This is a genomic window from Thermobifida halotolerans, from assembly GCF_003574835.2.
In the GTDB taxonomy this organism is placed as follows: domain Bacteria; phylum Actinomycetota; class Actinomycetes; order Streptosporangiales; family Streptosporangiaceae; genus Thermobifida; species Thermobifida halotolerans.
Map to the genome: position 1 here is coordinate 4,993,615 of NZ_CP063196.1, position 115,343 is coordinate 5,108,957.

Below are 115,343 nucleotides of genomic sequence, written 5' to 3' on the forward strand. Positions count from 1 at the left end.
CGGTGTCGGCCTGGGGGAAGTCGACGCCGAGCACCGCGCCGTCCGCGGCCGCCACGTCGCTGCGGTAGACCAGCGCGGCGTCCACCTCGCCCAGTCGCACCCTGGTCAGCGCGGCCTTGACGTCCTCCTCCCAGGTCACCGGCTCGACCGCGACTCCGGCGGCGTCCAGCGCGGTGCGCGCGGCGGCCCCGCAGGGCACCTGTTCGGCGCACAGCGCCACGGCGACGTCGTCGTCGGCGAGGTCGCTGAGGGAGTCGATCCCGGCGGGGTTGTCCGGCGGAACCGCGATCCGCAGCGTGTTGCGCGCGAACACCACCGGGCCGCCGACCACGCCGACCTCGTCCGCCACCCGGTCCATGGTGGCGGTGTCGGCGGAGGCGAACACGTCGGCGGGCGCGCCCTGGACGAGCTGTTCGGCCAGGGCCGAGCTGCCCGCGAAGACGAACTCCACGGCGACGCCGGGACGCTCGGCCTCGAACACCGCTGCCAGCTCCTGGAAGGTCTCGGTGAGCGAGGCCGCGGCGAACACGGTGAGGGTGCGGTCGGCGCCCTCGGCGGAGCCGTCCCCGACGGGCGCGCACGCGCAGACCGCGAGCGCGGCGCACAGCGGCGCGGCGATTCGGAAGTCCCTCACGGAAGGGACCCTACCGCCCGCACGGTCCGGTGATCCTGGGACCACGGGGCCGCACCGTGGCGGGAACCCGCTCCCGCCACGGCCGCCGGTGCCCGGTAGTGCTGCCACCACCCTGATCCGGAGTGTTGTCGCCAATGCGCCGGACCAGGGTCCCGCCTAGCGTGGGAGATGACCAACCGGACCGGAGAGCGGGGCGGACAGATGGCGAGTGGCGGACTCGGGGTGTGGCGGGAGCGCCTGGTCGCGGTGCTGCACCTGTTCACCTCCCTCGTGCTGTCCCTGCTCTACCTGATCCCCGCGACACTGCTGTTCCTGATGGTCGGCTCCCTGTCGGCGACCGTGGCCGAGATCCTGCTCGGCATGGTGTCCCCCGACTGGGAACTGCCCGTACTGGCCTTCCTGACGGCGTGGGCGCTGCCCGTCTCCACCCTGCTGGCCCGGTTCTGCACGCGCGTCCAGCGCAGGCGCATGAGCGACCTGTTCGGGATCGTGGAGACCACGGTGCCGGAGAGCAGCGAGGACCATCCGGCCGTGCGCGTCCTGCGTTTCCTCCTCGGCCGCGACGCCTGGACGGCGGTGCTCTACAGCACCGCCGCCGGACTCGTCGGCCTGATGTCGGGCGGACTCGCGGTGCTGCTGGTCGCCTACGGGGTCGGCGGCACGTTCGGAGGCATGCTGGCCCTCGCCCTCGTGACCCTGGGAGGCGTGCCCGCCGAGCAGGACAGCCTGATCACGGTCGTCATGTACACCCTGGCGGGGCCACTGCTGGCGGTGAGCGGGCTGTGGGTCGCCCCGTGGCTGGTCCGTGTCGACGCCGACATCATGCAGCGCATGCTGTTCGACTCCCCGCAGGTACGGGTCCGCCGCAGGCTGCTCGAACTGCACGACACCCGCTCCCGCATGGTGGACGCGGCCGAGGCCGAACGCCGCCGGATCGAACGCGACCTGCACGACGGCGCCCAGCAGCGCCTGCTGGCCCTCACCATGACCCTGACGCGGGCGCGCGCCAAGTTCGAACGCGACCCCGAGCAGGCCCGCGCGCTGCTGGAGGAGGCGCAGAGCGAGTCCCGTGCGGTCATGGCCGACCTGCGCGAGGTGGCCCGCGGCCTGCACCCCAGGGTGCTCACCGACCACGGACTCGACGCCGCGCTCCCGGTCGCCGCCGGCCGCTGCCCGGTGCCGGTACGGGTCGAGGTCGACCTGGCCGACCGTCCGTCGCCGCGCGCCGAAGGCGTCGCCTACTACGTGGCCTGCGAGGCGCTCACCAACATCGCCAAGCACGCCGGGGCCACCACCGTCACCGTCCGGGTCGAACGCGTGCCGCAGCGCCGCGGCGACCTGCTCCGCATCACCGTCGCCGACGACGGCCGGGGCGGCGCGAACCCCGACAAGGGCACCGGGCTGTACGGACTGTGGGACCGGGTGCACGCGGTCGACGGTGAACTCTCCGTGCACAGTCCACCCGGTGGGGGGACCACCCTCACCGCCAACATTCCCTGGAAGGCGTAACCGTGCGCGTGATCATCGCTGAGGACTCGGTACTGCTGCGCGGCGGCATGGTCCGACTGCTGGAGGACGCCGGAATCGAGATCGTCACCCAGGTCGGCGACGCCGACGCGCTGCTCGCCGCGGTGGACGAGCACGACGACGTGGACCTGTGCCTGGTGGACATCCGCATGCCGCCCACCTATTCGGAGGAGGGGATGCACGCGGCGATCCGCATCCGCCAGGAGCACCCCGGTGTCGCGGTCCTGCTGCTGTCGCAGCACGTGGTCGGCACCTACGCGGCCCAACTCCTGGGCGGCGGCGCGGACAAGGTCGGCTACCTGCTCAAGGACCGGGTCGCCGACATCGACGAGTTCCTGGCGACCCTGCGCCGGATCGCAGACGGGGGAACCGCCATCGACCCCGAGGTGGTATCTCAGTTGCTCAGCCGAAACACCGACAACGTGCTGGACCGCCTGAGCCCCCGCGAGACCGAGGTGCTCGCGGCGATGGCCGAAGGGCTCAACAACGCGGGTATCGCGGCACGGCTGTTCATCACCGAACGCGCGGTGGAAAAGCACATCCGGTCCATCTTCACCAAGCTCGACCTGCTTCCCGACACCCACGACCACCGTCGGGTGCTCGCCGTCCTCCAGTACCTGCGCGCCAGTTCGGCACGGTCGTGACCATCCCGCACACGAAGGAGAAGGAGGAGGGCGCCGCCATGACATTCACCGCCCGGGGGCTCTACGCATCGTCGAGCAAGGTGCCGCGGAAACGGCAGTGGCGCCACGGCTGGCTGCTCATCGGCGCGATCGTCGGTCTGGTCGCGCTCGCCCTGGGCGTGCTGAGTGTCCTCAACAACGTCTTCACCACGACCGCGACCGAGTCGCAGGAGTTCCCCGCACCGGTCAGGGTGGAGATCGACAACCGTACCGCCGGAAACGTCACCGTCATCGCCGGGGAGGGCGACAGCGTCACCGTGGCGAGCCGGACGTACTCCTCGCTGACCGCCGACATCAGCGACAGCGCGGAGACCAGGGGCGACGGGCTGCGGGTCGAGGCCGACTGCACGGGAATCCTCTCCTTCGGCCACTGCGCCGTCGACTACCTGGTCACCGTCCCGGTGGCCACCGAGGTCTCGGTGGCCACCGAGACCGGGAACGTCGAGGTCACCGGCATCACCGCCGACGTGGACGTGGACACCGGCACCGGGAACATCCGGATGGCGGACGTCACCGGAAGGGTCACCCTGGAAACCGACATCGGTGACATCACCGCCGAGGGCTCGGGCCCCGCGGTGACGGCGACCACCGACACGGGCGGGATCAACCTGGAGTTCTTCGAGGCCGCCGAGGTCGAAGCGACGACCTCCACCGGCGACATCCTCATCGGCGGAGGGTTCGAGGCCGCCACGGCCCTCAGCAGCACCGGTTCGGTGTACGTCGACACCGACACCGAGTTCCGCAGCCTGACGGCCATGACCGACATCGGAAACGTCGAACTCCGGGTCCCCGACTCGGTCTACCGGGTGGTCGGCGGGACCCACATCGGCACGGAGACCGTCGAGGTGGACCGGTCGCCTGACGCCGACTCCGTCATCGAGGCCAGGAGCGACACCGGGTCGATCACCATCAGCCCCAACTGACACCGCCAGCCCCAACCGACACCGAGGTCCTCCCGCCTCCCGTCCACGGCCGACAGGAGGCGGGAGGACTTGCCAACCGCGAACACTGTCATGTCGGACAGATCCGGAAGCGGCGCATCGGCGACGAAATGGTTAGAGTGCGTAGCAGCCGAAACGGAAGAGGGCCGATGGAAGCCAATTCGTTCGCCCAGGTATGGCAGGACGTCTTCTCCGTGCAGCCCGACCCTCCGCAGTGGATCGTCATCGCCACCGGGGTGGTCGCGCTGCTCGTGGTGGCGACGGGGGGACGACCGTGGCGGGTGGCCCGCAACGTCGTGACCATCGCCCACGAGGGCGGCCACGCGGTCGTGGCACTGTTCAGCGGACGCCAACTGACCGGCATCCGACTGCACTCCGACACCTCCGGAGTCACCGTCTCACGCGGACGCCCCGACGGTATCGGCATGATCATGACCATCCTGGCGGGCTACACCGCCCCCTCCGTGGTCGGGCTGGTCGGGATCGTGCTGCTCACCGCGGGACGGATCACGGGCCTGCTGTGGATGAGCATCCTGCTGTTGGCGGCGATGCTGCTGCTCATCCGCAACGTCTACGGCGTGGTGTCGGTGGTGGGCACCGGGGCCGTGGTCTTCCTGGTGTCCTGGTTCACCCCCGACGAGGTGCAGAGCTTCTTCGCCTACCTGTTCACCTGGTTCATGCTGTTCGCGAGTGTGCGCCCGGTGTTCGAACTGCAGTCCCAGCGCCGCCGCCAGCCCTCCTCGCGCTCCGACGCCGACCAGTTGGACCGGTTGACGGGCGTGCCCGGCACCGTCTGGGTGCTGTTCTTCGGCCTGTTCAACATCGCGGTCGTGGCGCTGGGGGTCTGGCTGCTGATGTTCCGCTGACCGGGCGGCGCCGCCGGCCCGGCAGCGACGGCCGGTCCTCGGCCGCGCCGCCCGGTCACTCCGGGCAGGCCGCCAGCGCCTCCTCGACCGTCGGGTGGACGGGAACGCGCGTGTCGATCGCGGTGACCCGCAGGATTCGCGAGACCCGCTCGGACGGGGCCGCGATGAGCAGCACACAGCCGTGCTCCCCGGCGTTCCGGTAGCTCTGGACCAGCACGCGCAGACCGCTGGAGTCGATGAAGGCGAGCCCGGCGCAGTCCAACACGATGCGGTTGCCGGGGTGCTTCTCCATGGCGTTGGCGATCGCGTCGCGGAAGTCGTTCTCGGTGGCGATGTCGACCTCTCCGTCGAGCACGAGGACGGCGTCGTCGTCATGCTCGTGGACGGTGATCTGCAACGCGGACATGCTGGCTCCGGAAAGATACGCCGATGCGGTGACCCGGCCGGGGACTGTCGTGAAGTGGACCTTCCACCGGCCGGAATGCTGGGACGAAGCACGGAGGGACCTGCTGGCAGGCATGCGGACGGGCCGGGAGGTCTGTCTCATTCGTGTGCCACTCCTCGTTTCGACGATACGGGGTCGCCGAACGTCTACGAGTCTTTCGCGGACCGTGGTGATCAGTCGTCTGGGGCGGGGTCGCTCCCGGCGCGGTGGTGGACTCTCGAAGTGGTCCTACGCGGCACTACTGCGCCTGATCGTTGCTCTCTCGAACGTCAGCGGGGACGTCCGTCCCGGACGATACCACACGGTCGTCGGCGAATTCGGGCTTTTCTCGTCAGTACTACTCACACCGTCGCGGTTCGACCACAGTATGACAACGTCCAGGAGGAGGGCGACGGTTTCTCCCGTTGCAGTACCCAGGTGCCGGCGGCGAGGGTGAGCGGCACCGCCACGGTGAGCGCCAACGCCGGGATGGCGATCCCCGAGTCGTTGAACGCGAACCCCGCCAGGCCGGTCACCAGCGAACCGGTGAGCCCGGCGCGCAGGGTCGGCGCGTACTCGTAGACCCGCTGGAGTACCCCCATCCGCCAGTTGGTCGGGTCGTTCAGGACAACGAACAGGAACAGCAGCGCCCCCGCCGCCAGCAGCGTCAACTGCCAGTTGCCCAGGGAGCCGAGCATCGCGTCGAGTTTGCGGGAGACCACCGGCCAGGCCGTGCCGTCCAGAACCTGCCCGGCGAACAGCCCGAAATGGCTGCGCTCGTTGGGCGGGCGCAGGTAGTCCAGGAACGACAGGGCGGCGATGGTCGTCACCGCGGTACCGCTGATCAACGTCAACCGCAGCAGGGTCACTCTCAGTCCGGCGATCATCAGCACGGTCACCGCCAGGCCCGGGACCAGCGCCAACACCCCGCCGAAGTCGGTGCCCAGGTCCGGCCAGCCGATCGCGAACAGCGTCGCCGCGCCGAGGACCAGGGTCGACGTCACCGCCCAGCCGCGGCGGCCGCGCGCCAGAAACAGATGGGCGACGCCCGCCGCGGTCATCAGCATCCCCGTGGCGAAGGTGGCGAAGGCGATGTTGCCCAGCCCGTAGAACCGACCCGCCACGATCGGGGTGTAGCCGGTCGGCGAGTTCATCTGCAGGTCCGACCCGGTGCACAGGTCGACGAACAGCACCAGCGTGGTGATGGCCGCCACGATCGTGGTGGGCATCAGGATGTCGCGCCGCCACGGTCCGGCCAGCGCGACCGCCACGACCGCCGCGTCTGCCAGCAGCACACCGCCCAACAGCGCCGCCTGGGGGAATCCGGTCGACCACCACGGAACCAGGTTGACCAGGTAACTGGAGACCGGGAAGGCCGCCCCGGCGAGGGCCACCACCCGGGTCACCGACAGCACCAGGTGCCGTTTGGCCAGGTCCCGGTCGCCGTAGCGTTTGAGGGCGTAGGCGGCGCAGACGTAGATGAGCAACTGGGTCGCCACCAGGCCGCTGAAGAAGCCGGGCACCAGCGCCTCCACCACCTCGGCGGCGGTGGTGAACTGCACCAGGTGGCCGACGGCGTCGGTCAGCCCGGCGGGCCGGGGCGCCTCCCGCCAGGCCCGGCCCACCGTCCCCGACTCGGGCGGCGTTCCCGCCGCGTGCAGCAGGGTGGTGGTGATGTCGGTCAACGCCACCAGTCCGGCGCGTCGGGTGGATTCGGAGACCAGGTACCCCCCGTCGAAGTCCTCCCCGCCCGGACCGGGGCCGCGCAGCAGCGCGGCGTTCAGACCGGAGGCCCCGGCCTCCACGGAGACCCCCGCGACCAGCAGCGTCGATTTCGGAGGCAGGGTGGCGCGTACCGTCGCCAGGTCCTCGTCGATCGCGGCCAGCCGTTCCCGCCGCTCCCGCAGCTCGCTGTACTCGGTGGGGTCGGGCTCGGGCTCGTCCTCCTCCTCCACCAGGCCGTCCAGGGCGTCGGCGGAGTCCGCGTCCGCCGCGGTGTCCCCGTTCTCGGCCAGCTCCTTCTCGACGGCGGCCGACAGCGGGGGATCCAGGTACAGGTCGGCGAGGTCCTTCAGATCGACCACGCCGAGGGTGACGCCGTCCCAGGAGTCGCGGTCCAACCCGGCGGGCCCGCCCAGGTAGCGGTCGACCCGGCCGTCGCTGCCCGCGGCGGCCAGCGCGGCGCCCGGACCGACCGCCAGCGTGGTGCCGCCGTGTGCGCGGACCGTGTCACCGAGCAGACCCACCCGCGCGCCGAACCGGGATTCGGCGTTGTAGGAGACGTGTTCGGAGTAGTCCGGAACGACCGCGCCGTCTCCGTCGATCTCGGGCAGGCGCGGCAGTTCGCAGATGGAGTAGGTCTGGCGTTCGCTCGCGGCACGCTGGCCCGCCGAAACGGTCAGCCATCCGTCGACCGGGCAGGTGCGCGAGGTGACGGTGCGGATCGACAGGTTGCCGATGGCGCTGCGGCGCGCCAGGCTCCACAGGTTCGGTGTGGTCTCGGGGCTGATCTCGTGCCACCGCAGGCCCGGCACCCCGACCAGGACCACCGGTCCCCGCTCCGGTCCGGCGGCGGGAGCGGAGGCCGTTCCCGTGGGCGGCGGCGCGGCCGAGACGAGTACGACCAGTGTGGCCAGCGTGGTCAGCCCATGAGCGAGCCACCTGCCTACAGCCACACCGAGTCCTCCTCACACGATCGGGCCGTGGGACAACCCTAAGTCACGGTGCCGCCGCGGGACCGGGAACGCCACCCGGACAGGGGTCAGTTTCCGGGGCGGCCTCCGGGCTCCGCGTGTCCGCCGCGGCGCTCGCCCGGACGGGCGGCCGAACCCACTTTGCTGAGCAGCGACAGGATGGTGGTCCCGGCGGCCAGGTTGATCAGCGAGGTCGCGATCGCGGCGGCCGGTGGGCCGCCCTGGGTGAACGGGGTGACCGTGGCGACCACCACGGTCAGGCCGACGATCCAGCAGAAGAAGTGCAGCGGCCGGGGCGTGTTCGGCAGCAGGAGTTGCAGCAGTCCGGTGGCGGCCAGTGCGCCGAGCGCGGCCAGCGCCGCGTAGGCGGCCATCCCCGCGCCCCCGAAGCGCCAGGACTCCCCGGGGGCCAGCAGCGACGCGCCGAGAACTCCCTTGGCGAGCAGCGTCCCCGCCAGGATGACGAGTGCCGCCACCACGGCCGTGGCCAGCCCACCGGCCCACAGCCGTACCGTGTTGACGCGTCGCGCGCCCCCGACGCCGAGTCCATATTCGGTCATGCCGTTACCCCCCGATACGGCACCTATATGGTCGTTTGGGCATCTACCCCCTGTATGCAAGTGGTAACCTCACGGCAAGTCCGCTGGAAGCGGCGCCGTGATCCCGTCCACCCGGTGCGCGACCGACCGTCGACCGGATCGCCTCCTCCGGTCGCTCGGCACCACCAGCGGGGTGCCGGTCTCGGGGTCGGGGATGACCCGGCAGGGCAGACCGAAGACCTCCCGCACCAGTTCGGCGGTGACGATCTCGTGCGGGTCGCCCTGGGCGACCACCGCGCCGTCCTTCATCGCGATCAGGTGGGTGGCGTACCGGCAGGCGTGGTTCAGGTCGTGCAGCACCGCCACCAGCGTGTAGCCGCGCTCGTGGTGCAGGTCGGCGCACAGGTCGAGCATGTCCATCTGGTGCGCGATGTCCAGGAACGTGGTGGGCTCGTCCAGCAGCAGCAGCGGAGTCTGCTGCGCCAGCACCATCGCCAGCCACACGCGCTGCCGCTGCCCCCCGGAGAGCTCGTCCACCAGGCGGTCGGCCAGGTCGTCGACCCTGGTGGCCGCCATCGCCTCGGCGACGATCCGCTCGTCGGCGCGCGACCACTGCTTCAGGAACCGCTGGTGCGGGTAGCGCCCCCGCGCCACCAGGTCGGCCACCGTGATGCCGTCCGGGGCGACGGACGTCTGCGGCAGCAGACCGAGCCGCCGCGCCACCTCCCTGGACGGGTAGGAGCTGATCAGCCTGCCGTCCAGGTGCACCGCCCCCGACACCGGCCGGATCATCCGCGACAGCGCGCGCAGCAGTGTGGACTTGCCGCAGGCGTTGGGGCCGACGATGACGGTGAAGGAGCGGTCCGGAATGGCGACTCCCAGGTTCCGGGAGACGACACGCCGGTCGTAGGCCAGCGTCAGATCGTCCCCCCTCAGCCGGGGGGATCGGGGCTGGGACATGTTCTCACCTCGTTTGTCAGGCACGGCCACCCCGCCACTCCGAGTACAGCAGCCAGACCAGATAGGTTCCGCCGACGACCGTGGTGACCACGCCCACCGGAAGCTGCACGGGCGCCAGCAGCCGCAACGCCACCAGGTCCGAGCAGAGCAGTAGCGCCGCCCCCATGAGTGCCGAGGCGACCAGCGTCGTGCCGTCGGCGCGGGTCAGCCGCCGGGCCAGTTGCGGGGCGGCCAGGGCGACGAACGCGATCGGTCCGGACACCGCGATCGCGATCCCGGTCAGCGCGCTCGCCGCCACCAGCGCCGACGACTGGGTGCGCTGGGTGGGCACGCCCAGCGCCCGCGCGATGTCGTCGCCCATCTCCATGAGTCGCAGCCGCGCGCCGAGCCGCAGGAGGAACGGGACCAGCACGGCGGAGCCGACGCCGACCGCGGCGACGTGCGACCACTCCCGCGAGTTGAGCGTGCCGACCATCCACACCTGGGCGGTGAGCGCGTCGGTGAGTTCGGCGCGGGTGATGAGGTAGTGCGTCACCGAACTCAGCATCGCGCTGACCCCGATGCCGACCAGGACGAGCCGGTAGCCCTGCACGCCCCGCCGGACGGCCAGCAGGTAGACGAGCACGGCCGTGCCGACCCCGCCGAGCATCGCCCCCAGCGCGGTGGGCAGCATGCCGCCGCCCAGCACCAGGATGGTCAGCACCGCCCCGGTGGACGCCCCCGCGGTGAACCCGATGATGTCGGGGCTGCCCAGCGGGTTGCGGGACAGGCTCTGAAACACCGCGCCCGCCATACCCAGCGCCGCACCCACCAGGGTCGCCGTCAGCGCCCGGGGCAGCCGGACCTCCCGCACGAAGAACACGTCGAGCCGCTCCCCGCGGCCGCTCAACGCGGCCACCACGTCGGGCAGCGCGATCGGGTAGTCGCCGACCATGAGGGAGACCGCCAGCACCGCGGCCACCAGGGCCGCCAACGCCAGGCAGACGGCCAGCACGCGCGGGCGCAGCCGGAGCGCCACCGAGCCCAGGCGGACGGAACGGAGGGGAGTCGCGGTCACGGTTGGGCCATCCTCGTGCGACGGACCAGGGCGATGAAGACCGGTGCGCCGACCAGCGCGGTGATGATGCCGACCTCCAGTTCACCGTTGGGCAGCACCACCCGGCCCAGCGTGTCCGAGCCCACCAGCAGGACCGCGGCCAGCACCGCGGAGTAGGGCAGCAGCCAGCGCTGGTCGGGGCCGGTGAGCAGGCGGGCCGCGTGGGGGACGGCCAGGCCGACGAAGGCGATCGGGCCGGCCGCTGCGGTGGCCGCCCCGCACAGCAGGACGATCGCGGCCGCGGTCAGCAGTCGGATACGGCCGATGCGCGCGCCCAGCGCGGCGGCGAGGTCCTCACCCAGCGCGATCGTGTTCAGCGACCGGCCCAGCAGCAGCGCGAGCAGCGAGCCGCCCACCAGGAACGGCGTGACCTCGGTCAGGACCGCCAGGTCGCGACCGGCCAGGGAGCCCACCTGCCAGAACCGGATCTGTTCGAAGACGAAGTCGTGGAACAGGACGATGCCGTTGGTCAGGCCGAGCAGCACCGCGCTGACGGCGGTCCCGGCGAGGGCGAGGCGCACCGGGGTCGCGCCGGTGCGGCCCCGGGTGCCCAGGAAGTAGACGAGGGCGGCGGTGAGGGCGGCCCCGACGAAGGAGAACCAGACGTAGGCGTCGACGCCGGTCAGCCCGAACAGGAAGATGGCCGCCACCACGGCGGTGGTGGCCCCCATGTTGACGCCGAGCAGTCCGGGGTCGGCGAGCGGGTTGCGCACCAGCGCCTGCATCAGCGCACCGGCCAGGCCGAGCGCCGCGCCGACCGCGATCCCGAGCAGGGTGCGGGGGGCGCGCAGCCCCAGGATGACGTTGTGGTCGTAGGAGCCGTCGAAGTGCCACAGCGCGTCCCACACCACGCCGGGCGGGATGGGTTTGGCGCCCACCGCCATGCTGAGCAGCGCGGCCAGCGCCAGGACACCCAGGGCCAGCAGCAGGCCGCCGGCGCGCAGGGCGTGGGTCGCGGCCCGCGCGGAGGTGCGCCGGGTGAGGGCGGCCCGCGCGGCGGCGGCGTCGTCGAGGTCGGTGCGGTCGGCATCGACCGTGGTCAGCCGTTCCAGGGTCACCGGACGCCGCCCCGGGAAAGGGCGTACTGCAACCGCTCGGGCACCGTAGTCCTCCGTGGACACACCGTCAGAACTTAGACAAGGCTAACCTATGGTGTGATCTCCTCCGAAGGGAAGGAGGGCGGACGAACACCCTGTGCCGTCGAGGAACCGGATCAGCGGTAGTCCGGCGGAGGCGGCGGATACGCCCCCCGGCCGTCCTCGTAGCCGGGGCCGCGCCCCGGATCACGGTCGCCGTCCGTGCCGTGGCCGGAGGAAGCGTCGCCGTAACCCGGGTAGTGGCTGGCTCCGCCGCCGGGAGCGCCGCCCGTGCGGTACCCGGAGGGCGGGGCGGGGCGGTAACCGCCGCCGTGGTCGGGGCCCGGGGCGGTCCCGTAGCCGGGAGCCGCACCGGTGTCGTGGTCCGGGACCGGACCACCGGGGCGGTGACCGAGGAGGTCGCCGGTGTCGTACCCCGGTCCCGGAGCGGTGCGGTAACCGCCACCGTGGTCGGTTCGGTAGCCGGGGGTGCCGCCGGTGCCGTAGGCGGAGGGCGGAGCGCTGTCGTAGGCGGAGGTGGGGGCGGTGTTGTGGTCGGTTCGGTAGCCGGGGGTGCCGCCGGTGTCGTACCCCGGTCCCGGAGCGGTGCGGTAACCGCCACCGTGGTCGGTTCGGTAGCCGGGGGTGCCGCCGGTGTCGTAGGCGGAGGGCGGGACGCTGTCGTAGGCGGAGGTGGGGGCGGCGTCGAAGCTGGAGGTGGGGGCGGTGCCGTGGTCGGGGGCCGGAGCGGAGCCGTAGGGGGGAGCCGGGATGCTCTCGAAACTGGCCGTGGCGCCGATGCCGTGGTCGGGGGCCGGAGCGGCGGTGTAGTCGTCGTCGCCGTAACCGCGGCCGGGGCCGCGGTCGTGTTCGGGACCGTCGCCGTAGTCGAGGGCGTCGTCGTACCCGGGACCGTCCGCGTACCCGGGACCGTCGTCGTACTCCGGATCGTCGTCGTACTCGGGGACCTCCTCCGGAGGAGGAGTCGGTCGGCCGGACGCGCGCCGATGACCGTCCTCCGCGGTCTTGGCAGCGAAGTAGGTCCACCACGCACCCGCGCACACCAGCACGCTGACCCCGGTCAACGTCCACGTCACGGTCGAGCCGCCGGACATGACGTTGATCAGGAGCGAGCCCAGGGTGAGCGCGGTGGCGAGCACCGGCAGCGCCAGGCGCAGCAGCGGTCCGAGGGAACGTTTGGCGTCGCCGGAGCGCCTGCGCCGCGACGAGGGCCGTGCGGGTCGCGAAGACCGCGAAGAGGATCGACGTTTCATGGTGATTCGCACTTTAGGGGATCGGGGGGAGCGCCGGGGAGGGGAAGTCCGAAGCCGGGGGCGGCGACGGATGGGGTTGTCCGGGGAGGTTGTCCGGGGTGGGCCGACGCCGGGGCCGGGCCCCGGCGTCGGCCCACCCCCTCCAGCGGCGCTCCTCGGCGATGTCCCGTCTTCCTTCCGGGGCCGAGGTCACCTCTCCCCCCTCTCGACGACGCGCGGTGGAACGAACGCGCGCACCGGAGGCACCGCACCGGTGAAGCGCTCGACCTCCACCGACGCCAACTGGCCGGTGCAGCCCTGACTCAACCGCGACGTCCCCACGTCGGCGGTCACCGCGTTCGGGTTGCCGTGCGCGCACGTCACCTCCGAGGAGGACGGATCGAACCAGGCCCCCGTGGACAACTGCACCACTCCCGGCCGCACCCCGTCGTCCAGCACCGCGCCCGCCAGGCAGGAACCCCGGTCGTTGAACAGCCGCACCACGTCGCCGCCGGCGATGCCGCGCGCGGCGGCGTCCACCGGGTGCAGCCGCACCGGAGCACGGTCGGCCACCTTGCCCGCGCGGCTGTGCGCGCCCATGTCCTGCTGGCTGTGCAGCCGCTCGCTCGGCTGGTTGGCCACCAGCGTCAGCGGCCACCGCCGCGCCGCCGATCCCGGCCGTTCCGGCGTGCCCAGCCACACCGGATGCCCGGGACAGTCGGAATAGCCGAACCCCGCGACCGTCTCTGAGTACAGTTCGATCCGTCCGCTCGGTGTGCCCAGCGGATGCGCCTCGGGATCGGCGCGAAACTCGCCGAACAGCGCGGTGTCCGCCACCCGGTGCGGAACGTCCACCCCGCCGTCGGCCCAGAACGCGGCGAAGTCCGGCAACCCGGCGTCGGCCCGCCCCTGGCGGTCCCGCCACTCCTCGTACAGGTGCCGCAGCCACTCCCCGGCGGTGCGCCCCCCGGTGAACTCCTCGGCCGCGCCCAGCCGTTCCGCCAGACCGGTGAAGATGTCGTACTCGTCGCGTGCCGCGCCGTGCGGCGGCACCGCCCGCCGCATCACCCGCAGCCGCAGATCCCCCCGGCTGGCCGCGATGTCGTCTCGCTCCAGCGTGGTCGTCACCGGAAGCACCACGTCGGCGTGCCGGGCCGTGGCCGTCCAGTGTGTCTCGTTGACCACCACCGTGTCCGGCCGCGCGAACGCCCGCCGCAGCCGTGCCAGGTCCTGGTGGTGGTGGAAGGGGTTGCCGCCCGCCCAGTACACCAGGCGGACGTCCGGATAGCGCAGCCGCCTGCCGTCGAAGTCGAACGGTTCCCCCGGGCACAGCAGCATGTCCGCCACCCGCGCCACCGGGATCAGCGAGTCCACCGGGTTGCGGCCCTGCGGCAGCCGGGGCAGCGCGATCGGGGTGGACCCGCCGCCGTAGTTGCCCATCGATCCGTAACCGGTGGCGAACCCGCCGCCGGGCAGGCCGATCTGCCCCAGGCACGCGGCCAGTGCGACCCCCGCCCACAGCGGCTGCTCCCCGTACCGGGCGCGCTGCACCGACCAGCCCACGTTGACCAGGGTCCGTCCGCGCGCCATCCGCCGCGCCAGGTCCCGTAGTTCACCGGCGGCCACCCCGCTGATCTCCGCCGCCCACTCGGGGCTCCTGGGCACGCCGCCGGACCCGCCCAGCACGTAGTCGCGCAGCCGCGGCCAGCCGACGGTGCAGCGCTCCAGGAACGCGGTGTCGGCCAGGTCCTCCACGACCAGCACGTGGATCAGGGCCAGCAGGATCGCCGCGTCCGTCCCCGGCGCCGCCGACACCCACCGGGCGCCGAGTTCGGCGGCGGTGTCGTCACGCAGCGGACTGACCGACACGAACTCCACACCCCGGCGCGCCGCCTCCCGCATGCCGGGCTCGGCGGTGTGCGCGGCCCGGCCGCCCGAGGACACCCAGGTGTTGGAGGTCCGCAGCCCGCCGAAGCTCACCAGCAGGTCGGTGTGCTCGGCGATCGCCTCCCACGTGGGCGGGCGGTGCAGCAGGTCGTGGGTTCCGGCCGCGCCCACCACGTGCGGCAGCAGCACCTCCACGGCCGCGTGGCTGTAGGTGTTCACCGACCGGGTGTAGCCGCCGACCGTGTTGAGGAAGCGGTGCAGTTGACTCTGCGCGTGGTGGAACCGCCCCGCGCTGGCCCAGCCGTAGGAGCCGCCGAAGACCGCCGCGTTGCCGTGCTCGCGCCGCACCCGGTCCACCTCCCCGGCCACCAGGTCCAGTGCGGTGTCCCAGTCCACCGCCACGTACTCGTCGTCGGCGCCGCCCCGCCGCGGGTCGGGGCCGGGGCCGCGCTCCAGCCAGCGCCTGCGCACGGCGGGACGGTCCACCCGGGTGGCGTGGTGCTGCGCGTCCGGCACGTTGCCGATCACCGGGGAGGGCGCGGGATCGTCCGGGTCGGGACGCACCCCCACCACCCGGCCGTCGCGCACCAGCACGTCGAAGGCGCCCCAGTGCGCACTCGTCGGATACGCCGCCACCGGTCCCGTGTCGCCCGCCATCGCCTCCACGCCCTCCGCGTCGACTGCTTCCGCGCCAGCTTAGAGGCACCGCGACCACGCCCCGGAAACCGGGTTTTGCCAGGATGGGGGGCGGTAACACCGTCGATCTTCGGTCAGGAGTCAGGCATGAATGCGGTCGCGTCGCGCTCGCGGCGGTCGGTGCTGGCGGTCCCGGCGTCCAACCCACGGTTCATCGAGAAGGCCCGCGGCCTCGACACGGACGCGTTCTTCCTCGATCTGGAGGACGCGGTCGCCCCGCTGGAGAAGGAGGCGGCCCGACAGACGGTGGTGGCCGCGCTCAACGAGGGCGGCTGGGACGGCAGGGTCCGCACGGTCCGCGTCAACGACGCCACCACCGCGTGGGCCTACCGCGACGTCATCACGGTTGTGGAGGGTGCCGGGGCCAACCTGGACTGCCTGGTGCTGCCCAAGGTCAGCGACCCCTCGCACGTGCTCTGGCTGGACACCCTGCTCACCCAGATCGAACGCTCGGTCGGTCTGGAGGTGGGGCGGATCGGTATCGAGGCGCAGATCGAGGACGCCCGCGGCCTCACCCGCGTCAACGAGATCGCCGCCGCCTCACCCCGCGTGGAGACCCTGGTCTACGGCCCCGCCGACTTCATGGCCAGCATCAACATGAAGACGCTGGTGGTGGGTGAGCAGCCGCCCGGCTACGACCCCGGGGACGCCTACCACTACGTCCTGATGCGCATCCTCATGGCCGCGCGCGCCCACGACCTGCAGGCCATCGACGGCCCCTACCTGAAGATCCGCGACGTCGAGGCGTTCACCCGCTCGGCCCGGCGCACCGCCGCCCTCGGCTTCGACGGCAAGTGGGTGCTGCACCCCGCCCAGGTCGCCGCCGCCAACGAGGTCTACGCCCCCACGCAGGAGGACTACGACCACGCCGAACTGGTCCTGGACGCCTACGAGTACGCGACCACGGTGCGGCGCAGGGGCGCGGTGATGCTCGGCGACGAGATGCTCGACGAGGCGTCCCGCAAGATGGCGCTGGTCGTCGCGGCCAAGGGGCGCGCGGCCGGGATGAAGCGCACCAGGGAGTTCGTGCCCGAGCAGGAGTGAACCCCCCGCCCGGGGCACGGGCCCGCCCGGTCAGCGCACCGGGCAGGGTGGACGCATGCCGTCGACGAGCAGCGTCAGCCCCATTCCCACCAGCCACACGTCCTTGGCCAGGCCGGTGCCCTGCGGGCTGGGACGGATGCCGTCCTCCATGCGGGTGCCCGGCTCGGTGAAGTAGTGGCCCACCAGCGCACCGCCGAAGCCGGTCAGGGCCGCGCCCACCAGGGCGCTGGGAACGAACGGCAGCAGCAGGGCCGCGCCCAGCGCGATCTCGCTGTTGCTCAGCATGCGGGAGAACCGCTCGGGAGGCGTGTCCTTCAGGGTGGGAAACACCCGGGAGGCCGCGTTGTGCAGGTAGGCGGCGGTGTCGGGGTCGGCGCCGCGCTTGCCGAGACCGGAGTTGAGGATGTACGCGCCAGCGGTCAGCCGTATCGGCAGGTGGGCGATGCGGAAAGCCATGATGCTCCTTCGGAACCGCACGGACTGGAAACGGCTCCCCACTACCCGTTTCACCGTCGACACACCCCTTTCGGCGGAGCACTCCTTCACAACGCCCGACCGATGCCGGGAGGTTGAGGGGCGTCCAGGAGCCCTGACTCGGGGGAGAACGCCAGCGGCCCGGGGGAGGGGCATGGAGCCTCGGCCTTTTCCGGGTGGCCTGGAAAGCCTCCTCGGGGTGAGGGTGTCAGGGGCTCTTCTGCTCGTGGCAGCTTCCCGGAACCGGTTCTCACGGTGCTCCACGTGTCCTCTTACCGGTCACTAACCCCGATGGGCGACGATGGAGGCCATGAGCCCTGCCCGCACCGTGCTGATCGCCGACGACGACCGCGCCATCCGCGAGTCCCTGGAACGGGCGCTGCAACTGGAGGGGTACCGGACCCGCACCGCCGCCGACGGGGTCCAGGCGCTCGCCGCCGTGCACGCCGACCCGGTCGACCTGCTGATCCTCGACGTGATGATGCCGGGTGTCGACGGGCTCGGCGTGTGCCGGGTGCTGCGCGCCGAAGGCGACCGCACCCCGATCCTGATGCTCACCGCACGGGTGGAGACCCCCGACCGGGTCGCCGGGCTGGACGCCGGAGCCGACGACTACCTGCCCAAACCGTTCGACCTGGACGAACTGCTGGCCCGGATGCGGGCGCTGCTGCGGCGGGCCGCACCGACCAGCGGGGAGGGCGCCGCCGAACCGCTCATCCAGGTCGGTGACCTGCGCATCGATCCGGGGGCGCGGCGCGTCTGGCGGGCCGGACGCGAGGTGGAGCTGTCCAAGACCGAGTTCGACCTGCTGGAACTGCTGGCCCGCAACGCGGGGATCGTGCTGGACCACTCCACCATCTACGACCGCATCTGGGGCTACGACTTCGGCCCGGAGTCCAAGAACCTGGCCGTCTACATCAGCTACCTGCGGCGCAAGCTCGAACCCGAGGGCACCACCCCGCTGATCCAGACGGTCCGCGGCGTCGGTTACACCCTCAGACCGAGATGAGCACCGCCACCGTCCCGGAGGAGAGGGTCGGCGGCCGACCGCGCGGGCTCGGCGCGGCCAGCCTCGGCACCCGCTTCGCGGTCACGTTCGCCCTGGTCGCCGCCCTGGTCATCGTGCTGGTGGGATCGCTCGCCTACAGTGCCGCCGCCACCCTGATCCGCGACAGCGCCCGGGAGGAGTTCGACACCACCGTCTCAAGCGTCGCGCAGACGCTGCGCGGCTCCGCCAACAGCGGAAACAGCTTCAACGAGTTCACCCTGGTGCACTCCGAGACCTTCTCGTTCCAGTTGATCAACGGCGAGGGCGAGATCATGGTCCCGCTGGGCGGCGGCCGGTCCTCTGACGTGCTCACGGTCACCGAGGCGGACCGCGCCGTCGCCGGGCACTACGCCGGAGGGCTGGTGCACCTCCGGGAGGACGAGGGGCCCACCGGTGAGCCGCTGCGGGTGGCCACGGTCTCCTTCGGGCAGGGTCTCGGCGCGGTGCAGATCGTGCAGCGCCTCGCACCCACCGAACAGATGCTGGACACGCTGGCCGCCCAGTTGGTCGTGGTCGGTGTGGTGGCGCTGGTGGGCGCCGGGGTGGCGGGATGGCTGGTGGCGCGCCGCGTCACCGGCCGTCTGGTGCGGCTCACCGAGGCCGCCGAGTACGTCACCTCCACGGGCCGCCTCGACCGGGCCGTCTCCGACGGCGGCAACGGCGGCCGGGACGAGGTGGAGCGGCTCGGTGTCGCGTTCAACGAGATGCTGGGGCGGCTCGCCGCGGCGAAGGAGGAGCAGCGGCGGCTGGTGCAGAACGCCTCCCACGAGTTGCGCACCCCGCTGACCAGTCTGCGCACCAACGTCAGTGTCATGAGGCGGTTCGACCGGCTCTCGCCCGAGGCGCAGCGGCGGCTCGTCGACGACCTGCAGGGAGAGACCCGGGAGCTCACCGACCTGGTCGACGAGCTGGTCAGCCTGGCCACGGAGACCTACCAGGACGAACCGGTGCAGGAGGTGGTGCTGCGCGAGGTCGCCGAGCGGGTCGCGGCGCGCGGCCGCCGCCGCAGCGGCCGCGAGGTCGTCGTGGACGCCGACGACAGCGCGGTCATGGGACGGCCGGGGGCGTTGGAGCGCGCCCTGTCCAACCCGGTGGAGAACGCCGCGAAGTTCGACCCGGAGGGCAGCGCGCCCATCGAGATCCGCATCCGCGACGGTGTGGTGGAGATCCGCGACCGGGGCCCGGGCATCGAGGAGTCCGAGCTCGCGCACATCTTCGAGCGCTTCTACCGCGCCCCGTCAGCCCGCGGCCTGCCCGGATCGGGACTGGGCCTGTCGATGGTCCACGACATCGCGGCGGCCCACGGCGGCACGGTCTTCGCCCGCAACCGCGAGGGCGGCGGACTGGTGATCGGGCTGCGCCTGCCCGTCCTGCGGTGACAGACCACCGGTGACCCCGACAGCGGAGGCCCGGAACCGCGGGGCGTCAGGACCGCCGGTCCATCTGCTCCTCCAGTTCGTCCACGCCGATCAGGTCGCGGCGGATACGGCCGGTCCGGTAGGCGACCCGGCCCGCGATGTGCGAGGCGATCGGGACGGTGAGGATCTGGAACACCAGCACCAGCGCCAGCACCCCGATCCGGGGATCGGGAAACAGCCGCAGCCCGATCCCCACCAGGATCAGCACCAACCCCATGATCTGCGGCTTGGCGGCGGTGTGCATCCGCGACAGCAGATCGGGGAAACGCACCAGGCCCACCCCCGCCGCGAACGACAGCAGCGCCCCCAGCAGCAGCAGGACCACCGCGGTCCAGTCCAGCAGTTGTGCCGCCGTCACGACGCGGCCTCCCTCTCCTCCTCGGCCTCCCGGTGCCGCCGGGCCACGAACCGGGAGACGCTGACCGACCCGACAAAACCCAGCAGCGACAGCACCAGCAGCAGCGGCAGCACCGTGGGATCGCGGTGGAACGCCGCGAACGCCCCGATGCCCGCGATCGCCGAGGCCAGCAGCACGTCCACCGACAGCGCCCGGTCCAGGATGGTCGGCCCCAGCACCAGCCGGACCATGCTCAGCAGCGAGGCCGCCCCCAGCAGCACCCCGATCACGATCCACAGGTAGGTCACGAGAGGCCCCCCTCCGCCATCCGCTCGATCTCGCTTCGGGTGCCGAACGCCCGCACCACCCGCTCCTCCAGGGCCAGCACGTTGCGCCGCGCCTCCTCGGTGTCCTCGGCGTCCGCGCCCAGCATGTGCACGAACAGGGTGAAGGTGCCGGAACGGACCTCCACGATCACGCTGCCGGGGATCACCGAGACGCACACGGCGGTGAGCGTGAACAGCAGGTCCGAGCGGGTGCGCAGCGGAACCGCGATGACGGAGCTGCGCGGCGGCCGACCGAACGCGAGGGTCTGCGCGACCACCCGGGCGGTGGCCAGCACCAGGTCCACCGCGAAGCGCCCGAGGAACACCGCGAACGCCGCCGGGCGCAGCCGCGCCCCCCAGGCCACCGGCGGCAGCGGGAACACCAGCATGGTCACCAGGCCGACCAGCAGGCCGCCCGCGACCGTGTTCGGCGACAGGTCGCCGAACAGCAGCACCCACACGGCGGTCAGCAGGGCCAGCATGGGCAGGTTGACCACGCGCCGCCCGATCCGGAGGTTCCACGGCGGGCGGTCGGGGACGACAGGCGGTGAGGTCACCGGACACCTCCCGACAAGACGGCTTCGACATAGGGGGCGCGGGCCAGCAGTTCGGCCGCGGCGTCCGCGCTGTAGCCGACGAACGGCCCCGCGAACACCGTGAACGCCAACCCCAGTGCCACCAGCGCCACCGTGGCGGCCAGCATCAGCGGGGGGAACACGGCGGAGGTCACCACCGCCCTGCCGCCGATCCCGGTGGGCGCGCGGCCCACGGCCATCGGCGCGGCCTCCGGGACGGACGACTCGTCCTCGGAACTCTCCAGCAGGGTGCCCAGAGCCACCGGGCGGCCCTCCTCGGGAGCGCGCCAGAACGCGTAGTTCCACAGCCGCACCATCGAGAACAGCGTCAGCAGACTCGTCACCACCGACCCGGCCACCAGCAGGTACGCCAGCGGCGTGCCGTCCTGCACGCCCGCCTGGATCAGGCCGAGCTTGCCGAGGAACCCCGACAGCGGCGGAATGCCCGCCAGGTTCATCGCCGGGACGAAGAACAGCACGCCCAGTACCGGCGACAGCTTCGCCAACCCGCTCAGGTCGTGCAGGGACGTGCTGCCGCTGCGGCGCTCCACCAGCCCGGCCACCAGAAACAGGGTGGTCTGCACGGTGATGTGGTGGGCCACGTAGAACACCGCGCCCGCCATGCCGTGCACGCTGCCCAACCCGATGCCGAACACCATGTAGCCGATATGGCTGACCAGGGTGAACGACAGCATGCGCTTGATGTCGTTCTGCGACATCGCGCCGAGGACGCCGATCACCATGGTGGCCAGCGCGCCCCACAGCAGCAGGACCTCCACCGCGTCGTTGCCGGGGAACAGCAGGGTCTGCGTGCGGATCATCGCGTACACGCCGACCTTGGTCAGCAGGCCCGCGAAGACGGCGGTGACCGGCGCGGGCGCCGTCGGATAGGAGTCGGGCAGCCACGCCGACAGCGGGAACACCGCGGCCTTGATCGCGAACGCCATCAGCAGCATCACCTGGAGGACCAGTTGCAGTTGCACCGGCAGTTCCGCCAGGCGCTCGGCCAGGTGCGCCATGTTCACGGTCCCGGTGGCCGCGTAGATCAGGCCGACGGCGACCAGGAAGACCACCGACGACAGCAGCGACACCACCACGTAGGTGGAGCCAGCGCGGATGCGCGCGAGCGTGCCGCCCTGGGTCATCAGCACGTAGCTGGAGGTCAGCAGGATCTCGAAGCCCACGTACAGGTTGAACAGGTCACCGGTGAGGAAGGCGTTGGACACGCCCGCCACCAGGATGAGGAACGTGGGGTAGAAGATCGCCAGCGGCGTGGCCTCCTCCTGGTCGGCCGTTCCCTGGCCGATCGAGTACACCAGCACGCCCAGCGTGATCGCCGAGGACACCGTCACCATCAGCGCGGAGAGCCGGTCGGCGACCAGGGTGATACCGATCGGGAACTCCCAGCCGCCCACCTGCACGACCTGCGGCCCGTGGGCGGCCACCCCGAACAGCAGCGCGACGCCCGTCGCCAGCACCAGCGCCAGCGCCACGACGCTGATCCACTGGGTGAGCAACTGGGAGCGGACCCCGATCGCGAACTTCAGGCCCGCCGCGAACAGCGGAACGACCACCGGCAGCGGCACCAGGTAGGGAAGAAGAGCCGTCATCTAGTCCACCCCCTGCATGTCGCTGTCCTCGGCCCGGGCCAGGCGTTCCCGTTCGGCGCGGATACCGGCGCGCAACTGCCGTCTCTGCGCACGGATGCGCTGCCGCAGCTCCCGCCGCAACCGGCGTTCGTTCTCCCGGTCGCAGCGCAGGTGCTCGGCGAGCTCGTGCCGCGCCTGGCGCATCCGCCGGCGCGCCTCCTCGACGGTGGCGTGCACGTCCGCGGCCTGGGTGTCGAGCAGCCGCACGCGGGCCTCGTCGTCGGCTCCCTCAAGACGCTCCTCCAGGTCCCGGCGGGCCTGGGCGATCTGTTCGCGGATCGCGGCGCGCTCGGCCTCCTCCCGTTCGTCCTGCGCGTCGATCTGGGCCTCCAGCGCCGAGCGCTGCGCCCGGACCGCCCTGCGCAGCGCCCGCTTCTGCGCGCGGATGTGCTGGCGCATCCTGCGCCGCTCCCCGCCGGTGGCGATACGCCGGTCCTCGGCGTCGTCCTGGACCTCGTCGTGGCCCTGCAACTGCCAACTGCGGTAGGCCATGGCCAGCAGGAACGCGGTCACGCCCAGGGTGATGACGATCGCGGTGAGGATCATCGCCTGCGGCAGCGGGTCGGACATCTCCCCGGCCGGGGTGAGGCCGAGCAGCGGAGGGCCGCCCGCGGCGCCGCCGGTGGACAGGATCATCAGGTTGACCCCGTTGCCGAGCAGGACCACTCCCAGCAGGATGCGGGTGAGGCTGCGCTCCAGCAGCAGCGTCACCCCGGCGGCCACCAGAACTCCGACCACGGCGATCAGCAGGATCGTGGGGGTGTCGTTCACGCGGCCACCTCCTCGCTCTCGTGTTCGGGTGTCCGTCCCGTCCGGCTCGCCTTCTCGGCCTGCTCGTCGATTCCCGCGCCGAGGCTGTACAGGATGTCCTGGATGAGACCGACCACCAGCAGGTAGACGCCGAAGTCGAAGGCCAGCCCCGAGGTGAGGTGCACCGGTTCCAGGAGCGGCAGGTGCAGGTCGAAGGCGCCCCCGGCGAGGATCTCGGTGCCGAGGACCGCCCCGGCCAGGGCCGTTCCGGTGGTGATCGCCAACCCCAGGCCGATCAGCAGACCCGGGGGGAGCCGCAGCGCCAGGTACAGTTCGTGGCGGCCTCCGGCGAGGTAGCGCACCATCAGGCCGAGCCCCGCCACGATGCCGCCCGCGAATCCGCCGCCGACCGCGCTGTGGCCGGTGACCAGCAGGTAGACCGAGAGCACGATGGTCACGGGGAACAGCAGTCGGGCCACCACCTCGAAGATGACCGACCGGCGCTCCCGGGCCAGCGCCAGTACCCCGGGAAGCCACAGCGGCTTGTCCGCGGTGCGCACGGTGAGCACGTCGCCCGCGTACCGCAGGGGGATCGGACGCCACTCGCTCGTGGGCGGCGCCGGGAGCACGGGCAGCCGCGCCGCGATCCGTCCGGTCTCCACGCGGGTACGGACCCGCCGGGCGCGCCTGCGCACGAACAGCAGACTCGCCACGCCCGCGGCGACCGAGGCCAGCACCGAGATCTCGCCCATGGTGTCCCAGGCGCGCACGTCCACCAGCAGCACGCTGACGATGTTGTGGCCGCCCGCCTCCTCCGCCGCGGCGGGGAGGTGGCCGGAGACCGACTCGGCCCGCCGCCCCGCCAGCGCGAAGTAGGCCATGGCGGCCACGAGCGTCCCGGTGGCCGCGCCGATGCCCAGGTTCAGCAGGCGGCGGCTGCGCAGCACCGGGGTGGAGAAGCGCGGCGGCAGGCGGCGCAGCACCAGCACGAACACCACCAGGCTGACGGTCTCGACGAGGAACTGGGTGAGCGCGAGGTCGGGGGCGCCGTGCAGCGCGAACAGGGTCGCGGTGCCGTAGCCGGTCATCCCCACCAGCACCACCGCGAACAGGCGGCCCCGCACCATCAGCGTCCACAGCGCCGCGAGCACCACGATGGCGGCCGGAATCAGTTGGGCGGGGGTGTCCAGCCAGCGCACGGGGGGCGCCTCCAGGGTCCACAGCCGGCCCCACACGATCGGGACCGCGCTGACCACGAGCAGCGACACGAGGATCGTGCCGAGGTAGAGCGGCAGCGAACCGCGCTGGGTGGCGCCGGTGACCTGGGTCGCGAAGCTGGAGAGGTGGTACACGATCCGCCGGTAGACCCTGCCGGAGTCGGGCAGCGCGAACCGGGCGCCCGCCCACGCCACGGGCGCCCGCCAGCGGAACAGCGCCAGACCGCCCACCACGCACAGCGCCGACAGCAGCAGCGGCGGGGAGAAGCCGTGCCACAGCGCCAGGTGGGCGGGATCGTGCCCGGCGTTGTCGCCGACCGTGTCGGCGTAGGCGGCCAGCACCGGGTCCGCGAGCGCGGCGGCGAGGCCACCCGCCAGGCCGAGCGCCGCCAGGGCCGCGGCGGGGGCGACGAACAGCGGTCCGGGGGCGTGCAGCGGCGTGGGCGGCACGTTCGGCTTGTCGAGGAACGCGCCCCACAGGAACCGCAGGCTGTAGCCGACGGTGAAGGCCGATCCGACCACCAGGCCCGCCAGGGCGAGAGCCGGAGCGGGACCGTCGGCGTGCTCGAAGGCGCCGAAGACGGCCTCCTTGGCCGCGAACCCGGCTGTCGGCGGCAGCCCCGCCATGGAGGCCAGCGCCACCACCGAGGTCCAGAACACCGTCGGCGTCCGCGTCCGCAACCCGGACAGTTCCCGCAGGTCGCGGGTTCCGGTGCTGTGGTCGATGATCCCGACCACGAGGAACAGCGGAGCCTTGAACAGCGCGTGCGCGCACAGCATGGCCAGCCCGGCCAGCGCCGCGTCGCGGGTGCCCGCGCCGAAGACGGCGGTGAGGAAGCCCAGTTGGCTCACTGTTCCGTAGGCCAGCAGCAGTTTCAGGTCGTGCTGGCGCAGCGCCTTCCAGCCCGCGGCGACCATCGTCACCGTGCCGAGGACGAGCGCCGTGTACCGCCACACCGCCACGTCCCCGAACGCCGGGGTGAGCCGCGCCACCAGGTAGACCCCGGCCTTGACCATGGCGGCGGCGTGCAGGTACGCGCTCACCGGCGTGGGCGCCTGCATGGCCGCGGGCAGCCACAGGCTGAACGGCAGGACCGCGGACTTCGACAGCGCGCCCACCAGGACCAGCACGAGCGCGACCGGGACCGGCGTGCCGCTCGGCGGGTCCGCGAGCAGTTCGGAGATCAGGTAGGTGCCCGCGGTCTCGCCCAGCATGACCAGGCCGACCAGCATCGCGAGGCCGCCCAGCGTGGTCACGTTGATCGCCATCGCCGCGGCGCGCCGACTGTCCCGCCGCTCGGTGTGGTGGCCGATCAGGAGGTAGGACAGGACCGTGGTCAGTTCCCAGTACAGGTAGAGCTGGATCAGGTCGTCGGCCAGCACCAGACCGACCATCGCGCCCGCGAAACCGGTGAGCACCCCCGCGAAGCGCCCCAGGCCGGGCTCGTCGTTGTCGAAGTACCGGGAGCAGTAGACGAGGACCAGCGCGCCGATCCCGGCCGCGAGCAACGTCATGACCAGGCCCAGGGCGTCCATCCGGAACGCCAGCGTCAACTCGAACTCGGGCGCCCAGGGGATGTGGACCCGCACGGACTCGCCCCCGACCACTCCCGGAGCCCGGACCAGTGCCCACACGGCGGTGGCGGCGGGAACCAGCGCGAGTGCCGGGAAGGCGTTACGCCCCCACCACCGGACCAGGACCGGGGCCAGCACCGCGGCGGCGAAGTGTGCGACCAGCAGCCATACCAATATGCGCCCCCTCACAACGATCGGTTTGCCGCTGCTTTTTAGGTGTTTTACCTATTTAGTAGCTAGGCTATCCACAAGCACGGAGTGGCTGTCGAGTGAGGTAGTCAGAGGTGGAGCGCAGCGACGCCGAGTTCGCGGAGTTCTCACACGCGTGGGGGGAGCTGGTGCGGGCGGTCGCCCGTGCCAGGGGGCGCGCTCAGGCCACCACGGAACCCGGTCTCACCCTCGCCCAGGCCCTGCTGCTGGAGACCGCTGTCGGCGTCGGCCATCCCACGGTCGGTGAGATCGCCCACGCGGCCGGAATCTCCTCCCCGTCGGCCACCCGCATGCTCCAGCAGTTGGAGCGCAAGGGCATGGTGCGGCGCCGCCGCTCCGAGGAGGACGAGCGCGCCACCGTCGTCACCGTCACCGAGGAGGGCATGCGCGCGCTCGACGCGCACCAGGCCCGTGTCCGCGCCCGGCTGCACGACCTCTTCCAGGAGGTGGAGCCGCGGCTGCGCCCCGTGCTCATCGAACTCCTCCACACCATGCGGGATCTCACCGGTCGGCTGTGACCCGCTCGCTTTCCGTGGTTTCCGCAGGTCGTTCCTGCTATTTCCGGGAAGTTCCCGAGTTGAGGTGTCGCACGGGTCGCCCAAACCAGTACTCTCCACCTTGATCCCCCTTACCGGGTCTGTTCGGTTTCGCCCGACACGGGGAGTGATCACCGGGGTCGCCGCGCACCGACAGCCGCGACCATCGGCATGTCCCACCGCGAGCGTCGTTCGCCGTGCACCGAGTACAGGCAAGGGGCTGGTATATGACGGGGGCCATCATCGCGGCCGCCATCGGGGCGGTCGCCTTCGCGGCCGGCGCGGCGCTGCAGGAACGGGCCATTCTGGTGGCCGCTCCGGCGGTGGGGGGCGGCCAGCTCCGGCTGCTGCTCCGCCTGGCGCGCAACCCCGTGTGGCTGGCGGGGAGCGCACTCAGCGGCGTCGGCCTCATCGCCCACGCCTGGGCCCTGAGCCAGGCGCCGCTGACGGTGGTCCAGCCCATCGGCATCAGCGGCCTGCTCTGCGCCGTGGTGGCCTCGGCCGTGCTGCACCGGCGCCGCCCCACCGGAACGCAGGTCACCGGTTGCCTCGCGGTGACCCTCGGCCTCGTCGTCCTGGTGATGGTGCTGTCGAAGCATCCCGAGCCGCCCGCCGAACCGCCTGCGCACACCACTCTGGTGCTTCCGGCGGCCACGGGGACCGTCATGCTCCTCGGGCTCGCCGTGGCCCGCTTCGCCTCCGGCGCGCTGCGCTCCTGGGCGCTCGCGCTCGCCGGAGGGATCAGCTTCGCCGCGGTCTCCGCCCTGACCAGGATCATCGGGATCGCCGCGGTGGACGACCCGCTGACCGCCATCCGTCCGCTCACCCTGGTCACCCTGGTCATCGCGCTGTGCGGGGCGCTGCTGGTGCAGAACTCCTACCGCACCAGTCACTTCGCCCTGGCCTACGCCACCATGCTGATCAGCGACCCCCTCATGGCGATGGTGATCGGGGTGGCGCTGCTGGGCGAGACGCTGCCCACCGGGGGGTTCGCCGTCGCCGCGATGGCACTGTCCGGTGTGAGCGTCGTGGCGGGAACCGTGACGCTGGCCCGCTCCTCCGCGGGCCACGCCCCGAAGACGGGAAAACCGCGGGCCGCGCTCTCCCCCGTGAGCGGCGGCCCGCGGCGCTCTCCCCGGCCGGCGGATGCGGGCCTCGGCAACGGACAGCCGGGGAGGACGTACGGCGCCCCGGACGGGACACCGCGGTCGTGGTCAGTTCCCGATGTCGGAACTGGACTGGGCGGACAGCGTTACCTGGGCCTCGGCGGTCCTTCCGTCACGCTCGTAGGTGACGGTGACGGTGTCTCCGGGCCGGTGTGAGCGGATCTCGGCGATGAGCACGTTGGGATCGGTCACCGCACGGTTGCCGACCCCGACGATGACGTCCCCCGCCTGGAGTCCCGCCTGGTCGGCCGCGCCGCCACGGGTCACGTCCACCAGTTCCGCGCCCGAGCCGTCCTCGGCCACGGTGACGGCCGCCTCGATCGCCGCGTAGGTGGCCTCGCCCGTCGTGACCAGTTCGTCGATGGTGGGCTTGGCCTGGTTGATCGGGATGGCGAAGCCCAGACCGATGGAGCCCGACTGCGTCAGCCCGCCGCCGCTCGTCGTCGCGATCGCCGTGTTGATTCCGATGACCTCGCCGTCCATGTTCATCAGCGGGCCGCCGGAGTTGCCGGGGTTGATCGGCGCGTCGGTCTGGATCGCGTCGATGACCGTCGAGGTGGTGGCCTGCGGCTCGTCCTGCTCCCCCTCGGGGGGCAGCGTGAAGGGGCTGTCCGGCTGCTGTCCGCTGACTCCCGTGTTGACCGGCCGTTCCAGGGCGCTGATCACGCCGGAGGTGACGGTCCCCGACAGTCCCAGCGGGGCGCCGATGGCCACCACCCTCGCGCCGACGGCCACCTGGTCGGAGTCGCCCAGGGTGGCCGGGGTCAGTCCGGACACGCCCTCGGCCTGGATCACCGCCAGGTCGGACACCGGGTCGGTGCCGACGGTCGTGGCCTCGGCCTGGGAGCCGTCGTTGAACGCCACGGTCACTTCCCCGGTGCCGGACACGACGTGGTTGTTGGTGACGATCAGGCCGTCGGAGCTGATGATGAATCCGCTGCCGCCGCCCTCCGCGGTGGAGATGGACACCACGCTCGGCAGGGCCTTGTCCGCGACCCTGCTGACGTCGCCCGTCGCCGCCGATGTCGAGGAGGTGCTGTTCGTCGTCTCGCCGTCGACGAGGTAGGCGGTCGCCACGGAAGCCGCCGGGCCGACCACCAGGCTGGTGAGCAGCGCGGTCGCGGCGGCGACCAGGACGACCCGGCCGCGGCGCCGCTGACCCGTCTCCGGCGGAGCGGCGCCGGGCATCGCGGGGGCGTCGTGCGGCGGGGGCGGGAAGCCCCCACCGTGGGAGGAGAACGCTCCCCGCGGGGACGGAGTGGCCCAGCCTCCGGTGTGCTGCTGGTGCCCCTGGACCTGGTGGGCGGTGGCCCGCTCGAACCACTCGGGTTGGCGGGCCCACTCGGAGGACGGGGCGGGCGCGTGCGGTCCGGAGGAGTGGGGACCGGAGGCGTGCTGGCCGGAGCCGAACGGCCCGGACGGGTGCTGTCCCGAAGGGGGCGGGCCGGAAGCGGACTGGTCGGGGCCGGGCTGTCCGGGAGCGTGCTGTCCCGGGCCGGGCTGGTGGGCGGTGTGGCCCGGCGCGAAGGGTCCCTGGTGGCGTGCGGGACGCAGCGGCACCTCGGACCTTCTGACCTCGGGCGTCTCCCGCTGCTGTCCCGGGTGCGGATCGGCCGCGGGGGCGGCGTCCGAGGAGGAGGGCGGGACCTCGCTCCGGGCGGTGGAGCCGCTCGCCTCACCAGCCCCGGTGTCCGTGACGTTCTCCCGGCCGTCGGCGTCGGCCTGCGGGCCCACGGGGCGTTCTGGTTCTTCCATGGAAGAACCGCTACCGCGGTCGATCGCGCTCATTCGAGTTTCCTTCCGGACATCTGTTGCTGTGTCTTCAGAATCGGCACCCAGGGTTAGAACACGGTGAGACAGTGGAAAGGCCCGGTTTCGAACGGTTCGCCGAGGTCGGACACGGACCGTCCGCCCGCTCTCGGCGCGCTCCGGCAGGGGAGGTCCTTCCAGGAGGAGCCCTCGCCCCGGCGGGTCTTCCGTGGGGCCGTCCACCGATCCGCGCCTCCGGCCACGAGAGCCGGAGCCACCCCCGTGGCCGTTCCCCGGATCAGCGAACGGCCGCCTGACGGACGCGTGCCCGAAATGGCGTGAAAAACACCTGTCAGTCCCCGGTCTCCGCAGGTAGGGAGTCGTCGGCCCCCCACGCGCTCCACGATCCCGGGTAGAGTCGGGCCCCGCCGAAACCGGCGTGCTCCAGCGCCAGCAGGTCGTGGCAGGCGGTCACCCCGGAGCCGCAGTAGACGGTGACGCTCTCGGCGGTGTCCGCGCCGAGGGCGCGGAACCGCGCCCGTAGCGCCTCGGGCGCGGCGAAGCGGCCCTCGGAGTCGAGGTTGCCCTGCCATGCGGCGCTGCGCGCGCCGGGGATGTGCCCGGGGCGCGGGTCGACCGGGGCGGGCGACGCGCCGCTGAACCGGCCGTGGATCCGGGCGTCCAGCAGCAGGTGCCGGGGGTCGCCGAGTTGCGCCCGGACCGCCGCGGTGTCGGCGACGCGGTCCGCGGGCCACGGGACGGGGGTGCGGGTGCGGGGGGTCGGCGCCACCTCTCCCGGTTCGAGCGGCCCCCGCCACGCCTGGATGCCGCCGTCCAGCAGCGCGGCCCGCGAGCCCAGCACGCGCAGCGCCCAGACCAGGCGCGCCGCCGTGGAGCCGCCCGCGTCGTCGTAGGCCACGACCGTGGTGTCGTCGCCGATGCCCAACCGGGACAGCGCCGCGGCGAAGTCGACGGGGTCGGGCAGCGGGTGCCGTCCGCCCGTGGGACTCGCGGGAGCGGCCAGGTCGGCGTCGACGTCCACGAACACCGCTCCGGGCAGGTGCCCCTCGGCGTGGGCCCGCCGTCCGGAACGTCCGTCGAGGTACCAGCGCACGTCGGCGAGCACGACCTCGTCCCGGTGCGCGCGCAGCCAGTCGGCGGTGACGACCACCGGGAAGGGCGAGGGGGCGGGCTCGGAGCGTTCCATGCTCCCAGGCTATCCGGGATTGGCCGGGTTTCCGGCGGGTTCGCCCGCCCGCGGACGGGAGCGGCGCAGCCACAGCAGGCCGAGGACCGGCAGGACGAGCGGCACGAACCCGTAGCCCATGCCGAACAGCGACCAGACCGTGTCGTCGGGGAACGCCTCGGGCACCAGCAGGGTGAACAGGCCGACCGAGACCACGCCGACGAACTCGGTGGTGCAGCAGGCGAGCGCCACCCGGTAGGAGGCGCGTCCGGTGCCGGCGATCCCGACGGTCGCCACGATGTAGACGGCGGCGGCCAGCGCCGACAGCGAGTAGGCCAGCGGGGCCTCCTCGAAACGGGTGAGGATCTGCACCGTGGAGCGGCCCGTCGCGGCCACCGCGAACAGGGCGTAGACGGCGACCAGCAGCCGGCCGGGGCCGCTGGTCCGCGTGGTGCGGGGGGCGTCGCGCAGGGTCTCAGACAACGGGCGGGTTCCAGATCTGTTCGAGCCGGACCATCATGACCGGCAGAATGAGGCAGGCGAACGCGATGACCGCGGTACCCCACCTGCTGCGCTCCATGAGTCCCCACATCGCGCAGGCAGGGGGGATCAGCACCAGGGCGGCGAGGTAGCTGACGAAGGTGACGGTGTCGTTCGGCCGCGGCCCCTCCACCAGGAGCACGATCGACAGCACGAGCTGCACCAGCAGCAGCACCTCCAGCACCGCGATGCCGATGAGGTGCGGCACCAGCATCGGCTGCGCCCGGAAGGCCGAGATCCCACACCAGGCGGCCAACGCCAGCGACGCCGTCTGGACGACCGTGGTCCACGCGTCAACCACGACCGGCTCCGCGCATTGTCCCGTCCACCTTCCCGCAGGTACGCCCTACTGCTGCTACGCAATGTAGTACACGGTGCGGGCGGGTCCTCCCCGGCCCTCCCGGACAACGGCGGTCCCGGCGCGGGAGGGACCGGGACCGTCCGCGGGAACAGGCCGTTCCCGTCGCGCTCACCGGTGCTCCGAACGCGCGACGCGGAACCCGACGTCGTCGGTCCGGAAGGTCGGGTGGCTGCGGCGGCGCACCGAGGCCCGGCAGCTCCAGTGCTCGTCGAACCATCCGCCGCCGCGCAGTACGCGGTAGGTGCCGTAGACCTCGGCGTCGTAGCGGTCCCAGCACCACTCCCAGACGTTGCCCAGCATGTCGTACAGGCCCCACGCGTTGGGCCGCCTGCCGCCCACCGGGCGGATCCGCTCGTCGGAGTTGCGGCGGTACCAGGCGATCTCGTCGAGCGGCCCGTACCGGGGGCCGGTCGTGCCGGCGCGGCAGGCGTACTCCCATTCGGCCTCGGTCGGCAGCCGGTACCCGTCGGCCGACGCGTCCCACTCGACCTCCTCGACGTCGGCGCGCGGGCGGTACGCGGGCGTCAGCCCCTCGTGCCGGGACAGGGCGTTGCAGAACCGGACCGCGTCCCACCAGGAGACCTCTTCGACGGGCAGCCGGTCGCCCCGCGCGGTGCTCGGACACTCGCCGGTGACCCGCGCGTACCGCTCCTGGGTGACCGGGAACGCGGCGATCCGGTACGGCGCGAGTTCGACCGACCACCTGCGCCGCGTCCGGCGGTCCGACAGCGTCACCCGCCCCGCCGGGAGGTCGACCATCTCGTCGCTCGTGTCCGTGTCCACGGGCGACGACCCTACCGCGCGCCGATGCGGCGCCGCGGTCACCTCCGGCACCGGAGGACGACCGTGCCGCGCTCCGTGGCGGAGCAGCGTGCCCGGCGGCTAGCGGACCACCGCGACCGGGCCGTGGGCGCCGTGGAGGACCGACTGGCTCACCGAACCCAGCAGCAGGCCCGTGAAGCCTCCTCTGCCCCGGGAGCCGACGACGATCAGGTCTGTGGGGGTGGCGGTCTCCAGCAGGGCGGCGGCCGGGTGGGAGCGGACCGTGCGGACGTTGACCAGCACGCCGGGGTAGCGCTCCCGCGGGGCGGCGATGGCCTCCTCCAGGGTCTGCCGGGCGGACTCGGCGACGGGGTCCTCGTCGAAGACCTCGGCGGGCAGCGGTCCCATCGTCAGGGCGAAGGCCGTGATGGGCTGCCAGGCGCACACCGCCACCAGTTCGGTGCCGCGCCGGGCGGCCTCGGCGAAGGCGAACTCGACGGCGTTCTCGCTGGCGGACGAGCCGTCGATGCCGACCACGACACGCTCCCGCGTTCCCGCCGCGACCTCGTGCCGCTTGGGCAGCACCACCACCGGCACCGGCGAGTGCGCGGCCAGTTCCACCCCCACCGATCCGGCGAAGGCCGACGCGAGGGTGCCGCGTCCCCGCGAGCCGACGACGACCACCGCCGCCCCCGGCTCCTCGGCGGCCTCCAGCAGGGCCTCGGCCGGACTGCGCAGCACCAGCCGGGACCGCACCTCCAACTCCGGGTAGAGCCGCCCGACCCACCGCTCGGCGTAGTCCAGCAGTGCCTGGCCCTCCCTGAACTGCGGCGACTCCTCGACGTCCGCGGGGGCGACCGGACCGGCGAACGGATCCTGCGGATCGGCGATCTCCAGGGCCGTGACGATCCACAGCCCCGCACCGCGTGAGCGCGCCTCCCGAGCCGACCATTCGAGCGCGTGCCTACTGGAGTCGGAACCGTCGACCCCGACGACGACCCAGCCCGGCCCACTGTGTTCCATGTGCTTTTACCTCACTTTCGCCGTGCCACGTCAGTGCTGTTACCCGAGGGGCGGCGTTTCAGAGGCGGCCCCGCGGCCCGGGAACGGAGCGGTCGCGCACCAGCCGACCGAAGCCCCCACCGGGGCTGAGGCCGCAGGACCCCCTGGGGTGGAGATCACCTGAAGCCCCCGCCGGGGCGCGGTTCAGCCGGTCAGCGGCTCCGGCAGCGGTTCGGCGTGGACCACGGTCATGCGGGAGACCGCGCGGGTGAGCACCACGTAGAGGCGGTGCAGGCCGCGCGGTTCGGCCGCGACGACGGCGGCCGGCTCGACCACGACCACCGCGTCGAACTCCAGTCCCTTGGCCAGGCTCGCGGGCACGCACACCAGGCGGGCGGCCGCCATCGCCTCCTCGGTCTCGCCCAGGAGCGCGGCGGGCAGTCCGTCCCCGACCGCGGCCCGGTGCAGGTCGGCGACCGCGGCGTCGGCCGCGATCAGCCCGACCGATCCCTCCCGCGCCAGTTCGGTGCGGCACGCCCGCAGCACCGTGCCGGTGAGGTCGGCCCTCTCGGTCGGGAGCAGGGTGAGCGATCCGGGAGCCTGCCGGAAGGCGACCGGTCTGGCCAGGCCGGGGGCGGTCCGCGGCAGCAGCCGGGCCGCGAAGTCGATGATCTGCGCCGGGACCCGGTACCCCCGGACCAGTTCGCTGAGCCGGGCGTCGGGTGTGCCGAGGTGGGTCAGGAGCGTCTCCCAGTCCTCGACCGCCCCCGGGACGGTCCCCTGGGCGAGGTCGCCCAGCACCGTCACCGAGCCGCCCGCCACGCGCCGCCCGATCGCGCGGCACTGCATGGGCGTGAGGTCCTGGGCCTCGTCGACGACAACGTGGCCCAGCGAGGCGGGGCGCTCCACCAGTCCGGCGGTCTCGTCGATCAGGGCCAGGTCGGACAGCGACCACCGGGCCGAGCCCGGACCGCGCGGCCGTCCGGGCAGCATGACGGCGGCCTGCTCGTCGGGGGTCAGCAACCCGTCCGCGGCCTCGGCCATCCGGTCGGGGTCGGTGAGCAGTTCCAGCACCTGGCGGACCGGTTCCACCCGGGGCCACATCTGCTGGACGGCGGCGCGCACCGCGCGGTCGCGGCGCACCCGGTCGTGGGTGCGGTCGTCGCACACCTGCCCGGCCCCCTCCATGAGGACGAGCACGGCGTGCGCGAGCCGGTGCGCCAGCAGCTCCCGGCCCGCCCCGTAGGAGACGCCGCGACCACGCAGTTCGGCGACGATCTCCGCCATCTCGTCGGGGTACAGCCGCCAGCGGCGCGATCCCTGCCGCACCAGCAGCGGTTCGACCGGTTCGCGCAGTCGCGACCACAGGTCCCGGCGGATCACCTCGGCCATCCGGGCGTCGCCCTTGACCAGGGCGGCCTCCGAGGGCTCCGCGCGCCGCACCGGCACCGCGCCGAGCAGGTCGGCCACGGTCGTCTGGCGTACGTCGACCTCACCGAGCGCGGGAAGCACGTTGCGGATGTAGGAGAGGAACGAGCGGTTCGGTCCCACGATGGCGACTCCGCCGCGGCGCTCCAGTCGCTCGCGTTCGGCGTACAGCAGGTAGGCGACGCGGTGCAGGCCCACCGCGGTCTTGCCGGTGCCGGGCGCCCCCTGCACGCACAGCGACCGCTCCAGCGGTGCGCGCACGAGGTCGTCCTGTTCGGGCTGGATGGTGGCGACGATGTCGCGCATGGGGCCGGAGCGGGGGCGTTCGATCTCCTCGGCGAGGAGGCTGCCGCCGCCGGCGCCGGACGCCTCCCGGGTGAGGGGTTCGTCCTCGAAGGCGGTGAGTTCGGCGGTGGGGGAGAAGCCGTAGCGGCGGCGCAGCCGCGCCCCCATGGGGGTGTCGGGGGTGGCCCGGTAGAAGGCGGTGGAGACGGGGGCGCGCCAGTCCAGGACCATCGGGTCGCCATCGCGGTCGTGGACGTGGCGGCGGCCGACGTAGACCCGGTCGGCGTCGGGGGTGCGGGTGGCGGTGGGCGCCTCTCCCGGGACCGCCTCGTAGACCGCTCCGGGCGGGTAGTCCATGCGGCCGAAGAAGAGCGGCACGTCCGGCAGGTCGACGAGCGCTTCGGCGCGTGCGGCGCGGGCTTGGCGCAGCACCTCGTTGGTGACCTTGTCGGCGACGGCGTCGCCCAGAGAGGTCTCGGTGGACAGGACGTCCTCGCGCATGCGGCGCAGTGCGTCGCGGGAGGCGGCGAGGTGGGCGCGCTCGGCGCGGAGTTCGGCGTCGGGAGACGCGTCGCGGGCACGGCCGGGGTCGGCAACGGGCATGGCGGCACCTTGGTTCGGCGGGACGGTGGAAGGCGGCGGTGCGCGGGTCCCGCCCCGGGGTGCCGGTTCGTGCCGATCCTCAACGCGGACGTGTGCCGCCCGAACGAGCCAAGAAATCTATCCCAGGTCCCGGGAGGAAACAAGGGAGTTCTCGGGATGGTCGGAGGAGCGCCCTTCACATACAATCTTCCTAGGAAGATTTTTTCAGGATAGATTTCGGGTGTTGTGCGCATCCGCCGAAGGAGGGTTCATGGCAACCGAGGAAGTCCAGGAGCGGCTGCCCGTGCTCTACTTCGGCCACGGGGCGCCTCCGCTGGCCGACGACGCGCTGTGGACCGGCCAGTTCGCCTCCTGGGCCGCGGAGCTGCCGCGCCCCCGGGCGGTCCTCATCGTCTCCGCGCACTGGGAGTCCGCCCCGGTCACCATCGGCGCGACCACCACGGTCCCCCTGGTCCACGACTTCTGGGGCTTCCCCGAGCGGTACTACCGGGTCACCTACCCCGCCCCCGGAGCGCCCCGGCTCGCCGAGTCGGTGCGTGGACTGCTCGGAGGTTCCGGCGTTCCGGTCGCCGACGAGCCCGCCCGCGGCCTCGACCACGGCGCCTACGTGCCGCTCAAGGAGATGTACCCCGACGCCGACGTGCCGGTGCTGCAGATCTCCATGCCCACCCTCGACCCCCGGCGGTTGTTCGACCTGGGTCGCCGCCTGGCCCCGCTGCGCGACGAGGGTGTGCTCGTCATGGGCAGCGGCTTCCTCACCCACAACCTGTCCTGCGTCGACATGAGCCTCGGCGCCGACCGCGAGCCGCCGTCCTGGTCGGCCGAGTTCGACGACTGGGCCAACCGCGCCGCCCAGGCCGGGGACATCGACGCCCTGCTGGACTGGCGGGCCAAGGCGCCGGCCGCCGCCGTCGCGCACCCGCGCAGCGAGCACCTGGCCCCGCTGTTCGTCGCCCTGGGCGCGGGCGGCGAGACCACCGAGACCGCCCGCAGCGTCATCGACGGCTTCTGGTACGGCCTGGCCAAGCGCGCCTTCCAGTTCGACTGACGCCGACGGGCCGACCGCGCCGCCACGGGCCGCGAGACGCACCCGGGCGGTCTTCGGCGTCAGGACCGGCGCGAGGTCAGTTCTGTTCTTCGATGCCTCCGGCGAGGAGGGGTTCCATGAGCAGGGTGGGGTGGTCGCGTTGGATGACCTTGAGGCGCCACTTGTTGTGGACCAGGACCAGCAGCGCGTTGTCGGAGCGGCGGGTCAGGACCTCCGCGCCCGACAGGCCGTGCAGGACGGGGGCGGAGTCGGGGTCGGTGCGTCGGGCCACGCCGTAGTCCAGGTGCGCCAGTTCCACCGGGGCGCGGAACTCGTGTTCCATGCGGTGGCGTACCACGTCGAACTGCAGTGGGCCGACCGCGGCCAGTACCGGGGCCTGTTCGCCGCGCACGTCGGAGACCAGCACCTGGACCACGCCTTCGGAGTCGAGTTGGGCGATGCCGCGGCGGAACTGCTTGTAGCGGCCCGAGTCCAGGGCGCGGGCCACCGCGAAGTGCTCGGGCGCGAAGCTGGGAATGGGGGGAAACTCCACCTTCGGCCCGTCGTAGAGGGTGTCGCCCACCCGCAGGGCTTGGGCGTTGACCAGCGCGATCACGTCTCCGGGATAGGCGGTGTCCACCGTGTGGCGCTCGCTGCCGAACACCGCCTGGGTGTACTTGGTGGCGAACGGGCGGCCCGTGGCGGCGTGGGTGAGGACCATGCCCCGGTCGAAGCGGCCGGAGCAGACGCGTACGAACGCCATCCGGTCGCGGTGCTGCTTGTCCATGTTGGCCTGCATCTTGAACACGAATCCGGCGAACGGCGCCTCCACCGGGCGGGGCGCGCCGGTGGTGTCGGTGCGCGCCGAGGGCGCGGGGGCCAGGTCGATGAGGGTGCGCAGCAGGTGGGACACCCCGAAGTTGGGCAGGGCGGCGCCGAACAGCACGGGCGAGGACCTGCCCGCCAGGAACGACGCCTCGTCGAAGTCGGCGCCGATCTCGTCCAGCAGGTCGAGTTCCTCGGTGGCCTGGTGCCAGGCGGGGCCTTCCAGTTCGGCGGCCGCGGCGTGGTCGAGGGTCTGCTCCAGGGCGCGGGTGGCGCCGCCGGGGGTGCGGTGCAGTCGGGTGTAGGTGTTGTCGCGGGTGCGGTCGATCAGGCCGCGGAAGTCTCCGGCGATGCCCACCGGCCAGTTCAGGGGGGTGGGGCGCAGTCCGATGCGCTGCTCGATCTCGTCGAGCAGTTCCAGGGGTTCGCGGCCGGGCCGGTCCCATTTGTTGACGAACGTGATGACCGGGATGTTGCGGTTGCGGGCCACGTCGAACAGTTTCAGGGTCTGGGGTTCCAGGCCCTTGGCCGAGTCCAGCAGCATCACCGCGCAGTCCACCGCGGCCAGTACCCGGTAGGTGTCCTCGGAGAAGTCGGCGTGGCCGGGGGTGTCCAGCAGGTTGAGTACCCGGTCGTCGTAGTCGATGCGCAGTGCGGCGGAGGTGATGGAGATGCCGCGGGCCTGTTCCATGTCCATCCAGTCCGAGGTCACGCCCCGCCGGTCGCCCTTGCCGTGCACGGCTCCGGCCGAGGTGATCGCCGCCGCGTGCAGGGCCAGGGCCTCGGTCAACGTCGACTTGCCCGCGTCCGGATGCGAGATCACCGCGAACGTACGCCGCCGCCCCGCCTCGCCCGTGACATCGTTCCTGCTGGCCGAGGTATGCGCTGCGACAGACACCAGATCCTTCTCCCCGTCGGTTCCCCGAGCGAGGCTACCTCACCCGCCCTGAGCAGCACGCCTTGACGAAACAGCCCGGCAGACGGTTCACTCACAACCGACTAGTCGGTATCCGGGTGTGTTGGAGGCGAGTGAGCGGTGAGAGCGCTGCGGGTGCATGAACTGGGCGAACCCAAGGACGTGCTGCGCCTTGAGGAGGTGCCCGTCCCCGAGCCCGGCCCCGGACAGGTCGTGGTCCGGGTGCGGGCGACAGCGGTCAACTTCCCCGACGCGCTCCTGTGCCGCGGCCTCTACCAGGAGAAGCCGCCGCTGCCCTTCAGCCCCGGTGTGGAACTGTGCGGCGAGGTCGCCGCGCTGGGCGAGGGCGTCACCACGGTGGCCGAGGGCGACCGCGTGATCGGAGCCCCGGTGCTGCCCCTGGGGTCCTTCGCCGAGTACGCGCCCATGGACATCGGCCGCGTGTTCCCGGCGCCGCCCGCGCTCACCGACGAGGAGGCCGCGGCGCTGTTCATCGGCTACCAGACCGGCTGGTTCGCGCTGCACCGCAGGGCCGCGCTGCGCGAGGGCGAGACCGTCCTGGTGCACGCCGCCGCGGGCGGGGTCGGCAGCGCCGCGATCCAGTTGGCCAAGGCCGCCGGCGCGCGGGTGATCGGAGTCGTCGGCGGGCGGGCCAAGGCCGAGTACGCCCGGAGACTCGGCGCCGACATCGTCGTCGACCGGCACACCGAGGACTTCGTGACCGTGGTCAAGGAGGCCACCGACGGGCGGGGCGCCGACGTCATCTACGACCCCGTGGGCGGCGACTCCTACACCCGCTCCACCAAGTGCGTGGCCTTCGAGGGACGCATCCTGATCATCGGCTTCGCCAGCGGCACCATTCCCACGCCCGGCCTCAACCACGCGCTGATCAAGAACTACTCGCTGCTCGGGCTGCACTGGGGCCTCTACAACAAGCGCGACCCCGCGCTGGTGGCCGAGTGCCACGAGGAACTCACCGCCCTGGCCGACCGGGGACTGATCAAGCCCGCGGTCAGCGAGACCCTCAGCCTGGAGGAGCTGCCCGACGGGGTGCAGCGCCTCGCGGACGGAAGCACCGTGGGACGCCTGGTGGCCACGCCTCTCGCGGGCCACTGACCGGCAGCCGCTCCTCCCCACCCTCCCCCAACCGCGGCGGCCCGCTTCCGGCCGCCACTTCCCCAGCGGCCCCGGTTCCGGGGCCGCGAAGCACTGACCTGTGGGCGGACCACAGGGGTCACAAGAGAGGACAACCCATGGGGAGACCGTTCACCTTCCCCGATCGGACGATCGTCGTCACAGGGGGCGCGAACGGCATCGGCTACGCGCTCGCGGAACGCTTCCTCGCAGAGGGGGCGGCGCGTGTGGTGATCGCCGATCTGGACGGGGAGCGCGCCGAGGCCGCAGCGGCCGAGCTGGGCGAGCGGGCCCGGGGACACGCGCTGGACGTCACCGACGCCGAGGCCGTGGCCACCCTGATCAAGGAAGTCGAACAGGACAGCCCCATCGACCTGTGGTGCTCCAACGCGGGCGTCGGCACCGGCGGCGGGCTCGGCACGGACGCCGAGTGGGACACCACCTGGCGGGTCCACGTCCAGGCGCACGTCCACGTCGCCCGCCTGCTGCTGCCCCGCATGATCGAGCGCGGCGGCGGCCACCTGCTCATCACCGCCTCGGCGGCCGGCCTGCTCACCAACATCGACTCGGCCCCCTACTCGGTGACCAAGCACGGCGCGGTCGCCCTCGCCGAATGGCTCGCGATCCGGCACGGGGAGGAGGGAATCGACGTCTCCTGCCTGTGCCCCCTCGGCGTCAACACCGACATGACCGCCGGAGACGGACCCGACGCCGCCACCCGCCTGGGCGGCGACTACATCGAACCCTCCGACGTGGCCGACTCCGTGGTCGAGGCGCTGACCGAGGGCCGCTTCCTCATCCTGCCGCACCCCCAGGCCGCGGTCATGGAGCAGCGCCGCGCCTCCGACCGCGACCGCTGGCTCTCGGGCATGCGCCGGGCCAGGGCCCGCCTGAAGAGTGGAAACTGAGACCACAACCCCCGATCACGGGAGGAACCTCCACGGGGGAGGCCGCGTCGAAACCGGCACAGACCAAGCCCCCGTGTGAGGAACCCCATGAAGTTCTCCTTCCGTACCGGCACCCGCCACAGCGGCGAACACACCGGCCCCGCCGTCATGGGCGGGTTCGGTGCGGTCCTGCTCCTCCTCGGCGTGATCTTCGTGCTCATCGGCAATGCGGACTACACCGACCACACCGGCCGCGCCGAGGCGGTCGTCGTCGAACGTGACGTCGACCACAGAAAGACGTCGACCGGGAGCAGCAGTAGCGACGTCGACGTCTACGTCAGCTATCGGACAGAGGACGGCACGCAGATCGAGCACGCGCCCCTGAGCGGGCTCAACCCGTCCGACTACGACGAGGGCGAACGGCTCCAGGTCGCCTACCACCCCGACCGGCCGGGCGCCCCCGTCACCGCGCAGAGCACCGAACCCGGCGCGTTCCTCATCTTCCGCTACCTGGGAATCGCGGCGGCGGTGGTCGGGGCCGCCCTCGCCGCGGGCGCCGGAATTCTGCTGTGGCGGCGCCGGTCCTGACTGGGGTGTGGGGTATTCCACCCCGGCCGTCCGGGGGGCGGTGGAATGCCTCGGCCTCGCCGGGAGTGGCGGCGGAACCGCATCCGCTGCGGAATCCGACCAGCAAACCTCGATGAGGTGAACCTTTTGGCGGGGGCGGGCGTCTCACAGGGTGTCGCCCCCGCCCATCTGCCGCGGTCACCGGATTCCTTCGTTGGTGTAACGGGTCCCAGACCGGCACGTTCGATATGTTCCTGTACCGGGGCACGACGATGGAGACCGAGGCGGCGCGCACCGGTGCGCCGCCCTCCCGTTTTCCATGCGGTGGCCCTGAACGCCTTCTCGGGTTCCGGACAGGTTTACAACAGATCGCAAAAGGCCGATTGTGGCCAGTCGTGCCGAACAGACAGGCTGCACAGCGCCGGAAAAGGTGGGATCGGTTTGTTGACAGCGTGCTCGCCCGATGGCTGCGCGCCCTTTGTCTGCGCAGTTCAACAAGGGTTTACTGGATGTTGGGAGAGAGGGGACGGTGGTCTTTCCCCGTGGCCCGCAACGGCGATCCCGACTTCTGCAAATCACCGGAATCCGCAATTCCGGACAGGTATGATTTCAACCGTCGGTGAGCACGTCCTCCCATCGTCCAGTGCCCCTCTCAACGAAGTGTCGACCCAGGTCGGCCATGCTCCGCCTGCCCGAGATCCGGGGAGGCGCGTGTACCGTACGCGGACAGGTTCGCAGCAGTGACGGCCACAGCGTTTCGGTCCCCCGACAGCGGTGTGTTCCCGCGCGTGCCGTTCCTGGCCGCCCGATCCGGACCGGAGGTGTCATGAGCGGCAGTGACATCCCGCGGTCCGGAGCGGAACTCGTGACCATCGTCATCGCTCCCGACGACATGAGCGCCGAGGTCCTCATCCAGGGCGGACGACAGGTGGTCCACGGCGCCGACGCCAAGGCCACCCGCCGTGCCGCGCTCGACTACGTCGCGGGATACGCCACCCACGTCGGCCGTCCCGTGCTCGTCGAGGCACGCGACGCGTTCGGTACCCACCGACTGGAGGCGCTGCCGGGCGGCGTCATCCGGGGAGTCACCGAGACCTCGCCCCCGGCCTCCGCCGGCAGGACACAGCGGTGGAAGAGGGGGCGCGGGGTGTTCGTCCTCGCCGCCGCGGTCCTGCTCGTGGTCGTCCTGGTCTCGGTCGCCGGGGTCGTCGTCTTCCGGCTCGGGGCCGACTCCCCGATGGTCGGGGGCGAGGTGGCCGAGACGGTCGAGACCGTTCCCTTCGAGGCCAGGCCCGCCCCTCCCGGGTTCTCCGCCGAGGCGGTCTGGCGGATTCCGGTCACCGACGGCACCCGCCCGGCCGTCGCCGACGACGGCACCCGGGTCGCGTTCATCGGCGCCGACGGGAAACTCGCGGTGGCCGGTCCCGAGGGCGGGCGGCTGTGGGAGGCCGAACTCCCGCTGGACCCCACCGAGATCCAGGGACCGGTGCGTTTCGTCGCGGAGAACGAGGAACTCCGGGTGGCGGTCGCGGGACCCTCCACGCTGTGGATCTGGCCCGCCGACGGCGGCGAACCCGAGGAGTACCCGCTGCCCGGGAACGGCCTGGTCACCTTCGCCGGTACGGCCCCGCTGGTCACCACCGACGACGGGGAGGCCATGGTGCCCCGGGACGGGGAACTGGCCGAGGTCGAGGTGCCCGACGGTTCCGGAGGGATGCTCGTCCACGAGTCCGAGGTGCTCCTGGCCGCGGCCGACGGCCCCTGGTACTGGACCGCTCCCGGAGCGGAGCCCGAGGAGGTCCCCATCGAGGAGCCGGAGGGCTCCGACGGGTTGGACCGGGTGATCACCGCCTCCGAGAGGTACGTCATCGTGCGGTGGCAGAGCGGTGCGGACGACCTGGTCGTCCTGGCCGTCCACGACTCCCGCGACGGTTCGGTCTTCGCGGCGACGGAGATCACGGCGGGAGAGCTCGCCGACGCCACCTGGATCGAAGGAGAGACGGTGGCCGCCTACGGGCCGATCCTGGTCGACCTGGAGTCGGGGCAGACCCGGGTGCTGTCCGGGTTCGCTCCGCTCAGCGCCACCGGCGACGTGGTCTACGGGGAACTGGACGACCGCCAGGTCGCCGTGGACGCCACGGGAGAGACCACCAACATGGAGCCGGACACCGCCCGTCCGTGGGGCCTGCTCGACGGCAACGCGGTGGTTCTGGCAGACGCCAACCTCTACGCCCTTCTACCGGGCTAACCCCCCAAATCAGTGAGGAGACGCATGTCCTACACAGCACGCGCCATCGGCGTGACGGCCGCGGGTCTGCTGGCCTTCGGCTTCACCTCGGCCCCGGCCGCGGCCGAGGAGGTGACGGCCGACCTCTCCGCGGAGGCCCTCGGGATCGAGTTCCAGGCCAGCATCGCCGCCGCCTCCAACGACGAGAACCCGGAGCCGGAGCCGAACCCCGAGCCGGAGCCCGAGCCGGAGCCGGAGCCGAACCCCGAGCCGGAGCCCGAACCGGAGCCGGAGCCCGAGCCCGAACCGAACCCCGAGCCGGAGCCGGAGCCCGAACCGGAGCCGGAGCCCGAGCCCGAACCGGAGCCGGAGCCCGAACCGGAGCCGGAGCCCGAGCCGGAGCCCGAACCGGAGCCCGAGCCCGAGCCCGAGCCCGGTGAGAACCCGGGCAACAGCCCCACCCCGGAGCCGGGAAACGGTGAAGACCCGGACGACAAGAACCCGGGCAACAGTGGCGACAACGGCGGTGGCAACAACGGGGGCGGCGACAACGGCGGCGATGACACCGACGGTGACACCGACGGCGGCAGTGGCGGCAGCGGTGACGACGACGGCGAGAACGACGAGGCCGACGAGGAGCTGCCGGTGACCGGTATCGACCTCAGCGGCTTCGTGCTGGGCGCCTCGGTCATCACCGGGATCGGCGCGATCACGGTCTTCGCGACCCGCCGCCCGGTCCAGGCGCGCAACTGACCGTTGACCGCCTCCGGTCAGCGATAACCGGAAGGTGACCCGGGAGCCCCCGCGTGGCAGCGACCACGCGGGGGCTTCGTCTTTTCCGCACCAGGCCGGCGGTGATCCCCGCTATCGGGGTGGGGGCCATTCGGGGTGGGTGGGGGGTGGGGGCAGTGGTGTGGCTACGGGTTTGGGGGTGTGGGTGAGGGCTTCGGTGATCGATTGGGTGGGGGCGTGGAGGACCACGGTGTGGCCGTCGGGGTTGTCGGCGATGACGGCGCGGACGGTGTAGCCGTCCAGCGGATCGGTTCTTCTCAGAGCTGGAGGTTGAGGGGCGCCGAGGCCGGTGAGGAGGGTGTGGATCCGGTCGAGGTCGCGGAGTTGGGTGCGGCCGTGTTCGATGCGCGAGACGGTGGCCTGGGTGAGTCCGGTGAGGTGGGCGAGTTGTTCCTGGGTGATGGGGGTCAGCGTGCGGGCCTGGCGGATGAGGGTGGTGGTGTCGAGGCGGGCCACGGCCCGGACCACGACCGGATGCGTCCAGAACTCGGTGGGGAAGACCGGGTGGTGCGGGTTGAGTTCGCGGGCGGTGATGGCGGCCTTGAGGGCGGCGCGGGTGATCAGCGGTGCGGGCACGGGCGGCTTTCCGAGGGTTGGTGCGGGCGGACGGTCGCGGTCGGGTGGCGGGTGGCGGGTGGCGCTTCGGCCGCGAGGCGCGGCAGCCTGCCTCCTCCCCAGGGGGTGGGGGAGGGATGGGGACGTGCCCGTGGCCGGGGGGCAGAGCCCCGAGCGCACATGGCCTTTTCCGTCCCTCCGAAACCCGGGTCCTGGGTGGGGGTTGCCGGGTCTCCCGGCCGAAGCACGTCCCGCCGGGTGATCGCAGGCCCTCACCCCCGACCGGGGGTGCGGACAACGGGTGTTGAGATCGACGCCGGGGGCCGAGGATCGCGGAGAACCGGCCCCCGGCGTCAGGAAGCGTCACCGGGGTTGGGGCCAGGCGAGCAGGAAGTACACGCCGTTCTCCCACGGGGAGAGGGTTCCCCACTTGGTGGCGAGCTGGTCGACGAGGAACAGGCCCCGGCCGGACTCGCAGAACGGGTGGGCGTCCACGAGGTGCGGCACCGCGTGGGGCAGCCGGACGGGCTCGGTGTGGACCTCGCCGCGCACGCCGTGTTCGTCCACCCGTATCCACACGGTGAAGGTCTGCCCGGGGTCGCCGGAGCGGGTGTGCCGCAGGGCGTTCGTGCAGAGTTCTGAGGTGATCAGCTCGGCCCGGTCCACCACCTCGGCCGGGGCGGTGGAGTGCGGGCACAACCGGATCGCACCGGTGACGAACCGGCGGGCGGCGGCCACACTGTGAGGCAGGCCGGGAAAGGCCGCGAAGCTCACGCTCATCGCGCCGCTCCCGCCGCGTGGGCGCGGACCGGTCCCCGGAGTTGGCCGTAGTAGCCGCGCACGGGGTGCGGGGGTTCGTAGGTGGTCAGGATGTGGTCGAGCAGGTCGAGGTCGCTGACGGCCACCACGTGCCCGGTGACCCGGTTGCGCGCCCGATAGGGAGAGGCCGAACCGTACTCGTAGGTGGTCTCCCACCGGGCCGAGTGCGCCTCGGCGCACGCCGCGAACGCCGCATAGTCCGGGATACGGGGCGGGATAGCCCGCGCCTGGCGGGGAGGCGGCGCGGCGTGCCGGGGCCGGTGGACCACCGGCCGCCGCCGAGGCGAGGGGGAGGCGGGAACGGGGCGGAAGGCTGCCAGCAGCAGCACGGCGATTCCGAGAAGGAGGCCCGTCACCCCGAAGGGGGAGCGTCGCGTGGCGGGCGCGCGCTTGATCGCCGTGGGGAGGGTCGCGGAGGGCGCGTTCACCGGGACACCGCCTTTCCGGCCGGAGCGGACTGCGCGGCCTGGGCAGAGAGGACGTAGGGGCGGACGCGGGCGCTTCGCCGCAATCCGGGCACGGGCGGGGCAGTAGCCTTACTCATGAGTCACCACCTGGTTTCGGCAGGTTGGGGGCTAAGGCCCTGATCCGGTGTTGGCGCACCGGGTCAGGGCCGCTTCTGTGTACTGAACAGCGCTACATGCAGCCTTGGGGCTGGCACTATCAATGCGGTGAGCGGGGTTCGCTCTCCGGATTCACTATAGGCTAGGTTGCCTAGCCATGCTAGGCATCCTGATGGAATCCGGCGTGCTTTTTCTAGCCTGGCTAGGCAAGCTCTCTAAGCTGGCTTCATGGCCATCGACCCCGAAGACCCCCGCCCGCCGTTCCAACAGGTCGCCGGCGCACTGCGTGCTGCCATCCTCACCCGCAAACTCCACCCCGGAGACAAACTCCCCTCCGGAGCCGAACTGGCGAAGACCTACGGAGTGGCGCGGATGACCGTGCAACAGGCCATCCGCATCCTCCGTGACGAGGGTCTGGTCATCTCCCAGCAGGGACGCGGAGTATATGTACGCGAGCGCGTTTCCCGCCCAGTCGGTCTGCGTCCCCACATCGAACGCGCCTTCGCCAGCGAGACCGTCACCATCGACTTCGCCGGTCTGTCCGCCGAAACGCTCCACGGCGCGTTACAGGAACCGCTGGACAAGGTCCGCCACGGACGGCTAACCCCCAAGAGCATCCGAATCCGCATCCTCGTTCCCGACACCTCGGTGCCGATGGCTGTCCCCACACGGGGTGACACCAGCGCAGACGATCCCGAGATTCGTAAGCGAATGCACCGGATCATCCTGCGCTACACCCAGGCCATCGAGGATGTCGTCGGTGAGCTGGAGACACTGGGACTGGTGGAGAGCGCCACTGTGGAGACCCGCGTCTATCCAACTTCGCCGGGTTTCAAGCTCTACGTCATCAACCAGAAGGAAGTGTTCTTCGGTTTCTATCCGATCACCCAGAACACCGTCACCATCAACCAGGAGAAGATCGACATTTACGACCTCATGGGCCGCGACGCTGTCCTCTTCCATCACAGCCACGACGAAGATCCCGAGTCTGTTGCTTCGCAGTACGTGGCGCAGGCACGGCTGTGGTTCGACAGCGTCTGGGGCACGATCGCCAGAGGACGCCCGGAATGACCCGTATCGACCTGTGTGCTCTGCTCCGCCGGACCCGCGTGGTGCTGCTCGACTTCGACGGTCCGGTCTGCGACGTCTTCTCCGCCTACCCCGCACCCCGGGTCGCCGCGGACCTGTGCGACCACCTCGACACCCACGCGATCCCCGTGCCGTCGGAGCTGCGAAACCTGGACGATCCGCTGGCGCTGCTGCGCCGACTCCACCGCCGCGCTCCCGAGCACCACCCCACGGCCGAGGCGTTCCTCGCCGGGGCCGAGATCCGCGCCGCCTCCTGCGCCACTCCCACACCCGGAGCGGTGGAGGTCCTGACCGCCTGCGCCCGCCAGGCGCGCCCGGTCGCCGTCGTCAGCAACAACTCCCCTGAAGCCATCCGCGCCTTCCTCACCAAGCACGGCCTGGAGAAGCTGGTCACCGGGGTCTTCGGACGCGACAAGACCACCCCGGACCGGTTGAAGCCCGACCCGCACCTGCTGGTCCTGGCGGCCACGGCACTGGACACACCTCATCGGGAGTGCCTGATGGTCGGCGACTCCACCACCGACATCCAGGCCGCCCACGCCCTGGACATGAGCGCGCTCGGCTACGCCAACCAACCAGGCAAACAGGCCGCGTTCGAGGAACTGGGCTGCCAGGCCGTCATCACCCACATGACCGACCTCGCCCACGCCCTACAGAACTGACCATGACGCTTCTTGACACCAGCGGAGACCTGACTGGACGAGATCAACCGACGAGTGCAGGCACGCATGCTCCGCAAGCAGATCCTCGGCAGCGAGGACGCTCCGCTGTACTGGGCGACCATCGGACAACATGCGCTGGAACTGCTGATCGCGCACGATCGGGAGCTGGCACACAACCAGATCGAGCACCTACTGAACATGGCCGCCCGGCCGACCATCACAATCCAGGTCCTTCCGACCTCAGCGGGTTTCCACCCCGGCATGGGCGGTGCCTTCACGATTCTCGGCTCGGGCCTGGGCGGCGTAGGGCCGGTAGGCGTGGACCCTGGAAGCGGCGTAGTAGGAGCGGTTGCGGCGGATCTCCCTGCTGATGGTGGAGGGGGACCGTCCCGGCTCGGCGGCGATCGCCCGCACGGGTCTTGCCCTCGCGGTGCAGGTCGGCGATGTGGAGTCGCTCGTCCTGGGACAGGTAGCGGCCTCGTTCGGACGCGGAGGGGAGGGGACCAGGCCGGGCGGGAGGCTGGTTGGCCTTGCGCCCGGTCCTGGTCTTCTCAACGCCGAACTGCCACCGGTAACCGGTCTTGCGGTTGATCCCGACGATCCGACACGCCTCGCTGGTGCTGTATCCCTTGGCCACCAGGGCAAGATACGCCGCTCGCTCCTTCTGGAGCTTCTTGCGTCCCTGTGGTGATCGGATCTTGCGGACCTCGAACTCGAAGTCGTCCATCGCACTCCTTCAGAGATGGGGTGTTGCAACGACCACTAGAACTCAAGGAACGTGGTTGCCGGGGGCTTCTTGTGGTCCTGATCGAGACCAACCACCAGGCTGCCAGACCTGGGGCACGCGCTCATGCCAACCCGCCCCGGACACAGCGACCGGACAGCTACCGAAAGCGCACCGACAAGGCCTTGTGAAACGGCCGTGATCTTGACACGAGTGGGCCTGAAACCGCAGATCATGAGCCGCTTCTGTCAAGATCTATTGGTTCATGCTGGAGATGTGCCGGAAGCTGTTTCGACGGGAGCGGCTTTCGGCGGAGGGCCGGGGTGACTCATCGAGGTTTGATGGTCGGATTCCGCGGCGGATACGGTTCCGCCGCCACTCCTGGCGAGGTTGAAGCATTCCACAGGGACCCTCCGGAAGCGGGACACCACCGGCTGCCGGTGGCCGGTCGAGGCGCCCCGGGCGCCGAGTCCGGACACGGCCCCACCCACCCGCATCCTCGACGGCGGTCCCGTGCCACAGGGCGCTGCCCCCTGGGGTGGCCGGTGTTCTTTCGGCTGATCCGCCCGCAGGGCGCGCCTGGACTCGGCGCCGGGGGGCGCCTCGACCAGTCGCCGCCAACCCGTGGTGGCCCGCCCCGAACGGTCGAGGTGGGATGCCTCGCCTTCCCCGGTGTCTCCGCGAGGACCCCCGCGCCCACCGCAGAAGCGAACACCCACACCTCAGTCAGTCAAGCCCTGTCGCCACCGGTGACCTCGCGGCGACCTGTTCACCGGCCCTCCCCGGGGCCCGCCCGCCACACCACCCGCCACCCCGACGCCTGACACAGCAGCGTCATCGGTGGTTGGGGGCGTTGCGGTGTCGTCCCGGGCCAGTTTGCCTACTCTGCGTTACTCTCGTGCTGTCTGGCCGGACACGTCGGGGGGTGCGCATGATCGTGCGGAACAGCGCCACCGCCGCGCTCCTCGGTGCGCTCGGCGCGGTCGTCCTGCTGCCGACCGAGGCCACGCCCTCGCCCTCCCCGCAGGACACCGCCCGAAACGGCGGGATCGCCGTGTCCGTCACCGACTCCCGCGACCGGTTGACCGTCGGCGAGGAAACCTCCTACACCGCCACCCTGAGCAACGAGGGTGACGAGGCCGTCACCGGCCTTCTCGTGGCCCAGACCGCGCCCGCCCAACTGAACTTCCACGAGGCCGACGGCGGGGGCGTGGTCGAGGGCGACACGGTGGTCTGGCGGATCTCCCTCGACCCGGGGCAGGAGGCCACGCGCACGGTCACCGCCACCCTGGAGGAGCCCGTTCCCGACCAGGACAGCGTGACCACCACCGTCTGCGCGGGATTCGAGGACGACCCCCAACCCCTCGTCTGCCAGGACGACGAGACCCGGGTGGTCGCCCAGGACGGCGCCGGGTTCCCGGTTCGGGCGTTCCTCACCGGGGTCGCCATCGCGGTCGGCATCGCCCTGCTGGCCGGGACCGTCGCCCTCGCCCTGCTCCGGTCGCGCAGGCCCCGCGGAAAGCACGCCGTGAGATGACCCCGCCCCGCAGGGCCGCGCCGGGCCGGGACTACGGGGCCGGGACGTCCTCGGGAAGCAGCGTGGTGAACGCCTCCCGGTCCGCCGCTCCGGCCATGCCCACCAGCCGCCCCGCCTGGCGGGTGATCATCCGCTCCATGACCTGCCGGGCGTAGCGGGCGTTGCCGAAGGACGCGTCGCGCGGCACGGCCGCGAAGTGCGTGGCCAGCGCGGCCAGGGTCGCCTCCCCGCACTCGTAGCCCGACTTGCGCGCCATCTGGTCGACGATGGTGACCAACTCCTCGTCGCTGTAGTCGGCGAACTCCACCCGGTGGCTGAACCGGGAGGCCAGACCGGGGTTGGAGTCCAGGAAGCGCTGCATGTCGGCGGTGTATCCGGCGACGATCACCACCACCTCGTCGCGGTGGTCCTCCATCAGCTTGACGAGGGTGTCGACGGCCTCCTGCCCGAAGTCGTTGCCGCCGCCCCTGGGCGTCAGCGTGTACGCCTCGTCGATGAACAGCACGCCGCCCCTGGCACGCTCGAACACCTCGGTGGTCAACTGCGCGGTGTGTCCCACGTAGCGGCCCACCAGGTCGGCTCGCGCGGCCTCGACGACCTGCCCCGACGTGAGCACCCCCAGGGTCTTCAGCAGCCGCCCGTACAGCCGGGCCACCGTGGTCTTACCGGTACCGGGGGCCCCCGTGAACACCAGGTGGTGGCTCATCGAGGGCACCGGCAGCCCCAGCGCCTTGCGCTGGGTGGACATGACCAGCAGGTTCGCCAGGTCGTTGACGGTGTCCTTGACCTGCCGCAGACCGATCATGGCGTCGAGTTCGGCGCGCAGCTCGGTCAGCTCGTCCTTCGGCTCCCCGCCGTCGGCGCCGGGTTCGGGGACCTTCACCCCCAGGTCCGCGGGCAGCAGCCGGGTCAGGTCCGCCGGGCTGTCCGGCGGCGCGTCCCCCAGGCGGAACGCCTGCCGGTCCACCATCTCCTCGAAGATCTTGCGCGCGGTGCGGCCGTTGCCGAACGTCGCGTCCCGGGGCATCTCCTCGAACAGCGTCCTGAGCGCCTCCCTGGTCTCCTCGGCCAGTTCGTAGTGGTGGGCGACGCACATCCCCTCCACGATCCGCACCAGTTCGTCCGTCTCGTAGTTGGGGAACTCGATGGTGCGGTTGAAGCGCGAGGCCATGCCCGGGTTCGCGGCGAGGAAGCCCTCCATCTCCTCGGTGTACCCGGCGGCGATCACCACGACGTCGTCGCGGTGGTCCTCCATGAGCTTCACCAGGGTGTCGATGGCCTCGCGGCCGAAGTCGGGGCCGCTGCCGCCGGTCTTGCCCGAGAGCGTGTAGGCCTCGTCGATGAACAGCACCCCGCCCTTGGCGCGCTCGAACACCTCGGTCGTCTTGATGGCGGTCCCGCCCACGTACTGCGACACCAGGTCGGCCCGCGACACCTCGACCACGTGCCCGTAGCGCAGCACGTCGAGTTCGGCGAGGATGCGGCCGTAGAGCCGGGCCACGGTGGTCTTGCCGGTGCCGGGCGGGCCGCCGAACACCAGGTGCCGGTTCATCGGCGGGGCGGGCAGTCCCATCTCGGCGCGCCGCCGGGCCATCTGGGTGCGGTTGATGAGGGTCCGGACCTCGCGCTTGACGTTCTCCAACCCGATGAGGGAGTCCAGTTCCGCCAGCGGGCCGTCCGGCTCGTCGGCCTCCTGCCCGCCGTCGGGGACGGGCGCCGCCGGGAGCGGCGCGACGGAGTCGTCCCCGGTCCCGGCGTCTTCCCCGTAGGCGTCGGGGGCGCCGTTTCCGCTGCTCAGCAGTTCCTGCGTGCGAACCCGCTCGCTGTGTACGGTCTGGCGCAGTCCGGCGCGGCTGTTGTCGCGCACCGTGCAGTCCTCCAGCAGCACGTCCTCGGTGCTGTGGACGAGCACGCCGTCCCCGGCGTTGCCGAAGAGCTCGCACCTGCGCAGTGTGGCCTCGGCGCCCGCGGCGACGAGCACGCCGTTGCGGCGGCCGTTGTAGACCCTGGAGCGCAGCACCGACGCCTTTCCTCTGTTCTGGACCGCGATCCCGTCGCCCGCGCAGTCGGCGATGTCGCAGTCGCGCAGGTCCGCCTCGGTCTCGGCGCCGACGGTGACGCCGTTGTCGCGGCTCTCGCGGATGCTCACCCCGGTCAGCAGCGGCCGGGAGCGCTCGTCGGCGTGCACCGCGCTCTTGCCGCTCCGCTCGATCGTGACGTTCTCCAGCCGCCCCTGGCCGCCCTTGCGGAACCGCACTCCCTGGCCGCGGGTGTCGGCCACGGCCACCCCCCGCAGGAACGGGCTGCTGGCCTCGACGACGAAGCCGGGCCCCTCGCTGCCGGTGACCAGTCCCCGGTCGAACTCCACCGTGCTGTTGCCGCCGATGCTGATCCCGGTGCCGCCGCGCACCGTCAGGTTGATGAAGGAGGTGGTGGCGCGCTCATCGGCGCGCACGCCGTCTCTTTCGGACGCGTCCACCTCGCAGTCGGTGAACAGGCCGCGCGCCTTGCCCCACACGTGGATGCCCACGCCCTTGGAGCGGGCCACCGTCACCCGGCTCACCTGGGGGTCGGAGCCGTTGTACACGACGATGCCGCGACCACCGACGTCCTCGAACCGGCAGTCCTCGACCACGGCCCTGGCGCGGCTGGAGAGGGCCAGTCCGTCCTCGGAGGTGTCGTGCACGCGCAGGCCGCGCAGGCTCGTGCTGGCGTCGTCCTCCAACGCGACCGCGGGCTTGGCGCAGCCGGAGATGTCGCAGTCCTCGATGGTCCCGGCGGCCCGTCCGCTGGCGAACACCCCGTTGCCGCGCATGTCGCGGAACACGCAGGAGCGGACGACGGGACGGCCGCGGTCGCTGATGACCAGGGCGCTGGTCTCGACGTCCTCGATGACGCAGTCCTCCAGAACGCTGGGCTCGGCCGTCGTGATCACCACCCCGGCCCCGGCCGAGCAGGTGACGCGGCTCTCGCGCATCGCCAGAGCACCGGAGTCGCGGACCACGACGGCGGTCCACGCCGCGCCGTCCACCTCGCAGTCGGCCATCTCCGCCTGTCCGGCGGCGATGTCGACCACGGGCCGCTCCCCGTCGTGGCCGCGCAGGACCAGTCCGGAGAGCTTGACGGCCTCCGCCCCCGAGACGACCGCGCTGCCCGACTCGGCGATGATCTCCACACTGCCGCGGCCGTCCCGCGCCACCAGGGTGACGACCTTGAGCAGCATCAGGCTCTCCTCGTAGCGCCCCGGGGCGATGGTGATGAGCGCACCGCTCTCGGCGGCCCGCACCGCGGACTCGATCGTCGGGTGTCCGGTCGACCCGTCCGGAGCGACCGTGAGGAGTTGCCTGGCCATCTGCGGTTGCCTCTCTTGTTTCCGGGCTCGGGACGGCCCTGTGCGGATGCGGTCAGGGGGCGGGCGGGGCCGTCTTCGCGACCCCGCCCGCGGAGTGGGATGTCAGGAGCACTCGGTGCGGATCACCGAGGCGGCGACGTGCGTGCTCGTGTCGCCCTGACCCGCCAGGGTGTTCTCCCCGACGTTGGTGAGTTGGATGGTGAACTGCTCGGTCGGCGAGACGAAGCCGGTCGCCTGCACCCAGCCGCCCCTGATCTGGGACTGGTGGATGCCGAAGCCCGCGACCGGGGCGCCCTCGGCCGTGGGACCGGCGAAGATCTGGTACCTGGCCTCCTGCTCACCGATCCACAGCGGCGACTCGTCGTTGGGGATGTGGACGTACAGTTCGCACGTCGCCCCCGCGACGCCGGGCGAGAAGGACCAGTAGGCGTACTCGCCGCTGCCGTGGTCGGCGCTGCCCGACACCGGGATCGCGTCGTAGGTTCCGTCGCACCCGGACTCGGTGTACCCGCTCGGGCGGTTGGCCCAGCCGGACGTGCCGCCCTCGCTGTGCCACACGCCCACCCGGCCGTAGGAGGCGTCGGACGCGCATCCGGGACCGGCGGTCACCGTGTACGACCAGGGTGCTTCCTCCGCCGGAGCCTCTTCGGCCGGAGTCTCCTCTGCCGGAGCCTCTTCGGCCGGAGCCTCTTCGGCCGGAGCCTCTTCGGCCGGAGCCTCTTCGGCCGGAGCCTCTTCCGCCGGGTTCTCCTCCCGCTCGGCCTCGCGTTCGGTCTCCTGCCCGGCCGTGGGTTCCGTCGGCTTCTGGTCGTCGGAGGCCGTGGTGCGGTTCCCCTCGGTCGGGGACTCGGTGTCCGCCCCGTCCTCGTTGCCGTCCGCGTCCGCGTCCGCGGGCTTGTCCTCGTCCTTGCCGGCGTCCTCCTCCTTGTCCGCGGGCTTGTCACCGCCGCTGCCGAGGGGGAGGGGAAGGTCGAGACCGCCCTCGGGGTCCTCCGGGGTCTCCGGTTTGTCGGAGGAGCCCGCCTTGTCGTCACGGTCGCGTTCACCGCGGTTGCCGTCGGCGGACGGCGTCTCCTCGCTCTTCGGAGACGAGGGCTTGGGGCCGGAGGCGATGTTCGTGCCGTCCCCGTACTCCACCCGGTGCTGCGGGTTGTTCCTCGTGACCTGGCCCCCGGTGCCGCCTCCGCTCCCGGTCCCGCCTTCGGCGTCGGTGCCGTCGGTCTCCGCCGGGAAACCTTCGGGCTCCTCGTCGAGTGCCTCGGGAACGTAACCGGTGTTGGGGTCGGAGGCGGCGGACGTGTTGCCGCCGCCTCCGCCGCCCGACCCCCCGTCGCCGCCGGAGTCGGGCACCGTGCCCCCGACGGGCGGCGCGGTGGGGGAGGAACCGAGCGGCGTGGTCTCCAGTTCCGTCAGGTCCTGGGAGCCGTTGAGCGGGTCGTCGCCGAGCAGGCCGCCGCCGGAGAGCGGAACGATGTCGAGGGAGACGCCCTGGGCTCCGGCCGAGACCGTGAAGGGCGTCGCGATGAGCAGCAGGCCGGCGATCGCCGCACCGGCCAGCACGGGAGCGGTGGGCCGTCCCGGGCGGGGGGTGGGGGCGACCGGGTCGAGCGGTTTCGCCTTGAGCGCCCCCACGGCGTCGATGTCGGGGCGCCCTTCCTCGGCGGTCTCCTCGGCCACCGCCGTGTCCGTGGTCGACTCGGCCGCGACGTCGGAGTCCACGGTCGGCGGGGGAACGGCTTCCTCAGCCGAGGGCTGGGGCCGCAACGTCCTCGGCGAGGCGGGCCGCCCGGTGCTCGGCGGCGCCGTCGGGGGTGAGGCCGACGCCCCCTCGCCCGGAGGCGTCGTGGGAGAGTGCGCCTCCTCGCGCACTTCCCGGGAATTGTCCGTCATCGGCGAGTATCCTTTCGAAACTCGTCAGCCATTTGCGCGGCCGATTTTGGGCCGCGTCCTGGAAAACGCCCTGATCGGAACGGAATTCACAGCCTGTGGGAGGAATCGGGGTCCGGATCGGCGGTGCCTGAGATGATTCGGCGTTCTTGCGCTGATCGACTCCGGCGTGTCCTCGGATCGCGAGCGGTCAAGAATTCTGGGGAAGCCAGCAGCCAATCCTGATTCTGACGCCCCTTTTTTACCATCTTTTGCCCTGTGGGGAAGCTCATAGGTCCTGAGTTGTTCGCCTCACTTCCTCCACCCCTGGTCCGATTTGCCCCGGTTTGTCCGCCTCCTTGGGGGCGCCCAGCAGGTAGGGGGCGTAGAGTTCGGGCCGCAGCAGGGACGAGGCGGGCTCCCCCCGCGCGCGGGCGTCCCGCAGCACCGTCCACACGTGCGCGCCCGCCCGAACCCGGGCCGCCCCCTCGCCCGGACCGGACAGGGGACCGGGGTCCTCGGCCCAGCCCGCGGCGTCCTCGTCGTCGGTCCACACCCAGCCCAGGCGGGTGCCGTCCCCGTCGGCCAGGGCAGCCCGCCGGACGGGCGGCCGGTACCGTCGGCCGTACTGCTCGGGCACGCTCGTGACCGTCACGGCGGCCCCGTCCGCGTTCCACCTCTCGGAGTGTCCCGGTGGACCTGCGTCCCTCGGCGGCCCGCGGCGGGAGGGCCGGGGTGGACCGCCGGTCGCGCGGGGGGAAGAAGCGGCGTCACTCGGCACGGTGTCCCTCCTCGTTCGGCGCGGGGGCGGACGTGGACCCGGAACCACCGAGCAGCACGTCCCGGAACAGGTCCGTCAGGCTCTGGGGGCCGGTGTCGGCCGGGGACGCGTCGGTGGAGCCGACGGTTTCGGGCGGGGAGGGCGCCGCGTCGGGCGCGGGCTCCTCACCGGTCCCCTCCTCGGCGAAGCGCCGACTGTCCGGGACGAACTCGATGTCGATGAGCCACTGGTACTCCTCGTCGCCCATCCAGCTCTCCAGCGGCACCCGCCGGACGGAGTGGATGACAAACGTGCGGTCCCGCTTGAGCAGCAGTTGGTTCTCCCCGGTCAGCGGGGTGACGTTGAGAGCCGGATAGCCCTGGGGCACGCGGACGGTGAAGTAGACGGAGTGGTAACCGGGCGTGTCGGGGCCGACGTCGACCAGGAGGTAGCCCGCGTCGGAGCGGACGGTGCCCGCAAGTGCCTCGACCGACGCGGGATCGTCGGGGTCGGCGCCCAGCCAGTACAGGATGTCCGTCTCCGTGCCGTGGTGGACGACGAGGGGTTGGGGAGTCCGGCGGGAGCCGATGGCGCCGTCCAACCGCTCCACGGACGCCGGGAAACGGGAATCCCTGGAGTTGGTCATTCCTCGGCGCAGGTCCTCGTCGACGCTGCTCAGGTTCTCGGAGAGGTAGTCCCTGATCGCGACTTCCTGGAGGGAGGACAGGTCCGGGGTCCTCCCGGCGGAGTCGTCGAGCAGGAGGTTCCTCAGATCCCAGGAACCGCTCCCCGCTCCCACCGAGGTGATCGGCATGTTCTCCGACAGCCACCGGAAGGCGTCCTCCGGGTCGGTGAACCGCAGGGACTCGGCGGTGTCCGCGCCGTCGGACTCGTCCCGGTCGCCCTCCCAGGCCTGTGCCGGGGCGATCCGCTCCTCGGTGTTGACGTAGGTGGTGCCGGGCGCGACGTCCCCCGGGTCGGAACGGTAACCGGCGTCGACGTCCCCGAGGGGGGAGGGGGTCCAGGTACCGTCGGGCTCCCAGTCGGCCGGGACGATCTCGGCCTCGATGAACCAGCTCCTCGCCGCCGGGTCCCCCCAGAGCGCGACATCGCGTTCGTAGGCGGCGTGGATGACGAACCTGGTGCCGCGCGGCAGGAGGACCTCGCGTTCCTCGTCGCCGAAGCTGGAGAACGGCATGACGTTCAGCGCGGGATGGCCCTTGGGAACGCGCAGCGCCATGAAGACCTCGCGCTCCACGGCGGCCGTGGAGCCGATCGAGGTCGACAGGTAGTTGCCGTCGCTGAAGGTGCGGCCGACGAGCCCCTGCACGGACTGGGGGTCGTCCGGGTCCGACACGCCGAGACGGGCGAGGTAGTCCCTGTTCACGCCGCGGTGCAGGACCACCGGTTCCGGCGCGGGCGAGGCGGCGATCGCCCCGTCCAGTCCGTCCAGGAGCGCGCGGAAGTGGGCCGGGTCGGAGACGGAACCGCCGCGCAGACCCTGGTTCACCAGAGCGTCGCCCCCGTAGGTGTAGTTCCGGACGGCCAGTTCCTGCCGCACCGTCAGTTGACGGTTGCTCCCCGCAGTCCCGGCCCCCCGGTCGGAGGCGGGCAGCGGCGTCAGGTGCTGGTAGGCCCATTCGACACCCTCGTGGTCGCTGGCGAAGCGGACCGCGCCGTGGTCCATGCCCACACCGCCGGGCTCGTCGGGGGCGCCCTGCCACGGCTGGGGCGGGGGGATCTGGAGGTCGAACGAGACCACGTCCGAGGCCGCGCCTTCGTTGTCCAGGTGGATGTCGAAGACGGGGAAGGCGAAGAGGTCGTGGCCGGTGGTGGGTGGGGTGGTGTTGGTGGTGCGGGCCTGGAGGGTGTCGAGGTCGTGGTCGGCGCGGGCGGCTTCCTGGCGGAGTTGGGCGGCGCGGTGGAGGCCGTTCTGGTAGTCGGGGTGGGTTTCGTTCCAGTTGTTGCGGGTGCGTTGGGTTTCGAGTTCGGTTTCGAAGCGGACGAGGTCGGCGTGGGCCTGGGCGGCGCGTTGGCGGGCCTGTTCGAGGGTCTGGTCGGTGGTGTCGGGGGCGGGTGCGGTGTCGCTGAGGGTGGCGGGAGGAACGAACGCGGTGAAGATCTGGGGCCCGTCGTTGCCGCTCCGCTGTTGCGCGGGATTCTCTCCGGCGAGGTCCAGGTATTCCTGGGTGCGCTCGTCCGCGTGATCGCGGGCCTGGGCGGCGAGGTCCTCCAGAGCCGGGGCCTCGCGGGAGTAGGCGGAGGTGGTGGTGTCCGCGTTGACGGCGAGCATGTGGAGAAGAGCTGCCTCCCGCTCGGCCGAGACCGCCCGCCGGTAGGAGTTGACAAGATGCGGGGACGCCCCCGGGGCCGGGGAAGGGCCGATGCGGACTGCGGGATCGCCGGTGGGAACCAGACCGAGACTGTGGGCCAGGGCCACCGCGTAGCGGCGGTAGGCGGCCCTGTGCCGATCGGCCTGGCGCGGGTTGTTTTGGGAGTACAGGGCGTCGGCGAGTGCGCGGGTTTCGGCCAGTGCCGCGGCCAGGTAGTCGCGGACCCTTCCGTTGGTCTGGCTACGGGAGCGGGCGGCGAGGTCGTTGAGCGCGGCGGCTTCGTCGGGCGGGAGGGAGAGGGCGCCGGTGCGCGCGTTGTCGACGAGGGCTTCGAGGAGAGTCGCCTCCCACTCGGCTCTCCTGATCTCCCGGTGGCTGCGGGAGAGAAGCTGAAGCGCGGGGTCCGGGGCGGGGCCGAGGCGGTTGGCGGGGTCGACGTCAAAGGTCAGGTCGAGGGTGTGGGCCAAGGCCAGGGCCAGGCTGCGGTAGTCGGCCTGGGCTTGGCGGGACGCTTCCCGGTGCCGGTGGACCGTCTCCTGGTGCTGGTTGAGTACGCTCCGGTCGCTTCGGGAGGCAAGAGCGGTCTGGTAGGCGGCATCGGCTTCCCGCCAGGCCGCGTTTTCGGTGTCGAGGTGTTGGCGGGTTTCGGTCAGTGCCTGGGTGAGGTGGGTTCGGAGGGTTTGGGTGCCTTCGGTGTGGAGGGTGTCGGCTTGGGCGCGGAGTTGTTCGGCTTCGGCGCGCAGCCATGCGGCTTCGTGGGGGAAGCCGGTGGTGTCGGCGTTGTCGGCCCACAGGTCGTGTTCGGCGGCGCTGTCGCGGAGTCGGGCGGCGTCGGTGAGTGTTCCGACTGCTTGGAGGCGCTGTTTGGTGGGCAGAGCGCGCAGGTCGGGCAGGTTGGGGTGGATGCGGGGGGTGTGGGGGGTGCCGAGGGCTTCGGCCTGGATGCGGGCGTGGTGGTGGTGGCTGCGGATGTAGTGGTCGAGTCGGGTGGTCAGTTCGGTGTGCTGGGGGGTGTCGGGGGTGAGGGCGGCGATCCGCTGGCGCAGGTCGTCGATGGTGTGGCGGTAGCGGGCGAGGAGTTGTCCGCGCTGTTCCGCGGTGGTCGGTTCGGGGGTTGGGGCGGTCTCGTCGGGGGTGTAGGCGGGGGGTGTGTCCTCCGGTGCGGGGATGTCGTCGTCGGCGGCGAGGAACGCGGTGACGGCGTCGGGGGTGGTCAGAGGGGCGAGGATGTGGGTCGCCAACTCGGTGTAGGTATTGAGGAGTTGGTCGCTCAGGCCGAGTCGCCCTTGCAGGAACACGATGTTGGCGCGTGCGAGGTTGACGTTCCAGGCGTGGAGCGCGTCGTCCTGGGAGGGGATGGCGTTCAGGAGGAACACCCGTTCCGTCCAGAATCTGAGTCCGTCGGTCAGGTTCTGGTTCAGGGTGGTCTCGGCGGTGTGGAGGTCGCGCACTTCGGCGGCGGCGTCGGTGCTGGACAGGTCGGTGGTGGTGACGCCCAGGGCCTTGGCCAGCGCGGCGGCGGTTTCCCCGTTTTGGCTTCTGATCTGCTGGGCCTGGGCGGTCAGGGTCTCGTGTTGGCCGCGGAGTTCCTCGGCGCGGGCGAAGTACTCCTGGGCTTGGGTGGTGGCGGTGCGGATGCGGTCGCGTAGTTCGGTGGTCTGCTGGTCGCGGTCGGGGCCGGTGTCGGTGGGTTCGGTGTCGCGTTGGCGGGTGAGGGCCTGTTCGCGGGTCTGGTGGTAGTCGGCGCGGGCGTGGTGGGCGCGGGCCTGGTCGCGCAGGCGGGTGTAGGTGTTCTCCAGGTCCTGGGCTTGCTGGAGCAGGGGGGTGCGGGCGGCGGTGTCGGTTTCGGGAATCCGGGCGAGTTCGGCGTGGACGCGGGCGAGCGAGGCGAGTGTGTGGTCGGCTTCGGTCGCGTGGTTTCGGGCTTGGTCGCGCAGTTCGGTGGCCTGGGCGCGGGCCTCGTCGATGAGGGTGTCGTAGTCGGGGGTGGCGGCGGTGCGGCCGGGGTAGGCGGGCGGGGCGTCGTCGGTGGTGTCGTTTTCGAGGTCGGCGAGTTCTTCTTCCAGGGCCTCGCGCAGCCGCAACTGCTCGTCGGCGCGGGTGAGGAAGTCCTGGGAGTCCCGCAGCGCCGCATCGGCTCGCCGCTGCAGGTCGATGACCCCGTCGTTGCTGGTGGCCAGGGTGCGGGTACGCCTGCCGATGTTCCGGACGAGGCCGCTGATCTCCGCGCGTACCCGCTCCAGGTCCTGGTAGGCGGGACCGCGGCCCGCTTCGAGGGGGGCCGTGTCGGTGTGGACGGACTGGGCGGCGTGGAGTTGGGCGTTCAGCGCGTGCCAGGCGCGGGCACGTTCGGCGACGGTCAGGTAGGCGTCGCGCAGTGAGATCCGGTCGTTGCCGGGGGAGGCGGACTCCGGGGCTCTCGTGGTCTCACGCGGTGCCGGGGGTGCCAGGTCGACGCTGCCTTCGAGCAGTTCCCGTTCGGCGCGTTGCGGTGTGTCGGCGTCTCCTCCGGCCGGTTCCGGGTTGGTGTAGCCCAGGAGCTCGGCGAGCTGCCGGGCGTGGTCGAGGTAGTCGCGCAGTGGGGCGTGGCCGCTGTCGGCGGAGGCCTGGTCGGTCAGCACCTCGCGCACCGCGTTTTCGAGGTGGCTGCGGTGGGTGGCGGGGTCGGGCGCGGCGGGCAGGTGGCCCAGCGCGAAGCGGCTGTAGTCGCGGACCATGGCCGCGGCCGGTTCCCAGCCTGGGGGGAGGTCTTGGGAGGAGGAACGTGCCTGTTCGATGAGGGTGTCGATGTCGGACAGGACCTGATCGGCGTTCCGCTCGGGAGCGGCGAGGGCCACGCGGACCAGACTGGCCGCGTCCCGCAGGGCCTGGAGGGCCGGAGGCAGCGGGCTTTCCATCTCCTCGGGGCTGGCCACGATCACCTGGATGTCGGGGATGTCGAAGACGGGGAAGGCGGAGAGGTCGTGGCCGGTGGTGGTGGGTGGGGTGGTGTTGGTGGTGCGGGCCTGGAGGGTGTTGAGGTCGTGGTCGGCGCGGGCGGCTTCCTGGCGGAGTTGGGCGGCGCGGTGGAGGCCGTTCTGGTAGTCGGGGTGGGTTTCGTTCCAGTTGTTGCGGGTGCGTTGGGTTTCGAGTTCGGTTTCGAAGCGGACGAGGTCGGCGTGGGCCTGGGCGGCGCGTTGGCGGGCCTGTTCGAGGGTCTGGTCGGTGGTGCCGGGGGCGGGTGCGGTGCCGCCGAGGGTGGCGGGAGGCACGAACGCGGTGAAGATCTGGGGCCCGTCGTTGCCGCTCCGCTGTTGCGCGGGATTCTCTCCGGCGAGGTCCAGGTATTCCTGGGTGCGCTCGTCCGCGTGATCGCGGGCCTGGGCGGCGAGGTCGTTGAGCGCGGCGGCTTCGTCGGGCGGGAGGGGGAAGCGGCCGGTACGTACGGTGTCGGCGAGGACTTCGAGGAGGGCGGCCTCCGCGTTGGCGCCGACCGCCTGCTGGTGGATGACGCGGACGTCGACAGGTGCGTTCTCGGTGTCTCTCCCCGCGTCCGGGATCCGGGTGAGGAGCGGACTCTGAGGGTCGGGAGTCAGGTAGAGGGCGTGGGCGAGAGCCACCGCGTGGCGACGGTAGTCGCTCCAGGCTCTGCGGCTCGCGACGTGGTCGCCCCGGGAGACAGCGGCGTCGACGCGGGCGCGGGCGTCGCCCATCGCCGCGACCAGGTAGTCGCGGACCGCGGTGTCCGCGTGATGGCGGAGGTGGTGGGCGGTACCGTCCAGCGAGGCGGCCAGGTCGGGGTAGGGGAAGGTGTCGGTGTTCGCCATGTCGGCGAGGGCGTGGAGAAGGGATCCCTCCCAATCCGCCTGGAGCGCCCGGTAATGGGCGGCGTGGAGGTCGGAGGGCGCGCTCGGAGGCGGGGGCGGGCCGATGCGGAAGGTGAGGTCGGGGACGGGGCGCAGCCCGAAGGCATGGGCGAGGGCCAGAGCGTGGTGCCGGTAGTCGGTCCAGGCTTCGTGGATCACGTCCTGGTCGCCTCGGGAGGTCGCGACGCTGAGCACGGTGTGGGTTTCGACCAGTGCCGCGGCCAGGTAGTCGCGGACCCTTCTGTCGGCGTGGGCGCGGGCTTGGACGGCGAGATCGTTCAGCCTCGGGGCCTCGCGGGAGTAGGCGGCGGTGGTGGTGTCCGCGCTGGCGGCGAGCATGTGGAGGAGAGCGGCTTCTTGCTCGGCCGCGACAGCCCGCTGGTGGAGGGAGACAAGAGACGGGAGCGTCTCCGGGGACGGGGGCGGGCCGACGCGGGTCGCGGGATCGCCGACGGGGGCCAGTCCGAGGGCGTGGGCCAGAGCCACCGCGTAGTGGCGGTAGTCGACCATGTGCCGATGCGCTTGGCCCTCGTTGTTCTGGGAGCGCAGGTTCTCGAAGCGCTCGCGGGTCTCGGCCAGTGCCACGGTGAGGTAGTCGCGGACCCTTCCGTCGGTCCAGGTACGGGCACGGGCGGCGAGGTCGTCGAGTGCGGCGGTCTCCTCGGGGAGGGAAAGGTCGCCGGTGCGTACGGCGTCGGCGAGGGCCTCGAGGAGAGCGGCCTCCCGTTCGGACCTTGTGACCTGCCGATAGGCCCGGAAGAGGGACCGGAGTGTGCGGTCCGGGACGGGACCGAGGCGGGCTGCGGGATTGCTGGCGGGGGTTAGGTCGAGGGTTTCGGCCAGGGCGAGGGCCAGGGCGCGGTGGTCGGCCCCGGCTTGGCGGATCGCGTCCCGGTGCCGGATGACCGTTTGCTGGTGTCCGTCGAGTACGGCCTGGTCGCTTCCGGAACGCTGGGCGTCTTCGTAGGCGGTGTTGGCTTCCCGAAGAGCCGCGTGTTCGGCGTCGACGCGTTGGCGGATTCGGGTCAGGGCTTGGGTGAGGTGGGTTCGGAGGGTTTGGGTGCCTTCGGTGTGGAGTGTGTCGGCTTGGGCGCGGAGTTGTTCGGCTTCGGTGCGCAGCCATGCGGCTTCGTGGGGGAAGCCGGTGGTGTCGGCGTTGTGGGCCCAGGTGTCGTGTTCGGCGGCGCTGTCGCGGAGTCGGGCGGCGTCGGTGAGTGTTCCGACTGCTTGGAGGCGCTGTTTGGTGGGCAGAGCGCGCAGATCGGGGAGGGAGGGACGGATGTGGGGGGTGTGGGGGGTGCCCAGGGCTTCGGCCTGGGTGCGGGCGAGGTGGTGGTGGGTGCGGGTGTGGTAGTCGAGTTGGGCGTTCAGTTCGGTGCGTTGGCGGTGGGGGGTGTCGGGGTCGAGGGCGGCGATCTGGTGGCGCAGGTGGTCGATGGTGTGGCGGGTGCGGGCCAGGTCGCGGCCGCGCTGCTCCACGGTCATCGACTCGCGGGGCGGGACTGCCCCGCCGGGGGTGTACGCGGGTGGGGGGGTGTACGCGGGGGGTGCGTTCACCGGTGCGGTGCTGTCGGGATCGGGTGCGTTGAGGAACGCGTCGGTGGCGTCGGGGGTGGTGAGCGGGGCGAGGATGTGGGTCGCCAACTGGGTGTAGGCGCTGGTGAGGAGGGCGCTCAGGTTGAGCCGTCTCTCCAGGAACTGGAGATTGGCCTGCGCGAGGTTGACGTCCCAGGTGTGGAGGTCGTCCCTGGAGGGGGCGCTGTACAGCTCGAACAGTTGGCCCTGCCAGTATTCGAGCTGCTGGTCCAGGTGCTGGCGCAGTTCGGCTTCGGCGGTGTGCAGGTCGCGCACCTGGAAGGCGGCGTCGGTGCTGGACAGGTCGGTGGTGGTGACGCCGAGGTCTTGGGCCAGCGCGGCGGCGGTTTCCCCGTTTTGGTCCCTGGCTGTCTGGATCTGGGCGGTCAGGGTCTCGTACTCGTCGCGGAGTTCCTCGGCGCGGGTGAAGTACCGTCCAGCTCTTTCGGTGGCGGTCCGGATGTGGTCGCGCAGGATGGTGGTCTGCTGGTCGCGGTCGGGTCCGGTGTCGGTGGGTTCGGTGTCGCGTTGGCGGGTGAGGGCCTGTTCGCGGGTCTGGTGGTAGTCGGCGCGGGCGTGGTGGGCGCGGGCCTGGTCGCGCAGGCGGGTGTAGGTGTTCTCCAGGTCCTGGGCTTGCTGGAGCAGGGGGGTGCGGGCGGCGGTGTCGGTTTCGGGAATCCGGGCGAGTTCGGCGTGGACGCGGGCGAGCGAGGCGAGCGCGGTGTCGGCCTGGTCCTGGTGGTCGCGGGCCTGGTCGCGGAGTGCGGTGGCCTGTTCGCGGGCCTCGTCGATGAGGGTGGTGTAGTCGGGGGTGGGAGCGGTGCGGTCGTCGTCGGTGGTGTCGTTTTCGACGTCGGCGAGTTCCTCCTGGTAGGCCTCTGCCAGGCGCCGCTGCTCCTCGGCGCGGGCCAGGAAGCCCTGGGAGTCCCGCAACGCCGCGTCGGCCTCCCGCTGGAGGTTGGCGATCTCGTTGTTGCTGGTGATGAGGGAGCGGGCGCGGTCCTCGACTCTCAGAGTGAGGGTCCTGGCCTCGGTTCTCGCCTGGTCGAGGCTCTCCTCGCGGCGGCTGTGGAACACCTCGAGGCCGGCCGTTTCGGTGTGGGCGGACTGGGCGGCGTGGAGTTGGGCGTCCAGCGTGTGCCAGGCACGGGCGTGTTCGGCGGCGGTCAGGTAGGCGTCGCGCAGCGGGGACGCCGGAGGTGCCAGGTTCCGGTCGCCCTCGGCCAGGTCCCGGTCGGTGTGTCGCGGTCGGTCGGGTTCGCCTTCGGCCGGTTCCCGGTTGGTGTAGCCCAGCAGTTCGGCGAGTTGTCGGGCGTGGTCCAGGTAGTTGTCCAGCAGGGCCCGGCCGTTGTCGGGGGAGGCCGACTCCGGTGCGGCCATGGCCCCGAGCGTCGACTCCGCGAAGAGATCCCCCTGAACATCGGGATCGGTCGAGGTCGGCACGTGGTGCAGGACGAAGCGGCTGTGGTCGCGCAGCATCTGCGCGCCCAGTTCCCAGGCGCGGGCCTGGTCGGCGGGAAGGTCCCGCGAGGCGGGGCGTGCCTGTTCGATGCGGGCGTCGACCTCTGACAGGACCTGGTCGACGTCCCGTTCGGGGGAGAAGAAGGCCGTGTGAACCAGGTCGGTGGCGTCCCGGAGAGCCTGGAAGGCCGGGGGCAGCGGGCTCCCCGTCCCCGCGGAGGTGCCCGCCTCCTCACGGGTGCCCGCGACCGTCTGGGCGTCGCCGGCATCGGTGTGGATGTCGAAGACGGGGAAGGCGGTGAGGTCGTGGCCGGTGGTGGGCGGGGCGGTGTCGGTGTGGCGGGCCTGGGTGGTGGTGAGGTCGTCGTCGGCGCGGGCGGCCTCCCGGCGGAGGCGGGCGGCCTGCCAGAGGTCTTCCTGGTGGGTGAGGGGGGATTCGTTCCAGTCGTTGCGGGCGTATCGCTCCCGGAGTTCGGTTTCGAAGCGGACGAGGTCGGCGTGGGCCTGGGCGGCGCGTTGACGGGCCTGTTCGAGGACCGGGTCGGCGGTGGTGCCGGGTGCGGGGGCGGTGCCACCGAGGGTGACGGGAGGCACGAACGCGGTGAAGATCTGCGGGTTGTTCCACCCGGCGGGCGAGCCCTGACCGTCCTCGGTGTCGGAGGCGTCGGTCATCTCGACGTCGTCCTGGTCATCCTCCGTGTCGGAGGCGTCGGTCATCTCGACGTCGTCCCGGTCATCCCCCGTGTCGGAGACGTCGGTCATCTCGACGTCGTCCCGGTCATCCCCCGTGTCGGAGACGTCGGTCATCTCGACGTCCCGGCCGTCTCCGGTGGAGTCGTCGACCATGGCCGAGGTGGCACCGGCCATGTAGCGCTGGACCGCTTCGTCGGCCTGGCCGCGGGCGGTTCGGGCCAGGTCGCGCAGGGTGGACGCTTCGTCGGGCAGGGGGACGGTCCCGGCGGCCACGGCGTTGGCGAGGGCCTGGAGGAGGGCGGCCTCCTGTTCGGCGCGGACCGCCTCCTGGTGGGCGGCGTGGAGGTCGGGTGCCTCGGCCGGGTCGGGAACCCGTGCCAGCACCGGGTTGCCGACGGCCGGCCGCAGGCCGAGGGCGTCGGCGAGAGCCAGTGCGTGGCCGCGGTAGAGAGTCAGGTGCTGGTCGGCCGCGGCCCTGAGACGCGGCTCGGTGGTTGTGTGCTGCTCGCGTCTGCGCAGCAGGGACCCGGCGTGTTCGCGTGCCTCGGCCATCGCCGCCACGAGGCGGTCCCGGGTTGTGCGGGAACCCGGGTCGGGAAGCGGCTGTTCCTGGAGTGTCCGGGCGGTGGTGCGGAGCCGTTCGGCTTCGGCGCGCAGCCATTCGGCGTCGCGGGGGAAGCCGGTGCTGTCCGCGTTGTGGGCCCACAGGTCGTGTTCGGCGGCCTCCTCGCGGAGCCGGGTGACGGTGTGCAGGGTGTGGATGGCATGGAGATGCTGTTCCGGGGGCAGGCTCTCCAGGTCGAAGGGCGGGGTCTGCGGTTCGGGGCGGGTGGGGGCGGTTCCCAGGGCCTGGGCCTGGATGCGGGCGTGGTGGTGGTAGTTGCGGGTGTAGTAGTCGAGTCGGGCGTCCAGTTCGACGCGTTGGCGGCGGGTGGCCTCGGGGCCGAGGGCGGCGATCCGCTGACGCAGGAGGTCGATGGTGTGGCGGGTACGGGCGAGGAACCGGCCGCGCTGCTCCACGGCCGTCGACTCGCGGGTCGGGACGGACTCACCGGTGGGGTACGCGGGCGGGGGGGAGTACGCGGGAGGTGCGTCCACCCGTCTGCGGGGTTCGGCGGTGGGCGGGTTGAGGAACATACTGATCGCGTCGTGGCCGGTCATCGGGCTGAGGATGTGGGCCACCAACTGGGTGTAGGCGTTGGTGATGTGGCGGCTCTGTTCGAGCCGCCTCTCCAGGAACTCGACGTTGGCCCGTGCGACCGACAGGCTCCAGGAGCGGTGGCGGTCCCCGACAGGGCCGTCGCTGAGTTCGAACACGCGGGACTGCCAGTATTCGAGGAGATCCCGCACGGTCTGGCGCCGGGAGAGTTCGACGTTGCGCAGGTCGCGCAGTTCGGTGGCGGCGTCGAGGCTGAGGGGGTCGGCGGCGGTGACGTCGAGGGCCCGGGCCAGGTGGGCCGCGGCCTGCTCGCTCCGGTCCCTGGCTGTCTGGATCTGGGCGGTCAGGGTGTCGTACTCGTCGCGCAGTTGCTCGGCGCGGGTGAAGTACCGCCCAGCTCTTTCGGTGGCGGCCTGGAGGCGGTCGCGCAGGATGGTGGTCTGCTGGTCGCGGTCGGGGACGGTGTCGGCGGGTGCGGTGTCGCGTTGGCGGGTGAGGGCCTGTTCGCGGGCCTGGTGGTAGTCGGCGCGGGCGTGCAGGGCGCGCGCCTGGCCGCGCAGATGGGCGTGGTGGCTCTCCAACCGTTGGACCACCCAGAGCAGGCCGTTGCGGGTGGCGGTGTCGGTTTCGGGGGTGTCCGTGAGCTGGGCCTGGGCGCGGGCGAGTGAGGCGAGTGTGTGGTCGGCTTCGGTCGCGTGGTTTCGGGCTTGGTCGCGGAGTTCGGTGGCCTGTTCGCGGGCCTCGTCGATGAGGGTGTCGTAGTCGGGGGTGGCGGTGGTGCGGTCGTCGTCGGTGTCGGTGGTGTTTTCGAGGTCGGCGAGTTCCTCCTGGTAGGCCTCTGCCAGGCGCCGCTGCTCCTCGGCGAGGGCCAGGAAGTCCTGCGACTCCCGCCACGCCGCGTCGGCCCGCTCCTGGACCTCGGCGATCTGGTCGTTGTTCTGTTTGAAGCGGTCGCCGCTTCTCCTGATCACGGTGAAGCGCTCGTTGAGAGTGCGGCGCCTCCTCTCCAGCCTCTGGTGTTCGAGGTCGCGGCCCGAGTGGAGACCGGTCGTCTCGGTGCGGACGGCCCCGGCGGCCCGGAGTCGGGCGTCCAGCGTGTGCCAGGTGCGGGCGCTTTCGGCCACGCGGGTGTAGGCATGCCGTATCCGAGAGATCGGCGGCGCCAGATCGGCGTTGCCCTCGACCAGCTCCAGGCTGGTGTAGCCCAGCAGTTCGGCGAGCTGTCGGGCGTGGTCGAGGTAGTCGCGCAGCAGGGCCCGGCCGTTGTCGGGGGAGGCCGACTCCGGTGCGGCCAGGACCTCGCGTATCGCGTTTCCGAGACGGTTCCGGTGGTCGGCGGAATCGGTCGCGGCGGACAGGTGCTGTAGGGCGAAGCGGCTGTAGTCGCGGACCATGGCCGCGCCCAGCTCCCAGGCGCGGGCCTGGTCAGGAGGAAGATCCTGGGAGGCGGGGCGTGCCCGCTCGATGAGGGCGTCGATCTCGGCGAGCGCGTCGCGGATCCGGTCCGGATCGTTCTGGGCCGGGGGGAGGTTCGCGCGGATGATGTCGGCCGTCTCCTGGAGAGTCGTGAGAGCCGGGGGGGCGCTCGGCCGCTCCAGGATGACCGTGGGCACTGTCGACACGTCGGAGGTGTCGGACATGGCGTCGTCGTCCATGCCGAAGTTCTGGTAGACGGAGGACCAGTGGGCCTCGTTCCGCTCCTCGCGGTCGATCCGCGCGCGCAGGAGCGCGATCTCGGTGTCCGTGCCGTGCCCGCCCAGGTCCGGGTGCGCGTTCGCGGAGGCGGTGGCGTCCTGCCCGTCCGGTCGCAGGAGCGTGAGCAGCGTCCGCAGGCGTGCCAGGGACTGCCGGGAGTTGGACAGGTTCTCGAAGGCCGCGCGTTCCCCGTCCTCAGCGTCGTCGCCGGGAGGGGAGAAGCCGGGGTCGGCGTCGGGCGGGGTGACGTTCAGCTCGGACAGTAGGTCGCTGATCTGGCTGTCGCCCATCCCGACCGCTACCTCGGCGGCGAGCCAGCTCTCGCCGGCTTCCTCGAACGCGGCGACCATCTCGTTGAGGTGCTGTTCCATCCGGCCTATGGCGTCGGGAGACTCCGGCCACGCGGAGTCGGACTGCTCGTCCTGCCGTGAGAACGGCTGGTCGGCGGCGAACCTGCCGGATACGGAGCGGTAGTGGGCCAGCAGTTCCCGGATCCGCTGGCGCTCCTCCCCGATCTCCCTCTCGAGGGTCGCCTCCGCGGTGTCGTATCCGTTGTCGCGGACCAGCCCGTGCAGTGTCTCCAACAGGGCCAGGGACTCGTGGGCGCCGGTGAGTTCGTCGAAGACCCGGCGTGTGTTCGGCGGGTCGTCGGGGTGGGGGACCTGGTGGTTCGCAGGTGCGTAGCGGTGCGGGACGGCCCCCAGGGCCTCCAGGGCGCCGCGCGCGTGGCCGCGGGCGGTCGCGTACCGCTCCTCGGCCTCCCGCGCGTGGTCGCGGTACTCCTCGAACATCGCGAAGACCTGTTCGCGGTTCTCCTGGGCCACGGTGCGGATCTGGATGTCGAAGACGGGGAAGGCGAAGAGGTCGTGGCCGGTGGTGGTGGGTGGGGTGGTGTTGGTGGTGCGGGCCTGGAGGGTGTTGAGGTCGTGGTCGGCGCGGGCGGCTTCCTGGCGGAGTTGGGCGGCGCGGTGGAGGCCGTTCTGGTAGTCGGGGTGGGTTTCGTTCCAGTTGTTGCGGGTGCGTTGGGTTTCGAGTTCGGTTTCGAAGCGGACGAGGTCGGCGTGGGCCTGGGCGGCGCGTTGGCGGGCCTGTTCGAGGGTCTGGTCGGTGGTGCCGGGGGCGGGTGCGGTGTCGCTGAGGGTGGCGGGAGGCACGAACGCGGTGAAGATCTGCGGGTTGTTCCACCCGGCGGAACCCTGGCCGTCCTCGGTGTTGGAGACGTCGGTCATCTCGACGTCCTGGTCGTCCCCGGTGGCGGTGTTGGAGACGTCGGTCATCTCGACGTCCTGGTCACCCCCGGTGTTGGGGGCGGGGAGGCCGCCGGTCAGGTAGTGCTGAGTTGCTTCGTCGGCTTGGCGGCGGGCGATTTGGGCCAGGTCGCGCAGGGTGGATGCCTCGTTGGCCAGGGGGACGGTCCCGGCGGCCACGGCGTCGGCGAGGGCCTGGAGGAGGGCGGCTTCCTGTTCGGCGCGGACCGCCTGCTGGTGGGCGGCGTGGGCCGCGGGGTTGTTGTCCGGGGCGGGGCCGAGGCGGTCGGTGGGATCGCCGACGGGGGGCAGGTCGAGGGCTTGGGCCAGATCCAGGGCCAGGGCGCGGTAGTCGGCCTCGGCTTGGTGGACCTCGGCGGTGTTGTTCTGGGCGAGCAGTGCGGTGGCGCGTTCGCGGGTCTCGGTCAGTGCCTGGGTGAGGTGGGTTCGGAGGGCCTGGGTGACTTCGGTGTGGAGTGTGTGGGCGTGGGTGTCTCCGGTGTTGGGGGCGGGGGTGTTGGGGGCGGGGAGGCCGCCGGTCAGGTAGTGCTGAGTTGCTTCGTCGGCTTGGCGGCGGGCGATTTGGGCCAGGTCGCGCAGGGTGGATGCCTCGTTGGCCAGGGGGACGGTCCCGGCGGCCACGGCGTCGGCGAGGGCCTGGAGGAGGGCGGCTTCCTGTTCGGCGCGGACCGCCTGCTGGTGGGCGGCGTGGGCCGCGGGGTTGTTGTCCGGGGCGGGGCCGAGGCGGTCGGTGGGATCGCCGACGGGGGGCAGGTCGAGGGTTTCGGCCAGATCCAGGGCCAGGGTGCGGTAGTCGGCCTCGGCTTGGTGGACCTCGGCGGTGTTGTTCTGGGCGAGCAGTGCGGTGGCGCGTTCGCGGGTCTCGGTCAGGGCTTGGGTGAGGTGGGTTCGGAGGGTTTGGGTGCCTTCGGTGTGGAGTGTGTCGGCTTGGGCGCGGAGTTGTTCGGCTTCGGTGCGCAGCCATGCGGCTTCGTGGGGGAAGCCGGTGGTGTCGGCGTTGTCGGCCCACAGGTCGTGTTCGGCGGCGCTGTCGCGGAGTCGGGCGGCGTCGGTGAGTGTGTCGATTGCTTGGAGGCGCTGTTTGGGGAGGAGGGCGCGCAGGTCGGGGAGGGCGGGACGGATGTGGGGGGTGTGGGTGGTGCCCAGGGCTTCGGCCTGGGCGCGGGCGTAGTAGTGGTGGTTGCGGATGTGGTACTCGAGTTGGGAGGTCAGTTCGGTGCGTTGGCGGTGGGGGGTGTCGGGGTCGAGGGCGGCGATCTGGTGGCGCAGGTGGTCGATGGTGTGGCGGGTGCGGGCCAGGTCGCGGCCGCGCTGCTCCACGGTCATCGACTCGCGGGGCGGGACGGACTCCTCGGGGGTGTAGGCGGGTGGGGGAGTGTCCACCGGTGCGGTGCTGTCGGGGGAGGGGTCGGTGAGGAACGCGGTGATCGCGTCGGGGGTGGTGAGCGGGGCGAGGATGTGGGTCGCCAACTGGGTGTAGGCGTCGGTGATGTTGCCGCTCAGGTTGAGCCGTCCTTCCAGGAACTGGAGATTGGCCTGAGCGAGGTTGACGTCCCAGGTGTGGAGACTGTCCTGGGAGGGGGCGCTATACAGTTCGAACAGTCGTTCTGTCCAGAACCTGAGTTGGTCGGTCAGGCTCTGGCGCAGTTCGATTTCGCTGGCGTGGAGGTCGCGCACCTGGAAGGCGGCGTCGGTGCTGGACAGGTCGGCGGTGGTGACGCCGAGGTCCCGGGCCAGGTTGATCGCGATCTGCCTGCTTGCGTCCCTGGCCGTCTGGATCCGGGCGGTCAGGGTCTCGTACTGGCTTCGGAGTTCCTCGGCGCGGGCGAGGTGCTGCTCGGCCTCGGCGGTGGCGGTCCGGATGTGGTCGCGCAGGATGGTGATCTGCTGGTCGCGGTCGGGTCCGGTGTCGGTGGGAGTGGTGTCGCGTTGGCGGGTGAGGGCCTGTTCGCGGGTCTGGTGGTAGTCGGCGCGGGCGTGGTGGGCGCGGGCCTGGTCGCGCAGGCGGGTGTAGGTGTTCTCCAGGTCCTGGGCTTGCTGGAGCAGGGGGGTGCGGGCGGCGGTGTCGGTTTCGGGAATCCGGGCGAGTTCGGCCTGGACGCGGGCGAGCGAGGCGAGTGTGTGGTCGGCTTCGGTCGCGTGGTTTCGGGCTTGGTCGCGGAGTTCGGTGGCCTGTTCGCGGGCCTGGTCGATGAGGGTGTCGTAGTCGGGGGTGGCGGTGGTGCGGTCGTCGTCGGTGTCGGTGGTGTTTTCGAGGTCGGCGAGTTCCTCCTGGTAGGCCTCTGCCAGGCGCCGCTGCTCCTCGGCGCGGGTCAGGAAGTCCTGGGAGTCCCGCAGCGCCGCGTCGGCCTCCCGCTGGACCTCGGCGATCTCGTTGTTGCTGGTGGTGAGGGTGTGGGCGCGGCTGTTGACTCCCTGGATGAGGGCGTCGATCTCGGCGCCGGCCTGGCGCAGGTCCTGGTGGGCGAGGTCGCGGCCTGACCGGAGACCGGTCGTGTCGGTGTGGGTGGACTGGGCGGCGTGGAGTTGGGCGTCCAGCGTGTGCCAGGCACGGGCGTGTTCGGCGGCGGTCAGGTAGGCGTCGCGCAGCGGGGACGCCGGAGGTGCCAGGTTCCGGTCGCCCTCGGCCAGGTCCCGGTCGGTGTGTCGCGGTCGGTCGGGTTCGCCTTCGGCCGGTTCCCGGTTGGTGTAGCCCAGCAGTTCGGCGAGTTGTCGGGCGTGGTCCAGGTAGTTGCGCAGCAGGGCCCGGCCGTTGTCGGGGGAGGCCGACTCCGGTGCGGCCAGGACCTCGCGTACCGCGTTTCCGAGGCGGTTCCGGTGGTCGGCGGGATCGGTCGCGGCGGGCAGGTGGTGCAGGACGAAGCGGCTGTGGTCGCGCAGCATCTGCGCGCCCAGTTCCCAGGCGCGGGCCTGGTCGGCGGGAAGGTCCCGCGAGGCGGGGCGTGCCTGTTCGATGCGGGCGTCGACCTCTGACAGGACCTGGTCGGCGTCCCGTTCGGGGGCGGCGAGGGCCATATGGATGAGACCGGCCGCGTCCCGGAGGGCCTGGAAGGCCGGGGACAGCGGGTTCTCCATCTCCTCGGGACTGGCCACGACCGCCTGGGCGTCGCCGGCATCGGTGTGGATGTCGAAGACGGGGAAGGCGAAGAGGTCGTGGCCGGTGGTGGGTGGGGTGGTGTTGGTGGTGCGGGCCTGGAGGGTGTCGAGGTCGTGGTCGGCGCGGGCGGCTTCCTGGCGGAGTTGGGCGGCGCGGTGGAGGCCGTTCTGGTAGTCGGGGTGGGTTTCGTTCCAGTTGTTGCGGGTGCGTTGGGTTTCGAGTTCGGTTTCGAAGCGGACGAGGTCGGCGTGGGCCTGGGCGGCGCGTTGGCGGGCCTGTTCGAGGGTCTGGTCGGTGGTGCCGGGGGCGGGTGCGGTGCCGCCGAGGGTGACGGGAGGCACGAACGCGGTGAACACCCACGGCCCGCTGCTCTGCGGAGAGAACGCGTTTCCGGTGAGGATCAGGTATCCCCGGATGGCCCGGTCCGCTTCGTTGCGGGCCTGCTCGGCGACGCCGTCGAGGAGGAAGACCTCGTTGGGAAGGGGGAGGTCGGCGCTGCGCGCGGTGGCGGCGAGCGCTTCGAGGAGGGCGGCCTCCCGGTCGGCGTCGACCGCTTCCTGGTGGGCGGTGCGGACGTCGGAGGGCGTGCTCGGGGGCGGGGGCGGGCTGAGGCGGGAGACGGAGTCGCCGGTGGGGTTCAGGCCGAGGGTGTGGGCGAGGGCCAGTGCGGTGCGGCGGTAGTCGGCCAGTCGCTCGCGGGCCGCGTTCGGGTTGTTGTTGGCCAGGGTGGCGGCGTGCTCGCGGATTCCGGCCAGCGCCGAGGCCAGGTGGGCGCGGACTCCTCGGGTGGCCTGGTCCGCTTCGTTGCGGGCCTGCTCGGCGACGCCGTCGAGGAGGAAGACCTCGTTGGGAAGGGGGAGGTCGGCGCTGCGCGCGGTGGCGGCGAGCGCTTCGAGGAGGGCGGCCTCCCGGTCGGCGTCGACCGCTTCCTGGTGGGCGGTGCGGACGCCGGAGGTCTCGTGCGGTCCGGGGGTCCAACCGAGGAGCGGGTTGTCGCTGGCGGGGTTCAGGCCGAGGGTGTGGGCGAGGGCCAGTGCGGTGCGGCGGTAGTCGGCCAGTCGCTCGCGGGCCGCGTTCGGGTTGTTGTTGGCCAGGGTGGCGGCGTGCTCGCGGATTCCGGCCAGCGCCGAGGCCAGGTGGGCCCGTGCCCTGTTGATGTTCTGGTCGTGGAGGGACTGGGCGGTGGTGCGGAGCCGTTCGGCTTCGGCGCGCAGCCATTCGGCGTCGCGGGGGAAGCCGGTGGTGTCCGCGTTGTGGGCCCACAGGTCGTGTTCGGCGGCCTCCTCGCGGAGCCGGGTGACGGTGTGCAGGGTGTGGATGGCCTGGAGGCGCTGTTCCGGGGGCAGGCTCTCCAGGTCGAAGGGCGGGGTCTGCGGTTCGGGGCGGACCGGGGTGGTGCCCAGGGCCTGGGCCTGGGCGCGGGCGTGGTGGCGGTAGTTGCGGGTGTAGTAGTCGAGTTGGGCGTCCAGTGCGGTCCGCTGGGAGCGGATGCTCTGGCGGGCGGCGGAGTCGTCCGGGGCGACCGCGAGCAGTCCGAGAAGAACCTGGGTGCTCTGGGAACGCAGGTGATCGATCTCGTGGCGGATGCGGGCCATGCGACGTCCGTGCTGCTCCACGGTCATCGGCTCGGGAGTCGGGGTGGACTCGTCGGAGGTGTACGCGGGGGGTGCGTCCACCGGTGCGGTGCTGTCGGGATCGGGTGTGTCGAGGAACGCGGTGATCGCGTCGGGGGTGGTGAGCGGGCTGAGGATGTAGGTCGCCAACTGGGTGTAGGCGTCGGTGATGTTACTGCTCTGGTCGAGTCTTTCCTCCAGGAACTGGACATTGGCCTGTGCGACGTCGGCTTGCCAGTTCTGGAGGTCGTCCCGGGCTTCGCTGGGCGGGAGTTCGAACAGTCGTTCTGTCCAGAACCTGAGCTGGTCGGTCAGGCTCTGGCGCAGTTCGATTTCGCTGGCGTGGAGGTCGCGCACCTGGAAGGCGGCGTCGGTGCTGGACAGGTCGGCGGTGGTGACGCCGAGGTCCCGGGCCAGGTTGATCGCGATCTGCCTGCTTGCGTCCCTGGCCGTCTGGATCCGGGCGGTCAGGGTCTCGTACTGGCTTCGGAGTTCCTCGGCGCGGGCGAGGTGCTGCTCGGCCTCGGCGGTGGCGGTCCGGATGTGGTCGCGCAGGATGGTGATCTGCTGGTCGCGGTCGGGTCCGGTGTCGGTGGGAGTGGTGTCGCGTTGGCGGGTGAGGGCCTGTTCGCGGGTCTGGTGGTAGTCGGCGCGGGCGTGGTGGGCGCGGGCCTGGTCGCGCAGGCGGGTGTAGGTGTTCTCCAGGTCCTGGGCTTGCTGGAGCAGGGGGGTGCGGGCGGCGGTGTCGGTTTCGGGAATCCGGGCGAGTTCGGCCTGGACGCGGGCGAGCGAGGCGAGTGTGTGGTCGGCTTCGGTCGCGTGGTTTCGGGCTTGGTCGCGCAGTTCGGTGGCCTGTTCGCGGGCCTGGTCGATGAGGGTGTCGTAGTCGGGGGTGGCGGTGGTGCGGTCGTCGTCGGTGTCGGTGGTGTTTTCGAGGTCGGCGAGTTCCTCCTGGTAGGCCTCTGCCAGGCGCCGCTGCTCCTCGGCGCGGGCCAGGAAGCCCTGGGAGTCCCGCAACGCCGCGTCGGCCCGCTGACGCAGGCGGGCGGTCTCGGTGTTGTGGGTACCGAGGCGCTCTCCGCGTCTGTTGACACTCCGAGCAAGAGCGTTGACATCACCGCGGGCCACCGCGAGCTGCCGGTCCGAGAGTGTGGCGCCGATCTCCCTGGCGATCGTGTCGAGGCCGAGGTCCGTGAGGGCTCTGAGGCCGGTGTCCACCGCGTGCCGGGACCGGGCGTGCTCGGCGGCGGTCAGATAGGCGTCGCGCAGTGAGTCCTGGCCGCTGTCGGGGGAGGCGGACTCCTGAGGGCCCGGGGCCCTGTGTGAGGTCGGGGGTGCCAGATCGGAGTCGCCCTCGGCCGACCCAAGTCTGGTGTAGCCCAGCGCTTCGGCCAGAAGCAGGGCCTGGTCCAGGTAACCACGCAGCACGGAGTGTCTGTCGGTGCCGGACCGCGTGGCGTCGCTCCCGCGGTCCACGGCCTCGCGTGCCGACTCCACCAGGTGGCGGCCGTAGTGGCCGGCCAGGTCCGCACCCAGTGTCCAGATCCGCCTCTGCGGCTCGGTGACCCCGTCCAGCGGGCGTGTTCGGACGAACTCCTCCAGTTCGCCGAGCGCCTCTTCGGCGTGTTCGACACCGCCCTGTCCTCTGGCGACCGCCCGGCCCCGCGAGGTGAGTTCCTGAAGTCTCTCCCCCAAGTCCGTGAAAAGCTCGCGGATCTGGGGAGAGGGAGCCTCGGGCCGGCCGCTCTCCACCGAGGGTTCTGCCGCGGCCTGATCGGGGGCCGGTTGCCGCCCGTCCTGGTTTCCGTCCGCCTCCACGGAGAACACGGGGAAGGCGGCGACGGTCCGGGCGCCGGAGGGCCCGCCCAGGGCGGTGACCTGGGCCTGGAAGTAGCGGTTGGCGGTCTCGTTGTGCTGCCGGGCGAGGTCGCGCGCGGCCTGGGCTTCGGCCGTGAGCCGGGCGGCGGTGTCGGGGTCGCTGGTGCGTGCCTCCTCGGCTCGGGTGGTGAGACGGTCGGCCTCACGCAAGTGGTGGAGGGCGCGTTCGGCCTCGCTCTGGGCGAGGTCGCCGAGCCACCGTGCCGCGGCCCGAGGCGCGTGTGCCCGGTCGGGGCTGTCCGTGCGGGGGCGGTCTCCCCGGTCAGCCGAGGGGGGAGGACTGCTGACCGGGGTCGGGGGTGCGGTGTCGGTGGGAGGTTGCGGGAGGGGCAGGACGGGGGTGCCGTCGGGGTTCCAGGTTCCTCCGTTGTCGGTGAAGCGCTGGCGGGCCTGGTCCAGGTCGGTGAAGGCGCGGTCGAGTTCGCGGGTGGCGTGGGTGAAATCGTGGCGTGCGCCGAGTACGGCCCGCTGGTCACCGCGTGCGGCCTCCAGGAGGGCGGCGGCGAGTTCGAGTTCGGCGTTGGCGGCGTCGACGCGCAGTTGGGCGGCTTTGACTCTTCCGCCGAGGTGGTACAGGTCAGTATCGGACAGGGCGAAGTTGGTGCGGACGTCTTCGAGGTCGGTCTCGAAGCGGACCACGTCGGTCTGGGCGCGGGCCACCCGCGTCCGAGCCTGCTCCACCGGGCCGGTCGGCTCGGGGCGGGAGGGGCCGGCCGGAGCCGTCGGTTCGGCCAGCACCGTCATGACCTGGACGTCTGGCCCCTGTTGGGTGTTCGGGGAGCCGTTCGCCGCGGTCAGGTCGTCGAAGGGCAGTCCGTACGGCGAAGGCGTCCAGTCGTCCGGTTTCACCCAGTTGTCGGGGACGAACTCGGCCTCCAGGAACCAGGACAGTCCCCCGTAGGGGTCGGGGCGCTCGCTGACCGCGTGGATGACGAACGTCGCGCCGCGCTTGACCAGGATCTCGTGCTCGTTGCCCAGTCCGTTGCTGACGGCGTTCTCGGCGTTGAACGCCGGATAGCCCTCCGGAATCCGGAACATGGTGTAGATCCTGCGGGCGGTGTACGCCGGATCGATGTTGACGGACGTCGACAGGTAGCCCGGTTCGGTGTGCACCCTGCCGACCAGGCTCCGCATGCCGTCCGGGTCGTTCACCGACACTCCGAGACGTTGGGCGAGGTCGCTGTTGGCGCCCCGGTAGACAACGATCGGCTCGGGGGTGCGGACGGTCCGGAAGACCGAGTCGAGGACTTCGACGGCCTTTCGCACGGTCGGGTGCGCCGCGGCCGGAGGCTGTCCGCTCTGCAGCGCCGTGTTGATGGGGTCACTGCCCTCGGCGCGGTAGAAGGCGATGTGACCCCGCTGCTCCGGGGTCAGCGGAGGAACGGGGAAGTCGCTGTTGAGCCAGGTGACGCCTTCCCGCTCGCTCGTGAACCACGGCCGCCCGCTGCGCATGCCGGGGGCGCCGCGTCCGGCTCCCCACTCCGGCAGCGGCGCCCAGCCTCCGGTGTTCCCCGGAGCGTCGGCTATGGGGAAGGCGATGGGGCTGGTGTCGCCGGTGACGCCGAGGGCGTGGCCCTGGAGGCGGGCGATGGTCTCGTAGCGGTCCAGGTCCTGGACGGCTCGAGTGTGCGCGTCGGCGAGTTCGGCTTCCAGGTGGGCGGTGTCGGACGGGCTGTTCGCCCTGGCGAGTTCGGTCTCCAGGCGGGCGACGTGTTCCCAACTGTCGCGGGTGGCGCGGAGCTGGGTGAGGGCGAGGTCGGTGAGGACGCGGGCCGAGGTCAGGGAGGGACGTCCCGTGGTCGGGGAATCGGTGCGCGTGGACTGCCCGGTCGGCGGCTGGACCGGAGCGGTGTCGGTCAGGACCGTGTAGACCTGGAGATCGGTGTCACTGTCGCTGTCGGAGTCGTCGCTGTTGTTGGTCTCCGTCGGATAGTGGGCGTCGGCGTCTCCGAGGGGGCGGGGCGTCCAGCCGTCCGGTCTCACCCAGTTGTCGGGGACGACCTCCGCCTCGACGAACCACAGGTCCCTCAGGTCGCCGCTCTCGGGCTGCACGGCCTGGCGCTCGTAGGCGGCGTGGATGACGAACGTGGTGTTGCGGCGGAGCAGGATCTCCATCTCCCCGGCGCCCTGTCGGGCGTACGGCAGCGCGCTGAGCGCGGGATAGCCCTTGGGGACCCGCAACATGAGGTAGACGTCGCGTTCGACGGGGGCGTGGGTGCCGAGCGCGGTGGACATGTAGGCGGGATCGGTGTGGACGGTGCCCACGAGTGCCTGCATGGCGGCGGGGTCGTCGACATCGCCACCGAGCTGGTTGACGAAGTCGGTGTTGACTCCGCGGTGGACGATGATGGCCTCGGGGAGCGGAAGGTGGTGAACCGCGCCTTCGAGACCCTCGACGATCGAGAAGAACTTCGCGGCCTCGTCGCTGGGGACACGGCCGTCGGAGCGCAGTGCGCTGTTGACCATGTCGAAGTCGTCCCCGGTGTACTGCTCGACCGCGTCCTTCTGCCCGGGGGTCAGGGACGGGGCGTCGGGACCGGTTTCGAGGTTGCTGACCGCCCAGGAGATGGCCGAGTAGTTGTTGTCGAAGCGGACAGCCGGGTGGTCCATGCCGACGCCGCCCGGCTCCTCCGGGGTGCCGTTCCAGGGATGGCGCGGAAGGTACTGGCGTACGTCGTTCTCGTAGTAGTAGGTGTCCCGTTCCTCGTTGACGTCGGCGGGAACGGTGACCCACCTGTGGGAGTGGGAGGCATCCGCTGCGGGGGGCGGAGAGCTGAGGTGGGTGAGGGCGGTGTGGAGTGCGCCCGAGTCGTGCCAGGTGGCCCATTGGGTCTGTGTGATCTGGGCCATCTGGTCGGGGGTGAGGGTGGTGCTGGTGTAGGGGGCGACGACCTCGGGCAGCGGCAGGCCGGTGATGTGGTGGTTGTGGTAGGCGGTGAACAGGGGCAGGATCGAGCGTTCGTTGAGGGACGGTAGCCGGTGGGGGGAGAGAGTCTGGACGATGGCGTGGCGGATGTGCTCGGGCAGGTCGGAGGGGAGCAGGGGACGGCTGCCGTTGTCGGGGGTGTCCGTGTCCGGGCGCGGGGACTCGGTCGCGTCCCAGTCGATCTCGGAGGCGCGGTCCTCCCACCCGTCCGGACCGGTCTCGGGTCGGTCGGCGGAGGCCGTGGGCTGCGGTGCGGTGACGGACTGCTCGTCCTCGGGGAGGTAGCCGGTGTGGGCGTCGCCGAGGGGGGAGGGTTCCCAGTCCTCGGAGGGTTCCCAGCCGTGGGGGACGATCTCGGCTTCGACGAACCAGATGTCCTGCGGTTCGGTGTTGCCGCTGCCGGGGCGGATGGCTTCGCGCTGGTAGGCGGCGTGGATGACAAAGCGGGTGTTGCGGGGGAGCAGGATCTCGCGTTCCTCGTCCTGGTACTCCGCGCCGTCCCTGACTGCCATGACATTGAACGCCGGGTGCCCCTGGGGGATGCGGAGCATGAGGTAGGCGTCGTAGTTGAGGGGGGAGTGGGTGCCCAGGGAGGTGGAGGAGTAGCTGGGTTCGTTGTGGACGGTGCCGACCAGGTTGTACATGGAGGCGGGGCTGTTGACGTCGCCTCCCAGTCCGGCGATGTAGTCGTTGCTCACTCCGCGGTGGACGATGAGGGGGACGGGCAGGGCCGAGCCTGGGAAGAGGCTGTCGAGGTCGGTGACGAGTTGGAGGAAGGTTTCGGTCTCGTCGGGGGCGACCTGTCCGTGGCGTAGGCCGGTTTTGACCAGGTCGTAGCCCTCGTCGGTGTATTCCTGGACTGCGGCTTCCTGGTCGCCGGTCAGGGGTGCGGGTGGGGTCAGGGTTTGGTTGGCCCAGGTGATGGCTGGGTCGTCGTCGGTGAAGCGCAGGGCGCGGGCCATGCCGGTGCCGCCGGGTTCCTGCGGGGTGCCGGTCCAGCGGGGAGCGGGGGCGAGCTGGTCGCGGATGTCATCCTCGCCCTGCAGTACCTCGCCGTCGGCCTCCGAGTCGGTCTCTGAACCGGTTTCGGAGTTGTCCATGGGGTCGGGGCTGTCGAGATTGCTGGCGCCCGTGTTCCAGTCGACGTGGAGCATGTTGACCTGGACGGTGGGGTTCTGCTGCCACTGGGCGAGGGCGGCGTCGGCGGCTGCCTGGACCTCCGGGGCGGGAGCGGTGTGGGTGGGGGCCGGTGTCGGGGTCTGCTGGCTGGTGTGGGTCTCGCCGGGGGCGGGTGGTGTGGTGTCGGTGGGGGGTTGGGGGAGGGGGCGGTGGGGGGTGCCGTCGGGGTTCCAGGTTCCTCCGTGGTCGGTGAAGGTTTGGCGGGCCTGGGCCAGGTCGGTGAGGGCGCGGTCGAGTTCGCGGGTGGCGCGGGTGAACTCTTCCTGGGCGGTGAGGGTGGCGGTGCGGTTGCCGCGTGCGGCGTCCAGGTGGGCGGCGGCGCGGTCGAGTTCGGCGTTGGCGGCGTCGACCCTGAGTTGGGCGGCCTCCACCTTTCCGCCGAGGTGGTACGGGTCGGTGTCCGCGAGCGCGAAGTTGGTGCGGGCGTCTTCGAGGTCGGTCTCGAAGCGGACCACGTCGGTCTGGGCGCGGGCCACCCGCACCCGCGCCTCGTCGGCCGCCGGGCCGCTCGGCTCGGAGCGGGAAGCGCCGACCGGAGTCGCGGGTTCGGTCAGCGCCATCATCACGATGAGGTTCGGGTTGTTCTGCCACCGCTCGAGGGCTTCGTCGACCGCCGAGGGGCTGGAGGAATCCTCGGGCGCTCCGGGGCCGGAGGCGTCGGCGGCCGGTCGCGAACCCTGCGCGGCGGACGCGGTGTGGTTGCCGAGTTCGGTCAGGGCGAACTCGAGCGCCCCGGACTCGCCCCAGTGGTACCAGACCGTCCTGAGGAAGACCCCGGGGTGGTATCCCTCCCCGACCATGTCGGCGGGGAAGGAGGAGACCACCTGATCCAGTGAATCGCGCAGGATCTTGTGGTCGTAGTAGGCCTCGAAAGCGTGTCGCGCCGCCTCGGAGGTGAGGGAGAGGGGGAGGGCGCCCGCGCTGAGTTCCCGCGTGATGGCGCCGCGCACCTCGGGAGGGACGTCGGACAGGCGGGGCAGGCGCGCGGGGGCGGCGCTCTGCGGAGCGGGGGTGTTCTTCGGTACGGGCACGTCGTCCAGTGCGGCCGGGGTCCAGCCCGCGGGGCGCTGCCAGCCGTCGGGCACGATCTCGGCCTGCACCAGCCAGCGGCCGTGCTGCCTGCGCACGTCGTGGATGACGTAGGTCGCCTCGCGCGGCAGCAGGATCTCCTGCTGCTCGGGGAACGGGGTGTCGCGCACGTCCATCACGTTCAGCGCGGGATATCCCCGGGGCACCGCGAGCATGACGGTGATCGGCCGGTTGGGGAAGAACAGGCTGTCCGCCGAGATCGACGCCGACTGGTAGGCGGAGTCGGTGACGGTCCGGCCGACCAGGGCGTTCATGCTGGCCTCGTCGTTGGGGTCGCCGCCCAGTTCGGGCAGTCCCTTGAGAGTGCGGTAGACGACGAGCGACTCGGGAGCCGAGGACCTGTGCAGCACCCGGTCCACGCCCTCGACCGTCCTCTGCGTGTCGGTGAGGCGCTCCGGGGGCAGGTCGGTGAGTTCGCCGCGCATCATCGCGTTGATGTAGCCGCCGTGCAGCGCGTACTCGATGACGGCGTGGTGTTCGTCATCGGCCAGGTCGGGGACGGCGAAATGCTGCCGCGCCCATTCCCGCGCCTCGGCGTCGGTGGTGAACCTCCGGCCCGCTCCCATACCCGGTGTCGGGGCCGCGGCGTCGCCCCATCCCCGGGCTGCGGACAGAGGGGCGGACCACACGGGAGGAGCGTCGGTCTCGGGACCGCTCGGTGGAACCGGTACGGCGGTGGGCTCGGTCCGGTCCGGGAGGACCCGCTCCCTGAACCTGCGCCCGAAGCTCCTCAGGGACTCGCGGACGGGGAAGGCGACGTAATCGGTGGGAGTGAAGTTCCTGAGGGCGCTGGTCGCCAGGGCGTCGGCGAGGTCGCTCACGAATTCGGCTCTGAGCGCCTCGCCCCGGGCCTCGGCGAGTTCCTGTTCCAGGCGGCCGCGGTCGGGGTCGGTGGCGGTGCTGAGTTCGCTCTCCAGCCGGGAGACCTCCTGCCAGGCGCCGCGGGTGTCACGGAGGCGGGCGAGGGAGATCTCGTTGAGTCGGCGGACCGTGTCCAGGGACGGGCGCGGGCGGCCGTCCCGGTCGGAGTCCGGAGCCGCCGGTTCGGTCCGCGCCATCATGACCTGGGCGGAGGAGTTCTGCTGCCGGTCCTCCAGCGCGGTCTCGGCCGCGGTCTCGGCCTGCGGGGAAGCGGTGTCTTCCTCGGGGAGGCGTGAGGGAACGGCGGACTCGGTGGACAGCGCCGTGGTCGGCTGGGAGGGGTTCAGAATCCGGCCGAACAGGGACGGCATCGCGGTGGGCCGGTTCTGGGTGGTGCGTGTTCCGGAGTTGGTGGGCTGCGGTGTGGTGGGTTGGTTCTGGGGCGGGGTGTCCGGGGTGTCGCTGGTCCCGGTGGTGGCGGGCTGGTCCTGGGTCGGGGTGTCCGGGGTGGTGGCGCGTGTTCCGGGGCTGGCGGGCCGAGGCGTCAGTGTGCCCTCGGATGCGGGCGGCGTCTGGTCGTCGTGGCCGTCGTGGTCGCCGCGGGTGGCCGCGCCGGGTTCGCCGGTGCGCTGACGGGCCTTCTGCCAGGCGTCCCGCCAGGCGGTGAACTTCTCCTCGAACGCGGCCTTGGCCCTGTCGTACTCCTGCTGCTGCCGCTCGTACGCGACGCGGACGTCCTGGTCGTCGGGGTCGCGGGCGAGGCTGTCGACGAGGGGGAGGAGCGCGGCGCGCTTGCTGTAGTAGTCCTTCTCGGCGTCGGCGAGTTCCTGCTGCGCCTTGGCGACGCCGTCCCAGGCCCCGCTGTCGACGCGGTCGCCGTCGAGCAGGCCGAGAGTGCGGGCCTGGTTCTCGCTGATCCAGGCGGTGATGGCGCTGTCGGTCTCGGCGAACCCGCGGGTGGGGGTGCGGCCGATGCCGGGGATGTGGGTGTGCGGGTTCTCGGCGGCGACGATCCAGCTCGTGGGGACCCGGACGAGGTAGCTGCGCTTACCGGTGGGATCGGGGCCGGGACGGCCGGGGTCGCTGTCGACGTGGCCGTCGGTGCGGGCGGTGCTGTCGCCACCGGCGGTGGCGACAGCGGGCACGCCGACGAAGACGGCACCGGGAGAGGTGCTGGTGGCGGAGTCGGCGGCGGTGCCTTCGGGGGGGCTCTCGGCGAGCCAGGCGGCGGGACGGACGCTGATGTTGGCGTTGGTGCCGGAGGAGTCGGCGACGGTGGTCAGGTGGAGGCTGCCGCTGCCGCGGGAACTGGTGTTGGTGGCGTCGACGGCGACGTCGACGATGGCGGCCCGGTCGAAGTGGGGGATGGCGCCGAGGCGCCACCGGGTGCGGCCGATGTCGAGGAGAGCGGCGCCGTCGGGGACGGAGGGGTCGGCGGCGTCGTGGAACAGGACCTTCAGGGACGCATCGTTGAGGTTGACGGTGACGGGGTCGTTGTTGGGATCGATCCCGGTCTTCCTGACGGCGTAGGACTTGGCGTTCCGCACGTCGTCGGCGGTGAGGTCGCCGGTGTGCCGCCAGCCGTGGGCCCTGGCGAGGGCCACGTACGCGGCGTCCTGGACGGAGTGCCCCTTGTCCTGGACGGTCAGCGGCGCGACGTCCACGTGCGGGCGGGCGGTGGCGCCGTCGCGCCGCGCTCCTCCCTCTGCGTCGCCGCGCTGAGCCGCGTCCTGCTGGTCCGCGCCGCGCTGGTCCCGGTCCTGGGGCCGGGGACGGCCACGCCAGTCGCGGACCGCGCCGTCCAACTGCCCGGGGTCGGCCGCCAGCCGCGGCATGGGGGCCTGCTCGGCGCTGTCCGGAGCCTGTTCGGCTTCGGCGTTCCGCTCTGCGTCGGCCGTCTCCGCGTCGACCTGGTCGACGAGGTCGAGGTAGGCGGCGGGGAAGGCTTCCTTGACGGTGGAGTGATCGCCTTCGACGGTGAAGGTGCGCGAACCGTAGGTGATGGTGAGACGGATGTGGGCGGGAGTCTCGGTGACGGCGTAGGGACCGTTGATCGCGGTGGTCCAGGAGGCGTCACCGGTGGTTGCGGTAATGCTCTTGTGGGCGGTGCCGGTGGTCATGCCCGCGGTGAGAGCGGGGGAGACGTTGACAAGACGCGGGCGGGGAAGCTCGGAGGGAAGGTCGCGGGGCTCGTCTCCTCGGGGCAGCGGGGTGGGCATATGCGAGAGGAACTCGGCGCGGGTGCCCAGGGTGGTGCCGGTGCTGCTGATGGCGTCGTGCTCGGTGGACACGGAGTGGTCGTGTTCGAAGGTCCCGCTGCCGCCGAGCTGGACGACTCTGGGAGGCTGGCGTACGGCCTCGATGGTGACGGTGCCGTGGCGGATCTGCCCCTTCAGCTCACCGCGGAAGGACCCGGAGGCCCGCTCCCCGTTCGGTCCGGTCTGCTCGGGGTGGCGGGAGAAGCGGTTGTGCCGGGCCCGCAGCTTGACGGAGACGGTACTGGGATCGTCGGTGCTGCGGGCGAGCTGGGCGGTGATCTGGTTGAGAACCGACTCGCGGCTGTGGCCGGTGAGTTCGTAGTTGTCCTCGCGCAGCCGCTCGGCCAGCCGCACGCCGGTCGAGTCCTGGGACTGCGCCTGCCGGGCGGTGCGCGCGTCGGCGTCCTGCCCCGGGGCGGGCGTGCGCGGAACGGTGGCGAGGTGGTGGCCCTGGTCCTCGAAACCGGGGCGGATCCGGAACCGGTCGGGGCCGAGCTCTGGGTTGGCCTGGGGGACGGGGTGGCCGGTGTCGGGATCGATGCGGTCGTTGACCAGGCCCGCGTCGTAGAGGGCGTGGAGGGGCGCGAATCCGAACTCGGCGCGGGGAACGGTGGTCTGGGTGCCGCTGTAGTGCTCGTCCCGGGGGGAGCGCGGCACGTTGACCATGAAGTCGTACTCGTCGCGGACCTCGGCGGTCTCGGTCAGGCGAAGGTCAGCGGTGTAGGGGCGGACCCCGCCCTGGGGTTTGAAGCTGGTCTTCTGACTGAAGGCGGCGGTGTCGGCGATGCCGGAGATCCAGCGCTTCGCGGCGGTCAGCGGGTTCCAGCCGAACCAGAAGGAGGGGGCGTTGGCGGTGTTGCTGGTGGTGCGGCCCGGGGTGGGGTTGTCGGGGTCCTCCTTGAGGCCGCGTGCGGAGGGATTGGGGTTGCCGACGACGCGGGCCTCGACGTCACCGGAGAGGAAGTGTCCTCTGACAGTGCTGCGGGTGATGCCGGTGCTGCGCGTGTGACTGGTCTTGAAGTCGCTGTCCGGCAGGATGTCGTGGAAGGTGACGTCGGTGCGGTCGGCGTGCAGGACGGTGGTGTGGCGGCCGCTGAAGAAGAAGTCGCGCATCCAGTTGCGGGTGCGGTAGCCGGGGTTGGAATCCAGGGCGTGGGTGTGCCCGGCGAGTGTCTCGCGGCCGAACAGAGTGGTGAAGAAGTCGTGCCCGGCGGGACGCTTGAGGAAGTTCTGCAGGCCGGGGGCGTTCCGCAGCAGTCCGTAGAGGCGCTGGCGCAGCGTGGAGTCACCCGCGCGGGCGCTGATGCCCTCGGTCGCCGTCGGCAGCGTGTCCAGGACGGCGGCCTCGTGTGACTGGTCGTTCCCTCCACGCGGGGCGCCGGGCTGCCGTGCCGCGATCGGTGGTCGGGCGCCGTTCACGATGCCTCGGGCCTGCTCGGCGGACAGCAGGGTGGAGGTCCGCTCGGCGGCGCCCCGGTCGCCGGAGCCCTCGTCGGCGAGGTCGGGCCCGGTGCGGCCGGGATCGGCCGGGGCGGGGGTCTCCAGTTCGATGCGGCCGGTGAGTTGGATGGGGTTGCCGTCGGCGTCGGTGAGCAGGTTGACGCGGTAGCCGTCGTAGTCGGGACGGTCCTGGGTGACGGTGGTCCTGACGTCCGCGGGCAGGTCGTCGGTCTTGCGGAACTTGCCCATCTCGGCGTGGAACCGGAGCTTGTAGCGCCAGATGTCGGTGTCGCCCTTGTGGGTGAAGGAACCCGAGGTCTTGACGGTGGCGTCGGTCTCCAGACCACGCGAGGTCATGCGCTGGTACTGGCCGCGGAAGCCGCCCCCCGCCTGGAAGCGAGCCATCCAACGGGCGTCCACGTTGGGCATGTCGCGGAACATGGTGCGCACGCGGAGACCGATGCGGTTGAGGCGCTCGTGCTCCTCGGCCCTGCGGTGGCTCGCGCTGCCGTCGGTGCTGGTGGCGGTGTGGTTCTTGGTGACGGTTCCGCCGAACTCGCGTCCGCTGGGGGTGGCGCGCAGGCGGACGGTGATGTAGTCGGGACGGAACCAGCCCTCCCTGTTCTCCGGGTCGACGAGGGCGGTCTCGATGAGGTGCACGTCGATGCCGTCGCTGGTCCACTCGTCGACGAGGCCGGTGAGGTTGGTCTCGGAGATCTGCTCCAGGATCCGGGCGGTGTTGTAGAGGGCGATCTCGTGGTCGCGGCGGAAGTGGTTCTCGCGGGAGAAGAACCGGCCGCTGTGGTCGACCTGGCCGGGAGGCCGCCTCGCGTACTCGGAGCGGGCGCGGGCGATGTCGGGGATGACCAGACCGGGGTACTGGCGGGCGATCCCGGTGAGCACCTGCTGGGCGTAGGCGTCGATGACCGTCCGCGGCGGGCTGTCGGCCCGGGGAGCGGTGTCGGGGGCCGCGGCGGAGTCCCGTGCGGTCGGGGCGGCGGGGCTCCAGGTGGTGTACTGGCTGCCGTCCTCCCAGGTGACTCCGCGGACCGTGGTGCCGCCGAAGTGGTCGGGGCGGTCCTCGCCGAGATGGCTGTAGACCGGGGCGTGGTCGCCCCGGGACCGGGCGTCGGGAGTGGCAAGGTCGGGGTCCCGCAGCAGGCGGGCGTCGTCGACGCCGAGGATCTCGATGCTCTGGCCGGTGAACCTGTGGGGCGTGTCCTCGCCGTCGAACTGCAGGTAGAAGTTGCGGTTGACGGCGTACATGGCGGCGTCTTCGGTGTGCGTGACACGTCCGACACCGCCCTTGTCGACCCGCACGGTCCCGATGGCGCGTTCGCGGTCGTGCCGGTAGTCGGCCAGGGGCAGTTCCGTGCGCATCTGGCTGTTGAACGCCTGGAGGACGAATCCGCCGCCGAATCCCCCGGCGACGGAGTCGGAACGCAGGAAGGTGTTCTCCACCTCCTTGCTGGAGCTGACGGTGTGCTCCAGGCCCAGACCGGCGGGCACGTCGGGGATGCGGGTGAGTTCGGTGGGCACCGACCACATCTTGACCAGGCGCTCGTGCCCGGCGTTGTCCCTGACCTCAAGGTAGATGGGGCCCTTGGTCATGGCCTTGAGGTTGTCGCGCACCGAGTCGTCCGACAGCATGTGGCGGATCTCGGCCGCTTCGTGCCCGTGGGGCCAGGCGGTCTTCCTGCGGCGCAGGAAGTTCGGCAGCACCGTGTCCTTGGCGCGTTGGAACCAGTTCCGGGGGCGCGGATCGCTCAGGTGGTCCACCACCCACTCCGCCATCGTCCGTCGGCCGCCGCGCCGACCCCCCGTGCCCTGTCCGTCCTCCTGAGCCTGACCGGTGTCTTCGGCGGCGTAGACGCCGTTGACGGCTGCCGGGTGACCGTTGCCCACGCGGATGCCCGCGTTGCCGCCCGCGACCGCGTCCGGCGCGGGCTCGGTGGTGTCGAAGGGGTCGCGCAGCCGGATGTGGTCGGGGGCCTCGGAGGAGCGCTCTCCCAACTCCACCGTCAGACTCAGGCCCCTGGGCACCTCGAACACCGCGGGGCCGGTCAGCTCCACGTCCTGCGCCTCGGCGCCCGCCTGCTCCGAAGCCCGGTCGCGCGGCTGGGAGTCGGGACCGAGAGTGAGTTCGGCGCGCAGGTCGGTGAAGTACTCCACGGCCCTGCCGCTGACACTGGCGCTGCTCGCCATGGCCGCGTCGCGGCCGATGACCTCGCTGGCGCTGGGCTGGTTGACCGAGCCCAGCGCGGTGAAGGTGATGGCCGGGCCCAAGCTCGCGGGCAGCGGGATGGGGAACAGCGGGTTGACGTAGACGGTGCCGCCGAAGCCCCGGTGCGCGTTCTCACCGCGGGTGTCCTGGTGGATCAGGGGCCTGCCCGCGGAGTCGGAGTTGGACAGGCCCGGAGTCGAGTCGTCGTCCTTGGGGAGGTCTCCCGTGCGCCGCCAGTCGTTGCTCCGCGAGCCGAGACGCAGGGTCGCGGTCCGGTCTCCCACCGTCACGGAGTGGCCGCCGTGGCTGAAGAAGGGGTACGGGTTCCTGGCGAACTCGGCGGCGAACGCGTCGCGGAACCCCTCGGGCAGGTGCTGGGCCAGTCCCTCCAGTACGCCGTCGAACCCTCGTCCGCCCTCGGAGCCGGGCACGGTCAACCCGATCCGCTGGGTCTCCAGGAGTTCGCTGCCGAGCAGGTGGTCCAGTTGCCGCGAGTAGGTGTCGAGGTCGTCCTCGCGACTCCTGCCGGACTCCCGCTCCATCCTCGCGACGTCCGCTTCCAACCGCGGAACGTCGCTGTCGCTGGTCTCCTTGAATACGCCGGCCCTCTGCTCGTCACCGACGAAGACGTTGGCCCGTTCGGCGTCCGCGATGAGTTCCGCCCGGGCCTCCTTCTGGGCGTGCTCCAGGTTCCGCTCCGCCTCCTCGACGGCGCGGAGGCGGTCGGCGTACGCGGTCTCGGCCGCCGTGGCGGCCTCCTCCAGAGCGCGGACCTGCTCGTCGGGGACGCGGGTGGTCTCCCCCTCCGGTTCGACCGTGGTCTCGGTCCGGACGGTGTCCCCGGGAGGCGTTCGGAGTTCCTGCTCCAGGAGTTGCAGCCGCTTCCGCTGCTCGTCGGCCTCCTGCTTCTTCTCCCGCGCCTTCTCGGCGGCTTCGTCGCGGGCGTCGCGTGCCTGGCGGGCGGCCTGCTCGGCCGCGTCCCTGACCGACTCCAGGTGCGCCAGCCGCGCCGTCCGCAGGTTTCCTCGGGCGTCCAGCAGGTCGTGACCGACGGTCGCGGTGTTCTGGAGGGCCGCACCGTAGTCCCGCTCGATCCGGGCCCGGTCGAGTTGGTCCCGCGTCCAGTTGCGCAGGTCCCGCTCCATCGTCTGCTGCGCGGTCCGCGCCTCCTGCTCAGCTCTGGCCACGGCGCGCTCCCGCGCGGAGGCGGTCTCCGTGGCGGCTGCCCGGTCGCGGCGGGCCGCCGCGGAGTCCCGGTCCGCTGCGGCCAGGTCGGCCTGGTGGGTCCGCAGGTCCTCGTCGCGGGTCCTAACGGCCTGGTCCAGGGCCTGCGTGTGCCGCTCGACCAGGGCCTGCGCCTCCTGTTCGAGCCGGGCGGCGCGCTCGCTGTCCGTTTCGGTCGGGGGAGCGGGCTGTTCTCCCGTTTCGGTCGGGGGAGCGGGCTGTTCTCCCGTTTCGGTCGGGGGAGCGGGCTGTTCTCCCGTTTCGGTCGGGGGAGCGGGCTGTTCTCCCGTTTCGGTCGGGGGAGCGGGCTGTTCTCCCGTTTCGGTCGGGGGAGCGGGCTGGCCTTCCGTTTCGGTCGGGGGAGCGGGCTGTTCTCCCGTTTCGATCGGGGGAGCGGGCTGGCCTTCCGTCTCGGGGGCGCCGGTCCGGTCAGCGTTCGCGCGGATCTCGGCGGCCTGGTCCCGTAGGGTCTGGGCGTCCTGCCGCGCCTGGTCCAACGCGGCCTGGGCCTCCTGGACGGCCCGCTCGGAGGCTTCCGCGCGGTTCCTGGACGCCTCGGCCTGCTGGCGGGACTGGGCGGCCCGATGGTCGGAGTTCTGCGCTCGCTGCTCGGCCTGCTCGACCCTGTTCTGCCACTCCGACCGTGTCGTGGCAGCACTGGCCGCAGCCTTGTCGTAGGCGGCCCTGGACTTGTCGTAGGCCGTCTTGGAGTCGTTCTCCCGGGTCTGCGCGGCCTCCCACCGGGCCTGCTCGGCCTGGCTCCGTCGCTGCGCCTCGTCGAACCTGCCCTGCTGCTCCGCGACTGCCCGCTCGTGGCTTCGGAGGGCCTCCGACGTCGGATCGGTGGTCACGGGGGTGGGCTCCGGCGGCGTGTTCGTCTCCGAGACGGGGGCCGAGGCGTCGTGCCCGGTCTCGGGCGTCTGTTCGGCGGCTCCCCCCAGCTCCGGAGTATCGGAGGCCGCGGCGACCGTTTCGTTGGCCGGAGAGAGATCGGAGGTACCGGAGGAGGTCCGGTCCACGACGGGCTCCGTTGCCGTGGGACTCTCCTGGGAGACCGCTGCGGAGGGCTGCGAAGCCTGGGAGGAGACCGTCCGTCCGGCCTCCGTCCCGGTGGGGGCCGGGGTTTCGGTGGAGGAGGGCGGCCGGTCGGCTTGAGAGGAGACCGTCTGCGGAGCCTGCTGCGAGGACCGGTTGGCCGGAGCGGCCGTCCGGTTGGGTGTGCTGTCGTTGGCGGACGGAGCGGTGCCGGCGGACCGGTTCTGCTGCTGTGTGCCTTCGGTGGTTCGGGAGTCGACTGTGGTGGTGGTTGGTGTGGGTGCGCTGGTGATCGGGGAGGAGGCGCCGGGGATCAGGGTGGTGTCGGATGTCGGGGTGGTGGTGCTCTGTTCGGAGTCAAGGGTGATGTCGTAGACGGCGAAGGCGGTGAGGGGTGGGGGGGTGGGGATGGTCAGGTTGCCGAAGGAGTCGATGCCGTTGAAGTGGGCGGTGCGCAGGGAGTTGATGAACTCTTCGGCGGCTGCTCTGTTGCGGGCCGCGTTGTCGGTGTTGTTGGTCCTGGTCCCGGTGTCTTCGGTGGTGTCGGGGGTGGTGGTCCGGATGTCGGGGGTGGTGATGGTGAGGTCGGGTGCGGTGACGGTGGGGTCGGCGGTGCTGCCGGTGTCGGTGAGGTCGGCGGTGTTCGGCCCCGTGGCGGTTTTCTGGGTGGGGGAGGTGGCCGGGGGTGTGGCGGTGCCCGGCTTGTCGGTGGGGTCGCTTTTTTCGGTGGGGGTGTTGGGTGGGGGTGGGAGGGTGATGTCTCCCATGTTTTTGAGGGTGTCGATGGTTGTGAGGCCGCCGAGGGTGGCGAGGTTTTGCAGGGCTGCGGTGGAGGCTCCGGCGACGGCGGACATGCCGGAGGCTTCCCAGCCTTTGTCGGTGAAGAGGAGGTTGGTGAGTCCTTCGCCGACGTAGCCCTCGATGGCGCCGGTGCCGGCGGCGAGTCCGGCGTCGCGGAAGCGGTGGGCCCAGGTGGTGCCGTAGGTGTCGAGGGTGGTGGTGAGGGCGTCGGGGATGTTGTGGGAGAGGTGGTTGCGGAGGCCGGGGGGCAGGTTGGTGGTGGTGAGGGCGTCGTCGAGGCTGGTGCGGAGGTGGGGGGTGCCCCAGTTCTTGGTGAAGGTGTGGGCGTAGGTGTCGCCGATGGTGCGGGCCTGGTGGGCGCCGAGGGTGGTGCCGAGGTGTTTTTCGAAGAGGTTGGCGAGGTCGTCGCGGAACTGTTGGGCGGTTTTGGGGTTGAGCCAGCCGGTGTCGTTGCGCCAGGGGGCGAGGAGTTCGTTGCTGTTGTTGCTCAGGAGGGTGGACAGGTCCTGGTGGAAGTCGGGGCCGAGGTCGGGGTCGCCGTCGGGTGTGGGTGTGGTGTCGGGTGTGGGTGTGGGGTTGGGGACGGTGTCGGGGGTGGGGTTGGTGGTGGGGGTGGGGTCGGGTCGGTAGGGCGGGGGTGGGTCGGTGATGTCTTTGTAGGCGGGGGGTGGGTCGAGTTTGGGGAGGTTGTTGAGGTTCTTGGTGAGGATGCCGGTGAGTTCTTTGCTGATGAAGGCGTCGATGCCGGTGGTGAGGGCGGCGGAGATGAGGCCTTCGATGAGGGCTCCGGCGGCGGCCATGCGGGTGAGTTCTTTGTCCCACTCGTCGCGGTTGCCCTGGTCCTGCTGGATGCGTTGGATGAGCAGGTCCATGGTGACGCCGAAGAACTGGGCGATGAAGAGGTTGCCCAGGAGGGTCCAGGTGAGCCAGTTGAGGATGCGGCGGATGGCCTGGTGGCGGATGAATTTGAAGAAGGCGATCCAGGTGAGGGAGGCGCCGAAGGTCCATTGGGCCATGGCGATGGCCCAGGCGATCTCGATGGCCAGTTGGATGAGTTGGCCGATGATCATCCATTTGGCGTATTCGACCTGGTTGGCGGCGTTGCGGGCGTATTTTTCGATGTCGGCGGCGAGTTGGGCGGCTTTGCCGACGTAGTTGCGTTCTCCTGCGGTGAATTGTTCGAGGGATTTCTCGAAGTATTCGGTGGCGTGGCCGTCGAAGGTGACGCTGACTTTGCGGCGGAGGACGATGATGAGTTCGGGGAGTTCGGTGTCGAGGATGTGGCGGGTGACGGAGTAGACGTCGCCGAGTACGCGGAGTTTGTCCTCGTCGGCGCTGGGCCATTTGGTTCCGGTCAGGCCGTAGAACAGGTCCCGCAACTCGTCCGGCAACTCCATACCCATGAACCACTACCTCACCTTCGACCGCTGGAACCGCTGCCGCTGCCGCTGTCGGAGCCGTTGAATCCGGAACGCAACGAGTTGCTGTTCTCGACCGCGATCTCTTCGGCGGCGTGGAAGGACTTCGCGGTCGCGATCGTGTTCTCGGCCGTGTGCGTGAACGCCTCCACCAATGTCACGCCCAGTTCGTCGAGCATCTCGATCATGGGGACGAGGTCCTTCTCGGCCGCTTGTGCTATCTCGTCCCCCTCGCCCCAGGGCCTCCCCAGGGCTTCCCGCTGGATCCTGAGGTTCGCGAACGTCTTCCGGGTGAGGTCGGCGGGTTCGTACAGTGCCGCCGCCACCCGGGCCATCTCACCGGGAGAGACCTTGAGTCTCTCCTGCTCCGCTGCCATGTCTGATTCCTTCTCCTGTCGGGGATGCTGTCATCCGTGGGTTCGTTTTCGGGGCCCCTCTCCTGACGAGCCCGAACGGTGGCACGGAAAGGAGTTCCCGAGTCACGACCTGACCGGATCACCGAAGTCTGTCAGTCGTCGGACTCGTCTGAGGACTCGTCGTCGGAATCCCTGTCGGAGTCGTCTTCCGAGCTTCCTTCCGATCCGCTCCCACTCCCACTCCCGTACGAGTTCGTCGAGCCTCCGGAGCCGAAGATCATAGCGAGCTGCTGGGCGTCGAGTTTCTGGTCCTCCTCCAGCATGAGGAATTCCACGGCCGTTTCGGTGAGGTTGTCCGAGATCGTGATCATCTCCTTCTCGATGGAGACGAGGATTCCGTAGATCTCGCTGAGCCTGAGATTCACCTTCGTAGCGAGGTCCGCCGCAGGTTCGAGAATCGCGCCGTTTCCAAGAAGGATGTGGTCCTTCTTGGTGTCCTCGTACTCGCTCATATCCTCAAGGGCCGTTCCGACCTTGTTCTTGATGTTGGCCACGAAGGTCTCGTTGAACTCCTTGACCTGGGAGAAGTCGATCTTGACGACTTCTCCTTCGCTTCTTCCGTTGGAGCCGTCGCCCGATCCCTTGTCGTCGCCCTCGCCGTCTTTTCCGTCCTTGTCGTCTCCCTTGTCGTCGCCCTCGCCGTCTTTTCCGTCCTTGTCGTCTCCCTTGTCGTCGCCCTCGCCGTCTTTTCCGTCCTTGTCGTCTCCCTTGTCGTCCTCCTCGCCGTCTTTTCCGTCCTTGTCGTCTCCCTTGTCGTCCTCCTCGCCTTCTTTGTTGTCTCCTTCGCTTCTTCCGATGGAGCCGCCGCCCGATCCCTTGTCGTCGCCCTCGCCGGCCTTGTTGTCCGGTTCTTCCTCGCCCTGGGTTCCGTCTCCGCCGTTGGCGACGAACTGGGTGGCGGGGGTGTGCGGAAACGGGGTCCCGGAGTTGCCGTTCGAGCTTCCGGAGTGGGTCCCCCGCTCGTTCGGTGAAACGGTGACCTTACCGGTCTCAGGATCGACCTCGACCTGTCCGTCACCGGCTTCGACTCCGACCGCTCCTTCCGTGGGATTGGCGGTGACGGTCCCTTCGGGGCGTTTGACCGTGACCATACCGGTTTCGGGGTCGACGGTGACCAGGGCGTCGCCGGGCCCCAGGTCGACGTCCCCATCCCCGCTGTCTCCCGGCTCGGAACCGGTCTTCAGGTCTTCGGGGTCACCGATGGTGAGCAGGCCGGTGTCCGGATCGATCGCCACGGGACCGTCCCCCGAGTCGAGGGTGACCTCACCGGTGGTCGGATCGATGGACACCGTACCGTCGGCGTGATCGACGGTGATCTTGCCGGTGTCGGGATCGATGGTGATCCGGCCGGTTGTATCACCGGGCTCGTTGCCCTCGGGAGTGATCGTGACCCGCCCGGTTTCGGGATCGATCGCGACCTTCCCGTTGCCCGGATCGAGGGAGACCTTGCCGTCACCGTGATCGAGATCGACTCTGCCGGTTTCGGGGTCGATGGTGACCCGGCCGGTTCCCGGAGCCGCCTCCGTCACGGTCTGGGGGACGCTTTCGGTTTGGGGGCGGAGGAGGTTGGTGCCGGTTTCGGTGGGGGTGTCGGCTTTCGGGGTGTTGCCGGTGTCAGTACCGGTTTCGGTGGGGGTGTCGGTCTGGGGGACGCTTTCGGTCTGGGGGCGGAGGGGGGTGGTGCTGGCGGGGGTGTTGGTCTGGGGGACGTTTTCGGTTTGGGGGCGGAGGAGGTTGGTGCCGGTTTCGGTGGGGGTGTCGGCCTTCGGGGCGTTGCCGGTGTCGGTGCCGGTTTCGATGGGGGTGTTGGTCTGGGGGACGTTTTCGGTTTGGGGGCGGAGGAGGTTGGTGCCGGTTTCGGTGGGGGTGTCGGCTTTCGGGGTGTTGCCGGTGTCGGTGCCGGTTTCGGTGGGGGTGTTGGTCTGGGGGACGTTTTCGGTTTGGGGGCGGAGGGGGGCGGTGCTGGTGGGGGTGTCGGTCTGGGGGACGCTTTCGGTCTGGGGGCGGAGGGGGGCGGTGCTGGCGGGGATGTTGGTCTGGGGGACGCTTTCGGTCTGGGGGCGGAGGAGGTTGGTGCCGGTGTCGGTGTCGGTGGGGGTGTTGGCCTTCGGGGCGTTGTCGGTGCCGCCGGGAGTATGGGGCCGGGAGAGATCGTTGCCCGTGCCCGCGTCGGTCCCGGTGTCGGTGTCCTGCTGTTCGCTCGGTGAGGTGCCTCCGCCCGCTTCCTCACCGTGCCCGTTGCCGGAGTAGGTGACGGTGATGTCACCGGTCTCGGGATCGAAACTGATCTGGCCGTCGCCCAGTTCGACGCTGACCGCGCCGCTGTCGGGATTGATGCCGATCCTGCCGTTGGCGTGGTCGAGGGTGATCAGGCCGGTCTCCGGGGCAACGGTGACCAGGGCGTCACCCGGTTCGAGGCCGAGTCGCTCACTCCCGGAACCGTCTTCCGAACCGGAGGGCTGCTCCTCGAAGGAGCCGACGGTGAGCAGGCCGGTGTCGGGATCGATCGAGAGCGGGGAGTCGCCGGGGTCGAGGTTGATCTCGCCGGTGGTTGGGTCGAGGGTGACCGTGCCGCCCTCGTAGCCGATGGTGACCAGGCCGGTCTCGGGATCGACCGTGATCTGACCGGGAGGAGCGGACTCGGCCGTGGCCGACCCCACCGACGTGTCCTCTTCGGAGGCATCGGGAACGGCGGTGACCTCACCGGTCTCGGAGTCGACGTCGACCGTTCCGGGTCCGGGGTCGAGCGAGACGGTCCCGTTGTCGTGCTCGACGGTGACCTCGCCGGTCTCGGGGTCGACCCGGACCTGTTCTCCCGGAGATTCGGTCTCTCCGCCCCCGCCACCGGATTTCACCGGAACCGCTGGCTGACCGGGGGTGGAGGCCGCGATCAACGATTCGGGCTCGCCTCTGTACTCCCCAGCCGGAACGGTCCCCTGAGCCGGATGCAGGGCTCTGGCGAAGATCGAAGCCGTGTCCATGCCCTCGACGGTCGGGGACGAGGAGAACTGCCTGGGCTCCAGGCTGTACGGGTTCTCCTTCACCGTCCCCGGGGCCGGCTCCCAGTCGTTGCCCCCTCCGCCGCCGCCACCGGCCGTGTCGCTTCCGCCCTGCTGGCCGCCGGTCGACCTGACCACCTGCTTGTTCGGGTACGGCTTGAAGGCGCCGCCCTGCTCGACCTCGACCACCGCGACGGGCTCGATCGGTTCGGTCTCCAGCACGTTCGCTCTGACCAGACCGGTGTCCGAGTCGACGGCCACCTCGCGGCCGCCGGTGTCCAGCACGACGATTCCCCCGCCGTGGTCGATACGGGCCAGGCCGGTCTCCGGATCGAAGTCGACAGAGGAGGCGGCGACAGGCCCCACACCGGACACCGTTCGGAGGACGTTGCGGGAGGCTTCCGCCCCCTCGCCGTCCGACGACTGCGGGACAGGGGGAATCCGGCTGTCGGTCATGGTCGGCTCCTTGACTGTCTACGGGCTACAGGTGATCGCTGTCACCGGGCGCGTTCATGCCCGGAAGGAAGGGAAGATCGAACTTGCCGAGCATCTGACTCGGGTTGAACCGGCCGCTCATGACCTCGTTGAGGTCGATCCCCTCGGGGGCGAACTGCCCGTAGACCTTCGCCACGCGTGCGGCCATCTGGTCGCGCGCGCGTTCGACCACGTCCATGATCGCCGTCGCGAGTTCCGCGGGAGCCATCTGCCGGTACTTCTGAGTGTGGAACTTCAGCTCAGTCAGTTCCCCCCTGACGTTCACCTTCGCGCCCACCAGGCGATCCTTGGACACGGCCTCTTCTGTTGCCGACTCCAGGCTTGCGCTTGCCCGCTCGAACTCCTCCATCTTCCTGCGAAGTTGTGCGAGAGCCTGTTCCGCCTGCTCGGGAATCGATGTGCTCACGGATGCTTCCCTTCTTCTCCTCACCGGGCGTCGGGCGGCCGAGAACGGACTTCCGGTCCCTGCCGGAGGTTCCCCAGACACGTTCGTCCTCGGACAACCACGTCGAGCGGTTGCGTTCCTGGTTGTTCTGGTTGCCCGCCACCGGAGGCATCATCGGCGGCATGCCGCCCATGCCCGGCTGGGCTCCCGCACCGGCGCCACCGGGAGCCCCCGGGACGACGGTCGAGGAGGGCGGAGGGACCATGAATCCGCCGCTGCCGGCGGACCCGGCCGCACGGTTCAGCGTCTCGGGGGTCGTGAACAGCGACGAGCGGTCGCCCGCACCGGAACCGCTGTCCGCACCGCTCGGAATACTGATGCCGGAACCACTTCCCGGACCCACCGTCGAGTACGACGGGGTCGGGAGGCCGCTCCCTGATCCGCCGCTCCCGCCGTAGTTGGGAGTCTCCAGTGGAGGAAGGTCGTAGTCGGGCAGCCCGTTGAGCCCGCCGGTGCCGGGGCCGCCGGTGGTGATGGGCCGACCGGTCTCGGGATCGACGGGCAGGCCGGTGATCGGATCCACCGGATAGGGCTTGCCCGTATCCGGGTCCAGGGCCATCGGCAGTCCGGTGTCGGGGTCGTAGGGCATGCCGGTGACCGGGTCGATGGGGTAGGGGGTGCCGGTGTCGGGGTCGACGAGGACCGGGAGTCCGGTGTCGGGGTCGTAGGGCAGTCCGGTCTGCGGGTCGACGGGGAAGGGCTGTCCGGTGTCGGGGTCGATGGGCAGTCCGGTGTCGGGGTCGAGGGAGAGCCCGCCGGTGCCGGGGCTGCCGGTGGTGATGGGCTGGCCGGTGATCGGGTCGATCGGCAGCGGCTTGCCCGTGTCCGGATCGACGATCAGCCCGGTCTGCGGGTCGATGGGGTAGGGGGTGCCGGTATCGGGGTCGACGAGGACCGGGAGTCCGGTGTCGGGGTCGTAGGGCAGTCCGGTCTGCGGGTCGACGGGGAAGGGCTGTCCGGTGTCGGGGTCGATGGGCAGTCCGGTGTCGGGGTCGAGGGAGAGCCCGCCGGTGCCGGGGCCGCTGGTGGTGATGGGCTGGCCGGTGATCGGGTCGATCGGCAGCGGCTTGCCCGTGTCCGGGTCCAGGGCGATGGGCAGTCCGGTGTCGGAGTCGTAGGGCAGCCCGGTCTGCGGGTCGATGGGGAAGGGGGTGCCGGTATCGGGGTCGACGAGGACCGGGAGTCCGGTGTCGGGGTCGTAGGGCAGTCCGGTCTGCGGGTCGACGGGGAAGGGCTGTCCGGTGTCGGGGTCGATGGGCAGTCCGGTGTCGGGGTCGAGGGAGAGCCCGCCGGTGCCGGGGCCGCTGGTGGTGATGGGCTGGCCGGTGATCGGGTCGATCGGCAGCGGCTTGCCCGTGTCCGGGTCCAGGGCGATGGGCAGTCCGGTGTCGGAGTCGTAGGGCAGCCCGGTGACCGGATCGACCGGGAAGGGCTGCCCGGTGTCGGGGTCGATGGGCAGACCCGTCGCGGGGTCGCGGGTGAGTGGCCTGCCGTTGGAACCCGTGAAGCGCGGAACCCCGGAACCGCCGCCGGGACCGCCGACGGTGGTGGGCGGCGGGAGGAACCCGCCGTCGATGCCTCCGGTGCCGGGACCGCCGACGGTGGTGGGCGGTGGTACGTCGAGGCCGCCTCCGGTACCGAGCCCGTCGGTGCCGGGAGGCGGAAGGAGTCCGCCTCCGGAGCCCGGTCCACCGAGGGTGGTGGTGGGCGGGAGATCGCCGAGTCCGCCTCCGGAGCCCGGCCCGCCGAGGGTGGTGGTGGGCGGGAGATTACCGAGTCCGCCTCCGGAGCCCGGCCCGCCGAGGGTGGTGGTGGGCGGGAGATCGCCGAGTCCGCCTCCGGAGCCCGGCCCGCCGATTCCCGGACCGGGAATGTTCACCGGCGGCAGGTCGCCGCTGCCTCCACCACCGCCGGGGCCGCTGACGGTGGTGGGCGGCGGCAGGTCCGACGTGTCGAACTCGGGGGTCTCGAAGTTGAACTCGGGTGTCTCGAAGTTGAGGTCGGGGATGTCGAGGTTGAGGTCGCCCGCTCCCGGCCCGCCGGGGCCGTTGAGGCCGGTGTTCCCGGGGCCGCTGAACCCGGGGAGGTTCTTGCCCGTGGGATTGGTGATCGGTCTGATGTCCGTCGCGATGTCCGTGTACACCTCGGACATCACGTCGTACAGGCGGTTCGCGGCGTTGATCACCGGCTGGAGGCCCAGATTCCAGCGTCGGTGCAGTTCGGCGTTGACCCCGGCGTCCGTGATGCTGTCCCCGATGATCCCCCACGCGCCGTCCGCGTAGTTGATCTCGAACTGGTCCCGGGCCGTGTTGAACCGCTGGGTGCCGTTGCTCTGGTGGTTGTACCAGTCGTAGATGATCTTGTGGATCGAGGTGTAGGGGCCGTTGGCCCGCGCGTCGATCGCGTCGGCCAGGTCCGCGATCGCGGGGATGATCCTGGGACGGATGTTGTTGACCGCGTTGTGGAACCGGTCCAGTTGGGTGCTCAGGTTCTCCAGCCGGCTGCCCAGGTTGAACAGGTGGTTGGCGAACATGTTCGCCGCGTTGCCCTGGATGGGGGCGTCCTTGTCGAACAGTGTGTGGACCTTCTTCAGCAGCAGTTCCTGCTGTTCCAGGAAGAAGTCGTCCATCTTCGCGATCACTGCGGCGATCTTCCAGTGCGTGCTGGTCGCGTAGGAGGTCGACTCTACGGAGGTTCCCACCACGGCGACGTTGCGCAGGTCGATGAGCCCGCTGTTGAACTTGTACTCGGGTGACTCCGCGCCCTCCCAGAGCTGCGTCTCGATCTTGTACCCGGCGTAGTCGATCTTCGTGGAGGTGTAGGGGACGATGATCTGGCCGCCGGTGACGGCCTGGGTCGTGTAGCCGCTGGTCGTCTCCCTCCAGTCCCACCAGATGTCGATGTTCTCGAAGTCGAAGCCCTTGATGATGTGGTCGGTCTCGGCGAAGTGGTAGCGCCCGTGGGTGAGCCAGGGCTTCCCGGTGATCTCGTCGACCGAGGGCATGGGAGGATGCGCTCCTCCTCCGTCCTTGTCCGCGAAGATGTTCATGATCTCGTGGAGCGCGGGCATCTGCTCCTCCTCACGGGATCCTGCCGCCGCCTGCCGGGCTGGGTCTGCTCGTCGTTCACCCCCGCGCGGCCGGGGCGGAGCCGTCGACGGCTCCGCCCCGGCGGGCGGGCGATCGGTCCGCTACTGGATCGCGGACCAGTCCATGGCCTTCCGGTTGTCGGTGTAGGCGTAGTTGTTGCGGATCGTTTGCAGGGTGGTCTCCGCCTGGCCGAGGAGCCTGCGCATGTCCTCGACGTTCATCCGCCACTGCTTGACCTTGGCCTCGTACTGGTCGGCGGTCTGACCGATGAAGTCCTGCTTGACCGCCTGGATCTTCATGTCCAGGTCCTCGATCGCCTTCGCGACCCTGTCGGTCTGCTGCCGCAGGGTCAGGGTCGTGTCGTCGACCCCCTGGTATTTGACGTCAAAGCCGTCGCTCACGGATCTTCCTTTCGGGGAGGGGGAACGGGCGGTTGCTCCGGGGGCGGGTTCCGCGGGTCACTGCGGCGTGGTTCTCCGGTGGACCGGACCGTCGCGGGAGAAGGGGGTCAGCCTGCCTGGTTCGGGTTGAGGTCCTTGAGCCAGCTCGAACCCATGACGGTGTTCTCGTCCTCCATCGCGATCATGGCGCGTTCCGTGCCGCCGAACAGTTCGATCATGTTGTTCATGTCGTTGGTGATGAGCCGCAGCTCCTCCAGCCACAGGATCAGCGCGTCGTCGTAGGTGCTGGACGCGTGGCCCGTCCAGTTCATCCGGAGGAAGTCGCGGGCGTAGTCGATCTGGGTGTAGACCGTGCTGCAGGTCCCGTGAGCCTCCGTCATCGCGTCTTTGGCGAGTTGGTTGGCCCGCTCGGTATTCCTCATGTTGCTCGACATTCGCCTGGCTCCTTTCGAGGATTCGGTCGGTCTAGCCTGGGCATTCGGTGTTCTCCGCCCGTGTGGACGGCGTGACCGGAAGGGCCGCCGCCCCGGGATCCAGCAGGGGCCCGGTCGGGAGGAGCCTCAGCAGTGAGGTGGGGACGGGGGCGGCCGCCGCGGGGTCGTAGCCGAGGGTCCCCAGCACGGAGGCGTTCGGGACCGGGTACTTCGCCGCCGCGTCGGTCACCAGGTAGTAGGTCGGGTCACCGGAGGTCCCGCCCGCGGGGCGGGCCGCGACCAGTCCTCCGCCGCCCGAGGGGATGCCCACCAGGTCGGGGGTGGGGCAGCCCGGAGCGACCGAGGGCGTCTCCTGGACCGGCCAGGCCGAGATGGCGTCGACGGCCTGGGTGGTCAGCGCGAGGCCGCCGTCCCCGGTGAGCTGCAGGCACGGGACCGCGAGATCGGTGGGGAACAGGTCGGGGGGACTCCCGGGCAGGGCGGTGTCGTCGGCGGTCCGCGTCTGCCCGTCGTCGGCCAGGTGGTCCCGGACGTCCCCGGCGGCGATCTCGACGGCGACGGGGGAGTTCTCCCCGTAGGCGTCCCTGGTGTCCGGATGGGCCAGCAGCAGCCGGGACTCGGTGGCGGTGAGCGGCACGAGACCGTCGCGGGTCAGCAGGTAGTGCTGCCTGTCCCGCTCCCCGTCCCCCGCGACGACGAAGACCTGGCCGACCGCGGTCGGCCGGTTCGCCAGTGTCGGACCGGCCTCGCCCCTGCCCGCCACCTCGCGGGCGGCCAGATCCGGAGCGGCCGGAACCGACTCCAGGAACGCCTCCGTCACCTCGAGCGCCGCGGTGGTTCCGTAGCCCAGCGCCTCCAGCGCCCCGTTCTCGGTGTCCAGCCGCATCCGGGCGCCGCGCCACAGCAGGTGGTGTTCGCCGTCGGGGGTGGCCGCCAGCACGGCCAGATCGTGCGGCAGAGCCTCCAGAGGCGGCCCGTCGGTGATGGTCAGGGCGGTGCGGGCGGGAAGGTCGTCGGTGGGCGGGACCGCGCACAGCCGCCACACCCGCGACTCCGGACTCCCCGCGTCCGGCAGGGAGTCGGGGGCGCCGGTGATGCCGACCGGTCCGCCCTTCGGAACGCCTTCGAGCGAGGCCGCCGACACCGAGCGGACGCTCAACTGGTCGCCCTGGATGAGCTTGGCCGACGCGAAGTTGGCGACCGGCCGCAGCATCCCGTCGGAGTACAGGTAGGTCGCCCCGGTCTCCTTCTCCACGATGAGGCTGCCCTCCTGCCGCCAGGTGCTGGCCCCACCGGGGAAGATCAGCCCGAACACCAGGAAACCGACGCACAGCAGCGCGGCGATGACCAGGCCGATGAGGTTACCGGTGCGGGTGCGCCGCATGGGGGCGTCCACCGCGTCCGGGTCCCCCTCCAGCATGGCGGTGCTCAACCGGCGCACCATGAAGGTGTGCGCCTGTACCCGGTCCCGACGCGACTGCATGCTCAGCCGCCGATCGCCCGTAGCGCGGAGAAGACCCCGAACTGCGCCAGTACCAGTGAGGCCACCGCGACGGTGATCACCGACTGGGTGATCTCCGCCGCGCGGCCCCAGTGCGGCAGCGGACGTCTGCCGGGCAGCGTCCACGACACGATCGCCAGGCAGGCGGTCAGCGCGTACAGGCCCAGCAGGCCGAGCAGCCGCCACAGCGGGGCGGCCTCCCAGACGCTGCCGAGGAACAGCCAGGCCAGTCCGACACACGGCGGGGCGACCATGGCCACCCGCTGCCAGGCGCTGGTCAGGCCCCTGCTCTGCAGCAGCATCACCAGCGACAGCACCACGCACAGCGTCACCGGCACCCAGCCCTCGGTGGAGGCCAGCACGAGCAGGCAGATCGCCAGCACCGCCCCCGTCGACACGAACAGCGCGGTCTGGTACCGGTCGGCCAGCGCGGCCTGGTCGAGGACACCGCGCGCCGGGTACGGGTCGATGTCCTCCTGGAGTTGCTCGGGGGTGGAGGGCAGCGTGGGCAGCCGCAGGCCCGAGAAGCGGAAGGCGAGCTGAGGGGTGAAGGTCCCCGTCAGCAGGGCGAGCAGCCCCACCAGCCCCGCGCAGGCGGGAACGGTGGCGCCGGGAAGGAGCAGCAGCGTCAGACCGCCGACCACGCCGAAGATCTGGACGACAAGAAGCCCCGTGAAGAACGGCACGGCCCCGGCGACCGCGGCCAGTCCCAGGACCGCCGCTCCGGCGCCCGCCGTGCTCCCGGCCAGGAGACGGGCCGCCAGCAGGGCGTCCCCCGGCTCGCCGACCGGCACGGCCGCGCCCGCGACCGCCATGTAGAGCGCCGCGGCCCCGGCGAATCCGGTCGCCGCGGGCAGGTCGCCCATCGCGCGGGACGACGACCAGGCCGCCAGCAGCATCAGCACCGCCGACGCGGCCCCGACCAGGGCGACGAGTCCGCCGGTGCCGCTCAGAACGAGCGCGGCCAGGCCGACCAGCAGGCCCCCCAGCCCCAGCGCCTGCAGGAGGAGGCGGGTGTGGGTGGGGCGCCACCGGTCCGGGCGCTCGGCCATGCCGGTGGCGACGCCGTCGATGAGGTCGTCGAAGTGGATCGGCGGCAACTGGTCGCGGCGGGGACGCAGGTAGAGCGTCTCGCCGTGCACCAGGCCCAACGAGCTGATCGTCTCCTCCTCGTCGAGGGCCTCGCCGCCGAGCGGCTGGAGCACCCAGCCGTCGTGCTCGAGACCGCTCTCGTCGAGGTCGCCCCCCTCGTCCCCCTCCGCGTACAGCACGAAGGTGGGAATGAGCTCCGAGAGAGGCACGTCACAGGGAGCCGCGATCTCGAAGGAGCGCTCAGGGGCTCGAATCAGAAGACGGCACAGATCAGTGGCCGTGGAATCGCTCATCCGGTCGCCTACTCATTGCAGGGAGGAAGACCACAGGTCGGAAGTTTCGCTGAACGTTAACACCATCGCGGGTGGTTGGGCTATCGGGCACTTATTACATTGATCCGTACGGAATCCTGGTGTAGCAGGAGACATTCCACAGAATGCCTGTTTCAGCGCGTCCACTAGATGAAGATCACATGTTCTTTCCTTTCCGGACCAGCAGCCCGGCGGGGCCGCAGGAGGAGACCACCCCTTGAGCACGATCCTCATACGCAGACCCCCGAGACGGCCGGGCCCCGACATGCCGTCGGGGGAGCTGAGTCTCCAGGAGCCGCCGGAACTGCCCGAGATGCAGTCCAGCGTCTCCTCGGTGTTCATGTACCTGCCGATGGCGATGACGTCGATGGCCATGTTGATGCTGTTCATCCGGCCCGGCACCGGTGGAGCGTCCTCGGTCATGCCCTACATCGCCGGTGGCATGATGCTCGTCGGCGCGGTTGTCATGCTCTGCGGGCAGTACCTGCGCACCATTATCGAGCGCAGCCAGAAACTGAGCGGAGAAAGGCGCGATTACCTGCGCTATCTCAAACAGAGCAGAGTTCGGTTGCGTGAGGTCATCACCGAGCAGCGCGACGCCATGCTGTGGCGTGCGCCCGCACCCGAGGCCCTGTGGTCGATCGTGCGGACCTCCCGGTTGTGGGAGCGCCGGGTCACCGACGACGACTTCGCCGAGGTGCGGTTGGCGGTCGGCGAGCAGGCCATGGGGATGACCATCTCCCCGCTGTCCACCAAACCCGTCGAGGACCTGGAACCGCTGAGCGCGCACGCCCTGCGCCGCTTCATCAGGGCCTACGCCACGGTCGGGGACCAGCCCATCTCCGTCTACCTGCGCGGCTACGCGCGCGTCTCGCTGCGGGGCGACGCCGCGGCGTGCCGGGCGATGGTCCGGGCGATCATCGGCCAGTTGGCCGTCTTCCACACGCACGACGAGCTGCGGATCACGGCCTGCGTGTCGGACGAGCGGCACGCCGACTGGTCCTGGCTCAAGTGGCTGCCGCACACCCAGCACCCCAGCGAGCGCGACGGCGCCGGGCCGGTGCGGCTCATGGCGGCGGACGCGGTGGAACTGGAGCGGCTCATCGGCGACGACCTGGCCGACCGCCCCCGGTTCGACCCGGCGGCCACCCCGAACCGGGAGGAGCCGTTCACCGTCATCGTCGTCGACGGCGGCCAGGTCCCCGTCGGGTCGCGCTTCACCGGCGGAGGCTACCGCAACGCCGTCGTCATCGACGTGTTCGACCCGCTCCCGCCCGAACACGAGCCCTACACCCTGTCCCTGCGGGTCAACCCCGACCTGCTGGAGGTCCTCTCCGAGGATCACAGCGGACGCGACGTCGCCACCCCGCTGGGCCGCCCCGACGCGCTGACCCTGGAACGCGCCGCGAGCCTGGCCCGCCTGCTCGCGCCCTACCGCGTCAGTGTGGCCACCGAGGTCACCGAACCCCTCACCACCGACTTCGAGCTGACCACCCTGCTCGGCATCCCCGACCTGCACCAGCACGGCGTCACCGAGTACTGGGACGAACTGCGGCCCGAGAACCGGCTGCGCGTCCCCATCGGGATGACGGCCAACGGGGCGCCCCTGGAACTGGACCTGAAGGAGTCCGCCCTGGGCGGCATGGGCCCGCACGGCATGCTGATCGGCGCGACCGGCTCGGGCAAGAGCGAACTGCTGCGCACGCTCGTCCTCGCGCTCGCGCTCACCCACTCCCCGGAGACGCTCAACTTCGTCCTCGTGGACTTCAAGGGCGGCGCCACCTTCATCGGCCTGGACCGGCTCCAGCACACCTCGGCGCTGATCACCAACCTCGCCGAGGAGGCCACGCTCGTGGAGCGCATGCAGGACGCGCTGCACGGCGAACTCGTCCGCCGCCAGGAGCACCTGCGCACGGCGGGCAACTTCACCAACATCCACGAGTACCAGAAGGCCTACCACGCGGCGCCGGGCACCCTGGAACCGATGCCCACGCTGTTCGTGGTGGTCGACGAGTTCAGCGAACTGCTCGCCGCGCACCGCGACTTCATGGACCTGTTCGTCATGATCGGCCGCCTGGGCCGCAGCCTGGGCGTGCACCTGCTGCTGGCCTCCCAGCGCCTGGACGAGGGCCGCATGCACCAGTTGGAGAGCCACCTGTCCTACCGGATCGGCCTGCGCACCTTCTCCGCCATCGAGAGCCGGGGCGTCCTCGGCGTCCCCGACGCCCACCAGTTGCCCCCCGCGCCCGGCAACGGCTACCTCAAGAGCGACACCGAGACCCTGACCCGGTTCAAGGCCGCCTACGTCTCCGGGCCGTACCGGGTCAGGAGCCGCGGCAGGAGGCAGCTCACCACGGTCGGCGAGGTCGTGCCCTTCGCGAGCGGGTACGTGGCGAGCCGCGCGCCCGAGCCCGAGGTCGAGCCGGAGCCGGAGGAGAACGAGAGCACCGCGAGCCTGCTGGAGACGGCCCTCGACCGGCTGCGCGGCCAGGGCATGCCCGCGCGCGAGGTGTGGCTGCCGCCGCTGGGCACGCCGCCGCTGCTGGACGAGCTCATGGCGATGACCGGCGTCTTCCTGCCCCCGGGCGGGGTGGCGTGGACGGAGCACAGCAGACTCACCGTCGCGCTGGGAATCGTCGACCGGCCCTTCGAGCAGTTGCGGCTGCCGCTGCGGGCCGACCTCGCCGGGGCGGGCGGCCACGTCGGGATCGCGGGCGGCCCGCAGAGCGGCAAGAGCACCCTGCTGGCCTCCCTCATCCTGTCCCTGGCGCTCACCAACACCCCCCAGCAGGCGCAGTTCTACTGCATCGACTGCGGCGGCGGCGTGCTCCAGGCACTGAGCAGGCTGCCGCACGTGGGCAGCGTCGTCGGCCGCATGGACGCCCGCCGCATCACCCGCACCGTCATGGAGATCGGCGAGATCCTGGACCAGCGGGAGACGTTCTTCGCCGAGCACGGCATCGACTCGATGAACACCTACCGCCGCCGCCGGGCGGAGGGGGAGTTCGCCGACCACCGGTACGGCGACGTGTTCCTCGTCATCGACGGCTGGGCCACCATCCGCCAGGACTTCATGGACCTGGTCGCCCCCATCCTCCAGCTCGTGCAGCGGGGCCTCAACTACGGCGTGCACGTCGTCGTGGCCTCCCCCCGCTGGGCGGACTTCCACTCGGGGGTGCGCGACCTGATGGCCACCCGCTTCGAGCTGCGGATGGGCGACCCCGTCGACTCGATGATCAACATGCGCAAGGCGCAGACCGTGCCCCGGGTGGCGGGTCGGGGTCTCACCGAGGACAAGTACCACTTCCTCACCGGGCTGCCCCGCGCGGACGGCGACGCCGACCCGGTCACCGTGTCCGCGGGCATGAACGAACTCGTCGACCGGATCACCGCGGCCTGGGGTGACCGGCCGCAGGCCCCGCCGGTGCGCACGCTGCCCGCGAAGCTGTACGCGTCGGAGCTGCCGCCCGCCGAACTCACCGACAACGGCGCCCTGCGGGTTCCGCTGGGACTGGAGAGCAGGCGGATGCAGCCGTTCTGGCACGACTTCTCCGCCACCCCGCACCTCATCGCCGTCGGCGACACCGAGACCGGCAAGACGACGCTGCTGCGCCACATCACCAACGCGATCCGCGAGCACTACGACTCGACCACCGCGCGGGTCGTGCTCGTGGACCAGCGCCGCGAGCTCTACGACGCCGTCCCCGAGCAGATGAAGCTGGGCTACGCGGTGTCGGCGGACAGCGCGCGGGAGATGATGGTCGCGGCGGCCGAGGCGATGAAGGTCCGGCTGCCCGGACCGGACATCACCCCCGACCGCATCCGCCGACGGGACTGGTGGACCGGTCCGGAGCTGTTCATCGTCGTCGACGACCTGGAACTGGTCTCGGGCAGCGGTCCCGGCGGCGGACCGCTGGCACCGCTGCTGCCGCTGCTCTCCCAGGGCGCGGAGATCGGCATGCACCTGATCGTGGTGCACGCCGCGGGCGGCTTCGGGCGGGCCTCGATGGACCCGGTCATCCGCTCGCTCATCGACTCCAACACGCCCAGCATCATGCTGTCCACGCCGCCGTCGGAGGGCATGCTCTTCGGCAACATCCGCGCCCAGAAGCTGCCGCCGGGACGCGCGATCTGGATCGCGCGCCGCGACCCCATCGAGGTGCAGCTCGCCATCGCCGAAGGCGCCGAGGAGCGGGACTGAGCCGCGGCGTCGGCGCGGTGCCCCGGCGCTGACGGAGAAGGATTCCGTCAGCGCCGGGAGGGCCGGGAAACGCGCCGGTCGGCGCTCAGGGGCCGTCGGAGGTGATCGGCTCGCCCGGGGCGGCCGGACGCCACCGGCGCGCCCGCCCCCTGCGGACGACCAGCCCGGCCAGGACGCACAGCACGATCACGAATCCGGCGACGCCCACCACGGCGGCCGTCGACGTCGTCTCCACCGAACCCCGGGAGGAGGGGTCGGGCACGAACCCCTCACCCGGCACGGTGTTCGCGGAGCCGCCCGGACTGCCGGTCACGGCGGCCAGCGGATCGACGCGGCCGTGCCCGCGGAGCGGGTCGTCGGCTCCCAGAGGTGAGGGGTAGGCGGTGGTCAGCAGCCGCTCGCGGACCTGCGCGGGGGTGAGTTCGGGCTCGCCGGAGCGGACCAGCGCGGCGGCTCCGGCGACGAAGGCCGCGGCCACACCGTCGCCCCCGCTCACGAAGTGCCCGTCGTCTCCCGGGCCCACGCTCAGCACCCGGTCACCAGGGGCGTGCAGGTCAACGCGGGCGAAGCCGCCCTTCTCGCCTTCGCCGTCCTCCTCGTCGCCGGAGAGCGGTACGGGTTCGCTCAGCACGGGCTCGCCGGTCGTCTGGTGCGCGGCCACGCTCAGCACCGAGGAGTGCTGCGCCGGATGCCCCGGCAGGGTTCCCTCCGGACCCAGCGCGGTGGCCGGTGCGACGACCAGCGCCCCCGCCTCCTCCGCGGCCGACACCGCCTCGTCCAGGTCCTCAGACCCCTCCCACGCGGCCGTACCCACCAGGATCACGTCCGCGCCCGAGGACGTCGCGGACCTGATGGAGGCGGCCAGGTCGGCCGCCGTGGTGACACCGGTCTGCGGGGCGCCGGTGGCGACGGCGACCACCTCGGCCTCCGGGGCCACGCCGACGAATCCGCTGCCGGGGACCGGACGGGCGGCGACGATCCCCGACAGGAAGGTGCCGAACCCCAGGCAGTCGGACCCGCCACCCTCGACGGCCCCGTCCAGCGCGGGCGTGCCGCCGTCCACCGCCGTGGCGAGGACGGCGACGGTGACGCCCTTCCCCCGGTTCAGCCGGTGGACCTCGGCGAGCCCCAGCGTGTTGTGCGTCCACGGGGTCTCCTCCACGACGCTGCTCTCGGCTGCCACACAGCCGTGGTCAGCCGATTTCAACGGATTGACCTGCGGAAGCGCCGTGGGCATCGCGGCGGAGGCGGACGGGGAGGTCGAGGGGGAGGGGGTGGCGTCGGCGTTCGCCGGGGCCACGGGAATGAGGGCCAGGGACGCGGTGACGGCCCAGACCCGCAGCAGAGGTCGGCCACGTGAGGTGAGGCGCGGCGGCGCCGACCGGTCCCTCATCGGCAGGTTCCCTTCCAGGTCTCCGCTTGGACAGCGAACACTCTAGCCACCGGAGCACGCTCCCACGGGCGGTGGCGGATGCGATGGGTCACAGACCGCGCGGCACGCCTCGGACCGCGCTCGGAGCGCCGACGGGTTCGGGCGCTTCCGCCCCGGGGCGCCCTCAGGGCACGGGTCCGTTCAGTTCCTGGAGGAACTCCAGGTTGAGCCGTTCCTGACGGCTCAGGAACGGGTCGGCCGTGTCGTCGCTGGTGCGTGTCGTGACCGGATCCGATGGGAGAGGGGGAGCGGGCCGCTCGACCGGTGGCTTCGGCTGTTCCTCCGACGGGGTCGGCTTCTCGGCCTCCGGATTCGGCTCCGGACGGAAGGAGCCGGATCTCCGACTGGGCGGAACGGTCGTGGACGACACGGTCACGGGAGGCGGCGCGGGGACGGTGGGTTGGGTGGGCGGGGAGACCGCCTCGGGGCGCGGAGTCTCCTGGGAAACGGTGGTCGCCGCCTCGGCGGGGGCGGGGTCCGCAGCGGGCTGCGAGGGCCTCTCGGAATGGGGGGCTGGCTGTGGCGGGGAGGGTGCGGGTTGCTGCGGGGGGTTCACGGATGTGCTGTTGCGCCGCGGCGCCGCCGGGGCGGGCGAGCCGTCCGGTCGAGAACCGGGGGCGGGTTCCGGAAGCGTCTCCGAGACCGGTGCGGAACCGCGTTTCGGTGGGAGGACGTCGAGTTCGAAGTCGTTGCCGGGGTCGAAGTCGGCGAAGGGCGGCGGTGGGTGATCGGTGTCCGCAGAAGCAGGATCGTCGGTCTGCGGTTGCGGTTGCGGTTGCGGTTGCGGTTGCTTGGGTGTGGTGGCTGGTGGGAGGGGGTGTTGGGGGGTGGGGGTGGTGGTATTGCCGGTCTCCTGCGTCTGCGGGGTGGGGGTGGTGTTGTTGGCTTCCTGTGTCTGGGGGTCGGGAAGGGGTGGGAGGTTGGTGTCCGGGAGCGGGGTGGAGCCGGTCGGGGTCGGGGGCAGGGGCGGGTTGTCCTCCGCGCGGGGTTGCGGTGGTGTGGTGGCTGGCGGCAGGTGGTGCTCGGAGTCGGAGTCGGAGTCGGGCAGGGGTGGGAGGTTGGTGTCCGGGAGCGGGGTGGAGCCGGTCGGGGTCGGGGGCAGGGGCGGGTTGCTCTCCGTACGCGGCTGCGGCAGTCTGCGGGCCGCCTCCAGAGCCTCCTCCAACGTCCGCAGTGCTTCGGTGCGCTTCTCCTCCGCCTCCCGGAACTCCTGTTCCGCGGCCTCGTACTCCGCCCGGTAGCCGGGCGCGTCGGCGCGTGTCTCGTGCTCGGCCACCAGTTCGGCCAGTTTCTGGCGGGTCTCCATGTACTTCAGGTCCGCCTTGCCGAACGCCTCCTCGGCGTCCCCCAGCGTCTTCCACTTCGGGTTGTCGACGTCCAGACCCCAGCCGCGGGCCTCGTCCTCGCTGATCCACAGCGTGACGGGAGCCTCGGCCTCCACCAGGGACAAGTGGGCCGTCCTGCCGAGACCGGGAAGAGTGACGTTCGACGCCTCAGCCGCGACGAGCCAGCGAGCCGGCACGGAGACGAGGAAGATCCGTTTGGTTCCGGGGCCTTCGGCCACGGCGATGTCCTTCGTCCCCGACGACCGCCCCTCACCGACCGTCGTGTTCGCCGCGGTGGACCCTCCGGCGTTCTCATGTATCCGGTCCCTCTGGCGTCCGGAGACCACTCCGCGTTCGTCGACCTCGGGACCGTGGCTGATCGCCTCCAACCGGTTCGAGGACCGGCTCGTGCCACCCTGCTCGGCGTCGCGTGACCGGCTCTCCGACCCCACCGACAGGAGAGTCGCCCCCCGCGTGTTGACGAGCGTCCTGATGCTCAGCTTCGTGCCGTCGAAGGTTCCGAGGTCGGCTCCCCCGCGGCTGCCCAGGGCCTCGGGGGTGATGCCGCGCAGCGTCAGTTCCCCGGACACGAAGTTGGGCGGGCTGATCAAGGAGTTTTTGGCTCTGTCGTTCAGGAACCGCTTCGCCGAGTTCACCTGGTCCGGCGAGAAATCCGTTGCCCAGTCTCCCCGCGAGGGATCGGGACGCCACCCGTTGGCCCTGGCCGCGGCGATGAAGGCGGCATCGAAGACGGCCCTGCCTTCGTTGTGCACCCGCAGCGGGGTGCGGCCGATGTCCACCCGGTCGGTGGGTTCGTACCCCTCTCCTCGCTGGTCGGCGACCCAGGCTTCGACCCTTGCCGGCCGGTGCCTCGGGGTGTATCCCTGTGAGTCGAGGTGCTGCACCGGGTTCGGGGACGGGTCCGTCCCGGCCGTGTCCGGAACGGTGAGGTAGGCGGTCGGATAGACGTTCTGCACCAGTTCGTCGTCTCCCCGCCCCGAGTACCGCGCGTCCTTGGTGTGCAGGGTCAACTCCAGGGTCACCTCGGTGTCCACCACCGCGTACGGAGTGAACAGGACCCGTTCGTGCGAGAGTTCGTTCGACTCGCTCGTGGACTGCGTGTTGGTGTCCGTCTTCTGCCCTCGGTACCCGGCATCGAAGCCCATGCCGATCGGCCTCCGGTCCGGAGGAGCGCCCTCCTGGTCGGAGCCCGCGTACACGGGAGGGAAACGGGGTTCCAGGGAGGCGCCCACGTACAGTCCGTTGAAATCGACCCGCCCTTCCGACGAACCGGTGACGAGGCTCACCTTCTCGATGAACTCGGTACGGCCGCCGAACTGGCGGATCGCAGTGTTGCGGGAGGTCAGGGACAGAGTGACGTAGGCGGGCTCGGAGCGGCTCCTGGTACCCGAACGGACCTGCACCGGCAGGGGCGGAACACCGGCCAGATTCCGGTTCATGTAGGAGGAGAGTTGCTTCTCCAGATCCTCCCGGCTCGAATGGGTCAGTTCGAGGCCGTTCCGCCGCAGTTCCTCGGCGAGGCGGTTCAGGGCCCGCTGCGGGTCGATGCCCCGGGAGTGGTAGCCCTTGTCACCGAGACCGTCGAACACCCGGAACCTGTTCGGTGTCGGCGCGGTCGGCGGGTTCTGCGAATCGACCCGGAACGTTCCGTCGGGGTTCCACTCGATCCGGTCATGCGTCACCAGACCGTCCAGGTAGACCCACAGCGCCGGGATCATGCCCTTCTGCGCGTTGGAGATGTGCGCCAACCACGCCGAGTAGTTGCTCCCCGAGGGGGCTCTCGGGACCGTCAGCAGGAAGCTGAAGTCGTGCTTGCGCTCGACCGACTGCCCGAGGACCCCGTCGGTCCAGAACTCGAAGGACGGCCCCTGGATCTTGACCTCGGTCTTGTCCCGGAACGACCGCGACTGCGACTGCGTCGTGCCGTGGCCGTCGAAGTCCCAGCGGATCTCTCCCCTGGGTCGCAGGATGGGCTGGAGGGCGTCGTTGGGGGTGGTTCCGGGCGGAGGAGGGTCGGAGACGACCGGGTTGAGGTTGAAACCGGGACGCCCGTACACGCCGAAGGAGAGATTGGAGATCCTGATCCGGCTGTTGCCGAGGCTGACCTCCTTGGTGTGCGAGGACTCCACGACCGCCTTGGGACGGGCGACGAGGGCGACCAGCCTGGTCGGCACGTAGAAGGTCGACAGCGTCGTCCGGGTCCGGAAGGGCGACAGGACCGGATCGTCGGATTCGAACCGCAACCGGTCGCCCCGGCTGCCCAGGAGGTCGGGGGAGGCCGCCAGGTTCTCCGGCGACATGTAGGCGGAGAGGATCTGGCTGATGGCCTGCTGTCCCCGCAGGGAGTTGATGAACGAGTGGTGGTCCTGGTCGAGTTCGTCGTAGGTGTGGGAGAGGGCGGTGAGCAGTTGCCCGCCGTCCAGCGAGATCGTGGGGTTGAACGCCTGCACGGTGTGGAACGTCTGCGTGAGCCGTCGAGCCCCGGGAGTCTGGATGATCTCCAGGTGGTCATCGGACACCGCGTGTTCGGTGTCGGCCGGGCGGGTGACGTGCTGGCCGTCCGGCGTGACGATCCGCGAACGGGGGCCGTTGCGGAAGAGATCTTCGGCGGAACGCCCGGTGAGTTGCCTCACCCGGGACCGCTGGCCGTTGGCGGGCTGTTGCTGTGGGGCGTTCTGCTGCTGGTTCCGCCGCTCGGTCGGTGTGGTGAACGGATCGGACTCGTTGCGGGGGTCCATCGGGATGGGTTTGCGGTTCTCCAGGGCGTGCAGTTCGATCCGCCCGCGGATTCCGCTGTCGCCGGGGAACAGGTCGGTGGAGCGGTCGGAGCCGCTGCGGGTGACGCGGGAGGGCCACGGAACCAGGTCGTTGTCGGTGCCGATCCGCGCGCCGAAGACCACGTTCGCGAAGAGCTGCTGGGTCGTCCCCTTGTCCTTGATGTTGTGCTCGCCGGTGACCGAGTGGCTGATGTCGCGGTTCTTGACCTTCCTGATCTCCTTGCCGAACCTGATCCCGCCTCCGGCGGTGGTCTTGGGGTACTCGCGCGCGTCCAGGCTCCGGATTCTCCGCCAGGTGGCACTGGCACGTATCTCGTTGCGGTGCCCGCTTCCCCTGGTGACCCGGAACCGCCGCCCCGCCGAGGCTCCGGCGGTGCTGCCGGTATAGGAGTTCTTCAGCTTCTCACCGGGGACCGGGCGGTCCACGGTGGCGGTGAGCCACACGGAGATGTGGTCCGGGGGAAGCGGCATCCAGGGCCGGTTGCGCACTTCCGTCGCTCCGGGGTACTTCTTGGTCTCCTCCAGCTTGACCTCCACGCCGTGGGAGACCCAGTCGTCGCGTTGGAAGCGGAAGTTGTTGAGGCTCGCGGCCTCCAGGACCCTGATGGTGTTGCGCACCGCGGCGTCGTAGTCGCGCCGGTGGTTCCACCCGGCCTTGAGCTCCGACCGCGGAGGCTCCGCGTAGGGCAGCGCCAGGTGCGGCATGACCAGCCCCGGGTACTGGCGGTTGATCTCGGTCAGCAGCCGGTGGGCGTACTCGCGGAAGACCGTGGCCGGTTTCCCGTCGACCTGCCGCACCTCGCCCCTGTCGGGGTAGGTGACGTTCCGGACCAGCGAGTCGCCGAAGTGGGTGATCCGGTTCTGGTTCAGGAACGGGTCGTGCAGCGTGAAGGCGGGGGCGGGCGCTTCGGGGGTCGGGGCGGCGGGGTCCCGCGAGACGGTCGGAGAGGGCGGAACCGGCCGGTTGGAGGCGGGGCCGTGCAGCGCGTCGGCCTCCTGGGCGCTGAGCGCCTCGAAGGTCTGCGCGTCGAAGAAGGTCGGCTCGGTGTCTCCGGCGACCCAGACCGCGATCTTGCGGTTCACGTTGTAGACGGCGGTGTCGGTGCCGTGGAAGAGGTGTGCGCCCCAGGCGGAGAAGCCGCGCGAGCGACTCCTGGTCCTCTCCCAGGTGTAGCTGTACTCGTAGTACGGGATCTCCAACCGCGCCGTGTCGTGGGCGATCCGCTCCAGGAGGCCGAACCCGGGGCGCACGGTCAGGCTGCTGGTGTGCCCCGCGGAGAGGTTGGCGCTCTTGGAGAACTTGTCCGTGTGCTTGATGTTGAACTTGTTGGGGACGTCGGGGACGAGGTCCATCCGCTCGGGGTACGACCAGAAGGTGACGGTTGTGGGACGGCCCTTGGCGTTGGGCAGTTGGAGTGTCACCGGGTCGTTGGTCATCGTGGGCAGGTAGTCGGCCAGCCGCTGGTGGGAGAAGCCCTCGCGGATCTCCTCGCCGCGCTCGTGGGCGTCGCCCC

The 115,343-nt window shown here is 71.3% G+C and carries 60 protein-coding genes and 2 pseudogenes (2 of these 62 only partly in view); 20 read left to right on the forward strand and 42 right to left on the reverse strand.

Annotation, left to right across the window (positions count from 1 at the left end; genetic code table 11):
* Positions 1–634, reverse strand: the 5' portion of a protein-coding gene (gene modA, locus NI17_RS22320; RefSeq protein ID WP_068690301.1) for a molybdate ABC transporter substrate-binding protein. 131 nt of this gene lie to the left of the window's left edge; the window shows 634 of its 765 coding nt (coding positions 1–634); it begins with the start codon at positions 632–634; the stop codon falls past the left edge of the window.
* 168 nt (positions 635–802) lie between these two features.
* Between modA and NI17_RS22325 the strand changes: the two genes are divergently transcribed.
* The 4 genes from NI17_RS22325 (at position 803) to NI17_RS22340 (ending at position 4,651) form a co-directional block, all read left to right on the forward strand.
* Positions 803–2,143, forward strand: a complete 1,341-nt coding sequence (locus NI17_RS22325) for a sensor histidine kinase (protein ID WP_234401823.1) — start codon at positions 803–805, stop codon at positions 2,141–2,143.
* Between the two features lie 2 nt (positions 2,144–2,145).
* The gene (locus tag NI17_RS22330; protein ID WP_068690303.1) at positions 2,146–2,805 is read left to right on the forward strand and encodes a response regulator transcription factor; all 660 of its coding nucleotides are present in this window, start codon (positions 2,146–2,148) and stop codon (positions 2,803–2,805) included.
* Between the two features lie 38 nt (positions 2,806–2,843).
* Positions 2,844–3,767, forward strand: coding sequence for a DUF4097 family beta strand repeat-containing protein (locus NI17_RS22335; protein WP_068690305.1), 924 nt, complete (start codon positions 2,844–2,846; stop codon positions 3,765–3,767).
* 167 nt (positions 3,768–3,934) lie between these two features.
* A complete protein-coding gene (locus NI17_RS22340; RefSeq protein ID WP_068690306.1) occupies positions 3,935–4,651 on the forward strand; it encodes a M50 family metallopeptidase in 717 nt (238 codons plus the stop codon).
* A 55-nt stretch (positions 4,652–4,706) separates the two neighbouring features.
* On the opposite strand, the gene NI17_RS22345 is transcribed toward NI17_RS22340, so the two are convergent.
* From NI17_RS22345 to NI17_RS22380, 8 genes are all read right to left on the reverse strand, one after another.
* Positions 4,707–5,057: an STAS domain-containing protein gene (locus NI17_RS22345; protein WP_068690307.1), complete on the reverse strand. Its 351-nt coding sequence runs from the start codon at positions 5,055–5,057 to the stop codon at positions 4,707–4,709.
* Between the two features lie 380 nt (positions 5,058–5,437).
* Positions 5,438–7,750 carry a hypothetical protein gene (locus NI17_RS22350; RefSeq protein WP_068690308.1) on the reverse strand — a complete coding sequence of 771 codons (2,313 nt, stop codon included), beginning with the start codon at positions 7,748–7,750 and terminating at the stop codon, positions 5,438–5,440.
* 86 nt (positions 7,751–7,836) lie between these two features.
* Positions 7,837–8,328, reverse strand: a complete 492-nt coding sequence (locus tag NI17_RS22355; protein WP_068690309.1) for a DUF6069 family protein — start codon at positions 8,326–8,328, stop codon at positions 7,837–7,839.
* A 69-nt stretch (positions 8,329–8,397) separates the two neighbouring features.
* A complete protein-coding gene (locus NI17_RS22360) occupies positions 8,398–9,267 on the reverse strand; it encodes an ABC transporter ATP-binding protein (RefSeq protein ID WP_068690417.1) in 870 nt (289 codons plus the stop codon).
* Between the two features lie 16 nt (positions 9,268–9,283).
* A complete protein-coding gene (locus NI17_RS22365) occupies positions 9,284–10,324 on the reverse strand; it encodes a FecCD family ABC transporter permease (protein WP_068690310.1) in 1,041 nt (346 codons plus the stop codon).
* The gene (locus NI17_RS22370; RefSeq protein ID WP_119268055.1) at positions 10,321–11,421 is read right to left on the reverse strand and encodes a FecCD family ABC transporter permease; all 1,101 of its coding nucleotides are present in this window, start codon (positions 11,419–11,421) and stop codon (positions 10,321–10,323) included. Before NI17_RS22370 ends, NI17_RS22365 begins: the two co-directional genes overlap by 4 nt.
* A gap of 155 nt (positions 11,422–11,576) precedes the next feature.
* Positions 11,577–12,713 carry a hypothetical protein gene (locus NI17_RS22375; protein WP_147416964.1) on the reverse strand — a complete coding sequence of 379 codons (1,137 nt, stop codon included), beginning with the start codon at positions 12,711–12,713 and terminating at the stop codon, positions 11,577–11,579.
* Positions 12,714–12,902: 189 nt separating this feature from the next.
* Positions 12,903–15,236: a molybdopterin guanine dinucleotide-containing S/N-oxide reductase gene (locus tag NI17_RS22380; protein WP_119268066.1), complete on the reverse strand. Its 2,334-nt coding sequence runs from the start codon at positions 15,234–15,236 to the stop codon at positions 12,903–12,905.
* 126 nt (positions 15,237–15,362) lie between these two features.
* On the opposite strand from NI17_RS22380, the gene NI17_RS22385 reads away from it, so the two are divergent.
* Positions 15,363–16,319: an HpcH/HpaI aldolase/citrate lyase family protein gene (locus NI17_RS22385; RefSeq protein WP_068690315.1), complete on the forward strand. Its 957-nt coding sequence runs from the start codon at positions 15,363–15,365 to the stop codon at positions 16,317–16,319.
* 30 nt (positions 16,320–16,349) lie between these two features.
* Here NI17_RS22385 and NI17_RS22390 read toward each other — a convergent pair whose 3' ends face one another.
* Positions 16,350–16,775, reverse strand: coding sequence for a hypothetical protein (locus NI17_RS22390; protein WP_068690320.1), 426 nt, complete (start codon positions 16,773–16,775; stop codon positions 16,350–16,352).
* Between the two features lie 328 nt (positions 16,776–17,103).
* Here NI17_RS22390 and NI17_RS22395 point away from each other — a divergent pair, with 328 nt between their 5' ends.
* Positions 17,104–17,802 carry a response regulator transcription factor gene (locus NI17_RS22395; protein ID WP_068690322.1) on the forward strand — a complete coding sequence of 233 codons (699 nt, stop codon included), beginning with the start codon at positions 17,104–17,106 and terminating at the stop codon, positions 17,800–17,802.
* The gene (locus NI17_RS22400) at positions 17,799–19,220 is read left to right on the forward strand and encodes a HAMP domain-containing sensor histidine kinase (protein WP_068690324.1); all 1,422 of its coding nucleotides are present in this window, start codon (positions 17,799–17,801) and stop codon (positions 19,218–19,220) included. The genes NI17_RS22395 and NI17_RS22400 overlap by 4 nt, the downstream gene beginning before the upstream one ends.
* Positions 19,221–19,266: 46 nt before the next feature.
* Here the strand turns inward: NI17_RS22400 and mnhG are convergent, their stop codons facing one another.
* Genes mnhG through NI17_RS22430 form a run of 6 tightly spaced genes read right to left on the reverse strand, consistent with a single transcriptional unit; the run spans position 19,267 to position 25,853 of the window.
* Positions 19,267–19,617 (reverse strand): monovalent cation/H(+) antiporter subunit G, encoded by a 351-nt coding sequence (mnhG, locus tag NI17_RS22405; protein WP_068690326.1) that lies wholly within the window; start codon positions 19,615–19,617, stop codon positions 19,267–19,269.
* On the reverse strand, positions 19,614–19,904 hold the full coding sequence (locus tag NI17_RS22410) for a monovalent cation/H+ antiporter complex subunit F (RefSeq protein ID WP_068690328.1): 291 nt from the start codon (positions 19,902–19,904) through the stop codon (positions 19,614–19,616). The genes mnhG and NI17_RS22410 overlap by 4 nt, the downstream gene beginning before the upstream one ends.
* Positions 19,901–20,479 carry a Na+/H+ antiporter subunit E gene (locus NI17_RS22415; protein WP_068690330.1) on the reverse strand — a complete coding sequence of 193 codons (579 nt, stop codon included), beginning with the start codon at positions 20,477–20,479 and terminating at the stop codon, positions 19,901–19,903. The genes NI17_RS22410 and NI17_RS22415 overlap by 4 nt, the downstream gene beginning before the upstream one ends.
* On the reverse strand, positions 20,476–22,107 hold the full coding sequence (locus NI17_RS22420) for a Na+/H+ antiporter subunit D (RefSeq protein WP_068690331.1): 1,632 nt from the start codon (positions 22,105–22,107) through the stop codon (positions 20,476–20,478). Before NI17_RS22420 ends, NI17_RS22415 begins: the two co-directional genes overlap by 4 nt.
* A complete protein-coding gene (locus NI17_RS22425) occupies positions 22,108–22,917 on the reverse strand; it encodes a Na(+)/H(+) antiporter subunit C (RefSeq protein ID WP_068690336.1) in 810 nt (269 codons plus the stop codon).
* A complete protein-coding gene (locus tag NI17_RS22430; protein ID WP_119268067.1) occupies positions 22,914–25,853 on the reverse strand; it encodes a Na+/H+ antiporter subunit A in 2,940 nt (979 codons plus the stop codon). Before NI17_RS22430 ends, NI17_RS22425 begins: the two co-directional genes overlap by 4 nt.
* 119 nt (positions 25,854–25,972) lie before the next feature.
* Here NI17_RS22430 and NI17_RS22435 point away from each other — a divergent pair, with 119 nt between their 5' ends.
* Positions 25,973–26,416, forward strand: coding sequence for a MarR family winged helix-turn-helix transcriptional regulator (locus tag NI17_RS22435; RefSeq protein WP_068690338.1), 444 nt, complete (start codon positions 25,973–25,975; stop codon positions 26,414–26,416).
* 245 nt (positions 26,417–26,661) lie between these two features.
* Positions 26,662–27,756, forward strand: coding sequence for a DMT family transporter (locus NI17_RS22440; protein WP_068690343.1), 1,095 nt, complete (start codon positions 26,662–26,664; stop codon positions 27,754–27,756).
* On the opposite strand, the gene NI17_RS22445 is transcribed toward NI17_RS22440, so the two are convergent.
* The 7 genes from NI17_RS22445 to NI17_RS22475 form a co-directional block, all read right to left on the reverse strand.
* The gene (locus tag NI17_RS22445; RefSeq protein ID WP_068690344.1) at positions 27,649–29,388 is read right to left on the reverse strand and encodes a S1C family serine protease; all 1,740 of its coding nucleotides are present in this window, start codon (positions 29,386–29,388) and stop codon (positions 27,649–27,651) included. The genes NI17_RS22440 and NI17_RS22445 overlap by 108 nt on opposite strands.
* A gap of 313 nt (positions 29,389–29,701) precedes the next feature.
* Positions 29,702–30,556, reverse strand: coding sequence for a sulfurtransferase (locus tag NI17_RS22450; protein WP_068690345.1), 855 nt, complete (start codon positions 30,554–30,556; stop codon positions 29,702–29,704).
* Between the two features lie 9 nt (positions 30,557–30,565).
* Complete coding sequence (locus NI17_RS22455; RefSeq protein ID WP_068690346.1) at positions 30,566–31,018, reverse strand: hypothetical protein; 453 nt, start codon at positions 31,016–31,018, stop codon at positions 30,566–30,568.
* Positions 31,011–31,376, reverse strand: coding sequence for a hypothetical protein (locus NI17_RS22460; protein ID WP_068690347.1), 366 nt, complete (start codon positions 31,374–31,376; stop codon positions 31,011–31,013). The genes NI17_RS22455 and NI17_RS22460 overlap by 8 nt, the downstream gene beginning before the upstream one ends.
* A gap of 168 nt (positions 31,377–31,544) precedes the next feature.
* Positions 31,545–32,195: a formylglycine-generating enzyme family protein gene (locus NI17_RS22465; protein WP_084012549.1), complete on the reverse strand. Its 651-nt coding sequence runs from the start codon at positions 32,193–32,195 to the stop codon at positions 31,545–31,547.
* A 123-nt stretch (positions 32,196–32,318) separates the two neighbouring features.
* Positions 32,319–33,221 (reverse strand): universal stress protein, encoded by a 903-nt coding sequence (locus tag NI17_RS22470; protein ID WP_068690349.1) that lies wholly within the window; start codon positions 33,219–33,221, stop codon positions 32,319–32,321.
* Positions 33,222–33,404: 183 nt separating this feature from the next.
* The gene (locus NI17_RS22475) at positions 33,405–35,516 is read right to left on the reverse strand and encodes a HelD family protein (RefSeq protein WP_119268057.1); all 2,112 of its coding nucleotides are present in this window, start codon (positions 35,514–35,516) and stop codon (positions 33,405–33,407) included.
* A gap of 250 nt (positions 35,517–35,766) precedes the next feature.
* Between NI17_RS22475 and NI17_RS22480 the strand changes: the two genes are divergently transcribed.
* Entirely contained in the window at positions 35,767–36,564 is a 798-nt protein-coding gene (locus tag NI17_RS22480) for a dioxygenase family protein (RefSeq protein WP_119268058.1), read from the forward strand.
* A gap of 76 nt (positions 36,565–36,640) precedes the next feature.
* Here the strand turns inward: NI17_RS22480 and NI17_RS22485 are convergent, their stop codons facing one another.
* On the reverse strand, positions 36,641–38,269 hold the full coding sequence (locus NI17_RS22485) for a peptide chain release factor 3 (RefSeq protein WP_119268059.1): 1,629 nt from the start codon (positions 38,267–38,269) through the stop codon (positions 36,641–36,643).
* A 135-nt stretch (positions 38,270–38,404) separates the two neighbouring features.
* Here NI17_RS22485 and NI17_RS22490 point away from each other — a divergent pair, with 135 nt between their 5' ends.
* The 5 genes from NI17_RS22490 (at position 38,405) to NI17_RS22510 (ending at position 43,852) form a co-directional block, all read left to right on the forward strand.
* Positions 38,405–39,400 (forward strand): NADPH:quinone oxidoreductase family protein, encoded by a 996-nt coding sequence (locus NI17_RS22490; protein WP_068694133.1) that lies wholly within the window; start codon positions 38,405–38,407, stop codon positions 39,398–39,400.
* A 137-nt stretch (positions 39,401–39,537) separates the two neighbouring features.
* On the forward strand, positions 39,538–40,326 hold the full coding sequence (locus NI17_RS22495; RefSeq protein WP_068694135.1) for an SDR family oxidoreductase: 789 nt from the start codon (positions 39,538–39,540) through the stop codon (positions 40,324–40,326).
* An 87-nt stretch (positions 40,327–40,413) separates the two neighbouring features.
* Positions 40,414–40,893, forward strand: a complete 480-nt coding sequence (locus tag NI17_RS22500; RefSeq protein WP_068694137.1) for a DUF3592 domain-containing protein — start codon at positions 40,414–40,416, stop codon at positions 40,891–40,893.
* Positions 40,894–41,698: 805 nt separating this feature from the next.
* Complete coding sequence (locus NI17_RS22505; RefSeq protein WP_068694139.1) at positions 41,699–43,120, forward strand: hypothetical protein; 1,422 nt, start codon at positions 41,699–41,701, stop codon at positions 43,118–43,120.
* Between the two features lie 24 nt (positions 43,121–43,144).
* Positions 43,145–43,852, forward strand: coding sequence for a hypothetical protein (locus tag NI17_RS22510; protein WP_119268060.1), 708 nt, complete (start codon positions 43,145–43,147; stop codon positions 43,850–43,852).
* Positions 43,853–43,963: 111 nt separating this feature from the next.
* On the opposite strand, the gene NI17_RS22515 is transcribed toward NI17_RS22510, so the two are convergent.
* From NI17_RS22515 to NI17_RS22525, 3 genes are all read right to left on the reverse strand, one after another.
* Positions 43,964–44,467, reverse strand: a complete 504-nt coding sequence (locus tag NI17_RS22515) for a helix-turn-helix domain-containing protein (RefSeq protein ID WP_243597567.1) — start codon at positions 44,465–44,467, stop codon at positions 43,964–43,966.
* 342 nt (positions 44,468–44,809) lie between these two features.
* Complete coding sequence (locus tag NI17_RS22520) at positions 44,810–45,226, reverse strand: ATP-binding protein (RefSeq protein WP_068694141.1); 417 nt, start codon at positions 45,224–45,226, stop codon at positions 44,810–44,812.
* Positions 45,223–45,693 (reverse strand): hypothetical protein, encoded by a 471-nt coding sequence (locus tag NI17_RS22525; protein WP_234402168.1) that lies wholly within the window; start codon positions 45,691–45,693, stop codon positions 45,223–45,225. The genes NI17_RS22520 and NI17_RS22525 overlap by 4 nt, the downstream gene beginning before the upstream one ends.
* 363 nt (positions 45,694–46,056) lie before the next feature.
* Between NI17_RS22525 and NI17_RS22530 the strand changes: the two genes are divergently transcribed.
* The 3 genes and pseudogenes from NI17_RS22530 to NI17_RS24765 form a co-directional block, all read left to right on the forward strand.
* Positions 46,057–46,899, forward strand: coding sequence for a GntR family transcriptional regulator (locus tag NI17_RS22530; RefSeq protein ID WP_068694143.1), 843 nt, complete (start codon positions 46,057–46,059; stop codon positions 46,897–46,899).
* Entirely contained in the window at positions 46,896–47,579 is a 684-nt protein-coding gene (locus tag NI17_RS22535) for an HAD family hydrolase (RefSeq protein ID WP_068694145.1), read from the forward strand. Before NI17_RS22530 ends, NI17_RS22535 begins: the two co-directional genes overlap by 4 nt.
* A gap of 66 nt (positions 47,580–47,645) precedes the next feature.
* Positions 47,646–47,807 (forward strand): annotated as a pseudogene (locus NI17_RS24765) (Scr1 family TA system antitoxin-like transcriptional regulator); the annotation flags it as partial.
* Positions 47,808–47,855: 48 nt separating this feature from the next.
* On the opposite strand, the pseudogene NI17_RS22540 reads toward NI17_RS24765, so the two are convergent.
* Positions 47,856–48,306: pseudogene (locus NI17_RS22540) on the reverse strand (helix-turn-helix domain-containing protein); the annotation flags it as partial.
* 928 nt (positions 48,307–49,234) lie between these two features.
* Here NI17_RS22540 and NI17_RS22545 point away from each other — a divergent pair.
* The gene (locus tag NI17_RS22545) at positions 49,235–49,840 is read left to right on the forward strand and encodes a DUF11 domain-containing protein (protein WP_068694151.1); all 606 of its coding nucleotides are present in this window, start codon (positions 49,235–49,237) and stop codon (positions 49,838–49,840) included.
* Between the two features lie 31 nt (positions 49,841–49,871).
* Here the strand turns inward: NI17_RS22545 and NI17_RS22550 are convergent, their stop codons facing one another.
* The 12 genes from NI17_RS22550 to eccD form a co-directional block, all read right to left on the reverse strand.
* Positions 49,872–53,192: a right-handed parallel beta-helix repeat-containing protein gene (locus tag NI17_RS22550; RefSeq protein WP_068694147.1), complete on the reverse strand. Its 3,321-nt coding sequence runs from the start codon at positions 53,190–53,192 to the stop codon at positions 49,872–49,874.
* A 102-nt stretch (positions 53,193–53,294) separates the two neighbouring features.
* Positions 53,295–55,082: a hypothetical protein gene (locus NI17_RS22555; protein ID WP_170163081.1), complete on the reverse strand. Its 1,788-nt coding sequence runs from the start codon at positions 55,080–55,082 to the stop codon at positions 53,295–53,297.
* 265 nt (positions 55,083–55,347) lie between these two features.
* Positions 55,348–55,713 (reverse strand): hypothetical protein, encoded by a 366-nt coding sequence (locus NI17_RS22560; RefSeq protein WP_068694149.1) that lies wholly within the window; start codon positions 55,711–55,713, stop codon positions 55,348–55,350.
* Between the two features lie 115 nt (positions 55,714–55,828).
* Positions 55,829–92,875, reverse strand: a complete 37,047-nt coding sequence (locus NI17_RS22565) for an ADP-ribosyltransferase (protein WP_279395510.1) — start codon at positions 92,873–92,875, stop codon at positions 55,829–55,831.
* Between the two features lie 11 nt (positions 92,876–92,886).
* Positions 92,887–93,267 (reverse strand): hypothetical protein, encoded by a 381-nt coding sequence (locus NI17_RS22575; protein ID WP_068694127.1) that lies wholly within the window; start codon positions 93,265–93,267, stop codon positions 92,887–92,889.
* A gap of 131 nt (positions 93,268–93,398) precedes the next feature.
* The gene (locus tag NI17_RS22580; protein WP_243597569.1) at positions 93,399–96,761 is read right to left on the reverse strand and encodes a hypothetical protein; all 3,363 of its coding nucleotides are present in this window, start codon (positions 96,759–96,761) and stop codon (positions 93,399–93,401) included.
* Positions 96,762–96,786: 25 nt separating this feature from the next.
* Positions 96,787–97,149 (reverse strand): YbaB/EbfC family nucleoid-associated protein, encoded by a 363-nt coding sequence (locus tag NI17_RS22585; RefSeq protein WP_084012892.1) that lies wholly within the window; start codon positions 97,147–97,149, stop codon positions 96,787–96,789.
* Positions 97,040–100,315: a hypothetical protein gene (locus tag NI17_RS22590; protein WP_243597570.1), complete on the reverse strand. Its 3,276-nt coding sequence runs from the start codon at positions 100,313–100,315 to the stop codon at positions 97,040–97,042. Before NI17_RS22590 ends, NI17_RS22585 begins: the two co-directional genes overlap by 110 nt.
* Before the next feature lie 120 nt (positions 100,316–100,435).
* Positions 100,436–100,735 carry a WXG100 family type VII secretion target gene (locus NI17_RS22595; protein ID WP_068694120.1) on the reverse strand — a complete coding sequence of 100 codons (300 nt, stop codon included), beginning with the start codon at positions 100,733–100,735 and terminating at the stop codon, positions 100,436–100,438.
* Between the two features lie 107 nt (positions 100,736–100,842).
* Positions 100,843–101,169 (reverse strand): hypothetical protein, encoded by a 327-nt coding sequence (locus NI17_RS22600; RefSeq protein WP_068694118.1) that lies wholly within the window; start codon positions 101,167–101,169, stop codon positions 100,843–100,845.
* Positions 101,170–101,200: 31 nt separating this feature from the next.
* On the reverse strand, positions 101,201–102,652 hold the full coding sequence (gene eccB, locus NI17_RS22605; RefSeq protein ID WP_068694116.1) for a type VII secretion protein EccB: 1,452 nt from the start codon (positions 102,650–102,652) through the stop codon (positions 101,201–101,203).
* 2 nt (positions 102,653–102,654) lie between these two features.
* A complete protein-coding gene (gene eccD / locus NI17_RS22610) occupies positions 102,655–104,055 on the reverse strand; it encodes a type VII secretion integral membrane protein EccD (protein ID WP_068694114.1) in 1,401 nt (466 codons plus the stop codon).
* A 235-nt stretch (positions 104,056–104,290) separates the two neighbouring features.
* Between eccD and eccCa the strand changes: the two genes are divergently transcribed.
* A complete protein-coding gene (gene eccCa / locus NI17_RS22615; protein ID WP_119267958.1) occupies positions 104,291–108,274 on the forward strand; it encodes a type VII secretion protein EccCa in 3,984 nt (1,327 codons plus the stop codon).
* Between the two features lie 85 nt (positions 108,275–108,359).
* Here eccCa and NI17_RS22620 read toward each other — a convergent pair whose 3' ends face one another.
* Together NI17_RS22620 and NI17_RS22625 are read right to left on the reverse strand one after the other, a co-directional pair.
* A complete protein-coding gene (locus tag NI17_RS22620) occupies positions 108,360–109,667 on the reverse strand; it encodes a S8 family serine peptidase (RefSeq protein ID WP_234402165.1) in 1,308 nt (435 codons plus the stop codon).
* A gap of 163 nt (positions 109,668–109,830) precedes the next feature.
* On the reverse strand, positions 109,831–115,343 hold the 3' portion of the coding sequence (locus tag NI17_RS22625; RefSeq protein ID WP_243597571.1) for an ADP-ribosyltransferase. 13,063 nt of this gene lie beyond the right edge of the window; the window shows 5,513 of its 18,576 coding nt (coding positions 13,064–18,576); the start codon falls outside the window, past its right edge; its stop codon occupies positions 109,831–109,833.

Coding starts and splice junctions, on each gene's coding strand:
- NI17_RS22325 (WP_234401823.1), top strand. CDS start 803: ATGACCAACCGGACCGGAGAGCGGGGCGGACAGATGGCGAGTGGCGGA.
- NI17_RS22335 (WP_068690305.1), top strand. CDS start 2,844: ATGACATTCACCGCCCGGGGGCTCTACGCATCGTCGAGCAAGGTGCCG.
- NI17_RS22340 (WP_068690306.1), top strand. CDS start 3,935: ATGGAAGCCAATTCGTTCGCCCAGGTATGGCAGGACGTCTTCTCCGTG.
- NI17_RS22345 (WP_068690307.1), bottom strand. CDS start 5,057: ATGTCCGCGTTGCAGATCACCGTCCACGAGCATGACGACGACGCCGTC.
- NI17_RS22355 (WP_068690309.1), bottom strand. CDS start 8,328: ATGACCGAATATGGACTCGGCGTCGGGGGCGCGCGACGCGTCAACACG.
- NI17_RS22360 (WP_068690417.1), bottom strand. CDS start 9,267: ATGTCCCAGCCCCGATCCCCCCGGCTGAGGGGGGACGATCTGACGCTG.
- NI17_RS22375 (WP_147416964.1), bottom strand. CDS start 12,713: ATGAAACGTCGATCCTCTTCGCGGTCTTCGCGACCCGCACGGCCCTCG.
- NI17_RS22380 (WP_119268066.1), bottom strand. CDS start 15,236: ATGGCGGGCGACACGGGACCGGTGGCGGCGTATCCGACGAGTGCGCAC.
- NI17_RS22385 (WP_068690315.1), top strand. CDS start 15,363: ATGAATGCGGTCGCGTCGCGCTCGCGGCGGTCGGTGCTGGCGGTCCCG.
- NI17_RS22390 (WP_068690320.1), bottom strand. CDS start 16,775: ATGGCTTTCCGCATCGCCCACCTGCCGATACGGCTGACCGCTGGCGCG.
- NI17_RS22395 (WP_068690322.1), top strand. CDS start 17,104: ATGAGCCCTGCCCGCACCGTGCTGATCGCCGACGACGACCGCGCCATC.
- NI17_RS22400 (WP_068690324.1), top strand. CDS start 17,799: ATGAGCACCGCCACCGTCCCGGAGGAGAGGGTCGGCGGCCGACCGCGC.
- NI17_RS22420 (WP_068690331.1), bottom strand. CDS start 22,107: ATGACGGCTCTTCTTCCCTACCTGGTGCCGCTGCCGGTGGTCGTTCCG.
- NI17_RS22440 (WP_068690343.1), top strand. CDS start 26,662: ATGACGGGGGCCATCATCGCGGCCGCCATCGGGGCGGTCGCCTTCGCG.
- NI17_RS22445 (WP_068690344.1), bottom strand. CDS start 29,388: ATGAGCGCGATCGACCGCGGTAGCGGTTCTTCCATGGAAGAACCAGAA.
- NI17_RS22450 (WP_068690345.1), bottom strand. CDS start 30,556: ATGGAACGCTCCGAGCCCGCCCCCTCGCCCTTCCCGGTGGTCGTCACC.
- NI17_RS22465 (WP_084012549.1), bottom strand. CDS start 32,195: ATGGTCGACCTCCCGGCGGGGCGGGTGACGCTGTCGGACCGCCGGACG.
- NI17_RS22470 (WP_068690349.1), bottom strand. CDS start 33,221: ATGGAACACAGTGGGCCGGGCTGGGTCGTCGTCGGGGTCGACGGTTCC.
- NI17_RS22475 (WP_119268057.1), bottom strand. CDS start 35,516: ATGCCCGTTGCCGACCCCGGCCGTGCCCGCGACGCGTCTCCCGACGCC.
- NI17_RS22480 (WP_119268058.1), top strand. CDS start 35,767: ATGGCAACCGAGGAAGTCCAGGAGCGGCTGCCCGTGCTCTACTTCGGC.
- NI17_RS22495 (WP_068694135.1), top strand. CDS start 39,538: ATGGGGAGACCGTTCACCTTCCCCGATCGGACGATCGTCGTCACAGGG.
- NI17_RS22500 (WP_068694137.1), top strand. CDS start 40,414: ATGAAGTTCTCCTTCCGTACCGGCACCCGCCACAGCGGCGAACACACC.
- NI17_RS22505 (WP_068694139.1), top strand. CDS start 41,699: ATGAGCGGCAGTGACATCCCGCGGTCCGGAGCGGAACTCGTGACCATC.
- NI17_RS22510 (WP_119268060.1), top strand. CDS start 43,145: ATGTCCTACACAGCACGCGCCATCGGCGTGACGGCCGCGGGTCTGCTG.
- NI17_RS22520 (WP_068694141.1), bottom strand. CDS start 45,226: ATGAGCGTGAGCTTCGCGGCCTTTCCCGGCCTGCCTCACAGTGTGGCC.
- NI17_RS22530 (WP_068694143.1), top strand. CDS start 46,057: ATGGCCATCGACCCCGAAGACCCCCGCCCGCCGTTCCAACAGGTCGCC.
- NI17_RS22535 (WP_068694145.1), top strand. CDS start 46,896: ATGACCCGTATCGACCTGTGTGCTCTGCTCCGCCGGACCCGCGTGGTG.
- NI17_RS22545 (WP_068694151.1), top strand. CDS start 49,235: ATGATCGTGCGGAACAGCGCCACCGCCGCGCTCCTCGGTGCGCTCGGC.
- NI17_RS22550 (WP_068694147.1), bottom strand. CDS start 53,192: ATGGCCAGGCAACTCCTCACGGTCGCTCCGGACGGGTCGACCGGACAC.
- NI17_RS22555 (WP_170163081.1), bottom strand. CDS start 55,082: ATGACGGACAATTCCCGGGAAGTGCGCGAGGAGGCGCACTCTCCCACG.
- NI17_RS22565 (WP_279395510.1), bottom strand. CDS start 92,875: ATGGGTATGGAGTTGCCGGACGAGTTGCGGGACCTGTTCTACGGCCTG.
- NI17_RS22575 (WP_068694127.1), bottom strand. CDS start 93,267: ATGGCAGCGGAGCAGGAGAGACTCAAGGTCTCTCCCGGTGAGATGGCC.
- NI17_RS22580 (WP_243597569.1), bottom strand. CDS start 96,761: ATGACCGACAGCCGGATTCCCCCTGTCCCGCAGTCGTCGGACGGCGAG.
- NI17_RS22585 (WP_084012892.1), bottom strand. CDS start 97,149: ATGGAGGAGTTCGAGCGGGCAAGCGCAAGCCTGGAGTCGGCAACAGAA.
- NI17_RS22590 (WP_243597570.1), bottom strand. CDS start 100,315: ATGCCCGCGCTCCACGAGATCATGAACATCTTCGCGGACAAGGACGGA.
- NI17_RS22600 (WP_068694118.1), bottom strand. CDS start 101,169: ATGTCGAGCAACATGAGGAATACCGAGCGGGCCAACCAACTCGCCAAA.
- eccB (WP_068694116.1), bottom strand. CDS start 102,652: ATGCAGTCGCGTCGGGACCGGGTACAGGCGCACACCTTCATGGTGCGC.
- eccD (WP_068694114.1), bottom strand. CDS start 104,055: ATGAGCGATTCCACGGCCACTGATCTGTGCCGTCTTCTGATTCGAGCC.
- NI17_RS22620 (WP_234402165.1), bottom strand. CDS start 109,667: ATGAGGGACCGGTCGGCGCCGCCGCGCCTCACCTCACGTGGCCGACCT.